This is a genomic window from Chitinophaga sp. MM2321, from assembly GCF_964033635.1.
Taxonomy (GTDB): Bacteria; Bacteroidota; Bacteroidia; order Chitinophagales; family Chitinophagaceae; genus Chitinophaga.
In genome coordinates this window covers 807399-922741 of the sequence record NZ_OZ035533.1, presented here as the reverse complement: position 1 = coordinate 922741, position 115343 = coordinate 807399, and the positions used below count along the sequence as shown (strand labels likewise).

The 115343-nt window shown below is 46.1% G+C and carries 97 protein-coding genes, 4 tRNA genes and 2 riboswitches (1 of these 103 only partly in view); of the genes, 43 read left to right on the top strand and 58 right to left on the bottom strand.

What is annotated here, in order from left to right; translation table 11 throughout:
• The 4 genes from ABQ275_RS03450 to ABQ275_RS03435 form a co-directional block, all read left to right on the top strand.
• Positions 1-1386, top strand: the 3' portion of a protein-coding gene (locus tag ABQ275_RS03450; protein ID WP_349316873.1) for a prolyl oligopeptidase family serine peptidase. It extends 981 nt beyond the left edge of the window; only the last 1386 of its 2367 coding nucleotides appear in the window; its start codon lies off the left edge, out of view; the stop codon is at positions 1384-1386.
• Between the two features lie 233 nt (positions 1387-1619).
• Positions 1620-3455: a glutamine--fructose-6-phosphate transaminase (isomerizing) gene (gene glmS / locus ABQ275_RS03445; RefSeq protein ID WP_349316872.1), complete on the top strand. Its 1836-nt coding sequence runs from the start codon at positions 1620-1622 to the stop codon at positions 3453-3455.
• Positions 3456-3619: 164 nt separating this feature from the next.
• Complete coding sequence (locus tag ABQ275_RS03440) at positions 3620-5821, top strand: DUF4954 family protein (protein ID WP_349316871.1); 2202 nt, start codon at positions 3620-3622, stop codon at positions 5819-5821.
• Positions 5809-6375 (top strand): DNA-3-methyladenine glycosylase I, encoded by a 567-nt coding sequence (locus ABQ275_RS03435; RefSeq protein WP_349316870.1) that lies wholly within the window; start codon positions 5809-5811, stop codon positions 6373-6375. The genes ABQ275_RS03440 and ABQ275_RS03435 overlap by 13 nt, the downstream gene beginning before the upstream one ends.
• Before the next feature lie 98 nt (positions 6376-6473).
• Here ABQ275_RS03435 and ABQ275_RS03430 read toward each other — a convergent pair whose 3' ends face one another.
• The 9 genes from ABQ275_RS03430 to ABQ275_RS03390 all read right to left on the bottom strand — a co-directional run bounded on the left by ABQ275_RS03430 (position 6474) and on the right by ABQ275_RS03390 (position 14260).
• Positions 6474-7532: a cytochrome-c peroxidase gene (locus ABQ275_RS03430; RefSeq protein WP_349316869.1), complete on the bottom strand. Its 1059-nt coding sequence runs from the start codon at positions 7530-7532 to the stop codon at positions 6474-6476.
• 8 nt (positions 7533-7540) lie between these two features.
• On the bottom strand, positions 7541-8323 hold the full coding sequence (locus tag ABQ275_RS03425) for an MbnP family protein (RefSeq protein ID WP_349316868.1): 783 nt from the start codon (positions 8321-8323) through the stop codon (positions 7541-7543).
• A gap of 68 nt (positions 8324-8391) precedes the next feature.
• A complete protein-coding gene (locus tag ABQ275_RS03420; RefSeq protein ID WP_349316867.1) occupies positions 8392-9630 on the bottom strand; it encodes a sugar MFS transporter in 1239 nt (412 codons plus the stop codon).
• A gap of 38 nt (positions 9631-9668) precedes the next feature.
• On the bottom strand, positions 9669-10451 hold the full coding sequence (locus ABQ275_RS03415; protein WP_349316866.1) for an SDR family oxidoreductase: 783 nt from the start codon (positions 10449-10451) through the stop codon (positions 9669-9671).
• 19 nt (positions 10452-10470) lie between these two features.
• Positions 10471-11298, bottom strand: a complete 828-nt coding sequence (locus ABQ275_RS03410) for an amidohydrolase family protein (protein ID WP_349316865.1) — start codon at positions 11296-11298, stop codon at positions 10471-10473.
• Between the two features lie 127 nt (positions 11299-11425).
• Positions 11426-11755 carry an L-rhamnose mutarotase gene (locus tag ABQ275_RS03405; RefSeq protein ID WP_349316864.1) on the bottom strand — a complete coding sequence of 110 codons (330 nt, stop codon included), beginning with the start codon at positions 11753-11755 and terminating at the stop codon, positions 11426-11428.
• Positions 11756-11760: 5 nt separating this feature from the next.
• Entirely contained in the window at positions 11761-12612 is an 852-nt protein-coding gene (locus ABQ275_RS03400; RefSeq protein WP_349316863.1) for a fumarylacetoacetate hydrolase family protein, read from the bottom strand.
• Positions 12613-12640: 28 nt separating this feature from the next.
• Positions 12641-13393, bottom strand: a complete 753-nt coding sequence (locus ABQ275_RS03395; RefSeq protein ID WP_349316862.1) for a hypothetical protein — start codon at positions 13391-13393, stop codon at positions 12641-12643.
• A gap of 84 nt (positions 13394-13477) precedes the next feature.
• Positions 13478-14260 (bottom strand): glucose 1-dehydrogenase, encoded by a 783-nt coding sequence (locus tag ABQ275_RS03390; RefSeq protein WP_349316861.1) that lies wholly within the window; start codon positions 14258-14260, stop codon positions 13478-13480.
• 147 nt (positions 14261-14407) lie between these two features.
• Between ABQ275_RS03390 and ABQ275_RS03385 the strand changes: the two genes are divergently transcribed.
• Positions 14408-15085 carry a M15 family metallopeptidase gene (locus ABQ275_RS03385; RefSeq protein WP_349316860.1) on the top strand — a complete coding sequence of 226 codons (678 nt, stop codon included), beginning with the start codon at positions 14408-14410 and terminating at the stop codon, positions 15083-15085.
• A gap of 152 nt (positions 15086-15237) precedes the next feature.
• Here the strand turns inward: ABQ275_RS03385 and ABQ275_RS03380 are convergent, their stop codons facing one another.
• From ABQ275_RS03380 to leuC, 5 genes are all read right to left on the bottom strand, one after another.
• A complete protein-coding gene (locus ABQ275_RS03380) occupies positions 15238-16743 on the bottom strand; it encodes a 2-isopropylmalate synthase (RefSeq protein WP_349316859.1) in 1506 nt (501 codons plus the stop codon).
• A gap of 27 nt (positions 16744-16770) precedes the next feature.
• The gene (leuB, locus tag ABQ275_RS03375) at positions 16771-17850 is read right to left on the bottom strand and encodes a 3-isopropylmalate dehydrogenase (protein ID WP_349316858.1); all 1080 of its coding nucleotides are present in this window, start codon (positions 17848-17850) and stop codon (positions 16771-16773) included.
• A gap of 20 nt (positions 17851-17870) precedes the next feature.
• Positions 17871-18470: a 3-isopropylmalate dehydratase small subunit gene (gene leuD, locus ABQ275_RS03370; protein WP_349316857.1), complete on the bottom strand. Its 600-nt coding sequence runs from the start codon at positions 18468-18470 to the stop codon at positions 17871-17873.
• Between the two features lie 89 nt (positions 18471-18559).
• Positions 18560-19312 (bottom strand): methyltransferase domain-containing protein, encoded by a 753-nt coding sequence (locus tag ABQ275_RS03365; protein ID WP_349316856.1) that lies wholly within the window; start codon positions 19310-19312, stop codon positions 18560-18562.
• 41 nt (positions 19313-19353) lie between these two features.
• The gene (gene leuC / locus ABQ275_RS03360; protein ID WP_349316855.1) at positions 19354-20763 is read right to left on the bottom strand and encodes a 3-isopropylmalate dehydratase large subunit; all 1410 of its coding nucleotides are present in this window, start codon (positions 20761-20763) and stop codon (positions 19354-19356) included.
• A gap of 152 nt (positions 20764-20915) precedes the next feature.
• Between leuC and ABQ275_RS03355 the strand changes: the two genes are divergently transcribed.
• Complete coding sequence (locus ABQ275_RS03355; protein ID WP_349316854.1) at positions 20916-22469, top strand: hypothetical protein; 1554 nt, start codon at positions 20916-20918, stop codon at positions 22467-22469.
• A gap of 5 nt (positions 22470-22474) precedes the next feature.
• On the opposite strand, the gene ABQ275_RS03350 is transcribed toward ABQ275_RS03355, so the two are convergent.
• Positions 22475-23599: a hypothetical protein gene (locus ABQ275_RS03350; RefSeq protein WP_349316853.1), complete on the bottom strand. Its 1125-nt coding sequence runs from the start codon at positions 23597-23599 to the stop codon at positions 22475-22477.
• 1 nt (position 23600) lies between these two features.
• Positions 23601-24242 (bottom strand): ABC transporter ATP-binding protein, encoded by a 642-nt coding sequence (locus ABQ275_RS03345; protein ID WP_349316852.1) that lies wholly within the window; start codon positions 24240-24242, stop codon positions 23601-23603.
• 449 nt (positions 24243-24691) lie between these two features.
• Here ABQ275_RS03345 and ABQ275_RS03340 point away from each other — a divergent pair, with 449 nt between their 5' ends.
• Positions 24692-25666: a ribonucleoside-diphosphate reductase small subunit gene (locus ABQ275_RS03340; protein ID WP_349316851.1), complete on the top strand. Its 975-nt coding sequence runs from the start codon at positions 24692-24694 to the stop codon at positions 25664-25666.
• Positions 25667-25695: 29 nt separating this feature from the next.
• Complete coding sequence (locus tag ABQ275_RS03335; protein ID WP_349316850.1) at positions 25696-28074, top strand: ribonucleoside-diphosphate reductase subunit alpha; 2379 nt, start codon at positions 25696-25698, stop codon at positions 28072-28074.
• Between the two features lie 66 nt (positions 28075-28140).
• On the opposite strand, the gene ABQ275_RS03330 is transcribed toward ABQ275_RS03335, so the two are convergent.
• The gene (locus tag ABQ275_RS03330) at positions 28141-28734 is read right to left on the bottom strand and encodes an RNA methyltransferase (protein WP_349316849.1); all 594 of its coding nucleotides are present in this window, start codon (positions 28732-28734) and stop codon (positions 28141-28143) included.
• A gap of 168 nt (positions 28735-28902) precedes the next feature.
• On the opposite strand from ABQ275_RS03330, the gene ABQ275_RS03325 reads away from it, so the two are divergent.
• Together ABQ275_RS03325 and ABQ275_RS03320 are read left to right on the top strand one after the other, a co-directional pair.
• Positions 28903-31602: an AsmA-like C-terminal region-containing protein gene (locus ABQ275_RS03325; protein WP_349316848.1), complete on the top strand. Its 2700-nt coding sequence runs from the start codon at positions 28903-28905 to the stop codon at positions 31600-31602.
• Positions 31603-31750: 148 nt separating this feature from the next.
• Entirely contained in the window at positions 31751-32140 is a 390-nt protein-coding gene (locus ABQ275_RS03320) for an SdpI family protein (RefSeq protein WP_349316847.1), read from the top strand.
• 160 nt (positions 32141-32300) lie between these two features.
• On the opposite strand, the gene ABQ275_RS03315 is transcribed toward ABQ275_RS03320, so the two are convergent.
• The 5 genes from ABQ275_RS03315 to ABQ275_RS03295 form a co-directional block, all read right to left on the bottom strand.
• Positions 32301-35483, bottom strand: coding sequence for a multidrug efflux RND transporter permease subunit (locus tag ABQ275_RS03315; protein WP_349316846.1), 3183 nt, complete (start codon positions 35481-35483; stop codon positions 32301-32303).
• A 28-nt stretch (positions 35484-35511) separates the two neighbouring features.
• On the bottom strand, positions 35512-36651 hold the full coding sequence (locus ABQ275_RS03310; RefSeq protein WP_349316845.1) for an efflux RND transporter periplasmic adaptor subunit: 1140 nt from the start codon (positions 36649-36651) through the stop codon (positions 35512-35514).
• An 18-nt stretch (positions 36652-36669) separates the two neighbouring features.
• Positions 36670-38004 (bottom strand): TolC family protein, encoded by a 1335-nt coding sequence (locus ABQ275_RS03305; protein WP_349316844.1) that lies wholly within the window; start codon positions 38002-38004, stop codon positions 36670-36672.
• Positions 38005-38409: 405 nt separating this feature from the next.
• The gene (gene lipA, locus ABQ275_RS03300) at positions 38410-39309 is read right to left on the bottom strand and encodes a lipoyl synthase (RefSeq protein WP_349316843.1); all 900 of its coding nucleotides are present in this window, start codon (positions 39307-39309) and stop codon (positions 38410-38412) included.
• 36 nt (positions 39310-39345) lie between these two features.
• Complete coding sequence (locus tag ABQ275_RS03295; protein WP_349316842.1) at positions 39346-40176, bottom strand: hypothetical protein; 831 nt, start codon at positions 40174-40176, stop codon at positions 39346-39348.
• A 184-nt stretch (positions 40177-40360) separates the two neighbouring features.
• On the opposite strand from ABQ275_RS03295, the gene ABQ275_RS03290 reads away from it, so the two are divergent.
• Complete coding sequence (locus ABQ275_RS03290; RefSeq protein WP_349316841.1) at positions 40361-40768, top strand: OsmC family protein; 408 nt, start codon at positions 40361-40363, stop codon at positions 40766-40768.
• A 128-nt stretch (positions 40769-40896) separates the two neighbouring features.
• Here ABQ275_RS03290 and ABQ275_RS03285 read toward each other — a convergent pair whose 3' ends face one another.
• The gene (locus ABQ275_RS03285) at positions 40897-42186 is read right to left on the bottom strand and encodes a DUF2851 family protein (RefSeq protein ID WP_349316840.1); all 1290 of its coding nucleotides are present in this window, start codon (positions 42184-42186) and stop codon (positions 40897-40899) included.
• A gap of 131 nt (positions 42187-42317) precedes the next feature.
• A riboswitch (SAM riboswitch) is annotated at positions 42318-42436 on the top strand.
• 180 nt (positions 42437-42616) lie between these two features.
• Here ABQ275_RS03285 and ABQ275_RS03280 point away from each other — a divergent pair.
• Together ABQ275_RS03280 and ABQ275_RS03275 are read left to right on the top strand one after the other, a co-directional pair.
• Positions 42617-43795, top strand: coding sequence for a PLP-dependent aspartate aminotransferase family protein (locus ABQ275_RS03280; RefSeq protein WP_349316839.1), 1179 nt, complete (start codon positions 42617-42619; stop codon positions 43793-43795).
• A 70-nt stretch (positions 43796-43865) separates the two neighbouring features.
• The gene (locus tag ABQ275_RS03275; protein WP_349316838.1) at positions 43866-45053 is read left to right on the top strand and encodes a homoserine dehydrogenase; all 1188 of its coding nucleotides are present in this window, start codon (positions 43866-43868) and stop codon (positions 45051-45053) included.
• Between the two features lie 90 nt (positions 45054-45143).
• Here ABQ275_RS03275 and ABQ275_RS03270 read toward each other — a convergent pair whose 3' ends face one another.
• The 4 genes from ABQ275_RS03270 to ABQ275_RS03255 are packed head-to-tail and all read right to left on the bottom strand — an operon-like array spanning position 45144 to position 47988.
• Entirely contained in the window at positions 45144-45722 is a 579-nt protein-coding gene (locus ABQ275_RS03270; RefSeq protein WP_349316837.1) for a Maf family protein, read from the bottom strand.
• The gene (locus ABQ275_RS03265) at positions 45723-46664 is read right to left on the bottom strand and encodes a geranylgeranylglycerol-phosphate geranylgeranyltransferase (protein WP_349316836.1); all 942 of its coding nucleotides are present in this window, start codon (positions 46662-46664) and stop codon (positions 45723-45725) included.
• Positions 46665-46680: 16 nt separating this feature from the next.
• A complete protein-coding gene (locus tag ABQ275_RS03260; RefSeq protein ID WP_349316835.1) occupies positions 46681-47202 on the bottom strand; it encodes a 3-deoxy-D-manno-octulosonate 8-phosphate phosphatase in 522 nt (173 codons plus the stop codon).
• Between the two features lie 21 nt (positions 47203-47223).
• On the bottom strand, positions 47224-47988 hold the full coding sequence (locus ABQ275_RS03255; RefSeq protein WP_349316834.1) for a DUF2520 domain-containing protein: 765 nt from the start codon (positions 47986-47988) through the stop codon (positions 47224-47226).
• Positions 47989-48291: 303 nt separating this feature from the next.
• Between ABQ275_RS03255 and topA the strand changes: the two genes are divergently transcribed.
• Positions 48292-50649, top strand: coding sequence for a type I DNA topoisomerase (gene topA / locus ABQ275_RS03250; RefSeq protein WP_349316833.1), 2358 nt, complete (start codon positions 48292-48294; stop codon positions 50647-50649).
• Positions 50650-50701: 52 nt separating this feature from the next.
• Positions 50702-51574, top strand: coding sequence for a transglutaminase-like domain-containing protein (locus tag ABQ275_RS03245; protein ID WP_349316832.1), 873 nt, complete (start codon positions 50702-50704; stop codon positions 51572-51574).
• 193 nt (positions 51575-51767) lie between these two features.
• Here ABQ275_RS03245 and ABQ275_RS03240 read toward each other — a convergent pair whose 3' ends face one another.
• The 5 genes from ABQ275_RS03240 to ssb form a co-directional block, all read right to left on the bottom strand.
• Positions 51768-52043, bottom strand: coding sequence for a hypothetical protein (locus ABQ275_RS03240; RefSeq protein ID WP_349316831.1), 276 nt, complete (start codon positions 52041-52043; stop codon positions 51768-51770).
• A gap of 18 nt (positions 52044-52061) precedes the next feature.
• Entirely contained in the window at positions 52062-53375 is a 1314-nt protein-coding gene (gene der / locus ABQ275_RS03235; RefSeq protein ID WP_349316830.1) for a ribosome biogenesis GTPase Der, read from the bottom strand.
• Positions 53376-53512: 137 nt separating this feature from the next.
• Positions 53513-54382, bottom strand: coding sequence for a GTPase Era (era, locus tag ABQ275_RS03230; RefSeq protein ID WP_349316829.1), 870 nt, complete (start codon positions 54380-54382; stop codon positions 53513-53515).
• 114 nt (positions 54383-54496) lie between these two features.
• A tRNA-Met gene (locus tag ABQ275_RS03225) sits at positions 54497-54568 on the bottom strand.
• 111 nt (positions 54569-54679) lie between these two features.
• Positions 54680-55090: a single-stranded DNA-binding protein gene (ssb, locus tag ABQ275_RS03220; protein ID WP_349316828.1), complete on the bottom strand. Its 411-nt coding sequence runs from the start codon at positions 55088-55090 to the stop codon at positions 54680-54682.
• 144 nt (positions 55091-55234) lie between these two features.
• Positions 55235-55329: riboswitch (TPP riboswitch) on the top strand.
• Positions 55330-55340: 11 nt separating this feature from the next.
• On the opposite strand from ssb, the gene ABQ275_RS03215 reads away from it, so the two are divergent.
• Positions 55341-57716, top strand: coding sequence for a TonB-dependent receptor (locus tag ABQ275_RS03215; protein WP_349316827.1), 2376 nt, complete (start codon positions 55341-55343; stop codon positions 57714-57716).
• Between the two features lie 74 nt (positions 57717-57790).
• Here the strand turns inward: ABQ275_RS03215 and argH are convergent, their stop codons facing one another.
• From argH to ABQ275_RS03165, 10 genes are all read right to left on the bottom strand, one after another.
• The gene (gene argH, locus ABQ275_RS03210) at positions 57791-59125 is read right to left on the bottom strand and encodes an argininosuccinate lyase (RefSeq protein WP_349316826.1); all 1335 of its coding nucleotides are present in this window, start codon (positions 59123-59125) and stop codon (positions 57791-57793) included.
• A 48-nt stretch (positions 59126-59173) separates the two neighbouring features.
• Positions 59174-59755 carry a GNAT family protein gene (locus ABQ275_RS03205; protein ID WP_349316825.1) on the bottom strand — a complete coding sequence of 194 codons (582 nt, stop codon included), beginning with the start codon at positions 59753-59755 and terminating at the stop codon, positions 59174-59176.
• A 1-nt stretch (position 59756) separates the two neighbouring features.
• Positions 59757-60821, bottom strand: coding sequence for a M20 family metallo-hydrolase (locus ABQ275_RS03200; protein WP_349316824.1), 1065 nt, complete (start codon positions 60819-60821; stop codon positions 59757-59759).
• Between the two features lie 3 nt (positions 60822-60824).
• On the bottom strand, positions 60825-61613 hold the full coding sequence (gene argB, locus ABQ275_RS03195) for an acetylglutamate kinase (protein ID WP_349316823.1): 789 nt from the start codon (positions 61611-61613) through the stop codon (positions 60825-60827).
• Between the two features lie 2 nt (positions 61614-61615).
• Positions 61616-62566 (bottom strand): acetylornithine carbamoyltransferase, encoded by a 951-nt coding sequence (locus ABQ275_RS03190; protein ID WP_349316822.1) that lies wholly within the window; start codon positions 62564-62566, stop codon positions 61616-61618.
• Positions 62567-62657: 91 nt separating this feature from the next.
• Positions 62658-63782: an aminotransferase class III-fold pyridoxal phosphate-dependent enzyme gene (locus ABQ275_RS03185; protein ID WP_349316821.1), complete on the bottom strand. Its 1125-nt coding sequence runs from the start codon at positions 63780-63782 to the stop codon at positions 62658-62660.
• A 31-nt stretch (positions 63783-63813) separates the two neighbouring features.
• Positions 63814-64797 (bottom strand): N-acetyl-gamma-glutamyl-phosphate reductase, encoded by a 984-nt coding sequence (gene argC / locus ABQ275_RS03180; RefSeq protein WP_349316820.1) that lies wholly within the window; start codon positions 64795-64797, stop codon positions 63814-63816.
• A gap of 11 nt (positions 64798-64808) precedes the next feature.
• A complete protein-coding gene (locus ABQ275_RS03175; protein WP_349316819.1) occupies positions 64809-65999 on the bottom strand; it encodes an argininosuccinate synthase domain-containing protein in 1191 nt (396 codons plus the stop codon).
• A gap of 54 nt (positions 66000-66053) precedes the next feature.
• Entirely contained in the window at positions 66054-66827 is a 774-nt protein-coding gene (locus ABQ275_RS03170; RefSeq protein ID WP_349316818.1) for a GNAT family N-acetyltransferase, read from the bottom strand.
• Between the two features lie 456 nt (positions 66828-67283).
• Positions 67284-69314, bottom strand: a complete 2031-nt coding sequence (locus tag ABQ275_RS03165) for an alpha-L-fucosidase (RefSeq protein WP_349316817.1) — start codon at positions 69312-69314, stop codon at positions 67284-67286.
• A 336-nt stretch (positions 69315-69650) separates the two neighbouring features.
• On the opposite strand from ABQ275_RS03165, the gene ABQ275_RS03160 reads away from it, so the two are divergent.
• The gene (locus tag ABQ275_RS03160) at positions 69651-71045 is read left to right on the top strand and encodes a Gfo/Idh/MocA family oxidoreductase (RefSeq protein WP_349316816.1); all 1395 of its coding nucleotides are present in this window, start codon (positions 69651-69653) and stop codon (positions 71043-71045) included.
• Positions 71046-71155: 110 nt separating this feature from the next.
• Here the strand turns inward: ABQ275_RS03160 and galK are convergent, their stop codons facing one another.
• The gene (gene galK / locus ABQ275_RS03155; protein WP_349316815.1) at positions 71156-72298 is read right to left on the bottom strand and encodes a galactokinase; all 1143 of its coding nucleotides are present in this window, start codon (positions 72296-72298) and stop codon (positions 71156-71158) included.
• Between the two features lie 110 nt (positions 72299-72408).
• Positions 72409-73701, bottom strand: coding sequence for a sugar MFS transporter (locus tag ABQ275_RS03150; protein WP_349316814.1), 1293 nt, complete (start codon positions 73699-73701; stop codon positions 72409-72411).
• A 185-nt stretch (positions 73702-73886) separates the two neighbouring features.
• On the opposite strand from ABQ275_RS03150, the gene ABQ275_RS03145 reads away from it, so the two are divergent.
• The 13 genes from ABQ275_RS03145 (at position 73887) to ABQ275_RS03085 (ending at position 89324) form a co-directional block, all read left to right on the top strand.
• Positions 73887-75803, top strand: a complete 1917-nt coding sequence (locus ABQ275_RS03145; RefSeq protein ID WP_349316813.1) for an MFS transporter — start codon at positions 73887-73889, stop codon at positions 75801-75803.
• Positions 75775-76740: an ROK family protein gene (locus tag ABQ275_RS03140; RefSeq protein ID WP_349316812.1), complete on the top strand. Its 966-nt coding sequence runs from the start codon at positions 75775-75777 to the stop codon at positions 76738-76740. Before ABQ275_RS03145 ends, ABQ275_RS03140 begins: the two co-directional genes overlap by 29 nt.
• A gap of 12 nt (positions 76741-76752) precedes the next feature.
• Positions 76753-77808 carry a N(4)-(beta-N-acetylglucosaminyl)-L-asparaginase gene (locus ABQ275_RS03135; protein WP_349316811.1) on the top strand — a complete coding sequence of 352 codons (1056 nt, stop codon included), beginning with the start codon at positions 76753-76755 and terminating at the stop codon, positions 77806-77808.
• Between the two features lie 21 nt (positions 77809-77829).
• Positions 77830-78594 carry a copper homeostasis protein CutC gene (locus ABQ275_RS03130; RefSeq protein WP_349316810.1) on the top strand — a complete coding sequence of 255 codons (765 nt, stop codon included), beginning with the start codon at positions 77830-77832 and terminating at the stop codon, positions 78592-78594.
• 110 nt (positions 78595-78704) lie between these two features.
• A complete protein-coding gene (locus ABQ275_RS03125; RefSeq protein ID WP_349316809.1) occupies positions 78705-79589 on the top strand; it encodes an alkaline phosphatase in 885 nt (294 codons plus the stop codon).
• Between the two features lie 65 nt (positions 79590-79654).
• Positions 79655-80422 (top strand): endonuclease/exonuclease/phosphatase family protein, encoded by a 768-nt coding sequence (locus ABQ275_RS03120; protein WP_349316808.1) that lies wholly within the window; start codon positions 79655-79657, stop codon positions 80420-80422.
• Between the two features lie 47 nt (positions 80423-80469).
• Positions 80470-82761 (top strand): family 20 glycosylhydrolase, encoded by a 2292-nt coding sequence (locus ABQ275_RS03115; protein WP_349316807.1) that lies wholly within the window; start codon positions 80470-80472, stop codon positions 82759-82761.
• A 174-nt stretch (positions 82762-82935) separates the two neighbouring features.
• Positions 82936-84861: a glucosamine-6-phosphate deaminase gene (nagB, locus tag ABQ275_RS03110; protein WP_349316806.1), complete on the top strand. Its 1926-nt coding sequence runs from the start codon at positions 82936-82938 to the stop codon at positions 84859-84861.
• Between the two features lie 171 nt (positions 84862-85032).
• Entirely contained in the window at positions 85033-85611 is a 579-nt protein-coding gene (locus ABQ275_RS03105; RefSeq protein ID WP_349316805.1) for a hypothetical protein, read from the top strand.
• Positions 85612-85735: 124 nt separating this feature from the next.
• On the top strand, positions 85736-86557 hold the full coding sequence (locus ABQ275_RS03100; protein ID WP_349316804.1) for a hypothetical protein: 822 nt from the start codon (positions 85736-85738) through the stop codon (positions 86555-86557).
• Positions 86558-86688: 131 nt separating this feature from the next.
• Positions 86689-87570 carry an SAM-dependent methyltransferase gene (locus tag ABQ275_RS03095; RefSeq protein WP_349316803.1) on the top strand — a complete coding sequence of 294 codons (882 nt, stop codon included), beginning with the start codon at positions 86689-86691 and terminating at the stop codon, positions 87568-87570.
• 74 nt (positions 87571-87644) lie between these two features.
• Complete coding sequence (locus tag ABQ275_RS03090; RefSeq protein WP_349316802.1) at positions 87645-88343, top strand: type 1 glutamine amidotransferase; 699 nt, start codon at positions 87645-87647, stop codon at positions 88341-88343.
• 12 nt (positions 88344-88355) lie between these two features.
• A complete protein-coding gene (locus ABQ275_RS03085; protein ID WP_349316801.1) occupies positions 88356-89324 on the top strand; it encodes a YpdA family putative bacillithiol disulfide reductase in 969 nt (322 codons plus the stop codon).
• On the opposite strand, the gene murB is transcribed toward ABQ275_RS03085, so the two are convergent.
• Positions 89321-90334 carry a UDP-N-acetylmuramate dehydrogenase gene (gene murB / locus ABQ275_RS03080; protein ID WP_349316800.1) on the bottom strand — a complete coding sequence of 338 codons (1014 nt, stop codon included), beginning with the start codon at positions 90332-90334 and terminating at the stop codon, positions 89321-89323. The two genes, ABQ275_RS03085 and murB, sit on opposite strands and share 4 nt — an antisense overlap.
• A gap of 48 nt (positions 90335-90382) precedes the next feature.
• Here murB and ABQ275_RS03075 point away from each other — a divergent pair, with 48 nt between their 5' ends.
• Positions 90383-91045 carry an oxidoreductase gene (locus tag ABQ275_RS03075; RefSeq protein ID WP_349316799.1) on the top strand — a complete coding sequence of 221 codons (663 nt, stop codon included), beginning with the start codon at positions 90383-90385 and terminating at the stop codon, positions 91043-91045.
• A gap of 44 nt (positions 91046-91089) precedes the next feature.
• Positions 91090-93063, top strand: coding sequence for a DUF3857 domain-containing protein (locus ABQ275_RS03070; protein WP_349316798.1), 1974 nt, complete (start codon positions 91090-91092; stop codon positions 93061-93063).
• Positions 93064-93068: 5 nt separating this feature from the next.
• Here ABQ275_RS03070 and priA read toward each other — a convergent pair whose 3' ends face one another.
• From priA to ABQ275_RS03055, 3 genes are all read right to left on the bottom strand, one after another.
• Positions 93069-95510, bottom strand: a complete 2442-nt coding sequence (gene priA / locus ABQ275_RS03065) for a primosomal protein N' (RefSeq protein ID WP_349316797.1) — start codon at positions 95508-95510, stop codon at positions 93069-93071.
• Complete coding sequence (locus ABQ275_RS03060) at positions 95507-96274, bottom strand: lysophospholipid acyltransferase family protein (protein WP_349316796.1); 768 nt, start codon at positions 96272-96274, stop codon at positions 95507-95509. Before ABQ275_RS03060 ends, priA begins: the two co-directional genes overlap by 4 nt.
• Before the next feature lie 68 nt (positions 96275-96342).
• A complete protein-coding gene (locus tag ABQ275_RS03055; protein WP_349316795.1) occupies positions 96343-96786 on the bottom strand; it encodes a DUF4258 domain-containing protein in 444 nt (147 codons plus the stop codon).
• Positions 96787-96867: 81 nt separating this feature from the next.
• Here ABQ275_RS03055 and mtaB point away from each other — a divergent pair, with 81 nt between their 5' ends.
• A complete protein-coding gene (gene mtaB, locus ABQ275_RS03050) occupies positions 96868-98145 on the top strand; it encodes a tRNA (N(6)-L-threonylcarbamoyladenosine(37)-C(2))-methylthiotransferase MtaB (RefSeq protein ID WP_349316794.1) in 1278 nt (425 codons plus the stop codon).
• Between the two features lie 3 nt (positions 98146-98148).
• On the opposite strand, the gene ABQ275_RS03045 is transcribed toward mtaB, so the two are convergent.
• From ABQ275_RS03045 to ABQ275_RS03035, 3 genes are read right to left on the bottom strand one after another with little or no spacing between them, the layout of a single operon-like run.
• Positions 98149-98754 (bottom strand): DinB family protein, encoded by a 606-nt coding sequence (locus tag ABQ275_RS03045; protein ID WP_349316793.1) that lies wholly within the window; start codon positions 98752-98754, stop codon positions 98149-98151.
• A 47-nt stretch (positions 98755-98801) separates the two neighbouring features.
• Positions 98802-99440, bottom strand: a complete 639-nt coding sequence (gene aat / locus ABQ275_RS03040) for a leucyl/phenylalanyl-tRNA--protein transferase (RefSeq protein ID WP_349316792.1) — start codon at positions 99438-99440, stop codon at positions 98802-98804.
• Positions 99441-99470: 30 nt separating this feature from the next.
• Complete coding sequence (locus ABQ275_RS03035; RefSeq protein ID WP_349316791.1) at positions 99471-99779, bottom strand: ATP-dependent Clp protease adaptor ClpS; 309 nt, start codon at positions 99777-99779, stop codon at positions 99471-99473.
• A 181-nt stretch (positions 99780-99960) separates the two neighbouring features.
• Between ABQ275_RS03035 and ABQ275_RS03030 the strand changes: the two genes are divergently transcribed.
• The 5 genes from ABQ275_RS03030 to ABQ275_RS03010 all read left to right on the top strand — a co-directional run bounded on the left by ABQ275_RS03030 (position 99961) and on the right by ABQ275_RS03010 (position 103742).
• Positions 99961-102123 (top strand): cation:proton antiporter, encoded by a 2163-nt coding sequence (locus ABQ275_RS03030; RefSeq protein WP_349316790.1) that lies wholly within the window; start codon positions 99961-99963, stop codon positions 102121-102123.
• A 193-nt stretch (positions 102124-102316) separates the two neighbouring features.
• Positions 102317-102391 (top strand) — tRNA-Val (locus tag ABQ275_RS03025).
• A 29-nt stretch (positions 102392-102420) separates the two neighbouring features.
• Positions 102421-102495: transfer RNA gene (locus ABQ275_RS03020), tRNA-Val, on the top strand.
• A 29-nt stretch (positions 102496-102524) separates the two neighbouring features.
• Positions 102525-102602, top strand: a tRNA-Val gene (locus ABQ275_RS03015).
• 174 nt (positions 102603-102776) lie between these two features.
• On the top strand, positions 102777-103742 hold the full coding sequence (locus tag ABQ275_RS03010; RefSeq protein ID WP_349316789.1) for a glycosyltransferase family 10 domain-containing protein: 966 nt from the start codon (positions 102777-102779) through the stop codon (positions 103740-103742).
• A gap of 57 nt (positions 103743-103799) precedes the next feature.
• Here ABQ275_RS03010 and ABQ275_RS03005 read toward each other — a convergent pair whose 3' ends face one another.
• Positions 103800-104747, bottom strand: coding sequence for a hypothetical protein (locus ABQ275_RS03005; protein WP_349316788.1), 948 nt, complete (start codon positions 104745-104747; stop codon positions 103800-103802).
• Between the two features lie 131 nt (positions 104748-104878).
• Between ABQ275_RS03005 and ABQ275_RS03000 the strand changes: the two genes are divergently transcribed.
• From ABQ275_RS03000 to ABQ275_RS02990, 3 genes are read left to right on the top strand one after another with little or no spacing between them, the layout of a single operon-like run.
• Positions 104879-105538 (top strand): metal-dependent transcriptional regulator, encoded by a 660-nt coding sequence (locus tag ABQ275_RS03000; protein ID WP_349316787.1) that lies wholly within the window; start codon positions 104879-104881, stop codon positions 105536-105538.
• 15 nt (positions 105539-105553) lie between these two features.
• Positions 105554-107425 (top strand): Nramp family divalent metal transporter, encoded by a 1872-nt coding sequence (locus ABQ275_RS02995; protein WP_349316786.1) that lies wholly within the window; start codon positions 105554-105556, stop codon positions 107423-107425.
• 34 nt (positions 107426-107459) lie between these two features.
• A complete protein-coding gene (locus tag ABQ275_RS02990; protein ID WP_349316785.1) occupies positions 107460-107843 on the top strand; it encodes a thioesterase, FlK family in 384 nt (127 codons plus the stop codon).
• Between the two features lie 125 nt (positions 107844-107968).
• Here ABQ275_RS02990 and ABQ275_RS02985 read toward each other — a convergent pair whose 3' ends face one another.
• The 6 genes from ABQ275_RS02985 to ABQ275_RS02960 all read right to left on the bottom strand — a co-directional run bounded on the left by ABQ275_RS02985 (position 107969) and on the right by ABQ275_RS02960 (position 112460).
• The gene (locus ABQ275_RS02985; protein ID WP_349316784.1) at positions 107969-108706 is read right to left on the bottom strand and encodes a LytTR family transcriptional regulator DNA-binding domain-containing protein; all 738 of its coding nucleotides are present in this window, start codon (positions 108704-108706) and stop codon (positions 107969-107971) included.
• Positions 108684-109748: a histidine kinase gene (locus tag ABQ275_RS02980; RefSeq protein WP_349316783.1), complete on the bottom strand. Its 1065-nt coding sequence runs from the start codon at positions 109746-109748 to the stop codon at positions 108684-108686. Before ABQ275_RS02980 ends, ABQ275_RS02985 begins: the two co-directional genes overlap by 23 nt.
• A 17-nt stretch (positions 109749-109765) precedes the next feature.
• A complete protein-coding gene (locus tag ABQ275_RS02975) occupies positions 109766-110119 on the bottom strand; it encodes a DUF4288 domain-containing protein (protein ID WP_349316782.1) in 354 nt (117 codons plus the stop codon).
• A 53-nt stretch (positions 110120-110172) separates the two neighbouring features.
• Positions 110173-110946, bottom strand: coding sequence for a LiaF transmembrane domain-containing protein (locus ABQ275_RS02970; RefSeq protein ID WP_349316781.1), 774 nt, complete (start codon positions 110944-110946; stop codon positions 110173-110175).
• Between the two features lie 196 nt (positions 110947-111142).
• The gene (locus ABQ275_RS02965; RefSeq protein ID WP_349316780.1) at positions 111143-111811 is read right to left on the bottom strand and encodes an FAD-binding oxidoreductase; all 669 of its coding nucleotides are present in this window, start codon (positions 111809-111811) and stop codon (positions 111143-111145) included.
• A 28-nt stretch (positions 111812-111839) separates the two neighbouring features.
• Positions 111840-112460: an SGNH/GDSL hydrolase family protein gene (locus ABQ275_RS02960; RefSeq protein ID WP_349316779.1), complete on the bottom strand. Its 621-nt coding sequence runs from the start codon at positions 112458-112460 to the stop codon at positions 111840-111842.
• 188 nt (positions 112461-112648) lie between these two features.
• Between ABQ275_RS02960 and icd the strand changes: the two genes are divergently transcribed.
• Together icd and ABQ275_RS02950 are read left to right on the top strand one after the other, a co-directional pair.
• The gene (gene icd / locus ABQ275_RS02955; protein ID WP_349316778.1) at positions 112649-113920 is read left to right on the top strand and encodes an NADP-dependent isocitrate dehydrogenase; all 1272 of its coding nucleotides are present in this window, start codon (positions 112649-112651) and stop codon (positions 113918-113920) included.
• A 191-nt stretch (positions 113921-114111) separates the two neighbouring features.
• The gene (locus ABQ275_RS02950) at positions 114112-115341 is read left to right on the top strand and encodes an NADP-dependent isocitrate dehydrogenase (RefSeq protein WP_349316777.1); all 1230 of its coding nucleotides are present in this window, start codon (positions 114112-114114) and stop codon (positions 115339-115341) included.
• Positions 115342-115343: the final 2 nt, after the last annotated feature.

Here is a 115343-nt window from a genome sequence, read left to right as displayed (position 1 = left end):
GAAGTGATTGTAAATGGTCCGTACTGGTCGGATCAGGGTACCCATGCGATTGCCGACATCCGCTCACAGGATAACAAGGACCGCTGGATTGTACTGCTGGATGCAGTTACGGGGAAAGTAAAAACATTGAACCGGCAGCGGGACGAAGCATGGATTGCCGGACCCGGTATTGGCTGGAGTATGGGCGGTGGCAACATCGGCTGGATAGATGAAAACACCTGCTGGTATCAATCTGAAGCCAGCGGCTATTCACACCTGTATACGGCTAACGTAAATGATGGTCACATCAAACAACTCACCAGCGGGAATTACGAAGTACAGGAAGCACAATTATCACATGACCGGAAATTTTTCTATCTTGTTACGAATGAAGTGCATCCGGGCGAAAAGCAATTTTATCGTATAGGCGTAAACGGTGGTAAGGCAGAAAGAATTACCACGATGCAGGGGGCGCATGAAGTCAGCATTTCACCAGATGAAAAATGGATCGCCTTCCGTTATTCCTATTCCAACAAACCCTGGGAACTGTACCTCCAGCCTAACAAGGCGGGAGCAAAACCAGTACAGATCACCAACCAGGCGCAGTCGGATGAGTTCCGTTCCTATCACTGGCGCGATCCGGAAGTGATCACATTCACGGCCCGGGATCAGCAGCCGGTATATGCACGTTTATACACCCCGGACCCGGCAAAGAACAACGGTGCGGCTGTTATATTTGTACATGGCGCAGGCTATTTACAGAACGCACATAAATGGTGGAGTACCTACTTCAGGGAGTATATGTTTCACAACCTGTTAGCAGACAAAGGCTATACGGTACTGGACATAGATTACCGCGGCAGCGCCGGCTATGGCCGGAACTGGCGAACAGGCATCTATCGTCACATGGGAGGAAAAGATCTGGAGGACGAAGTGGACGGCGCAAAATACCTGGCAGAGAAATTGCAGGTGGACGCCCAACGGATTGGTATATACGGCGGCAGCTACGGAGGCTTTATGACATTGATGGGGATGTTTACAACACCCGGTGTATTTGCTTCCGGTGCGGCTTTACGCTCCGTTACTGATTGGGCACATTACAACCATGGCTATACCAGCAATATCCTGAATGAACCATTTACGGATAGTATTGCTTACCGCCGCTCTTCTCCCATCTATTTTGCAGATGGACTGAAAGGCAAGCTGCTGATGTGTCATGGCATGGTGGATACCAATGTACACTTCCAGGATATTGTGCGTTTATCACAACGCCTGATTGAATTGGGTAAAGACAACTGGGAACTGGCAGTATACCCGGTAGAAGACCATGGTTTTACAACACCGGCCAGCTGGACAGACGAGTATAAAAGAATATTGCTTTTATTTGAAAGCACACTGAGGAAATAATTACGGATTCGTAATTTCCTAAAAGGGATTATAGTGAATGATGAAACTGAATGTTAAGGAATCTTAATATCCGGCTTTATCAGCACTATAATCCCTTTTTTCATTTTACATTAGAAAACCTGAAAACCGTATAACCGTATCTTAAACTAAATGTTTTTTCACATTTTGTGATGCAATTTTAACAATTAATGCGATATTGCAATGATAAACCTCTCCAAAAATTTAATTAAAAAATGTGTGGAATTGTAGCTTACATCGGGCAACGCGAAGCTTATCCGGTAGTATTGAAAGGCCTTAAAAGACTCGAATACCGTGGTTACGACAGCGCAGGCGTAGCCATCATCAACAATGGATTGCAGGTATATAGAAAAAAAGACAAAGTAGCCGCCCTGGAGGAATATGCATCCAGCTTTGATATGCGCAGCCACATCGCCATTGGCCATACCCGCTGGGCCACCCATGGCGAACCTTGCGACCGCAATGCACACCCACATATTTCCGGCGATGGTAAACTCGCGATGGTTCATAACGGCATCATCGAAAACTATGTACAGTTAAAACAGGAGCTCCTCAACCAGGGACATGTTTTTACCAGCGATACCGATACCGAAGTACTGCTTCATTTTATCGAAGAAATCAAAAAAAGTAATCAGTGCCCATTGGAAGAAGCATTGCGTATTGCCCTCAAAAGAGTGGTGGGCGCCTATGTGATCCTGCTCATTGATGAAGATAATCCTGATACCCTTATTGCTGCACGCAAGGGTAGTCCGCTTGTAATAGGCGTAGGAAAAGGCGAACATTTTCTTGCCTCCGATGCCTCTCCCATTGTGGAATACACCAAAGAAGTGGTGTACGTAAATGACTACGAAATAGCCATCATCAAAGCGGATGAACTGATCCTGAAAAATATTTCCAACGAAAGACAAACTCCTTACATACAGCAACTAGACATTGAACTGGCCGCCATTGAAAAAGGTGGTTACGATCATTTCATGCTGAAGGAAATATTTGAGCAGCCGCAAACTATTTTCGACAGCCTCCGCGGCCGCCTCGATGCAAAGAAAGGTACCCTCACCATGGGTGGCATACGCGAACATGCAGACCTGTTGAAAAACGCCAAACGCATTATCATTGTAGCCTGTGGCACCTCCTGGCATGCCGGGCTGGTGGCGGAATACATGATCGAAGAATTATGCCGCATACCGGTGGAAGTAGAATACGCTTCCGAATTCCGTTACCGCAATCCGGTGGTAGGCCCCGGTGATGTGATCATCGCAGTATCACAATCCGGTGAAACAGCCGACACACTGGTAGCCATTGAAAGTGCCAAAGAAAAAGGCGCTATCATTCTTGGTATTTGTAATGTGGTAGGTTCTTCTATTGCCCGTCTTTCTCACGGTGGCGCCTATACGCACGCCGGCCCTGAAATCGGTGTAGCCAGCACCAAGGCATTCACGGCACAACTGGCCGTGCTTTGTCTCGTTGGCCTGAAAATAGCCGCTGAAAAGGGTTCTATCACACCGCAACGTTTCCAGCACCTGCTGGATGAACTGGATCAGGCCCCTGAAAAAGTAGCGACCGCCCTTAAACTGGACAAGCAGGTAAAAGAGATAGCCGCCAAATATAAAGATGCACGCGACTTCCTCTACCTGGGCCGTGGATACAACTTCCCCGTAGCCCTGGAAGGCGCATTGAAGCTGAAAGAAATCTCCTACATCCACGCGGAAGGATATCCCGCAGCAGAAATGAAACATGGCCCTATTGCACTGGTAGATGAACATCTTCCTGTAGTCATAGTAGCTACCAGAGACAGCTACTATGAAAAGGTAGTATCCAACATCCAGGAAATAAAAGCCCGCAAAGGTAAAGTGATAGCCATTGTAACAGAAGGCGATCAAACAATTCCAGCCATGGCCGATGACGTTATTTTTGTGCCTGCGGCAGATGAATTGGTGGCGCCGATCATCTCTGTAATCCCTTTACAACTCCTCGCCTATCATATAGGCGTACTGAAAGGCTGCGACGTAGACAAACCAAGGAACCTGGCGAAGAGCGTAACAGTAGAATAAATAAAAGATTTACGATTTTGGAATTTTTTGATTTTGAGATTTTGAGATTTAAAATGCGCGAAGATTACAGATATAATAATATTAATCTCTGCTACATTTCAAATCTCAAAATCTCAAAATCAAAAAATTCCAAAATTCCAAAATCAAAAAATAATATCGTCTCCATGAATAACATCCAAAAACGCCCCCTTTCAGATTTGGGGTATAATTTCATTGAAACCACCTTGCCAAAAGGTAAAGACGAGTACTACCTGCGCAATGAGCAGTGGAGCCGGCAGGACCAGTACAGGCGGCTCCTCGCGCATGAGGTGGAGGCATTGGTGCGTAATGATAATAGTTCGGACGACTGGAATAATATTTTTGTTTCCCATGAATTTAATCCGCAGCTGGTACAGCACTGTCACTTTTTCGGGATGGTGCGCATTGGCAAACTGGAACCTTACTATCTTGAATTCCATAACCTGCGCTTACCGGTAGGTCTTTATAACAGCACTATCTGCGCCTGTGATTTCGGCGATAATGTAGTGGTGCACAACGTTAATTATCTTTCTCATTATATTCTTGGCAATGAAGTAATAGTGGCCAACGTAAATGAAATGGCGACGACAGATTATGCCAAATTCGGAAATGGTATTGTGAAAGATGGAGAGCCGGAAAATGGCCGTATCCTGATGGAACTCTGTAACGAAAATGGTGGTAGAAAGGTGATGCCGTTTGATGGTATGCTCCCCGGAGATGCTTATCTGTGGACCCGTTACCGGGATGATGATCAGCTGCAAAAACAGTTTAAAGCATTTACCGAAAAACAATTCGATAAAAGACGCGGTTACTATGGTATGGTAGGCGACCGGAGTGTGATCAAGAACTGTAAGATGATCAAGGACGTCACCATTGGCACCGACGCTTACCTGAAAGGCGCCAACAAACTAAAAAATCTGACCATCAACAGCAGTAGTACAGCCGCCTCGCAGATCGGGGAAGGCTGTGAAATGGTGAATGGTATTGTTGGCTATGGCTGCCGTGTATTTTACGGAGTGAAAGCAGTACGCTTTGTGATGGCCTCGCATTCCCAGTTGAAATATGGTGCGCGGCTGATCAATTCCTACCTGGGAAATAATGCGACCATCTCCTGCTGTGAAGTACTGAATTCACTCATTTTTCCAGCGCATGAACAGCATCATAACAACTCATTTTTATGTGCGGCGCTCATCATGGGTCAGAGCAATATGGCCGCCGGTGCTACCATCGGCTCCAATCATAACTCACGGGGAGCAGACGGCGAAATCATTGCCGGCAGAGGCTTCTGGCCGGGGCTTTGCGTAAGTCTCAAACACAATTCAAAGTTTGCCAGCTTTACGCTCATCTCCAAAGGCAATTACATGTCTGAACTGAATATCAGTATTCCTTTCAGTCTTGTTTTAAACGATGAATGCGAAAACCGGTTGAAGATCATGCCCGGTTATTGGTTCATGCATAATATGTATGCGATAGCCCGCAACTCGTGGAAGTATGTGGACCGCGATAAGCGTACTGACAAAACACAGTTCATCGAATACGATTACCTGGCGCCCGATTCTGTGGAAGAGATGTTTACTGCACTTACCATCATGGAAACGGCCACTGGTAAAGCATGGTATGCACTCCCGGAAAACACATCCAAAAAAGAACTAACGGACAAGGATATACGTAAAAAAGGGAAGGAACTGTTGCAGGATAATCCGGAAGAAGTAGCGAAGCTCTGCATCCTGGTTACCGGCATGGAAAACAGCACCCGTGAGGTACAGTTGCTGAAAGTACACCGGGCATATCCGCTCTTTAAAGAACTGATCCTTCTTTACGGGATCAAAAATATCCTGTCGGCCAACAAGCCCTCCTACCTTGCATTACAGGCCGATATAAAAACAGCCCGTCGGGGCGACTGGCTCAACATTGGTGGCCAGCTCATGAAAGCAGACACTGTTGACACCCTGAAGTCAAAGATCAAAAAGAACAGGATCTCCGGGTGGTCACAGGTACATGAGGCTTATGCTGAAATAGGGAAAGAATATACAACAGATAAATTGCAGCATGCCGTAGCCTGCATGCTCGAAATAAAAGAAACACCGCTGAAAAACTTCAGTCCCGCTTTACTGGCACAATGGATGAATGATTCCATACAAACAATGGAATGGATCACTAACGCCATCCGGCGCTCCAGGGAAAAGGACTATAAAAATCCTTTCCGGCAACTGGCCTACGAAAGCGAAGAAGAGATGAATGCCGTAGTGGGAAGCCTGGAAGATAATAGCTTTATTAACCAGACAATTACCGATCTTGCTGACTATAAAATCCTTGTAAGCCAAATCATCAACGAATGGGAACTGTAGAAAAAAACAGGTGTGGCTGGAGCCTTAAAGACCAGCTATACAAAGATTATCACGACAATGAATGGGGCATACCCAATCATGATGATCAGCATCTCTTTGAAATGCTTTGCCTGGAAGGCGCACAGGCTGGTCTTAGCTGGCATACGGTACTGATCAAACGGGAAAACTACCGCAAAGCATTTGACAACTGGAATGTGAAAAAGATAGCGAAATATGATGAAAAAAAGATAGCACAACTGTTGCAGAATGAAGGCATCATCCGTAATAAATTAAAGGTTCGTGCTACCATCACCAACGCCAATGCTTTTTTAGCCGTGCAAAAAGAATTCGGATCATTTGATAAATACATCTGGTCTTTTGTTGGTCATAAGCCAGTGGTCAATCATTTCAAATCCCTGTCAGAAGTTCCACCCAAAACAGCCATCTCCGATGCCATGAGCAAGGATCTGCTGAAACGTGGTTTCAAGTTCGTAGGCTCCACTATCTGCTACGCCTATATGCAGGCTACCGGTATGGTGAATGACCACGTAGCCGACTGCTGGACGAGAAAATAAATATTTTTAAATTTTTTGATTTACGGATTTAGGTATTTTGTTTCTGGAAAGTAACCCACACTGAAACAAAATATCTAAATCTCTAAATAATTAAATCCCTAAATGATTTGGATTTCGCTAAGGGATTCATTCTTAATAAGAGAGGGGTCTGTGAGGGTATTGAAGAAAAGATACAATTGTCTTTTTTCCTGATCAGATAAGGGTATCCCATTTTTTACCAGCGGGTCAGTACTGGGTGTAACCTGCACCCCGTGATCATAAAAGTCGAATACCTGGTAAATATCGAAGAAGCGGCCATCGTGCATATAAGGCGAGCTTTTCAGGATATTACGCAGGGAGGGCACTTTAAAATGAAGGTAATCGGCCGTATTACCAGTGATCTTCATACGGCCTACATCATTCAGGGCAGCAAGGTAGGGCAGGCCATTACTGCGATAGGTCAGATCCGTAAATAAAGGCTCCTTGTGACAAGCCGCACACTTTTGCTGGAAGATGGTATATCCCGCCGCTTCTTCTTCCGAAAAAACCACACCTGGCTCTTTACGCATTACACTATCATACTTCGAATTACCGGATACCATCGTAGCCACAAACTGCGTAATGGCCTTAAACATCCGTTCGCTCGTAATTTCTTCCGAGCCAAATGCTTCTTTAAACAACCGGCGGTATTTGGGGTCCTGTTGCATCTTCCCCATCAGTTCTTTCAGGTCTACCCCCATTTCATTATGATCTGTAAGAGGTGTCAGCGGCTGTATTTCCAGGTTATTCACACCGCCATCCCACATAAATGCCTTTTGCCAGATCATATTAAAGATAGTGGGTACGGAGCGGCTACCCTGTGCCCCGCCTACACCATGACTGAGTGCATGATCAAAGTGGCCGAATGCCGCAAACTGCTGATGACAAAAACCACAGGAAACCGTGCTGTCGCGCGAGAGCCGGAAATCATAGAACATGAACCGTCCCAGGGCAATGCCTTGTTTCGTCAACGGATTTTTGCTGAAATCATATACCGGTTCGGGGAAGCCAGGCGGCAGCTGCAACGTATAAGGATCAGGAGCGGTGTTGCCGCTACCATTGTTTTCCTTTCTGCACGCATGCACCAGGAATAACAACAGGCAGAAAGCCCCTGCGATATACATTGCTTTTCGATTCATCTGCTTGTTTAATTAGCAATTGTTTTAACACTGAACATGTGCTGATAGTTCGCCGCGATTTTCATGGCATCAGCACCGGGCGCCATGATTACAGCTACTTTTTTAAAACTGATGGTATCAGGTGTAAACCACTTTGCTGCATCTGCGGTAATGCTTACCAGCGGGTGTTTATCTACAGCTACTACAACCGCTTCGGGGAAATCAAGCGTTATAAAATTCAAAACTTTATCCGCTGCTTTGTAGCCACCGATATGAAAAAGGAACTTGTTTTCAAGCGCATTAACAACCGGTGCAATGCCTTCCATCTGTGCCATAATATAGCCACTGTTCCATGTCCAGAATAGCCCATTTTCAGGCGCCAATGCACCTGTTTGCACCCCGCTCACATTGCGGGCACTATCTACGCCCACCAGGAAACGGATACTGCTGTAGTTACCGGTAGGAACGCTGTCGAGTATAATTATTTTTGAGGCTGCATCCGCATCATCCACCATGAAATATGCTGGTGGTAATGTTATTGTTTTTCCGGAAGTGGATACCAGGGAGAAATTACTGAGATAATAACGGAAACGGGTAATCGTAAATGATTCACCGGAAGGGTTGGTATAAACGGAATCTATGCGTACCAGCGGGTGGCTGTTCATCATGTTTGTGATAGCTAACTGCAACGGTGACGTAACAGCCGGCATGTCTGCTGAGGTATTGTTCTTGGAGCAGCCTGCAAACCCTATGCACAGGCAGCTGATAACGAGGAACCGCCAGGCAGGGCCAATAAAAATCCGCAAAATCATGGTCTTCCCTTTTGTATAAGAAAGTTACGATGATTTTGCGGATTACCTGTTAAAAACAACGCAGTTCTTTAAGTTCTGCGATATCCTCTCCAGCCATAATAGAATACCACCATGAAGCAGATCATAGGGATACCATATGAGATAGCTGTTGATTGCCATTCTGTTACGAGGCCCATCAGGTAAGGCACAGAAGCGCCGCCTACAATAGACATTACCTGGTAGGAAGCCCCTTCCTTTGTATGTTTACCCAGATCTTTTACACCCAGTGCAAAAATAGTAGGGAACATGATAGACATAAAGAAGAAAACTGCGATCAGTGCATATACAGCAGGCGCGCCGTTACCGGTCATTACAAAAGCGCACAAAAACACATTCACAAAAGCATATACTGCCAGCAGTTTATTAGGCGCTATTTTACGCATCAGCGCCGTACCTACAAAGCGGCCTACCAGGAACAGCACCATACCGGCTGACAGCAGGTAAGCGCCTTTTTCATTGGAGGTGCCATGCCAGTATTCAGTGGCGTAATTAATAAACAGGGCGCCTACACCCACCTGGGCGGCTACATAAAAGAACTGGGCGATAACGCCGCCTACAAAATGTTTATGTGCAAAAAGCGGGCGTTCATCTTTCATCACTTCCTCTCCTTCTACTTCTTCTTCTTTAATTTCCGGCAGTGTGGTCCTGTAAAAGAAAGCGGCAATAAGCAATACAATCACACCGATAGCAATATAGGTGAGCTGTACGGAGGTAAGATCATTTTTGTTGTCGCCGCCAAAAAACAAGGCGCCGCCAATAACTGGTCCGAGGAAAGATCCCAGGCCGTTGAAACACTGTGATAAGTTGAGGCGTTGCTCAGAAGTTTCCTTTGCGCCCAATACGGTAACATAAGGGTTGGCAGCCGTTTCCAGGCAAGCCAGTCCACATGCCAGTACAAATAAGGACAGCAGGAAAAAATCGAAATTCAGTGCACGCGCAGCCGGGTAAAACATAAATGCGCCCGTGGCATATAACAACAGCCCCATTATAATCCCTTTCTTATATCCGAACTTTTTCATAAACATACCTGCCGGTAATGCCATGATAAAGTAAGCCCCAAAATAAGCGCCCTGTAATAAGGTAGAGCGTTTCGTGGTAATGCTCAGCACTTCCTGGAAATGTTTGTTCAACACATCCAGCAAACCATAAGCAAGACCCCACAAAAAGAAAAGACTGGTAACCAGTATAAAAGGAATAAGGTAGCCAGTCTTCGTGCCTGGTTGGGCACTACTGGTATAGGTGGAATTACTTACTGTGCCTCCGGCCATAACGAAGAGTTTATGATTTCAGGTGAAAGAATGCTTGCTTAAATAATGGATCTGTCAAGGTGTGTGTAACCTCCATCAACAAACAGTATTTGTCCGGTCGTATGTGATGAACGTGGCGACAACAGGAATACCGTAGTGCTGGCAATTTCTTCTGACGTAGTCATCCTTTTCTCGAATGGTATCTTTGCTGTAATATCTGCCAGTTTTTCCTTTGGATTGGGTAATGAGTTGATCCAGGTTTCGTACAGGGGTGTCCATACTTCAGCAGGGATCACGGTATTAACGCGTATGGAATATGGCAACAACTCTACCGCCCATTCTCTTGTAAGTGCATCGATTGCACCTTTGGAAGCTGCATAGCCGGATGTATTTCCTTGTCCGGTCGTAGCTACTTTAGAGCCTATATTCACGATATTACCTTTGGTGCTTTTCAGGTAAGGTAATGCGAAATGTGCGAGATTGTAGTAGTGAGACAGGTTATTCTGCAACGATTGCATAAACCTTTCCGGGCTGCCGCTTTCCAGGCCTACACCGTCATTGAAGCCGGCGTTGTTCACCAGTCCGTCTATTTTACCATATTTTTCTACGGTTTCCGCAATCACTTTTCTACAGTCTTCTACATTCGCCAGTTCCGCCTTTATGCCATAGGCCTGACCGCCAGCTTTTGCGATTTCATTTACTACTTTCGTGTTGTCCGCCTCATTTCTGCCTGCCACCACAACAGTGCTGCCTTCAGCACCTAACTGTTTAGCAATAGCTTCCCCGATACCTTTGGCACCGCCGGTAACGATAATCACTTTACCTTTTAATTCTAAATCCATATTTGTGGTGTTAGTTTGTTTATAGATGATAAAATGAGATGGCATTGCCTCCCATAATTTTATTTTGTTCTGCAGTTGATAGTTTGCTGATGTAGTTTGTCACGATGCTTTTTACCTCGTGATATTCTGCTGCGAGCAGGCACACCGGCCAGTCGGAGCCAAACATCAGCCTGTCGGGACCAAATGCTTCCAGCACTACATCCAGGAAGGGTGTAAAATGCGCCGGTTCCCAATGCTGCCAGTCGGCTTCAGTCACCAATCCGCTCAGTTTGCAATATACATTCGGCGACTGTGCAATGCGGCGCATATGTGCGGCCCATGTGTCCATGTCGGCGATTTTGAAATCCGGTTTTGCCACGTGGTCAATGACCAGTTTTTGCGTCGGGAATTTCAATACAAAGTCGGCCGTTGCGGCTAACTGTTTCGGATATACGAGAATATCATATGTAAAATCGTATACCGCTAAAGCCTGGATACCCCGGCAAAAATCTGCTCCCAACAGGAAGCGGTCGTCCGGTTCTCCCTGCACAATATGCCGGAACCCTTTCAATTTGGGAAAGGCGGTATACTTTGCCAGTTGTGCTGTTATGTCATCCGCACGGAGATCAATCCAGCCCACCACACCTTTAATAAAATCATGTTTATCTGCAAGCGATAGCAGGAAAGCAGTTTCCGCTTCCGACTGATCCGCCTGCACGGCAACACATCCGTGAACGCCATTTTCAGCCAGTATGGGCGCCAGGTGTTCAGGAAAAAAATCGTTCCGGATCACCTGCATGGAATCATCTATCCACGCATCGCGAACGGGATCGAATTGCCAGAAATGCTGATGAGCATCTATAATCATTTGGAGATTTTTTGATTTTGAGATTTTTTGATTTTGTTTCAATTAATCAGTTTTCATAACACCTTGTTCATTGCTATTGGAATTGATTAATTGAAACAAAATCTCAAAATCTTAAAATTCGAAAATATTATAATGAAAAGATCTGGTCCATAACCACCCACTTCTCTCCTGGTTTCGCTACCGGTATCGCCTGCTGATATTTCCACATGAGCTGCTCCCATACCTGTACGGCGGGGTTGGCAGCATCCATGGCATCTTTACGTTCAAAAGTGAAAGTATCATCTACTTCCATGATCATAAACATACGGTTACCGGCACGGTACAAGTCCATAACGGTGATGCCGCTGTCGGTGATGCTCTTTTTTATTTCAGGCGCTACTGCACGGTGATAAGCTTCGTATTCGCTGATCATTTGCGGGTCGTCTACCAGGTCTAATGCCAGACAATATCTTTTCATACTGATTATTTATAAGCTACCGCTGTTTGTTTGGAAGAGCCCAGGCCATCGATACCCAGCTCAATAACATCTCCTGGTTTCAGGAATACCTGCGGATTCATACCAAGACCTACACCAGCTGGTGTACCGGTAGAAATAACATCACCCGGGAGCAATGTCATAAACTGGCTCAGGTATGATACTACGTAAGCTACATTGAAGATGAAGTTGGAAGTATTACCGTCCTGCATTTTCTGGCCGTTAACGGTAAGCCATAAACGAAGATTGTTAACATCTCCGATTTCTTCTTTGGTAGCTAACCAGGGACCTAAAGGTGCAAAAGTATCGCAGCTCTTGCCTTTTACCCACTGACCGCCTCTTTCAATCTGGAAAGCGCGCTCGCTGTAATCGTTGTGCAGGCAGTAACCGGCTACATAATCCAGGGCGTCTTTTTCTTCTACATAGCTGGTCTTTTTACCAATCACAACTGCCAGTTCCACTTCCCAGTCCGTTTTTTGACTGTTACGTGGAATCACCAGGTTATCATTGGGACCTACCAGGGAGGAAGTACTTTTGAAGAACACGATAGGTTCTGCGGGAGTAGCTGCACCTGTTTCTTTTGCGTGGTCGGCATAGTTCAGACCGATGCAGATTATTTTGGAAGGACGTTGCAGGGGTGGTCCTAAACGCACGCCGGCAGGGATCTGCGGGCATGAGCTACCATGCTGTGCCCACCACTGTGACAGACGTTCCAGCCCGTTGCTCTTAAAAAATTTTTCTCCGTAATCTTCTCCGAAGGCACTTGTATCAAACATCCCGGCGGCAGTAGCAACACCCGGTTTTTCTTCGCCTGGTAAACCAAACCTGATCAGTTTCATTTCAGTATTTTTAATTGTTATCGCTTAGTTAGTCTTTTTTAATTTCTTTTAATGTCTGTACCTGCAGACGTCCGTTTACTACATGCATATCGATAAAAGGTTCTGCTTTACCATCCTTTACCAGCGCAAAAAGCACATGATCGTCCTGTGTGGTTTGCTGAATGGTTGGCTCAAATCCTTTAGGTACCGGCATGTACATACTTTTCCTGACACCTCCGAACTCCACATAAAGTTCCACACTATCCGGCGTGGCATCGGGCTTGATCTCTACAATAAAATCAGCAATGATCTTTCCTGACTGGATGTTTTTGCTATACTTTTTCACCAGTTCATTTGCAGAAGATACTTTACCGAGTCCCATAGTATTTTCCATATACTGCCAGATGGGTGCGGGCGGTGCTGTAGCCCAAAGTATTTTCAGGTCATTACCGTCCTGGCTTGCATGATAATACCTCGCCGCGTGGTTAGGCTTCATCACCCCGATATAGCAGCTGTTGGGCTTATCCCACAGCACACGATACAGATCGGCTTCAGACACATCTTTCAGTACTACCTGTTCAAAACTTTTTTCTTTTACCAGATCTTTTATCTGGAATTTAATGATGATCTCCTGGGTATCCTTTTCCTTACCTGTAATGGAAACGGCAATCGTTCCTGCCGGAGTGGCCGGCTTGAATGCTGCAGCAGAATCAGCAGCATCGCTGCCTGCTTTGTTGCTACCGGAATTACAGGCTGTAAAACCTAATACTGACAATGCCAGCCATACACGAAAATGTTGCATGATCGTAATTAATAATTAATAAATGATTTTTCGAAAGATAAGGGTAATACCCCGCACTAAGGTTACATTCATCATATTAATAAATTAATTATTCAACCGGGTAAAGCCACCATCAATCGGATAATCGCTACCAGTAATAAAGCCGGCTTCATCAGAACAGAGGAAAAGTGCCAGATGGCCGATCTCTATTGGTTTAGCCATGCGACCGATAGGCTGTGTTTTACTGAGCTTATCAAACATTTCCGCTTCTTTACCGGGATAATTCTTAGCGATAAAACCATCTACGAAAGGGGTATGTACCCTTGCCGGAGAGATGCAGTTACAGCGGATATTACTACCCAGGTAATCTTTTGCCACCGATAAGGTCATGGTCAGCACCGCACCTTTACTCATAGAGTAAGCCAGCCGGTCCGGAATACCTACCGTAGCAGCAATAGACGCCAGGTTCAGGATCACACCGCCGCCTTGCGCCTTCATTTGTCTGATCACTGCATACATGCAGTTATAAGTACCTTTTACATTTACATTATAAACACGGTCAAAGTCCTGTTCCGCTGTATTCTCCAGGTTACCAACATGTGCAATACCAGCACAGTTAATGAGTATATCCACCTTACCGGCCGATTTCACAATACTATCCATTACATTCACAACGGCAGCCTGGTCGGCTACATTACAGGCATGCACCTCCGCCTGTCCACCGGCAGCCCTGATTTCTTCTGCGGTCCCCCTGCCGCTTTCTTCGTTCAGTTCTATAATATGTACAAGGGCACCCTGTGCGCCAAAGCATTTAGCAATTGCCTGTCCTATGCCGCTACCACTGCCTGTGATAACCGCCACTTTATTATCTAGTCTGAACAGCTCCATAATTTAAAATTTAAGGGTTCTAAAAATACCTAATAATATAAGGCTAATACAATTGTATTTTAGCTGTATTCTATACTTTATTGCCCAGTTTTCGCAAAATTCAATAATTTCCGGCGGAATTGAATGATTTTTCCCAATTTTAAGAACATGAGAACACTGTTGCTGCTAGTTTTACTATACACCTGCATGGATACTGCTACCGCCCAGAAAATAACACCGAATAAATATGGATTGATGGTCATCACTACCCATCAACAATATGAACAACTGGTTAAAGCCGACAGTAACCAGCAACTTATCAACCTGGAAACATACATTCCCAATATAAAAAAAGATGTAAGATATGCGACCACCAATAATTTCACGCACCGGCAACTCTATACCAAAACAAACATCTATTTGCGGCTTCCTGCCGCGAAAGCATTGAAAAACGTACAGGCAGCCTTACATAAAAAAGGTTTTGGATTACTCATTTATGATGCCTACCGTCCTTATCATGTTACAGAAGCCATGTTTAAAATTGTGCCCAACGACCTCTATGCTGCTGATCCGAAAAAGGGTTCCGGTCACAACCGGGGAGTGGCAATAGACCTGAGCCTGGTAGACCTGAAAACAGGAAAGCCTGTGGCGATGCCTACAGACTTTGATGACTTTACAAAAAAAGCACACTATAATTATATCCCATCCGACCCAACGGTAACGGCTAACCGGAAATTGCTGCGCGATACCATGAAGCAACATGGTTTTAAAGGATCGAGTACCGAATGGTGGCATTTCTATCTGCCTGACTATAAAAAATACCCGCTCATGGACGTGTTTTTCTAGTGAGAAGCATAAACATTTAGGGATTTTTTGATTTACGAATTTAGGAATTTAGAAATGCAGCAGAGATCAAATTTTTTGATTTTATATCAAAGGTTGATCTCTGCTGCATTTCTAAATTCCTAAATTCGTAAATCAAAAAATCCCTAAATATTTTAATAAATTTTATTCAGTGCATCTACATATGCATGTACAGATGCATTTACGATATCAGTAGAATAACCGAAGCCATAGAATGCCTGTCCGTTGTGCTTTACGCGCATATTTACTTTGCTAACGTCTTCGCTGCCGCCGTGCATGGCCTGGATGCTGTATTCATCCAGTTCTATTTCATCTTTGATGATGGCATGGATCGCTTTGATGGTGGCGTCTACCGGGCCGTTACCGGCCGCACTGGCTTCGCGCTCTTCACCATTGATCCGCAGTCTTACAGTTGCCATAGGACGCAGTGGATCACCACAAACTACCTGGAGTAAAACTACTTTGATGGCTTTATCATCGTAGTTGGTGGTATCACCATCTCCCATCAGTTGTTGCAGATCGCTATCGGCGATTTCTTTTTTGTTATCAGCCATTTCCAGGAAGCGTTGGTACACTTCATCCAGGTTGATTTTATCCAGTTTATATCCCAGGCGGTGCAGGTGATGTTTCAGCGCATGACGGCCGCTGCGGGCAGTCAGGATGATAGAGTTGGAGTTGATGCCTACATCTTCCGGATTCAGGATCTCGTAGTTTTCGCGGTGTTTCAGCACGCCGTCCTGGTGAATACCGGAGCTGTGTGCGAAAGCGTTGCGGCCTACAATTGCTTTGTTGGCCTGTACAGGCATGCGCATCATGTTTTCCACGAGGTTACTGATCTCATAAATTCCTTTGGAATTGATGTTGGTATGATAACCCAGTGTATGATGTGTTTTCAGGATCATGGCCACTTCTTCCAGGGAAGTGTTACCGGCGCGTTCGCCGATACCGTTGATCGTACATTCCACCTGCCGTGCACCATTCACAATACCTGCGATGGTGTTGGCAGTAGCAAGGCCGAGATCATTATGACAGTGAACAGAGATGATGGCTCTGTCTATATTGGATACATGATCTACGAGGTATTTGATCTTGGCGCCGTACTGGTCGGGCAGGCAATAACCGTTGGTATCAGGGATATTCACGGTTGTAGCGCCGGCAGCAATCACGGCTTCGATCATGCGGGCCAGGAATTCATTGTCTGCGCGGCCAGCATCTTCTGCATAAAATTCTACATCATCCGTAAATTTACGGGCATATTTCACGGCAGATACAGCACGCTGGAGGATGTCTTCACGGGTGCTGTTGAATTTATATTTGATATGCATATCGGAAGAACCGATACCTGTGTGGATACGCTTACGCTTTGCAAAACGCAGTGCTTCTGCAGCGGCGTCTATATCCATATTGTTGGCGCGTGTCAGCGCGCATATGACCGGTTCTGAAACAGCTTTCGATATCTCTACCACGCTCTGGAAATCACCAGGGCTGGAGATAGGAAAACCTGCTTCGATGATATCCACACCCAGTGCTTCCAGTTTTTTGGCCACTTCAATCTTTTCTACAGTAGTCAGCTGGCAACCCGGCACTTGTTCTCCGTCGCGCAAGGTGGTATCAAAGACGTATACACGATTCTTATCCATGATAGTGTAATGTTTTTCGTTGAATGATTAATTCAGGTTCTCCAGTACTTTGGCGCCCATGGCGTCTGTCCCCATAATCAAATCGTTAACAGTATGTTTGTTAGCGATGTCCATTGTTCTGTACCCTTGTCTGAGTGTAGCTTCCACAGCTTTGATAACACGTTGCGATTCCGTTTTCAGACCAAAGGAAATATCCAGCATCAGTGCTGCAGAGAGGATAGATGCCAACGGGTTGGCCAATCCTTTACCGGCAATATCATGTGCTGAACCGTGGATAGGTTCAAAGAAACCTCCTTTATCACCTATGGAAGCAGATGCCAGCATCCCCATAGAACCAGCTATCTGGGAAGCTTCGTCTGTAAGAATATCTCCGAAGAGGTTGCCCGTTACCACTACATCAAAGCGTTTGGGGTCTTTGATCAGCTGCATGGCGGCGTTATCAATAAACATATGTTCTGTTTCCACATCAGGATATTCTTTTGCAACTTCCTGTACTACTTCTCTCCACAACCGGCTTGCCTCCAGTACGTTGGCTTTATCAACAGAGCAAAGTTTGTTACGACGGGTACGTGCAGCTTCGTATGCTTTACGCGCAATACGCTCTACTTCGTAGCGATGATAGATCATCAGATCAGAAGCAGTATTACGGTCTTCCGTTCTTTTCTTCTCTCCAAAATATACATCACCGGTCAGCTCCCGGAAGAAGAGGATATCTGCCCCCCGCAGGATTTCCGGCTTAATGCTGGATGCTTCCAGCAGCTCGTCAAATAGTTTTATCGGGCGAAGATTGGCATATAGGCCCAGTTCTTTCCTGATCCTTAGCAATCCTTGCTCAGGTCTTGCTTTCAGGGTAGGATCGTTGTCGTATTTGGCATGGCCGATAGCACCGAAGAGAATAGCATCGCTGTTCCTCGCTTTCTGCAACGTTTCTTCAGGTAGCGGATCACCGGTAGCTTCAATTGCTACGTGGCCCATAATGCCTTCTTCAAACGTGAAGTTGTGATGAAAGTTTTTTGCGATAGTTATCAGTACTTTTTGTCCCCATGCGGTCACTTCCTGTCCGATGCCATCCCCGGGTATAACGAGTATTTTCTTATCAACGCCCATATGTTGTGGTAGCTTTTAGCTTAAAAATTAAATGCGCTTTTAGTTTCGTAGTTTTCAATTTCCTTGCGGAGGCTCAGCAGATAGTCGATATCATCGTACCCGTTGAGCAGGCATGTTTTTTTGTATGCGTTGATGTCAAAGCTTTCCTGTTCACCGGTAGCTACTATTTTAATGAACTGGTTTTCCAGGCTTACTTCTATCTGCGCAGCAGGATCTGCTGCTATTGCTTTAAAAATTTTATCAAGAAAACCTTCGCTTACCTGTACCGGTAGGATAAAGTTATTGAGAGAATTATTTTTGAAGATATCTGCAAAAAAACTACTCACCACCACTTTAAATCCATAGTCGGCAATAGCCCAGGCGGCATGCTCACGGGAGGAGCCACAGCCGAAGTTCTTACCACCTACCAGGATCTGGCCACTGTACACCGGGTTGTTGAGTGCAAAGTCGGCTTTTGGTTGGTTATCGCTGTCAAAGCGCCAGTCGCGGAAAAGATTTTCGCCGAAACCGTCCCTGGTTGTTGCTTTCAGGAAGCGCGCAGGAATGATCTGATCGGTATCAATATTTTCGATGGGTACTGGTACCGCAGATGAAACGAGATGTTGAAATATTTTACTCATATCTGGCCTCCCCCCGGCCCCCTCCAAAGGAGGGGGTGACGAAGGATTTTTGTTTTTTTACTGTTAATATGGTTATTTATGACCACTATTTAAATTTTGACGGCTGATACCCGTAAACGGACATAATCCGCATACAGGCTGCCATCCTTTGTTGCGGCTGGTGCCAGCTCTTGCTGCACCTGTTGCAGGATAGCCTGGCTGTCTTTTTCCGGAACGCCGGCAAAAAAATGATGACCAAACATCTGCAACCAGTCGCTGATCCCTGTTTCCGGGTCTACCAGTTTCGTGGGCCGGTCAAAGAAATGAACGCGGTCTATTTTAAATCCGGCATGCTCCAGCAGGGTAGTGTATTCGCCGGGAGAAGGGAAATACCAGAACGGTTCATAGGTATATCCTTTTTCCTGCATCACCCGCTCCAATGTGGTGAGAATGCTGTCCACATTACCTTTGCCTCCCATTTCTATTACCAGTCTGCCGCCTTTTTTCAACTGTGCATACATCCTTGCAATCGCTTTTTCTTTTTCACGTACCCAGTGAAGGGCAGCGTTGGAAAAGATCGCATCAAACTGCAGCGGCAATGAAAAGCTGGTAGCATCCCCCACTTCAAAAGATACCTGCGGGAAGTGGGCGCGTGCACTGATGATCATCGCTTCCGAAGCATCTATGCCGGTCACCTGTGCACCTGTTGCTGCCAGTTGCGCCGTGAGTTCGCCGGTACCACAGCCCAGATCCAGGATAGTTTCGCCAGGGCCGGGTTGCAGCCAGTCATCGATCAGGCTGTTGCCATATTCGAATACGAAAGCATGTTTCTCTTTATATAAGTCAGCATTCCACTTGTCCATAACTGTTGATTTTTTGCAGGTAAGCTTTAGTTGTTGGAAGGCTATGCGCCCACCATCAGCAGCTCCCTTACGTCTGTAACCCTGCCTGTAATCGCCGCTGCCGCCGCAGTGAGCGGACTGGCAAGGAAGGTGCGGGCATTGGGGCCCTGACGACCTTCAAAGTTACGATTAGAGGTAGAGATACAATACATACCTGCGGGTATTTTGTCTTCATTCATCGCCAGGCAGGCAGAGCAACCTGGTTCACGCAGCTGGAAACCTGCAGCAGTAAAGACTTTATCGATCCCTTCTGCTATTGCCTGCGCTTCCACCTGTTTTGATCCCGGTACAATCCATACCACCACATCATCGGCTTTCTGTCTGCCTTTCACGAAGTCGGCCACAAGGCGCAGGTCTTCGATACGGGAGTTGGTACAGCTGCCGATGAATACATAATCCACTTTTTTGCCCAGCAAACCGCTGCCGGGTTGCAGCTCCATATAGTCGAGCGATTTTTTGAAAGAAGGTCTTTCCTTTTCATCCAGCTGTTCCAGTGCGGGGATATGTTCTGTAATACCCATGCCCATACCGGGATTGGTGCCATAAGTGATCTGTGGTTCAATATCAGCGGCATCGAAAGTAAGCACCTTATCAAATTGTGCATCGTCATCGGTGTGGAGCGTATGCCAGTAGGCCAGTGCCTGATCCCAGTCGGCGCCTTTCGGGGCAAACTCACGGCCTTTAATATAATCAAAGGTAGTGTCATCCGGCGCAATAAGGCCACCACGTGCGCCCATTTCTATGCTCATGTTGCAGATGGTCATACGTGCTTCCATGCTGAGGTTGCGGATAGCATCACCGGCATATTCCACGAAATAACCGGTAGCACCGGAAGCGGATATTTTAGAGATAATATATAGAATGATATCTTTAGACAGTACGCCGTTGTTCAGGGTGCCATTCACCTCGATCTTCATGCGTTTTGGCTTGTATTGCAGGATGCATTGGGTAGCCAGTACCTGTTCCACCTCGGAAGTACCGATACCAAAAGCGACGGCGCCAAAAGCACCGTGTGTGCTGGTATGGCTGTCGCCACACACAATCGTCATGCCCGGCAGGGTGATCCCCAGTTCAGGGCCGATAACGTGTACAATACCCTGAAACGGATGACCCAGGCCATACAGTTCCACGCCAAACTCCGATGTATTTTTTGTAAGCATTTCCACCTGGAGGCGGCTGAGTGATTCTTTTATTGGCAGGTGCTGATTAATAGTAGGTACATTATGGTCGGCTGTAGCCCGCGTTTTCTGCGGACGAAATACCGGAATGCCGCGTTTGCGCAAACCGTCGAATGCCTGGGGACTGGTTACCTCATGAATAAAATGCGTATTGATGTATACGGCATCCGGATGTTCCGGCCTGCTCATCACAATGTGGCTGTCCCAGATCTTATCAAATAACGTTTTTCCCATCCTAAATCCTTCCTTTTAAATGTTTATATCTTCAAAGCTAACGGTCAAAAATTAATTGACATATCGCTAAATTTGCTTTAATTACAACCTTTAAAACACCTTGATACACATCAACATCTTGTTTATCAATTATTTATAAGACTTTATTAACGATGCCCAACAGCCATAGTGATGCCTTATTCATATTAATAAAAACACTAACAAAAGCCGAAAAGCGCAATTTTCAGCTGGCGTTCAACAAAAACAACACAAAAGAGGACGTCCTTTTTATCCAGCTTTTCAATACGCTGGACAAAATGAAAGATTATGATGAAGAACTGATTCTGAAGAAAGTAACGGCTATAAAAAAGCAACAGCTTTCCAACGTAAAGGCGCATTTGTACAAACACCTGCTATCCAGCCTCCGGCAACTGTACAAACAGAAAGATCCGCTCATAGACCTGCGCGAACAGCTGGACCATGCGCGGGTACTGTATAATAAAGGTTTGTACAACCAGAGTCTGAAGATCCTGGGTAAGGCCAAAGTGATGGCATTGGAACAGGAAGAAGTGATGCTGGGCTACGAAATTGTGGAATTTGAGAAACTGATTGAATCCAGGCACATCACCCGCAGCCTGGAGAACCGTGCGGAAGCCCTCAGCGCGGAATCACGGCAGATAGAGCAACAACTGACCAACATCAGCCGCCTCTCTACCCTCTCGCTGCGCATGTACGGCCTGTATCTCAAGCTGGGACACGCCCGCAACGAACGAGACGGAGAAATGGTGAAATCATTTTTTGAAAGCCAGCTGCCACAACGCCCGCAGACAGACATGAGCTTCTACGAGAAAGTATACCTGTTCCAGGCATCCTCCTGGTACTACTACATTCTCCAGGACTTTGTGATGTACTACCGGTATACACAGAAATGGGTAGACCTTTTCAAACAATACCCTTCGCTGCAACAAACAGATATGGACCTGTATATTAAAGCCCAGCACAACCTGCTGACCGCGCATTTCTATACTTCCAACTTTGAAAAATTCAAAACGGCCTTATGTGAACTGGAAGCCTTTATACTGGCTAACCAGGAGAATTTTCATGAAAACACCCGCACTTCTGCATTCGTCTATTTATACACCGCCAAAATAAACCGGTACTTCCTCGAAGGCACCTTTAGCCAGGGGCTGGCCATGGTACCGGAACTGGAAACAGAAATCAATAACCACACCCTGAAGATAGATCAGCACCGGGTATTGGTATTCTACTATAAAATTGCGTGTCTGTATTTTGGTAGCGGAGATAATAATAAAGCGATCATCTATCTCAATAAGATTATAAACTTAAAAATCGGTAACCTGCGGGCAGATATCCAGTGCTTTGCACGCATCCTGCACCTGATTGCACATTACGAACTGGAGAATTACAGCCTGGTAGAATACCTGATAAAATCAGTGTATCACTTTATCTCCAAGCATAAAGATCTCGGTCTCGTCATGGAAGAGATCATGAAATTTTTGCGCAAGTACATCTATGCAAATCCCAAAGCCCTGCGCAATGCCTTCGTTGACCTGAAAGACCGGCTGGTACAGATTTCGCAGGACCCCTACGAACGCAGGTCATTCCTCTATCTCGATATTATTTCCTGGCTGGAAAGCAAGATAGAAATGATACCGGTACAGGAAGTCATCCATAGGAAGTTCGTCAACAAAGAAAAAAGAATTTAAAAGATTTAGTCCTGCTCAATAAAGGGTTCGTACCTGCGGTATTTTTTAAAGAAGATAATGGCCGATGCTGTCTGCAACAATAAGATAGCCGGCCATTCGTATCTGCCGAGGATCATGAACAATACCACGAAGGAAGTGATTAATACATAACGTACATGGATTTCAGGATCCATCTTCGGAAAATATAACAGGCTACGGAAGAATACCATTAATGACAAGGCCGTACAAAATACGGTGATTAATCCCGGCAGGGAGGTTTTCGTATATACGTTAACAGTAATCATAATCATCTCCGGTAAAAATAATAATACATATATACCGATAAGGCGGGTATAATGTGTAAAAGTGGAGATGGGCAGGTTTTCCATGAAGTTGAGGAACGTATCATCAAATGCGCGGTGGTGTGTCATGAGCTGCAAGTGCACCAGTACACTCACCATGACGCCCAGTTGCAGACCGCGCAGATCAAAATAATCTCCTTGTCTCATCAGAAAAAAAGTGAGCCATAATACGCCTGCGGAAGATAGTTTCGTACTGAAGATGCGTCTTGGAAACTGCGTCAGCAGTTCGTATAAAAAAAACAGGACCGGCGGCTTTGTGAAATGCCGGTTCATCCAGCGTTGCAGCTTTCCTGTAAAGAATAGCACATCCGGTTGTGCGATCTTTCTTTCGTATAACGCCAACGGCCATATGCACATGGCTATAACAAAGAGAACGATAATAATTCCTTGTATGTAGTACTGGCAAATGAAAGCTACTACACCGGCAATGCCTGCATAGATCATGACAGGCATAAATATGGCGGTATGCAGTGTTACCCAGGTTTTCAGGCGATCGGCCTTCTCCATGCTTCCCATGGTGGGATACAGAAATTCATAGCCTTGTTTTTGCAACACTTTTAAGATAAAGCCCGTGCATTTGAGCAGGTATAGTGTCCATAGTGACAGCACCAGCAACAGGAAGCCGTAATTGCCCAGGAATCCGAGCATCAGGGATTTGTGATAGGCCAAGAGATTGCCACCATTGACTACGCCAAACAGCAGGTAAAAGAGTACAAGAAAAAAACCGGTATTCTGTACATAGAATTGCCGGGTAAATATTTTATGAAGGATGTCGATGGTCGAACGCATATTAATTGAGCGTAATGTTTTTATGAGCCACCTGTAGTGTACCCGTTACCGTTAATTCGTTTGGATCCAGCGGCTGATGTGAGGTGATAAAAAAAGTGACGCCGCTGGCGCTGTAGCTGCGGATCAGGTCATACATGATGGCCAGGGTGCGGGTATCGATGGTGATCAGTGGTTCATCCAGTAGTATGACAGCGGGGTTGCCGGTAAATGCCAGCAGCAGTGATAATTTTTTGAGCATACCGCTGGAGTAGCTGCTGACAGGGTTATTCACAAATATGTTCACCCCCAGTCTTTCGCTGATCCCCAGGATTCGTTCGCGGTCCCCTCCTTTTGTGTTGAGGTATAGATCCAGCAAATCGCGGCCGGTGAGGAAAGCGGGATAAAGCGGTTCTGCTTCGGCGTAGTTGATCAGGCGGCGGAACTGTACGGGATTGGCCTGGCTGCTTACACCGCCCTGTAACAGGATTTCTCCTTTGAAAGGAATCAAACCCGCCATCACCTTCATGCAGGTGGTTTTGCCGGCGCCATTTTCACCTTGCAGCCAATAGACGCCTGCAGGTAGTTCCAGGCGGGCAATATCCAGCACGGACACGTCCTGGTAACTTTTTTTAACAGCATGAAGGGCAATAACCGGTTCGGGCATACGTAAAAGGTTAAGACTGTAAATATGAAGAATTAATGCATATATGTACAATATGGGGCATCAATTTAACAAAAATTTGGTAGTGTCTTTTTTTATACTGATGTTCATACGGTTAGCCTATTCAGTAAAAAATGTGTGTATATATTAGCAGGGCGTGCCGGATTTTTTTCACATAGAAAACATATTACATATACCCGTCACCGTAAACGCGTGAAACATGCTACACCACTGCATTTACACAATGTTTATATTGTTTTTCCACACCTGTTGAAAACTATTAAGCAGATGCCATATCCGGTTGCTTACATTTGTAATCCTGGACGTATGGATTTTAGGATATTGTAGATGCTGAGATACAAGGGATGATAGTAAATGTGATTTTTTATGCAGCATGCTGACCCCAGATCGAAAAACCAAAAAACCTTCGACAGACCGATAAAAATATTTATATGAGTAACGAGAATGAAATTCTTTTAAAAGAGAACAAGGATCGTTTTGTGTTATTGCCGATCAAATATCCAAAAGTTTGGGAGCAATACAAGAAGCACGAAGCAAGTTTCTGGACAGCAGAGGAGATAGATTTAAGCAGTGACCTGAAAGACTGGGCCAACCTGAATGATGGCGAGCGCCATTTTATATCACATGTACTTGCATTTTTTGCAGCCAGCGATGGTATCGTAAATGAGAACCTGGCGGTAAACTTTATGAGCGAGGTACAGATCCCGGAAGCCCGTTGTTTTTACGGTTTCCAGATCATGATGGAAAATATCCACTCTGAAACATACGCATTACTGATCGATACCTATGTAAAAGATGCAGTTGAAAAAGATCGTCTGTTTCACGCCATCGACACGGTACCGGCAGTAAGAAAGAAAGCTGACTGGGCATTGCGTTGGATCGAGAATGGCTCCTTTGCAGAGCGCCTTGTAGCCTTTGCAGCAGTAGAAGGCATTTTCTTCAGTGGCAGCTTCTGCTCTATCTTCTGGTTAAAGAAAAGAGGCCTGATGCCAGGACTTACTTTCTCCAATGAACTGATCAGCCGTGATGAAGGGCTGCATTGTGAATTTGCCTGCCTGCTTTACAGCATGCTGGCAACAAAACTGAGCGAAGAACAGGTACACCAGATCATCCGCGACGCCGTAGCATTTGAAAAAGAATTTATCACAGAAGCCTTACCGGTAGATCTCATCGGTATGAACAGCCGCCTGATGGCACAATACATCGAGTTTGTAGCCGACAGATGGATAGGTGAACTGGGATATACAAAAATATTCAACGTGTCTAATCCTTTCGATTTCATGGAAATGATTTCATTGCAGGGCAAGACCAATTTCTTTGAAAAACGTGTGGGCGATTACCAAAAATCAGGCGTAATGGGCGGCAGCAAAGACTCGCAGACATTCAGCCTGGAAGAAGACTTTTAAATATTTAACCCTCTTAAATTCGCAAACCCATGTTCGTAATCAAGAGAGATGGAAGAAAAGAAGCAGTGAAATTCGATAAGATCACTGCACGTATTGAAAAACTGTGTTATGGTTTCAATACTGAATACGTAGATGCAATAGATGTAGCAAAAAAAGTAATCCAGGGTTTATACGATGGTGTTACTACTTCGGAACTGGATAACCTGGCTGCTGAAACAGCTGCCTCTCTGACTACCAAACACCCCGATTATGCCCTGCTGGCCTCCCGCATAGCAGTAAGTAACCTGCATAAAAATACAGAAAAGTCGTTTTCCAAAACGATGAAGAAACTGTATGAATATATAGATCCTAAAACCGGTAAATCAGCAGCACTGCTGTCTGATGAAGTTTGGGACATTATCAGCACCAATGCTGACACACTGGATTCCAATATCATCTACGACCGTGACTTTGCTTTTGACTACTTCGGTTTCAAAACACTGGAACGCTCTTACCTGCTGAAAACAGAAGGCAAAGTGGTAGAACGTCCACAGCACATGTTTATGCGTGTATCTGTAGGCATCCACAAAACAGATATAGAATCTGCCATCAAAACATATAACCTGATGAGTGAGCGGTGGTTTACACATGCCACGCCTACCCTGTTCAATGCAGGCACTCCCAAACCGCAGATGTCCTCCTGCTTCCTGCTCACCATGCAGGGAGACAGCATCGAAGGCATCTACGATACCCTGAAACAAACCGCCAAGATTTCACAAAGCGCCGGCGGTATTGGCCTCAGCATTCATAACATCCGTGCTACGGGTTCCTACATCAGTGGCACCAATGGTACTTCCAATGGTATCATTCCTATGCTGCGCGTATTCAACGATACTGCACGCTATGTGGATCAGGGTGGTGGCAAGCGTAAAGGCGCTTTCGCTATCTACCTGGAACCATGGCATGCCGACATTTTCGAATTCCTGGACCTGCGTAAAAACCACGGTAAAGAAGAGATGCGCGCACGTGATCTGTTCTACGCCCTCTGGATGCCCGACCTGTTTATGAAACGTGTAGAAGCCAATGGCAACTGGTCATTGTTCTGCCCACACGAAGCACCCGGTTTGCACGAATGCTGGGGTAATGAATTTGAACAACTGTTTGAAAAATATGAACAGGAAGGCCGCGCACGTAAAACAATCAAAGCACAGGAACTCTGGTTCGCCATCCTGGATGCACAGATTGAAACCGGCACTCCTTACCTGTTGTATAAAGATGCGGCCAACCGCAAATCCAACCAGCAAAACCTGGGCACCATCAAGAGTTCCAACCTCTGCACAGAGATCATCGAATATACCGATGCCAATGAAGTAGCGGTATGTAACCTTGCTTCCCTGGCACTGCCCCGCTTTGTAACAGAAGGACAATTTGATCATCAGAAATTATACGAAGTAACCTATCAGGCTACTTTAAACCTGAACAAGATCATCGATCATAACTACTACCCGGTAGAAGAGGCAGAACGCAGTAACCTGCGCCACCGCCCTATCGGCCTGGGTGTACAGGGTCTCGCAGATGCGTTTATCCTTATGCGTTATCCTTTTGAAAGTGATGAAGCCAAGAAACTGAACAGCGAAATATTTGAAACCATCTACTTCGCCGGTTTAACCGCTTCCAACGACCTCGCCAAAAAAGAAGGCTACTACGAAACATTCCCAGGCTCACCGGCTTCCAAAGGAATCCTCCAGTTTGATATGTGGGATGTGAAACCTTCCGAACGCTGGGACTGGAAATCACTGAAAGCTGCCATCAAAAAAGATGGTATCCGCAACTCCCTGCTGCTGGCGCCTATGCCTACAGCGTCTACTTCACAGATTCTCGGCAACAACGAGTGTTTTGAACCTTACACTTCCAACATCTACACACGCCGTGTACTGAGTGGTGAGTTTGTAGTGGTAAACAAACACCTGCTGAAAGACCTCGTGGAACTGGGCCTCTGGGATAATGAAATGAAAACTAAAATCATTTCATCCAATGGTTCCATTCAGAGTATTCCTGAAATACCATCCAGCATCAAAGAACTCTACAAAACGGTATGGGAAATCAAACAACGTAACCTGATTGATATGGCAGCAGACCGCGGTGCGTTCATCTGTCAGTCTCAATCACTGAACCTCTTCGTTGACACACCTACCAACGCCAAGCTCACCTCCATGCACTTCTATGCCTGGAAGAAAGGTTTGAAAACAGGTATGTATTATCTGCGTACACAGGCTGCTACACAGGCGGTACAGTTTACCGTAGAAAAACAAGGTGGTCAGCAGATCCAGCCGGTTGTTAAAGCTGCTGGCGGTGATGTTTCCCTGGAAGATATTCCTGAAGGGGCTGTATGTACCATGGAAGAAGGTTGTGTTACCTGCAGCGCATAAAAAAGGGTTATCTAAGTATAAATGCGAATCCCTGGTTGAAAGGCCAGGGATTTTTTTATGTCGTTCCTATAAATCATCTTCCTTAAATCCCCAATCCGTTAAAAGCTCTTTGTATCGCTTTTCCGGTAGTCCTGTCTGCTCATAATGTCCTGCCTGCATTTTCTGCCGTAAGGCTTCATAAATGCTCACGGCACAAGCAACAGAAATATTGAGCGATTTGATAATCCCCATCTGCGGAATAATAAAATTACCATCTGCCAATGCTCTTACACCATCGCTCACGCCATTTTGTTCATTGCCGAAAACCAGGGCTACCGAGCCTGTGAAATCAATATCATAAAGGCTCTTTGCATCATCAGCCAGATGTGTGGTTAATATCTTGTCATATCTTTCACGCAATGCTGCCATGCAGGCCGCAGCATCATCAAATTGATGGGTGGTAAGCCACCGCTCCGCCGTACTGCTGCTACGGTGTCCCCATTTCTTATGCCGGGGCGCCTTGGTGGTGATCACATAAATATCCTGGATACCTACTGCATCGCAGGTACGCATAACAGCGGAAATATTGTGCGGATCCTGTACGTCTTCCAGTACTACTGTTAAATTTGCCTGCCGTTTATTCAGTACGGATATCAGCCGCTCGCTTCTTTCTGGTGTCATATAGTGTGTGTTTTCCTGAATACAGCAAAAATACAGCATATTTCATGCAAAGGCGCCAAGGAACAGCGTCGTGGAACGATTATCTCCCTGTTATCCATAGTTTTACTACGAAGTCCTTTGCCTAAAATATTATTATCTTCACGCAAATAATCAAATAAAGAAAAACCTATGCTCAAAAAGATCCTGAAAATTGTGGCGATCACAATCGTGGTCTTAGTATTGGCAGCTATAGCCATCCCATATTTTTTTAAAGACAAAATTATGGCCACGGTAAAGACAGAACTGAATAAGCAACTGACGGCCAAAGTGGATTTTAAAGATGTGGATATCAGTTTGTTCCGGCATTTCCCCCGCCTGGCTGTTGGCTTGGAAAACCTGGAGATCACCGGTACCGGCGATTTTGAGGGCGACACCCTCCTGGCCGTCAGGCAGATAGATATTGCCCTCAATCTCATGAGTGTAATAAAGGGAGATAAAATGGACATCTATAACATTACCCTCTCACAGCCACGCATACACGCCATTGTTCATAAAAACGGTAGTGCCAACTGGGACATCATGAAACCGGATACGGCGCAGGCCAATGCGGCAGATACCAGCAGCAGCCAGTTTGCATTAAGCTTACAGCAATATAAGATTGAAGATGCCTACATCAATTATGATGACCAGGAAGGTAATATGCAAATGATCGTGGAGGGTTTGACGCATCAGGGCAAAGGTGATTTTACACAGGATCAGTTCACCCTGGAAACCAACACCACCGCCGATGGCATCACTTTCCGCTATGGACTGATCCCGTATCTCTCCAGCGTAAAAACCAAACTGGATGCCGCTATTCAGATAGATAACAACACCAGTACCTATACGCTGAAAGATGGCAAAGCATCTCTCAACAACCTGGAACTGGGCCTGCAAGGTCTTTTCAAACTGGTAAACGATTCTACCTATGGTATGGATATGAGCTTTAATGCACCTTCTACCAATTTTAAAGATCTGCTGTCGCTCGTACCGGCCATCTACAAAACAGATTTCAACAAAATAAAAACCAGTGGTACCGCTGCTTTCAACGGGTATGTAAAAGGCAACTACTCGCCTGTACAGATGCCGGCCTTTGGTCTGAACCTGTCTGTAAAAGATGGTTTCTTCCAGTATCCTGACCTGCCAAAACCGGTAAAAAATATCCAGATAGCCATGAAGATCAGCAACCCCGATGGTGTACCTGATCATACCATCGTGGATATGCCCACCGGCCACCTGGAAATGGATAACACCCCGCTGGATCTCCGTCTGCTCGTGAAAACACCCGTTTCTGATATGTACCTCGATGGTGCGGCCAAAGGCAAACTGGATCTCTCAAAGATCACCGAATTTGTGAAGCTCGAAGGAGGCACTACCCTCTCCGGCCTGCTGGATGCAGACATTTCCGCCAAAGGCAACATGAGCGCCATAGAAAAGCAGCAGTACGACCGCTTCTATGCTGCCGGTACCCTGCAACTGAGCAATATGCTGTATAAAAGCAAGGACTATCCCGATGGTGTAAAAGTGAATAATCTCTTGCTACAGTTCAATCCAAAAAATGTAACCGTAAAGGAATTGAACGGTCAATACATGGGCACCAACTTTGAAGCCAACGGCGAAGTAAATAACCTGCTCGCCTATACGTTTAAAAACGCGCCCCTGGATGGTAAAATGAACTTCAAGGCAGATGAGATCAACCTCAACAAATGGATGGGCACCGAACCTGCACCAGCCGCCGCCAGCGGTAAGGCAGATACCGCCGCCACAGCGCCTTTTGCGGTACCGGCTAATCTGAACCTGGGCTTACAGGCAACTGTCGGCAAAGTACAATATGATAAAGCGGACCTCCGTAACGTTACCGGCAACCTGCTCGTAAAAGATGAAACGGTTACCATGCAACAGCTGAAAGCCAACGCCCTGCAAGGTACCATGGAAATCAACGGTAGCTACAGCACTAAAAACAGCAAAACAAACCCGGATATCGACGTAGCTTATAACGTTCAAAACCTGGATGTACAGGAAACTTTCAACACTTTCAACACCGTACAGAAACTGATGCCGATAGGTAAATTCCTGTCCGGTAAAATCACTTCCCAGCTGAAGATGCACGGTAAACTGGGAAAAGATATGAGCCCCGACCTCAGCACCCTCACCGGCGATGGCAACCTGCTGCTGATAGAAGGCTTCCTGAAACAGTTTGCGCCGGTAGACCAGCTGGCCAGCACGCTGAATATATCCCAGCTGAAAGACCTTTCGCTGCGCGATATCAAAAACTATTTCGCCTTTGAAAACGGCCGCGTAAAAGTGAATCCGTTTAAAATAACGGTGAATGGCGTACGCATGGATATTGCCGGTTCCCACGGCTTTGACCAGTCGCTGGACTACACCCTGCAACTCGCGCTGCCACGTAGTCTTATGGGTTCTGCGGGCAACAACCTCGTCAACAACCTGGTGTCCCAGGCACAGAATAAAGGGATCCCTGTCAACCTGGGCGACAGCGTTCACCTCCAGGTGCTGATGGCCGGCAATATGCTGAAACCTTCCCTGAAAACCGATCTCCGGGAAAGTGCCAACAGCCTGAAAGCACAAGCCACCGAACTGGTAAAAAACAAAATAGACACCGTAAAAAATACGGTACGTGATAGCGTCAATCAAATCAAGAACAACGCCATCAACTCCGTAAAAGATGAATTAAAAAATCAGCTCAGCGGTAAAAAAGATTCCACTTCCCAGACCACGGGAAAGCCACTTGAAAATGTAGGCAAACAAGCCGGGGAATCCGTGAAGAATACGCTCAACGGGCTATTCAAGAAAAAAGCAGCGCCGGCAGCAGACAGCAGCAAGAATTAAGTATTTACGAATTTTTTGATTTACGAATTTAGGGATTTGAAATGCAGCGGAGACCTCTTATATCTCCGCTGCATTTCAAATCCCTAAATTCGTAAATCAAAAAATTCGTAAATATTTGCGTAACTTATACTAACCAAAGAAGGCTGCCATGTTCCTCAAATTCGTGCATACAACGTATTGCAATGCGGCAATTTTTGCAGGATTACTGTTCTTTTTTATGGGTTATTTCATCCGTCGTTTTCCACCTAAAAGCACTAAGTCCTGGTACGGTTACCGTAGTTTCCTTTCTACCCGCAACCCAGAAATGTGGCATGCTGCCAATCAGGAGGCAGCCTATATGTCGCGTCGCGTAGGTTTGATCCTGATCCTCACTGGTGTGGCCTGCGCACTGATCTTCGACCGGCAAACAGACTGGTTCATGTATATTACCATAGGCGCCGTAGTAGCCGGTACCATGTACATGGTAGGCTATACGGAGTGGCAACTATCACAGCATTTTGATAATGAAGGGAGAGAAAGACCAGGGGACCAGGATTAAAGGATACTAAGGATTAACAGGATGGGTGTTTTGTTGTTTATAAAAAAATTGCCGGAGATATCAGCGTAATCTGCGCTTTTATCTCCGGCAATCTTTTTTATCTCTCTATATAACCAACAAAACACCCATCCGGGAAATCCTGTTAATCTGTTAATCCTGGTTAAAGGCGTCCTTGTATATCATGCTCCGGCACTGCCTGGTAGCTCTCTTTCATCTTTCTCAGCTTTTCTTTGCCGTAGGCCAGACGAGTGATCACTACATATAATACCGGTACAATAAATATTGCCAGGAAGGTAGCGGTAAACATACCACCTAATACGGTCCAGCCCATTGTTTTACGCGCTTCCGCACCTGCACCGGAAGAAAATACCAATGGCGTAATCCCCAACAGGAACGCCAGCGACGTCATGATGATGGGACGTAAACGCAGCTTGGCAGCTTCCACGGCGGCCGTGACAAGATCCATACCTCTGTCTACACGCTCCTTCGCAAACTCCACGATCAGGATCGCATTCTTGGCAGACAACCCGATCAGTGTAATCAAACCGATCTGCGCATATACGTTGTTACTCAGTTTAGGCAGGAACGTTAGTACCGTAATGGCACCAAAGGCGCCGATAGGTACTGCCAACAGTACGGAGAACGGTACAGACCAGCTCTCATACAATGCTGCCAGGAACAGGAACACAAAGATGATGGATAACGCGAAGATATAGATCGTTTTAGAACCTGATAATAACTCCTCACGGCTCAAACCGGAGAACTCATAACCATAACCATCCGGCAGTTCCTGTGCCGCCACTTCTTTAAGGGCGTTGATCGCATCACCACTACTATAGCCCGGTGCCGGGTTACCATTGATTTCCGCAGAACGGAAAAGATTGTAGTGAGAGATCACCGGCGCACTTTCTATCACTTTGTAAGAAGTGAGGGTACTCAACGGCACCATCGTTCCTGCGCTGTTGCGTACAAAGAACTGGCTCAGGTTTTTAATATCACCCCGGTAGGAGGAATCCGCCTGTGTTACCACACGGAAGTTCCTGCCGTAAATAGTAAAGTCATTGATGTAAGCACTCCCCATGTATGTTTGCAGGGCGGTGGCAATGTCAGAGATCTTCACACCCATCTTCTTCGCTTTCTCCCGGTCGATATCCAACTGGTATCCAGGCGTACGGGCCGTGAAGAACGAGAATGCCCGCGCGATCTCCGGACGTTTGTTGACCGCTGCTACGAAATTCTGCAACACCCCTTCAAATGCTTTGATATCGCCATTTCTGCGTTGCTGCAATATGAAAGAGAAACCGGCAGTGGAGCCAAGCCCCGGAATGGCCGGGGGTGGAATTACCACCACATTCGCTTCCTTATATTTGGCCAGCTTTTTCTGCAAAGTAGCCACCAGGCCGAAGATCTGCAGGGAGTCGGCTTTACGCTCGCTCCATGGTTTCAACTGGCAAAAGATAGTGGCACTATTCGATTTGGTGGCAAAGTTTACAACGTTCAATCCTCCCAAAGCAGCGTAGTGCGCAATTCCCTGGGTACTGTCCAGATCCTTCATAATACTTTGCATCACTGCTAACGTACGTTCAGTAGAAGAAGATTCCGGCAGATCAAACGTAATATAGATACGTCCTTCATCTTCCGTAGGAATAAACCCGGAAGGTTTTGCCTTGAATAACATGATCGTACCTACGAAAAGACACAGCAGAAATACAATGGCCAGGCGGGAAAAGCGGATACTCTTCTTCACACCCATCGAATAACGGGAAGTGGTATGACCAAACCAGCGGTTGAATTTAAAGAAGAATTTATTCAGCCCTTTTGAGTCCTTGTCGAGATGCATTGGTTTTAACAGCAGGATACATAAAGCCGGTGTTAAAGACAATGCCACAAAAGCAGAGATCAGTACGGAGATGGCGATCGTGATGGCGAACTGCTGATACAAACGGCCCACGATACCAGGTATAAATCCAACCGGTACAAACACCGCTGCCAGGATGAGCGCAATGGCTATTACCGGGCCGGAAATCTCTTTCATAGCCTGGGTGGTAGCATCTTTGGGCGACATCTTCTCATGGTCTATATTATGCTGCACCGCTTCCACCACCACAATGGCATCATCCACCACAATACCGATAGCCAGTACGAAACCGAACAACGTCAGCGTGTTGATGGTGAACCCAAGTGGTATAAAGAAGATGAAAGTAGCAATAATGGATACCGGGATAGCCAGGATGGGAATGATGGTAGCACGCCAGCTCTGTAAGAAGAGGAATACCACCAGTACCACCAGGAGCAATGCTTCCACCAGGGTGTGCAATACCTCTTCGATAGATACTTTTACCACTGACACAGATTCAAACGGCACTACGTATTGCACATCGTTGGGAAACTGTTTCTTCATCTCTTCCATCGCCTCCGTTACATTGGCGGCTGTTTCAATCGCGTTACTGCCCGGCGCCTGGTATACCAGCAGATAAGCAGCACGTCTGCCATCTACGAAGTTATTACCCGCATAGTTGAATTTACCTAACTGTACACGCGCAACATCTTTCAGGTACACGAGTGTTCCGTCTGATGGACGTGTTTTGATAATGACGTTACCAAATTCCTCTGCTGTAGACAGGCGGCCTTTGGTGAGGATGTTATACTCAAATGTTTGTCCCACTTGTTGTGGCGGCGCACCTACAGAACCCGCAGTGATCTGGGCATTCTGTTCTGCCAGCGCAGCACGGATATCTTCTGCCGTAACGTTCATTTCTGCCAGCTTATCCGGTTTCAGCCAGATACGCATACTGAAATCATCCGCACGGGTAAAGATATCACCCACTCCTTTTGCACGCAGCAACGCATCTTTAACATATACGTTGGTGTAGTTATCCAGGAAGGTAATATCGTGTGTGCCTTTGGGTGAGTACAACGCAACCAGCATCAGGATACTGGGATTACGCTTTCTAACGGTAAGGCCTAAACGCTGTACTTCCTGTGGAAGGGTAGGTTGTGCAATACCTACACGGTTCTGCACATCCAGTGCTGCAATGTTGATGTCGGTACCTACTTCAAAGTTGACCGTCATACTCATTTGCCCGCTACTGGTATTATTTGTGGAGATGTAGGTCATACCCGGTGTACCATTTACCTGTACTTCCACGGGTGTGGCTACTGTTTGCTCCACTGTTTGTGCATCCGCACCGGTATATGTACCTGTTACCTGTACTGTTGGCGGGGAGATCTCAGGATACTGCCCTATGGGCAGATTCATCATCGCCAGTATTCCCACCAGTACCAGTACAATAGATATCACTATTGCGGTGACGGGTCTTCGTATAAAAGTATCTGCAATCATGATTTTCTGCTGTTGATTCTACTAATAACTATTTCTTCACTGGTTCGCCCTGTTGAGCTGCCGGTATACCGATCTGTATCCTGCCGCCATCGCGCAAACGCTGGAAGCCTTCTGTAATGATCTTATCACCTGCCTGGATGCCATCCATGATCACAACCCTGTCTCTGAGCTTAGGGCCCAGATGTACTTTCTGTTGGGCGGCAATGCTATCTTTTGCCACAAATACAAAGTATTCACCCATCTGCTCTGTAATGGCTTTGTAAGGAATGATCAGCCTGTCGCCGGACTGACTGTTCAATACGTTCAGTACACAACTCATCCCGTCTTTCAGTTTGTCGTCAGGATTATTAAATTCAATCCTCACCCTGATCGTACCGGTCTGGTTATCCACACCACGGTCAATGGCCAGGATCTTGCCGGCGTGAACATATTCGCTGCCATCTGAAGTTTGCAAACGGAAAGTGGTATCATTTACAGCACCGCCTTTACTTTGTATATCAGCGAAGCGGGAAATATCCGATTCATTTATCACGAAATCCACGGCGATAGGATTTTCACTGGAAATGGTATTCAGCAGCGTAGTACCCGGCGTCACCTGAGAGCCCAGTCTTACCTGTGAAATACCAATGCGGCCGGTAAACGGCGCTTTGATAAGGGAGTAGTCCAGGTCGGTGCGAACAGCGGCCAGGTTGGCTTCTGCAGCGGCGAGCTGGCTACGGTTAGTTTCCAGTGCAGCTTCTGCATTGTCCAGGATCTGCCGTGCTATCGCATCCTGTTCTGCCAGGCGTTTGTAACGCTCGTCATCTTTCTTTGCCTTGTTATAATTAGCACGGGCGCTGGCGATGTTTGCTTCTGCCTGGTGGAAGGCCGCTTCATATTTGCGGCGGTCTATTTCATACAGGGGCTTGCCCTTCTGTACAACTTCTCCTTCTTTAAAGAAGATTCCCGTGATAAAACCGGAAACCTGAGAGCGCAGCTCTACATGGTTCAGGGCTACCACAGTGGCGGGATATCTGTCATAATAAACGGCCGGTGCCACGGATGCCTCCGTAATATTTACCGGTGTAGGGGGCATAACGGGCGCTCCTTTCTGGGCAGGGCCATTGCAGGCGGAAAAGCCAAGTACGCCGGCTGCGCTGATTAAGACAATGTGGTTCATTTTTTTCATATCCGATCCGGTTACCATTTAATAATTAGCTGTTAAGGTTCCTAATGCTTTCTGCAGGTCTATCTTGCTGGATAATACCTGGTACATAGCATTGTAATAGCTCAGTTGCGCGGTGCGCAATTCCGTTTCTGAGATTAATACTTCCAGGTATGTTTTGATACCTTCCTTATACTGTAGTTGCAACATGTTGTATACATCCATGGCCATCTCCACATTATCTTTCAATGTCGTATAGTCATTCAGGTTACTTCTGTAAGTAGCCATTGCCTGCGTATACTGTGTATTGATCTCGCTTCTCAAAGTGGCAAAATCCCACTGCGTACGTTGCAGCTGTAGTTCTGCCATCTTGATATTATGCACCCTTTTACCACCCTGGAAAATAGGCAGTGATAATTTCAGTCCTAACAGGGAGTTAGGATAATTAATGCTGTATAATTTGGAGAAGTTTTCATTCTGATAAGCAAAAGCATAGTTCACAAATGCTGATACCGTAGGCAGATAACTCCACTTATTGTATTTCAGATTTGCCTGTAGCAGGCTTTGCTGGGTTTCCAGTAACTGGTATTCGATCCTGTCCTTGTAATTGGCTACCAGGGCAGTGTCTTCTCCGGTTATCTGTGTGGCCATCTGTGCAGTATCATAGGCCAGCGGCACATCGCCGGCATTGGCAGGATACCCCATCAACTGTTGCAGATAGGCCTGCTTGGCGGTGAGCAGCTCACGTGCAGACTTCTGCTGTGCGCGTGCATTATTGAGCGAAATAGTGGCCCGCTTATAATCCGTTTTATCTACCACCCCACCCTGATACTGGTTGTACGCATCTTTCAGGCTGCGTTCCAGGCGGATAATATCTTCGTCCAGCACCTGGATCTGTTGGGAGGTGAGCAGGATATCGTAATACGCTTTGCTGACATCTGCTACCACATCAATCTGGGTACGTACGGTACTTTGCTGGCTCTGTTTTCGTACATCCCTGGCCGTATTGGTAGCCAGTAAAAGATCCCGCGTAAAGATGTTCTGATTCAGGCCGAACTGCGCTGTAGAAGTATTGGCTACCCCCACCTTGGTAGGATTGCCACCAAAAATAGAAGTAGGCAACTCCATGTAGTGCTGGAGATTATAGTCCAGGTTGATCTGTGGATACCAATCTGCCAGCTTGCTTTTCACGGTTCTATCCGTGATGGCTTCATCAATACGCGACTGCCGTAATACCGGCTGATGTGATAACGCGTACCTGATACAATCCTGTAGCGTAGCGTTGGTTAAAAGGGAATCTGTAGATTGCTGTGCATATATATGTGGAGATAAAAATATTCCACACGTCACAGCTAACAGGTAAAATGCTCTTTTCATAAAAGGCTTTTGACATTCAGTTCATCATTGTACCAATCAAAAGAAAAATGCTGGCATAAGCGAGGCTATAACCTCCTTTATGGTTGGCATCTATCTTCATTATATGCTTTAAATACCATCTATAGACAGTAAAAATGTTCCCGCGTACCCATGTTAAGCCCGCATTCTTTATTGCAGTAACAGGACAGGTTAAGGTCATTGTTTGATCAAAGTGAGGTTGGCTCCTGTAAGCTAATCTTACAGGTGGGTTTCCGCATTTGTATCAAACAATATAACAGTGAAGTAGGTAGTTATAACAGCATGCTGTTACTTAGGTAAAATATTTTGAGGCGCTAAGATAAGCTTCTGAAAACAAAAATCCATCCTGAGGATGGATTTTAACAATTACATGAAATTGAGTTCCGGTCATCCCTTATTACGACCGCTGACAATATGTTTTTCTGCATGATAAGAAGATCTTACTAACGGGCCAGATTCTACATAATCTAATCCCATATTGTATCCTATCTCGCGTAACTCGGCAAATTCATCCGGGTGAACGAAGCGTACCACCGGCAGGTGTTTGGGTGTAGGTTGCAGATATTGCCCTAATGTAACCACATCACAACCGTTATCATACAGATCCTGCATTGCCTGGATCACTTCTTCCTTTGTTTCGCCAAGGCCCAGCATGATACCGCTCTTGGTACGCATGCCACCTGCCTTTAAGCGGCGGATTACTTCCAGGCTGCGGTGATATTTGGCCTGGATCCTTACCTGCTTGGTTAAACGTTCTACTGTTTCCAGGTTGTGAGAAACGATTTCCGGCGCCACGTCAATAATACGTTGCAGGTTTTCCCACTGTCCGCGAAAATCGGGGATCAGGGTTTCCATTGTCGTTTGAGGGTTTAATGCCCTTACTGCATTGATGGTATTGGCCCAGATAATGGAACCGCCATCTTTCAGCTCGTCCCTGTCTACAGAAGTTATAACGGCGTGTTTCACCTTCATCAGGTAGATCGCCTCTGCCACACGTTGTGGTTCATCATGATCCACGGCTTCCGGACGGCCGGTAGCTACGGCACAAAATCCGCAACTACGGGTACAGATATTTCCCAGGATCATAAAGGTAGCCGTGCCGGCTCCCCAGCATTCGCCCATATTAGGACAGTTGCCACTCTCACAGATCGTATGTAATTTATGGGTATCTACCAGGTTTCTCACCTGTTTATAATTCTCGCCTATGGGTAATTTAACGCGCAGCCAGTCTGGCTTTTTTACTCTTGTTGTCGCCGGTTCGGCGGCTATAACGGGTAGTTCTTGCATCGCTGATTCCTTTCTTTAAAAAAGCAAAGTTAACACTTATCTCCTATTCCATCGCTTACCGAATTGTAAGGCAACATATGCATTAAAAAAGAACTGTTTATTTTCTGTGGTAGCCATGATCGGCACTTTTTTGCTGTACATTTCCGCATTCACCCCTATTTCCAGGGCACTTACCACCTCATTGAAATGTGCCCAGTCGAACCGCATCCCTAATTTGGCATGTAAGCCCGGAACCACGCTCAACTCGCTCCAGCCCTTTCCGAAGCCTGCACCACCGGTAATTTTGGAGAATTCCAGGAAATTTCCCGGATTATTGGGATCATATTTTATTTCTTCCACCTGGTCGCCGGCCTGGTTCTTTACATTCAGGTAGTAAGGCTTCAACAGGCCCAGAGACACGCCACCATAATAGATCGCGCTTACTTCCACCCCGTTCTTGTTCCCTTTACCACCAATCAGGTAACGTTGACCAGCACCCAGCTTCGCCTGGTAAAAATTATTTTGTTTACCGAAGATAAAAGGCCGGTCGGTACTATAAAAACCGCCACCAGCACCCTGGCGCTTATCTTCTTTGGGGTCTTTCTTCTCCGCAAATTCAAACTGGAAATAATTAACAGCCTTCCTGCTCTTACGGTAACCCATTTCCAGGAAACCGGACCAGCCATCGGTATTCAAACGGCCGCCTATCGAAAAGTCACGCTGGAACACATTTTCCCCCTCCTCCTGTTCACGGAAGATCGCTATCTTCTTCAGCTTACGCTGCTCTTTTTCATCTTTCTTAGACTGTTCCGTTTGCCTGCTGGTGGTTTGCGCTTGCAAACTACCCGTGATCGTTGCTAAAAACAGGATTAAGTATATTTTTTTCACAGTGATGGGCTATTATTATAATAAATAAACGCTTGAATAAAGGTATTGTTATGTTAATATTACAAACGTACCTAATTTTTTTTAGTTTGATAAGGCTCTTACCCTGCCTTTTAACTTGTTCTAAAAATACACTTATTTTACAGTTTGATTACCAACCATACAAAGGACTTTAAAACTATACATCATGCAAACAGCGGAAATTATCTACACCGGCGAATTACGGACTACAGCAACCCACCTGCGATCAGCCACCGTCATTGAAACAGATGCACCGGTAGATAACAATGGAAAAGGTGAAAGATTCTCTCCTACTGACCTGGTAGCCACGGCCCTCGGCTCGTGTATGCTTACCATCATGGGCATCAAGGCAAGAGATAACAACTGGGCCATCGAAGGCACCAAAGTGAGTATTCAGAAAATAATGGGTACAGAACCACGTCGCATTACCGGCGTAACCATCGTATTTGATTTTCCCGGTACCCATAACCTGGGAGAAAAAGAAAAAACCGTCCTCGAAAGAGCAGCACTCACCTGCCCCGTCGCCAAAAGCGTACACCCGGACCTTGTACAGGATGTAACCTTCAATTGGTAAGGCACTATTTAAGAATTTTTTGATTTACGAATTTAGGGATTTGAAATGCAGCGGAGATATGTGCGTATACGGTTATCTCCGCTGCATTTCAAATCCCTAAATTCGTAAATCAAAAAATTCCTAAATTCCTACATCTTTTCCCCGCCCAATATCTTCATGCCTATTGCGCATTTCAGACATCTCTTTTCATCGCAGTAATATTGCTTCAATTGCAGGAGTGCCTGCGATTCCATGGCGTTTTCCTGTGTAACGCCCAGCTTTTCCCAGGCATTGGTAATCTTGTTTTTTTCGGCGGGTAGCTGCTGGAGGAAATGCAGGGCTTTCTCCTGGTAATAGCGGGTGTTTTTTTGTTGTCCATAGAGGTAGAGAAGCGGTAGCACCGTATTGATTAAAACGGCATGCACGGCCTGTTTGCCGGGGCGGTGGGTGGCAGTTACCGGTTGCCCGAAACGGTAATGCTCCTGCCAGTACGCTGATGGCCGTACGAAAAACAACCGTTCCAGTTCTCCAAGTTCTCTTGCCTCCAGGATGCGGGAAAACAAATGCGATGTTTGCTGCATCAGGGTGGCAAAGGCGGCCAGCCGCAGGGTAGGAAAAGATGCAGGCCGCATCCGCAGCCAGTTCCAGTGGTGCGGCGCTATTGGCTGGAGCTGATATTTATGCCGCAGGTGCAGGTACTCCCGCTGTAACTGCAACGGGTATACGTCGATGAAGTCCGCTTCCAGCATTCCCGCCTGACCAAAAAGCAGGGCTTCCGTTAGCAGCGGCTGGTGCTTATGCCGCATGAGGATATTATAGGGCAGCGATTGCGCCATTTGCAGGAACGGCAACGCATTTACCGGCATGCCATAGCTCTGTGCTACTGCCCAGTAGCACGCTTCTTCCCAGTTATATTTATTGCATAACAGCCAGGCACGTAGTCCGTTCATCTTGTTTTCCCAGCGTTCGGCCAGCAGCCGCTCTTTCCAGCTGAGCCAGATGAGCCGGGAGATATCGCCGGCACTATCCGCACAAGGCACAAAGGAAGCCGACTGCCGCAGCCATTCATAGCGTTGTAGCAACAGCTTGGGGATATACTGCTGTAATTCAAGACAGGGCGCATCTCCCGCCTCACGCTGGGGCAGGTCATGTACAAATACCACGTGCAGGATGATCCGCCCGTATTGTTTATTGTGCTGATGCCCATGCCGGAACCAGTCGGATGTGCTAAGATGCAGTTCTACGGCGCCTGCCCATACAGTATTGCCGATCCTGATCTTTGCCCCCGTAAAATCGGGGCCGCTGTGGTGATTCTGCCATCCGGGGTAGATGATCTGTAAAGGCTCACCCGTAGTAGTTACCAGGTTATCCTGCTTAAAAATACGGCACGCCCATATATGCTGAAAAAGCTCTTCGGAGAGCGGGGGGTTAACATGCATAAAGATATGGTTGATTATTAAAATACTATTAGCTAAAGATAATAAAACATCACCTCCGGTAAAAAAATTTCTGCTCCTGATTTGGAAAATTGATCAAACTGCCTTTACCTTTGCACCCAGTTCTTATACATCACTTATCCAGAAAGGCGGAGGGACTTGGCCCTGCGATGCCTTAGCAACCTTTCCTGATTTAATTATCAGGAAAAAGGTGCTAATTCCTGCCCCGGTGCAAGTCGGGGAAAGATAAGTTGGCAGAGATAATTCTTCACCAATATAATATTGAAAAGAGCTCTTCCAACAAACGGAAGAGCTTTTTTATGCCCGCTCCCGCCCACTTCCTGGATTTGTCGTTGTTTAAGTAGATTTTTAATGATACCGTTGCAGGGTAATACCTGTACAAACAGACATCGTTAAAAAATAATTTAATAAGATGAAAACAGCTACACAACTGATTCATAGTATTCCGATAGATGAGTTGACAGGCGCTATTTCAGTGCCCATCTACCAAACATCTACCTTTGTACAGGAATCGCCGGGCATCAATAAGGGTTTTGAATTTTCGCGGGCTAACAATCCCACGCGGAAAGTGTTGGAAGAACTGATCTGCAACCTGGAAGAAGGCTACGCAGGTTTCGCCTTCGCCAGCGGGATGTCTGCTATTGACGCTGTACTGAAGCTGTTGAAAACCGGCGATGAAGTAATGGCCGTAGAAGATACTTACGGTGGCATCTTCCAGATCTTCAACCACATGTTTGAACGTTTTGGGATCAAAGTAAACTTCGTGGACACCAGCAACCTCGATAAAGTACTGGCTGCCATCACGCCCAATACCCGGATTATCTGGCTGGAATCCCCTACCAATCCAACATTGCGCATCTCTGATATCAAGTCTATCAGTAAAATTGCCAAACAACATAATATCCTGCTGGCAGTAGATAATACTTTCAGTACCCCTTTATTGCAGCAACCACTCACTTTGGGCGCCGACATGGTTATCCACAGTGCTTCCAAATACCTGGCCGGTCACTGCGACGTGATTGCCGGACTGGTAGTGGTCAATTCCAAGTCGCTCGCTGATCAGATCCGCTATAACCAGAATATTTCCGGTAGTATCCTCAGTCCGTTCGACGCCTGGCTCACGATCCGTGGTATAGAAACCCTGGCGCTCCGGCTGGAAAAGCAATGCAGCAATGCCAGCGCCGTAGCCAACTGGCTGGCCGCGCATCCTGCGGTGGATAAAGTATTTTATCCGGGTCTTGTTACCCATAAAAACCATCACATTGCGCGCAAACAGCAAAAAAGTTATGGCGCCCTCGTGAGCTTCTCCTTAAAAAGCGATAATATCAAAAATGCGATCCGCATCGTGAACGCTACCAAGCTGTTTAAACTGGCGGAAAGTTTTGGCGGTGTGAAAAGTATGCTGGCTCATCCGGCTACCATGACACATCGAACGATACCGGAAGCATTCCGGAAAAAAACAGGTTTGCAGGATTCCTGCATCCGTTTATCAGTAGGCATAGAAGATGCCGAAGACCTGATCAACGACCTGAAACAAGCACTGGATAAATTAAACCATCCGGCGGGTAAACAAATCACTGTTTTACAATAAGCTGCCTTACTAACGCTGCCGGCTACACGCTGTCAGTATCGTATCAGCAGCCTCAAGTTTGAAAAAAAGTATGGAAAACAAGATCATCAATTTAGGTATTTTTGGATTCGGTGTCGTAGGACAAGGACTGTATGAAGTTTTGAACAGAACAAAAGGTATTAATGCACGCATCAAAAAGATCTGTATTAAAGACCCTAACAAATCAAGACCTATTGACAGCAGCTACTTCACTACCGATAAAAATGAAATCCTGGAAGATCCTACCATAGACGTAGTAGTAGAGCTGATAAATGATACGGAAGCCGCCTTTGAAATTGTGAGCACTGCGCTCCGCAATGGCAAAGCAGTAGTAAGCGCCAGCAAACGCATGATTGCTGAAAACCTGCCCGCTCTCTTCCAGTTACAAACAGAAAATAAAGTGCCCTTCCTGTACGAAGCCTCCAGCTGCGCCAGTATTCCCATCATCCGCAACCTGGAAGAATATTACGACAACGACCTGCTCAATGCAGTGGAAGGCATCTGCAACGGATCTACCAACTACATTCTTACCAAAATATTTGAAGAAAACCAGAGCTTTGAAACGGCCCTGCAAAAAGCGCAGGAACTGGGCTTCGCAGAAACCGATCCTACACTGGACATAGAAGGATACGATCCTAAATACAAACTCGTCATCCTCCTCCTCCACGCTTTCGGCACCTTCGTGAAACCGGAAGAAGTGTATAACTTCGGTATCCACCACCTCAACGACTTTGATATCCAGTTTGCCAAACAAAGAAACTGTACGGTGAAACTGATTGCCCAATGCCGCCGGCAGAACGGCAACGTGTTTGCATACGTGCTACCTCATCTCATCAAAGAACATAACCTCCTCTATGATGTGTATAATGAGTACAATGGCATCCTGCTGGAAAGTGCATTCACCGACAAACAATTCTTTGTAGGTAAAGGCGCCGGTGGTACTGCAACCGGCAGCGCCGTACTGTCTGATATCTCCGCCCTGTTGTACAACTACCGCTACGAGTATAAAAAAATCAAACAGAATAATCAGCCCACTTTCACCAACGATGTAAAACTGAAAGTATACCTGCGTTATAAAACACCCGACCAGGTAGATCTCTCGGTGTTTTTCAATATTTCAGAGAAGTATGAATCAACCGCCTGGCGCTACGTGGTAGGCACCATCAACCTCCAACAACTAAGAGAAGTGAACTGGCTGAAAAATAAAGACGTGAATCTGTTGGTAATGGACCAGGATTAGAATGAAATTCCAGGATTTCCAGGATGGGTGTTTTGTTGTTTGAAAATATATATAATATCAAACAACAAAACACCCATCCTGGAAATCCTGTTAATCCGAAAAGTCCTGGTCAAGTTTTTGCACCACTACACTAACCGGTAGTCCCATTACATTATAGAAGCAGCCGTTGATGCTGTCTATTCCTACTGCACCGATCCATTCCTGGATGGCATAAGCGCCGGCTTTATCATAGGGTTTGTAATTATCTACATAATAACTGATCTGCTCCGGTGTGAGGGGTTTGAAATGGACGGCTGTTGTTTTTGAGAAAGTAATTTCTTTGCCGTTGCGTTGCATGACTACACCGGTAATAACACGATGTTCGCGGCCACTCAATGCAGACAGTATCCTGATGGCGTCTTCCCGGTCCTGCGGTTTGCCGATGATCGTATTGTCCAATACAACTACGGTATCTGCTGCAATAACGATATCGTTTGGCGCACATTGTGCTATTACTGCTGCTGCCTTTTGCAGGGCTATGTAAACGGGGATTTCATCGATCGCCATGTCCGGCGGAAATGTTTCTGCTGTTGCTACTACTTTAACCTGGAAAGGGATACCAGCCTGCTCCAACAGCTGCTTTCTGCGCGGCGATTGGGAAGCCAGTATAACAGGTGCTCCTTTATACATCTACAAAAAAAGTTTAAAAAATACCATGGATAAAATGCCGGTCAGCATCACACATTTCACAATGGTGCTTATCTTATGATAATGCGCCGGAAGGTGTGCTTTCTTCAGCAGGAAATAAGCGTATAGGCATGGCAGTTGTACCAGTAACAGCAGGTAGCCGATGGCCGGATACCAGCCCAGGATCCATACGCGGATCTCTACCAGTAGGATAATGACCTGTAGTACCAGTAAAAGAACGTTACACAAACGTTTTGCCGGCAACACACCCCATACGATAGGAATCGTGCGGCAACCGTCTTTACTATCGCCGATAATATCTTCCAGGTCTTTTACAATTTCGCGTATCATGGAAATCAGGAAGGCGAAGAGTGCATATACACCAATAATCTGGATCAGTTTTCTGCCTACGGGAGACATGATCGCTTCAAAGCTGGCATAGATCTGCTTCTCGTAAAAGCCCACTACTACCACAGACAACGCCGTTAAAAACGATATGACCACATTTCCGATCAGCACCTGTCTTTTAAAAGAAGTGGAATAAAACCACAACAACAGGGAACAAAGGACCTGCGTAAACCCGAGATAGATCTGCCCGGTTTTCCATGCCACAATAAAACCGATAGAAACACCGGTCATATTTAAGATGGTGTGCCAGGCCATCGCCCAGCGGCGGCTGATGATTTTATCCACCACCATTTTATCAGGCTTATTCACGATATCGATATTGATATCAAAATAGTCATTGATAATATAGCCGGCAGCTGCTACCAACATGGTAGACAGGCTCAATAATATAAATTGTGCGATAGACAGCGAAGGCTCTTCTCCCGAATTACGCAATACAGGTTCTACTACACAATACTGTAGCAGGAACTGGGTAAGGGCAATATAAAGGAGATTGGGATACCTGATGAGTTTAAAAAATGCGCCCCAGAGCTTCATAGTTGTTGATTGTTTATTATTTCGATGCAATACCTTCGTCCATCAACCAATGGCCATTCAGTTTTAATACTTTTTCCATCACCTCCCGTACACAGCCATGGCCGCCGGGTACCGGTGAAATATACCTGCAAATTCCTTTTATCTCTGCTGCTGCGTCAGCCGGGCAAACCGGTAATGCTACCAGCTGCATCGGCTGGTAATCGGGAATATCATCTCCCATATACAAAATTTCATCCCAGCTCAGGTCATGCTCAAACACATAATCCTGGAGCTTCTCCTTCTTATCATGTACGCCGGTAAATATGTCCCGGATACCCAGGCCCTGCAATCTGCTGACCACACTCTCAGATTTTCCGCCGGAGATAATCACCACCCGGTATCCTTTTTTAACGGCGAGCTGCAAAGCGTAGCCATCTTTGATGTTCATCCTGCGCGACATTTCGCCGCCTGGCAGCAATTGTAACGTGCCATCCGTCAATACCCCATCCACATCCAGTATAAAAGTGGTGATGGGTTTAAATAAAGCCAAAATATTCATAGACGCCAAAATTAGGCATAATTATCTCTGGTGGAACTGATTAATCGAATCCGACATCACCTGGTATACCAGTTGTAAATGTTTTTCATCTGCCAGCAGGTCCCGGTGCAGGCTCATAGTAGTTTCATCCTGGCGGATGGCAGGACCTGTCTGCACCATTTCAGGCGGATATTTTTCCAGCCGGTCAAACGTCTCCTTTATAATAGGTTGCAACAGGGTAAAGTCCAGTTGCTGCTTTTCACAATATGCCTTTGCCTGTGCAATGAGGTGATTGGTAAAATTATTACACAACACTGCGGTGAGGTGATATTGCATCCGTTGTACGGAGTTGGTTATTTCAATGCGGGAGGAAATACTCTGGGCGAGGGCCTGTAAACGCTTAAGTACTTCATCATTAGCTGCTTCCAGCATAATGGGAATAACCGGGTATGTTTTTATTTCCTTACGAATGGATTGCAAGGGATATAACACCCCTGTATTAGTAGAGATGCCGGAAATGGCACTCAGGGGCACCGCACCGGCCGTATGGGCCACAATACGCCTGCCCAGGCGCAGCTGGTTGTTCAGTTCCGGGATAGCGTCGTCACTTACCGCCAGCAGGTATACATCTGCCTCCATATATATATCCCGCACATCGTCGGTAAATGGCGCATGCAACATTTCACCCAGTTCCTGTGCATGTTCCTTATTACGGCTCACCACCTGGCTGATCTGATGACCATGCAATTTCAAGAGGTGTCCAAAACAATGCGCAACATTGCCAGTGCCAACAATTACTATCTCCATTATTCTTAATTTTAAAAAATAAATACTTATCTCCCATTATCATCTCCCCACAAATCCGCTCCACATAAATCTTTCCCGCCCCCGGATCTCCTTATAACCCCGTCTCCGCCATCATCATGCGTAATTCTTTAAATATACGCAGTTTACCCGTGTGGACGTTTTTTTCATTACATTACAAGGTATTTTAACGTTTAAAGTTGCCTTATTTTTTATTTTGAAGGTACTTTTATATCATTGCATAAATCGTATTTGTATTTATTTTACGAAAATTTGCGTATTTAGCAGCACATTAAAGAAGCATACATGGCAAAAAATTTAGTTATAGTTGAGTCCCCGGCAAAGGCCAAGACCATTGAAAAAATTCTGGGCAAGGACTTTGAAGTCAAATCCTGCTTCGGTCACATCCGTGATCTGGAGAAGGACGACATGGGGATAGACATTACAAATAACTTCAAGCCTAAATATGTTATCCCGGAAGATAAAGAAAAGGTAGTAAAGGACCTGAAGAAGCTGGCAAAGGACACGGAAGAGGTTTGGCTGGCAACGGATGAGGACCGTGAGGGGGAAGCCATTTCCTGGCATTTGTGCGAGGTACTGGGCCTTGATCCGATCACAACCAAGCGGATTGTATTCCATGAAATTACCAAGCCTGCTATCGAAAAAGCGGTGCAACAACCACGCAAGCTGGATATGGACCGTGTAAATGCGCAGCAGGCACGCCGTATACTTGACAGGATCGTAGGTTTCGAATTATCGCCGGTGCTGTGGCGCAAGATGAGTATGCGTAACTCCTTGTCTGCCGGCCGTGTACAGTCCGTTGCCGTAAGATTGATAGTAGAGCGGGAAAGAGAGATCAACGGATTCACCTCTGTCAGCACCTTTAAAGTAGAAGCATATTTCACCGGTAAGGATATTAATGGTAAGAGCATCTCTTTTAAAGCAGATGGTCCCAATAAGTTTAAGACAGCAGAAGATGCGGAAAAGTTCCTCCAGCAATGTGTGGGTGCAGCTTATACCGTTAAAGATATACAGGTAAAGCCTGGTAAAAAATCGCCCGCAGCGCCTTTTACCACCTCTACCCTGCAACAGGAAGCCAGCCGCAAACTGGGTTACAGCGTTTCCAAAACGATGTTGCTCGCACAAAAGCTGTATGAAAGTGGTAATATCACCTATATGCGTACGGACTCCGTAAGCCTGTCTGATACCGCTATAGGAGAAATCGAAAAAGCGATCAAAACCAGCTTTGGCGACCGTTATCATCAGCATCGTAAATTCAAGAATAAAAATGAGTCCGCACAGGAAGCGCATGAGGCCATCCGTCCTACCTACATGGAAAACACCACAGTAGAAGACAGCGATACCCGCAAACTGTACGAACTGATCTGGAAGCGTACCATCGCCAGCCAGATGTCTGACGCCGAACTGGAAAAAACCACGGCGAAGATCGATATCTCTACCAACCACGAAGAGCTGAGTGCCAGTGGTGAAGTACTGAAATTCGATGGCTTCCTGAAAGTATACATGGAAAGCCATGATGATGAAGATGCTACAGAAGAAGATGAAGTACAGGAAGGTTCATTGCCTCCTTTGGCGGTGAAACAATCACTGGACCTGAAAGAAATGAAGGCTACAGAAAGATTCTCCCGCCCGGCGCCACGCTACACGGAAGCCAGCCTCGTAAAGAAACTGGAAGAACTGGGAATAGGCCGCCCGTCTACTTATGCACCTACTATTACCACTATACAGAAACGCGGTTATGTAGAGAAGAGAGATAAAGAAGGTATCAAAAGAGAATATCGGATCCTCTCCCTGAAAGATGATCAGCTCACCAAACAAACAGATACTGAAAATACCGGTGCAGAAAAATCCAAACTGTTTCCTACCGATCTGGGTATGATCGTAACAGATTTTCTCAGCCAGTATTTCACAACTGTAATGGACTACGGCTTTACCGCCAAAATAGAAGGAGAATTTGATGAAATTGCCAGCGGTAAAAAGGTATGGAATGTCATGCTCCAGGAATTTTACGGACCTTTCCACAAGGATGTGGAAAACACCCTGGAAAATGCCGAACGTGTAAAAGGAGAACGCCCGCTGGGAACAGACGAAGCCACCGGAAAGCCTATCGTAGCCCGCATGGGACGCTATGGCCCGATGATACAGATCGGTAAAGTGGAAGATGAGGAAAAGCCCCGCTTCGCAAAATTAAAACCGACGCAGAGCATTGAAACCATCACACTCGATGAAGCCATGGAATTATTCAAACTCCCCCGTAATCTCGGTATGTTTGAAGACTCAGAAGTAGTGGTAAATATCGGTCGCTTCGGTCCATATGCACAACATGATAAAAAGTTCTATTCCCTTAAAAAGGAAATGGACCCATACACCATAGAACTGGATGAAGTAGCGCCGCTGATCGTGGAAAAACGCACGGCTAAAGATGAACGCACCATCCAGATATTTGAAAAAGAAAAGATCCAGGTACTGAAAGGACCTTATGGCCCTTATATCAAACAAGGCCTGAAAAATTATAAGATACCAAAGGAGAAAATTGATAATGCAGCTACCTTAACAGTAGAGGAGGCGAAAGCTATTATTGAAGAAGCGAAAGCCAATCCACCTAAAAAGAAAGCAGCATCCAGGAAGAAGAAAGCGGAATAAAGGCGTGGTAGATCGAATTATTGAATGATTACCACATGATCATAAAAATGATATGCACGAAAACAAGGAAATAAACGCTTTGTTCCACCTGTTGGATGATCCGGATCAGGAAGTATTCGATACCGTTGCCAGTAAAATATTATTATATGGTAAGGATATTATCCCTAACCTGGAGAATTTGTGGGAGAATACAATAGACGAGTCGATACAGGAGCGGATTGAACTCCTCATACACCGGGTGCATTACCAGGATCTGCAGGCAGCATTACGTGTCTGGGGCCTGTCTGATATGCCGGATCTGCTGCAGGGAGCTATCCTCGCTGCCAGGTACCAGTTTCCTGACCTGATCCCCGGTCAGATCATGTCTGAAATAGAACGGATCAAACGCAATATCTGGCTTGAATTAAATAACTACCTGACACCACTGGAACAGATCAATGTGCTCAACAGCATGATCTATAACTACTTCGGGCTGAAAGGTGAGGAAGTATCCTACCAGCGCAAGAACCAGTTTTTCATTAACCAGGTAATAGAATCCAAAAAAGGTAATCCCGTTACCAACGGGATCATCTATCAGAGTCTTTGCGCCATGCTGGATCTGCCGGTATATGCCGTCAATATCCCCCGTCAGTTCATCCTGGCCTATTTTGATACTTTCATTGATTTTTCAGAACCGGTACAACCGGAAGACCAACGGATCCTGTTTTTTATTGACCCTATACAGGGACAAATCTATACACAACAGGATGTGGATACTTACCTGAAAAGAGTGTCCGTACCATCCGTACCGGCCTACTTCAAGCCGCAATCCAATAAACGTATCATACAATTCCTGCTGGAAGAGCTCTCCAAATGTTTCCGCGATGAAAAAAACGCCTATAAACAGGATGAGCTGATGAATTTGTCGTCTATTCTCGAAGAATAATTAAAATTTACGATTTTTTGATTTACGAATTTAGGGATTTGAAATGCAGCGGAGATCTGATTGATCATCTCCGCTGCATTTCAAATCCCTAAATTCGTAAATCAAAAAATCTCTAAATAATAAAAAGGCCGGCTGCAATGCAACCGGCCTTTTTTATTTCTTGCAAGAATGATATTATCGGAATAATAATCTCTTACTTAGCAGCAGCAGCTGAATCAACAGCAGGTGCAATAGCAGCAGAATCAACAACAGCATCAGCAGCTGGAGCTTCTACAGGAGGTGCAGCGTTCATAGTGTCTACAGTTGTAGCAGTAGAATCAGCAGCAGGAGTGCTACCACCGTTACAAGCTACGAAGAACATACCAGCTGCGATTGCGAATACAAATACTTTTTTCATTTTTATGTGTGTTTTAGTTTTTAAAACCGGCGCAAAGGTATTGAATATTTTTAGAATACAAAATCTATTCATTCCCTTTTTACCCAGTTACTATTTTTTACGGAAAAAGATCTTCAACGGTACGCCTTTGAAATCAAAGTTGGTACGTATCTGATTTTCCAGGTAATTGCGATAAGGTGTTTTCACATCTTCCGGCAGGTTGCAGAAGAAAGCGAAAGCAGGTGTGTGCGTAGGCAGTTGTGTTACGTATTTGATACGTATAGGCGTACCTCTTACTACCGGCGGATGGAAGGCTTCAATAGCTTTCAGCATCACGTCGTTCAGTTTGGAGGTCTGGATCTTACGCTGACGGTTATCAAATACTTCCAGTGCTACTTCTATCGCTTTGAAAATACGTTGTTTTTCCACCACGGAAGTAAAGACAATGGGCACATCGGAAAACGGCGCCAGACGGGTCTTCAGTTGCTTCTCATAATCCCTGGCCGTGTTGGTTCCTTTTTCTACCAGGTCCCATTTATTCACCAGCACCACTACCCCTTTTCCTTTGCGGACTGCGAGGCTGAAAATGCTGAGATCCTGTGCGGTAACACCTTTTTCAGCATCCAGCAACAACATGACCACATCAGCTTCATCCACTGCTTTGATGGCACGGATAACAGAGTAAAATTCCAGGTCTTCATTCACCTTATTTTTACGTCTGATACCAGCCGTATCAATCAGGATGAAGTCTTTCTGGAACATGTTATAACGCGTGTGAATGGTATCGCGGGTAGTACCTGCAATATCAGACACGATGTTACGATCGGCACCCACCAATGCATTCAGGAGAGATGATTTTCCTACGTTCGGCTGACCAATAATCGCGATTTTAGGAATATCATTATTCAGGGTGGCGTCTCCCATATCATCTGTGATATTGGTGACGATATCATCCAGCAATTCACCTGTACCGCTACCGGTCATGGAAGAGAGGAAAAATGTTTTATCGAAACCGAGACTGTAAAACTCATTGGCTTCCAGCTGACGCTGTGAGTTATCCACTTTATTTACTACCAGGTACACCGGTTTTGAGGTACGGCGCAGCAGGTTGGCTACATCCGCATCCAGGTCGGTGATACCGGTTGTTACATCACACATAAACACCAGCACATTGGCTTCGTCCATGGCAACTTTTGCCTGCTTGCGGATTTCCCGCTCAAATACATCATCGCTGTTTGATACAAATCCACCGGTATCAATCACGTTGAAAGTTTTGCCGTTCCAGTCAGCAATACCGTATTGACGATCACGCGTTACACCGCTCTGATCATCCACGATAGCCCTGCGTTGTTCCAGCAAACGATTGAACAACGTTGATTTGCCCACATTCGGGCGACCCACTATAGCTACTGTAAATCCAGCCATCTTAATTATTAATTTTTATTCCGTATTACCTAAAAATATTATTTAGGAATTTTTATATTTTGTTATTTGATTATTTCGTTTCGATGAAAATGCCTTTCAGCAACAAAATATCTAAATACCAAATGTCTAAATGTTTCTTAGTATCCGTATTCTTTCAGAAAGAGTTCATTATCGCGCCATTTGCCGCGTACCTTCACAAACAGTTCCAGGAACACTTTACGCTCAATAAATTTTTCTATATCCACCCGGGCCCTGGTACCTATTTCCCGGATCGATTTCCCTTTTTCTCCTAATATGATCCCCTTCTGGGTTTCACGGGTGACGATGATTTCTGCGGTGATCTTTGTCAGCGTATCTTTCTCCTGGAATTGTGTTACAATAACAGTGGTATGATACGGGATCTCTTCTTCAAATAAATCGAAAATCTTTTCACGGATCATCTCTGCTACAAAAAAGCGTGTAGACTTATCCGTTAGTGTATCATCGGGGTAAAAAGCATTGGCTTGAGGCAGCAGAGCTACTATTTCTGTCAGCAGGTCTTTGATACCTTTTTTCTGCATAGCAGATACCGGTACTACCGCTGTAGCTTTGCCCCAGGCTTTTGCACGTTCTACCAAAACAGCCATTTCCTCTTTCAGGATATTGTCCATTTTGTTGATGATGAGAATAGCAGGTACTTTCAGTCTCAGGGAGTCAAATAACTCCAGGTTTTCTTCCAGCGATTCTTTTGCATCCATGATCAGCAAGGCCACATCTGCATCTTCCAGTGCAGACTTTACCGCCCCCATCATTTTCTCGTGCAATTTATATTTCGGATCAATGATACCTGGCGTATCCGAAAATACGATCTGGTAAGCCGGATCCGTTAAAACGCCGGTGATACGATGGCGGGTGGTTTGCACTTTTGGGGATATAATAGCCAGCTTTTCGCCCATAATGGCGTTTAGCAATGTGCTCTTTCCCGCATTGGGCTTACCGAAGATATTTACAAAACCTGCTTTGTGCATGATACTTTACGACCTGGATATAGTTGCATTTCGCAACTCAAACTTACGGAAATAAAAAAAGCCGAATTTCTTCGGCTCTTTTCTTGTTTTTTTCAGCGTTGATACGCCCTTTTGTAGCGAGGAGCGGATTCGAACCACTGACCTTCGGGTTATGAGCCCGACGAGCTACCTCTGCTCTACCTCGCAATGAGGGTGCAAAGATAATATTATTTTGATACTGGCCAAAACTTTTTTGAAGAAAAAAGCAAAAAGCCAACCATAAAAGGTTGGCTTTCATATTGGAATGCACCAGTTTTTTTAGAAGGGAAGATCGTCTGCCGGCTGTTCTTCAACGGGCTCTGCCTCTGGAACAGCGGGCACATCTGTAGCGGATGTCCTGCGCTTTTCATCATCCTTACGACCGAGCAACTGCAATTGGGAAACCCGTAGTCTTACTGCTCCTGACAAGGCACCGGTGGCGTTGCTTACATAAGCTTCCACTTTCGGGGAACCTTCCACATATACCTGCACACCCTGATTTAAATAAGGCGCCAGGTTTTCCCGATCCCATAACGAGCAATCGACCCAGGTAGTCCGCTCCTGCAATACGCCAAGCGCATTTTTGAAACGCTCATTCACCGCAACCGGAAAATTGAAAACGACTACACCATTGACCTCTTTTTTTACTACATCCCGGCCAAGATGTCCGATTAACTGAAGCTTAATCATCTGAAATAAAGATTTAAAGTTAAAAATTTATGAAAGATGATTGAGAGAAGCGTAAATGGAAATTAAACAAAAAATCATCTACCGGAAAATAAATTATACCTTTACACCCGGTAATGTTTCACACAAAACATTTTTGTGCGAAACACCAATCACATGGGGTGCCTTACTTTCAGGCTGAGATCACACCCAAGGAACCTTGACCAGGTAATGCTGGTTAGGAATTGAGAAAACAGAAAACAGATATACTTACATGAAACAGTTAATGTTGTTAGTGCTGCTCGGCGTTGCCGGCACTTTACATGCACAATCCCTGGTTACCGGCACCATCACCAACAATGCAAACGGGAAACCATTGGAAGGCGTAACCGTAGCGATCAATCAAACCGGTACCCAAACCGATAATAAAGGCCATTACAGCATTCATCTGCCTAAAAAAGGCACCTATACTTTACAGGCCAGCTATCTCGGGTTCAAACCACATACAATTACCATCAATGCCAATAATACGACGCAGTTTGCAGACATCAGCCTGGAAGAAACCGGCCTGTTTGTAAAACCCGTAGAAATCAGCAGTCTCCGCGCAGGTAAAAATTCTCCTTTTGTAAATACTACTTTATCGAAAGAAGATATTAAGAAAGAAAACCTCGGGCAGGACCTGCCCATGCTGCTCAACCAGCAACCAGGCGTGGTAACCAACTCCGACGCCGGCACCGGCATCGGCTACACCGGCATGCGTGTTCGCGGCTCCGATATTACCCGTATCAATGTGACCGTAAATGGTATCCCCATTAATGATGCGGAATCACAAGGCACGTTCTTTGTCAACATGCCGGATTTTGCCTCTTCTGTCAGCAGCATAGAACTGCAACGCGGTGTAGGCACTTCCACCAACGGCGCGGGTGCTTTCGGTGCTACGCTGAACCTTAGCACCAACGAGTTCAATGAAAACGCATACGGCGAAATCAGCAACAGCTACGGTTCTTTCAACAGCTGGAAACACACCGTAAAAGCTGGTTCGGGCCTTATCAACGATCACTTCACCATCGATGCAAGGCTGTCGAAAATATCATCAGACGGTTATATCGATCGTGCTACTTCCGACCTGCGCTCTTTCTATACTTCTGCTGCTTACATCTCTAAAAAAACAGCGGTACGTCTCAATATTTTTTCCGGCAAAGAAAAAACTTACCAGGCATGGAACGGTGTACCCGCCGCACTCCTGGCTACCGACAGAACTTATAATTCCGCTGGTACAGATAAGCCGGGCACACCTTATGATAATGAAACGGATAACTACCAACAGGATCACTACCAGCTATTTCTCAACCAGGAAATTAACGCGGGACTGAACTTCAACGTAGCACTCCATATGACCCGCGGCCGCGGCTATTATGAAAACTATAAAGGCAACAGGTCTGTAGCGGATTACGGGTTGCCGGTAAAAGTAATCGATGGCGACTCGATCAAGAAAACGGATCTCGTGAACCAGGAATGGCTGGACAATTACTTCTATGGCAGCGTGTTTTCCCTGAACCGTACCGGTGAAAAATTTAACTGGAATCTTGGCGGTGGCTGGAACCGCTACGAAGGCGATCATTTCGGCAAGGTTATCTGGGCCAATACCGCCATCGATAAAGACGTTGAATACTATAGATACCCCGCTGAAAAAAATGATTTTAACATTTACTGGAAAGGAGAATACAAAATAACAACGGCGCTGCGTCTCTTTGCTGACCTGCAATACAGGAACATTGCGTATAACATGGATGGCTTCAAAGATGCGCCTACATATATGCCGCATGTAAACTATAATTTCTTTAATCCAAAAGCAGGCATCTATTATTATTTAAATCCTGTTAACCGGGTGTTTGCTTCTATTGCCATTGCACACAAAGAACCGAACCGTGTTGACTTTGAATCCAACTACGGTGTGACGCAGCCCAAACCGGAAATCTTGCGCGACCTGGAAGCAGGCTATGTATGGAACAACAGCATCGCCAACGTACAGGCCAACGTATATTACATGAACTATAAAAATCAGCTGGTACAAACCGGCGAACTTACAGATGTGGGTGCGTATGTACGCACCAATATTCCCAAAAGTTATCGCATGGGGGTGGAAGTAAGTGGCAATGTAAAACTGGGCAATATCTTCTCCATCGCTGCCAATGCTGCGCTGAGCCAGAATAAAGTACTGGACTACAACGCCATCAGTTACGACAGCGACGATGTGGCGCATACCGTTATCTATAAAAAAGCAAACATTTCCTACTCCCCTGCTTTCGTAGGTGGATATACGTTATCTGCCAGACCATTCCGTGGTTTTACTGCAGACCTCCTGGGTAAATATGTAAGCCGTCAGTATATGGACAATACTTCCACTAAGGAGGCCAGTCTGAATCCCTATTTCGTAAGTAACCTGCGCTTCAGCTACGTAGTACCGCAACCGTTATTCCGCGAGCTCAGCGTACAACTGCTGCTGAATAATATTTTCGATACAAAGTATGAGCCGAACGGTAGCACCTACAGCTATTACGATCTGACAGCAAACCGCGTTGCCTACGATACTTATTACTATCCGATGGCAGGGTTTAATGGATTTGTGGGGATAAATATTGGTTTTTAGGGAGATGATTAACGGGGATAAAAATAAAAGGCGGCCATTATAGTGGCCGCCTTTTATTTTTAAGAAGATCGCTACTAGCTATTCAATAATTTCTCCAATGCTTTATCCACGGCTTCAAAAGAAAAGCCTTTCAACACCGCATCCATCTGCTTCGCTATTTGTGCGGTACATAAATTACCGATACTACCTGCATGCGTATGTGTTACTTCTTTGCCGGGAGCAAAAGTACCTTTTTCAATATCCATACCTACCTGCTTATAGGCTTCCCGGAAAGGCGTGCCTTGCAACACCAGGTTGTTCACAACTTCTACGCTGAACAGGTACTGGTATTTTTCATCTGCCAGGATATTTTCCTTGATGCGGATATTTTCCAACATCAGGCAGCTCATATTGATACAATCTTTTAATGTCTGGAAAGCAGGAAATAAATTTTCTTTCAACAGCTGCAAATCACGGTGGTAGCCGGAAGGCAGGTTCGTGATCATCATAGCAATTTCATTGGGCAACGCCTGTAGTTTATTGCCGTGAGAGCGGATCAGTTCCCATACATCCGGGTTCTTTTTATGCGGCATGATGCTGGAGCCAGTGGTCAGTTCATCAGGGAAACTGATGAAGCCGAAGTTCTGGTTCATAAAAAGACAGGCATCCATCGCCATTTTAGCGAGGGTGGCTGCAATTCCGGCCAATGCAAAGGACACGATCTTTTCCGTTTTGCCACGGCCCATCTGCGCGTATACAACATTATAATTGAGTGTATCGAATCCTAACAATTCCGTGGTTAACTCACGGTTAAGGGGGAACGAAGAGCCGTAACCGGCTGCGGAGCCAAGCGGGTTTTTATTCACCACTTTATAAGCGCCCTGCAACATCGTCAGGTCATCTACGAGGCTCTCTGCATAAGCGCCAAACCATAGCCCGAAAGAGGAAGGCATGGCTATTTGCAGGTGGGTATACCCAGGAAGAAGATGATCTTTGTAGGCTTCACTTTTTTGCTGTAAGAGATCAAACAATACTTTCACGGATGCCACCATTGTTTGCAACTCATGACGCAGGTATAATTTCAGGTCTACCAAAACCTGGTCGTTGCGGGAACGGCCGCTGTGGATCTTTTTACCTACTTCTCCCAAACGCCGCGTGAGCAATAGTTCTACCTGTGAGTGAATATCTTCTACGCCTTCTTCCAGTGTAAAATCACCTGCCTGTATCTCTTTATAAATATTTTTCAGTTCCTGCTTTAATAGGGTCAGTTCATCCGCTTCCAGTAATCCTATACTTTGCAGCATGGTGATATGCGCCATAGAGCCCAGCACATCAAATGGCGCCAGGAAAGCATCCATTTCACGGTCTTTGCCAACGGTGAATTTTTCTACAGCACCCAGTGATGCCTTATCTTTTTGCCACAACTTCATAGTAATAATATTTTTTCACGGCACTACAGATAGCGATCCTCCGTGAAATTAAAGATCATATTTACCAAATACCCGTTGCTTTACATCGGGCCATTCTTCTTTCAGTATGCTGAAATATACCGAATCGCGTAATCGTCCTTTGCTGGTGATCATGTGATGCCGTAATATACCTTCCTGTGTGCAGCCAATGCTTAGGATCGCATTGCGCGACTGTGTGTTCAATGCATCTGTTTTCAACTCCACCCTGTTCAACCCCATCGTTTCAAATGCATATTGCAGCATGGCATGTTTCATCGCCTTATTCAGACCGGAGCCCTGAAGGGAAGGGTCAATCCAGGTGGAACCAATCTCTGTACGTTTATGCGGCAGTACAAGCCCGCAAAAACGGGTGCTCCCTGCTACACGTTGTTCCTGCTTATCGATGATCACAAACGGAATAGACGTTTGCACATCCCTTTCCGCGATTGCCCCCTGTATGTATTTTTCAAGGTCGCTACGGTTGGACACATGCGTTGCTCCCACTGTCCATAAGGATGGCTCCAGCGCCACCGGCAGCAAAGCATCCAGGTGCTCCGGCTGCAACGGTTTCAGTATCACCCGCTTATTTTCTATGGTAGGAAAGAAGTTCATACTACTGAATCATTTCCAGCAATTTAATATAACTATCTATACCTGCTTTGATTTCTTCGAGATAAATATACTCATCCGCGGTGTGCGAGCGGGCAGAATCGCCGGGCCCCATTTTTACAGAGGTAGCCGGAATCAGCGCCTGGTCGGACGTTGTAGGCGAGCCATAACAAGTTTTTCCCACGGAAATACCCGCCACCACAAACGGATGATCCATCGGGATAAACGATGGCCGCATGCGCGTGGAACGGGGCTTCACTTCGCAGCTTACATTTGCGGTAATAATTTCCAGCAGTTCTTCCAGCGTATACTGGTCAGTAGCGCGTACATCCACTACAAAACTGCAATCTGCCGGCACTACGTTGTGTGCTTTATTGGAAGTATTGATAACAGTAACGCTCATCTTCACCGGTCCCAGTGTTTCCGATACTTTCGGGAAGCGGTAATCTTTAAACCAGGTCAGGTCAGGCAATGCCTTGTACAACGCATTTTCGCCCTCTTCCCTGGCTGCATGGCCTGCTTTGCCGTGGCTGGTGCAATCCAGTACCATCAGGCCCTTTTCAGCTATCGCCAGCTGTGTTTGCGTAGGCTCTCCCACTATGGCAAAATCGATGGCCGGTAATTGCGCCAGGATACTTTCTATACCATTAGGACCGCTGATCTCTTCTTCTGCGGTAGCCGTGAGAATAATGTTATAGGCAAGATCTTCCCGGTGATAAAAATGCAGGAAAGTAGCAATAAGACTTACCAGGCAACCGCCTGCATCGTTGCTTCCCAGTCCGTACAATTTACCATCCACTACATCCGGACTAAAAGGATCACGGGTATATTGCGGATTTGGCTTTACGGTATCATGATGGGAGTTGAGGAGAATAGTACGTTTCGTGGGGTCATAGTACTTGTTGAGCGCCCAGATATTATTGAGATGCCGTTCATGCGATATATCCATCGCTGCCAGGAAATCGCTGATCACCTGCGCTGTACCGTCTTCTTCGCGGCTGATGGATGGCGTGGCTATCAACTGTTTCAACAGCGCCACGGCTACATCATATAATTTTTCGTTCCACATAGGTTAGCATATTAAAGTGCCTGCCACTTTATCTGTTGTATTAGTCAGCACATCTTCCGCATGCCCTATCAGCACTTCTTTCACACCATTATCAATGGCAGCAAACGCATTCTGCAACTTAGGCAGGATACCGTCTGTTAATATTTTTTCATCCAGCAATTGCTGGTAAATTTCTTTGTTGATGAGATGAATAACCGCATCGTCATCCGCCGGATCACGCAACACGCCTTTCTTTTCAAAGCAATAGATCAATCTTACACTATAGTCTGCGGAGAGTGCAATCGCCAGTGAAGAAGCGATGGTGTCTGCATTGGTGTTCAGTATTTGTCCGTGGCCATCATGCGTAAGCGGGGCAAATACTGGTGTGATACCTGCTTCCAGCAAGGCACGCAGCGGCGCCGTGTGCAGCATCTCCGGATTTACATCTCCCACAAAACCATAATCAATTTCTTTTACCGGGCGTTTCACAGCAGGAATAATATTACCGTCTGCACCGGTTAAACCCATGGCATTACAGCCACCAGCCTGCAACTTAGCCACCAGTTGTTTATTCACTAAACCACCGTATACCATGGTTACTACATCAATCGTATCGGCATCGGTTATACGTCTGCCATCTACATAGTTCGATTTGATACCCAGCTGATCACCGATGCGGGTGGCTATTTTACCACCACCATGAATCAGTATTTTTTTACCGGGTATCGCTGCAAACTTTTCGATGAAAGCCTGCAACAATACCGGGTTATCTATAACGTTTCCGCCTACTTTAATGATAAATAGATCGATCATAATTATCCTTTCAATATTTCGCTCAATACCGCCTGGGCAGCCCATACCCGGTTGCCCGCTTCCCGTATCACGAGAGATTGCGGGCCATCCAGTACTTCATCTGCAATCACTACATTCCTTCTTACAGGCAGGCAGTGCATTACTTTGGCAGCATGCGTGTTTTTGAGTTTATCATTGTCCACCATCCAGCTGCTGTCTGTACAGGTGATCTTACCGTAATCCTTATACGAAGACCAGTTCTTTACATACACGAAATCGGCGTCTTGTAAGGCTTTGTCCTGGTTGTATTCAATACGTGCATTCCCGGAAAACTTTTCATCCAGCTCATATCCTTCGGGATGCGTGATCACAAAATCAGTTTCTCCCCAGGCGTTCATCCACTGCGCAAAAGAGTTGGGAACAGCCTGTGGCAATGCTTTTACGTGCGGCGCCCAGGTCATTACCACTTTTGGTTTGCGGGTATGCTGCCAGTTTTCCTTGATGGTAACAATGTCTGTAAGGCTCTGCAAAGGGTGCAGGGTAGCACTTTCCAGGCTTACCACCGGTACGCCGGCGTATTTGATAAACTGGTTAATATATTTCTCTGTATAATCTTCTTCTTTATTTTTCAAACCCGGAAATGTGCGGATGGAAAGTATATCGAAATACTGTCCCATTACGGCCGCCGCTTCCTTCACATGTTCGGTGGTACTGCCATTCATTATTACGCCATCATTCATTTCCAGCTGCCAGCCTTCCTTATCGATATTGAATACCACTGCATCCATACCCAGGTTACGGGCTGCTATTTGTGTACTTAACCGTGTTCGCAAACTGGGATTCAGGAAAATCAATCCCAACGTTTTATTCTTTCCTAATTCCTTATCCCTGAAAGGATCTTTCTTGTAGTTCATGGCAATGTCCACCAAACCCGGGACACTGGGAACATCTGCTGTTGAAATAAATTGCTTCATTAACTTGGATTTGAATTACAAATGACGAATAACGAAGTGATAGATTGATGTGAACGCTATCCACCACTTCGTCATTCGTCATTCACAATTATTATTTCAATTCAATTCTAAAGGCCTCCAGAAACTGGTCAGCATGTGCTTTGGTCAATGCCAGTGAAGGCAGTAAACGGATCACATTCGGTTTAGCTTCACCTGTAAAAATCCTATGCTTTGATAACAGTGCTTTTTTTACGTGTGATAATTCATCCGGAAGATCAATACCGATCATTAAACCACGGCCTCTTACTTCCTTCACTTTATCAAAACCCCGCAACTGTTCCATCAGGTAGTTTCCTATGGTGGTAGCGTTGTCCATCAGTTTTTCACTTTCAATCACTTCCAACACAGCCAGTGCAGCAGCGCAAGCCAGGTGATTACCACCAAAGGTGGTGCCCAGCATACCATAGGCAGGCTGAATTTTTGGTGCAATGATAATAGCGCCGATAGGGAAACCATTACCCATGCCTTTAGCCATGGTATAAATATCTGCATTTACACCGGCAAAGTCATGCGAGTAGAATTTACCGCTACGGCCATAACCACACTGTACAGAGTCTGCGATAAATACCGCATTGCCTGTATCACACAATGTTCTGATCTTACGCAGGAATGATTCGCTGGCTACATTGATACCGCCTACTCCCTGAATCCCTTCGATGATAACAGACGATATTTCATACTGCTGAAAAGCCTGTTCCAGTGCGGCTTCATCTTCCCAGGGTAAAAAAACAACGTTGTCTGTTTCATTAACAGGCGCCACTATTTTCGGATTGTCGGTAGCTGCTACTGCCAGTGATGTTCTGCCATGAAATGATTTCTTAAAGGCGATGATCTTCTTTTTACCATTGTAAAATGAAGCCAGCTTTAAAGCGTTTTCATTGGCTTCTGCACCGGAGTTACATAAAAACAACTGGTAATCCTCTTTGCCGGAAACCTTGCCCAGCAAGGCCGCCAGCTCCTCCTGCAAAGGCATCTTTACAGAATTGGAATAAAAACCTACTTTATGTAACTGATCAGTGAGTCGTTTTACGTAATGCGGATGGGTGTGACCAATAGAGATGACAGCATGACCGCCATACAAATCCAGGTATTGTGTGCCTTTATCGTCCCATACATGGGAACCGGCAGCTTTATCTATAATGATATCGTTTACAGGGTAAACGTCGAAAAGTTTCATGTTGTCATTTAAGTTAAAATGATAAAAACATTTAGAACACGATGGACTTCAACTTCAGTCCTGCCGTTTCATCCAGTCCGCAAATAATGTTCATATTCTGCACAGCCTGACCGGAAGCGCCTTTCAGCAGGTTATCCTCAATGGAGTGGATGATTAATTTATCACCCTCTTTCTCCAGTTGGACGAGACACTTGTTCGTGTTTACCACCTGCTTCAGGTCTATCTGCTTTTCGCTTACATGCGTAAAAGGATGACCGGCGTAGAAGTCTTTATACAGTTGTATGGCCGCTTCCAGCGACAGATCACTTTGCAGGTAGGACGTTATCCAGATACCTCTGGGGAAATCGCCGCGTACCGGTACAAAATTCACATCAGCTGTAAAGCCTGGCTGCAACTGTTGCAGGGTTCGTCGTATTTCTTTCAGGTGCTGATGGCTCAGCACTTTATAGGTAGAAACGTTATTGGATCTCCAGGTGAAATGTGAAGTGCCTTGCAACTTTTGCCCTGCGCCGGTAGAACCGGTGATGCCGGTGCTATGCACTTCTTTCAGTAATCCGGCTTTTGCCAGCGGGAGTAACCCCATCTGAATACCGGTGGCAAAACAGCCGGGGTTGGCAATGTTCTGCGCCGTCTCGATCAGCGCACGCTGCAATTCAGGCAGACCATATACAAACTCTCTTCCTTTAACGGTTTCGCCTAAACGAAAATCCTGGCTCAGGTCAATCACTTTCACATGTGCAGCCACATCTGTGGCTTCCAGGAATTTTCTGGATTCCCCATGGCCGAGGCACAGGAACATCACGTCAATATCATTACTCAGTTCAGCAGTAAATGACCGCTCCGTTTCACCTAATAAATCGGCATGTACAGCGTATAACGGGTTGCCCGCGTTACTACGGCTGTGTATAAACGAAATTGTTACATCCGGGTGGTTTAATAAAAGCCGGATCATTTCACCGCCTGTATAGCCTGCCCCTCCTACAATCCCTGCTCTTATCTTTTTATCATTTGCCATTGCCTGCTGATTTAGATAGAATTTTTTATCTGATGCCAGATCATTGTCTGGTTACCAAAAATCTTACTGAAACCTCTTACATCTTCACCGGACCAGCCGCTGTTCATCTCTCCATATTTACCAAACCTGCTGCTCATCAGGTCGTAAGGAGACTGGATACCGGTTACCTGGAAGCGGTAAGGCATCAGGGTTACAAATACCTCGCCGGATACGTTTTCCTGTGTATTCTGCAGGAAAGCTTCGATGTCGCGCATTACCGGGTCCATGATCTGTCCTTCGTGCAACCAGTTGCCGTAGAACTGTGCCAGCTGGTCTTTCCAGCTCAGCTGCCATTTTGTTAACACATGTTTTTCCAGTGCATGATGCGCTTTGATGATCACCATCGGTGCAGCTGCTTCAAAGCCCACACGTCCTTTGATACCGATAATGGTATCACCTACGTGAATATCGCGGCCAATCGCATATCCGCCGGCAATCGTCTGTAAATATTGAATCGCTTCGGATGGATGACCGAATTGCTGGTCGTTCACACCTGTCAGCTCACCTTTTTCAAATGTCAGTTTCACCTGTTCTTCTCCCTGCTTTGTCAGCTGGGTAGGCCAGGCTTCTTCCGGCAACATGCCGTTGGAAGTAAGGGTTTCCTTACCACCTACCGATGTTCCCCACATACCTTTGTTGATAGAGTACATGGCTTTATCAAAGTTCATCTGTACCCCTTTCGCCTTCAGGAAAGCAATTTCTTCTTCCCTGCTCAGTTTCAGATCACGGATGGGAGTGATGATTTCCACACCAGGGATCATGATGTGAAACACCATGTCAAAACGTACCTGGTCATTGCCGGCGCCGGTGCTACCATGTGCTACCGCTTCTGCACCTACTTCCTTCACATATTCCGCGATGGCCAGCGCCTGGCTCATACGCTCCGCACTTACGCTTAAAGGATAAGTATTGTTTTTCAGTACATTACCGAAGATGAGATATTTAATAACGCCGTCATAATAAGAATGTACTGCATTAACAGCCTTGTGACTTTTAACGCCCAGGTTATAAGCGCGCTTTTCTATTTCCTGCAATTCTTCTTCAGAAAAACCGCCCGTGTTTACAATCACTGAATGCACTTCATATCCTTTCTCTTCCGTCAGATATTTTACGCAATAGGAAGTATCAAGCCCTCCGCTAAATCCCAGTACTACTTTTTTCATTATGACATCATTTTATATTTCCAGAACAATATTTCAGATAGTTGCAGCAGCTGTTCAGAACAGGAAGAATTTCTTCTTTGATCCGGTAGCGCCGCCTTCTTTTCTGCTTTTCAGCAAAACAAATCTTTTAAATCTTAACCAACGCTCAAACAGCTTTATATTTCCTTTAAATCTGCGGCGTCTTTTTTCGTGGTGCATGTGGCCACTGGCGGTAACAGAAAGCTGGTTAGCAGCAGCTGCCTGTGCAGCCTTTTCAGCCACCGCTTTTTCTTCTGCTTCTTTCAGCTTTTCAATCGGATTGTAAAGCATGGCGGTACAAAGACAGTTCTTCCGCTCTTTGGCGGTAAGGATGTCAAAGTTAACACAGCTTCTACAGCCTTTCCAGAATTCTTCATCATCTGTCAGCTCAGAATAGGTAACTGGCTCATAACCAAGCTCAGAATTAATCTTCATCACTGCAAGGCCGGTCGTTAATCCGAATATCTTTGATGTAGGATATTTCTCCCTGGATAACTCAAAAATTCTTTTCTTTATCGATTTAGCCACACCATGGCCCCGGAAAGCGGGGTTTACGATCAGCCCCGAATTGGCCACAAACTTACCATGCCCCCATGCCTCTATATAGCAAAAGCCAACCCATTCGCCCTTATCAGTAACGGCTATGACAGCTTTTCCCTCCTGCATCTTCGCTTCCACGTAGGCAGGAGAACGCTTGGCAATGCCCGTTCCTCTTGCCATCGCAGAAGATTCCATCTCGTTTGTGATGGTATTTGAATAGTGTATATCGTCAGGAGTGGCTACCCTAACGATGATATGTTGATTTTCCAACCTTTTAAATTGAAATCGTGAATCAATAAACTACATTGAATATTCCATTGCTGGAATGATCACCGTATGATTTGGAAATCACGGTGCGACAGCGGTTGTGGGTCAAGGCGCTATCAAATCCTGGGTCGTCGGGAAAGGAATCTAAAGACATTGAACCCAACAGAATATACCCCCTTATTTAAAGCGGGATGATATGCAGAGATGTTGGTATGAGTTGCGTTTTTTTCCAACTTCAGTTCAGCGTTAAATTGTTATAAAAATTGTCTTTAGTTTAGAATATCCGCAAAGTTATAACAATATCTTTTTAATCAATCGATTTTTTTTTGGATAAACGATGATTTTTTGCGAGGGGGCGATCAGGGGGGAATACGGGCAGATAGCAGCGGATAATGGTTTGAACCCTGATTTTTTGTGATGAGGTGAGTTACCTCATCACAAAAAACGGGATACAGGCATTTACCGGGTAACAACGCCCAGTTCTGCAATACTGGCCCAGCTTTCGTTTGCACGCGCCGGCGCCAACGCTACAAAGCGGATATAACGTGCCTGGGTTGTTTTAAAAGACACCGTTTGCAGCACCGGGTTATTGGCAATATTGGCAAACTGCCCTTTCGCAACGGGCGTTCCCCAGTTTTTACCGTCCTCACTGGTATAGAAGGCATAACCGTACACCACGCCTCCGGCCTGCTCTGCCGTAACAGGCATATAAGTAAACCCTTTCAGGGCCAGGCTTTCGCCCAGATCCACCTGAAATTCATGCGGATACTTAGCAGTCGAATCCTTACGGTCTGATATATAAGCAGTTGACACTTTTCCATCAATAGCCTTTGCTGCCTCATAACCTTTGGCGGCGGCTGTTGATTGCACCACTTTCCATTTAGCTGGCGCCACATCAAAATGAGCCGTCACTGTTTCACTGGCAGTTTTGCCCTTGTCCAGGAATGCTTTGGCTTTTACAACGCCGCCCACAGGTAGCGAAATTGCCGTAGATGCGGTATATACCGGGGAAGACAGCGTAGGTTCCGTACCATCTGTGGTGTAGCGGACTTCCGGATCGCTGGATGCGCAGGAAACAAATACCTGTCCTGCTGCGTTGCGGTTGATCTCCGGGGTAGCCAATACGCCCGGCGCTTTATACAGCTGCACTTCACTGATCACAGGGCTGGCTTTGGCCGCTGTTATATTAATACGTACCTGTGTAGTGGTATAATCCGGCAGACGCAGGATGCGCTTATGCCCCACGGTGGTTTCACGGGCAATTTCTTTCATACTGCCGTTCTCCAGTATTTCCACTGTAAATGCCTGTACTCTTTGTCCGAGTGCAATATATTCCTGCAACACAACCCGGTTAAAGGTAACCGGACTTTTATAGGTAAGCGTGATTGTACCTTTCTGTATGGTATCCGGGGTAGCCCAGTAAGTAGTATTTTTACCATCGGTGAGATGGGATACTTTCACCTTTGGTTTATTTTTACGTGTGTCCGTCGCCGTTACGACCGCTTTTTTCGCCAGGTTGTTTTTAAATGATTCATCCAATACTTTCCGCAGTTCCATCAGGCGGGTAGAATCATTGGGATGGATGAGGCCATCGCGGTCAACGGGTACATTCAGGATCAGGTTACCATTGCGGCCTACAGAGCCATAATAGATATCCAGCAGGCTGGACACCGATTTCACTTTATCATTGGTATCGGGGCTGTAAAACCATCCCGGCCGGATAGATACATCACATTCCGCAGGCACCCATAGCTCACCATCTTCATTACCTTCATTGAGTGATTTGGTATCCGGTCCATTGATGCCAGGCGTAAACCCTTTTACATTCAGGGTGCTCCAGTTGGTAGTACCTGCAATACCACTTTCATTGCCTACCCAACGGCAGCCTGGTCCTACATCACTGAAGATAACGGCATCAGGCTGATGTTTATACACTACACTATGAAACAGGTTCCAGTCGTAAGGTTGTTTTATGTTACCGCCGTTGGCGCCATCAAACCATTGTTCAAATACGGGCCCGTAGTTGGACAGCACTTCGGTTAATGTATTGGTAAATACCTGGTTATAAGTCTCGGTACCATATTCAGGATGGTTACGATCCCACGGAGAAAGATATACGCCGAATTTTAGTCCGTACTCCTTACAGGCAGCAGACAATTCCGCCAACACATCCCCTTTCCCATCTTTCCAGGCGCTTTCCCGGACAGTATGCGTACTGTATTTGCTTGGCCACAGGCAAAAGCCATCGTGGTGCTTGGCAGTGATCACAATTCCTTTCATCCCGGCTTGTTTGGCTGTACGTGCCCATTGGCGGGCATCCAGACGGGTAGGGTTAAATATTTTAGGATCCTCATCACCATGTCCCCATTCTTGATTGGTGAAGGTATTGGGACCAAAGTGAATGAACATATAGTATTCCATATCATTCCAGGCGACCTGCGCTTTGGATGGCAATACGCCATAAGGTTGTATCTTTTGTGCAACAGCCATACTGCAAGAGAGTAAGCCGGCCAAAATTAAATGGGTCTTTTTCATTTCACTTTTAAAAATTACATATGACGTATCGCAAATTGCGGGATACAATAAAGGCGAAGATAATTCCGAATGGTCATCCTGTTCAATCGCTTATTCACTATTATTAATTCAATATTCACTTTAATCCCGGTTGTGATATCTGCCGATATCCATCGTTTGCATAATTCTTTTTTCGCCGTTTATCACAAAAATGTAATAAAATTGAGTGTGAAGTTGGTATTCATAGCGCAAATTTTATAAATTTAGTCCCTTCTTAACGTATTCTTAATACGGTATTTAAACAACTGAACAATGAACAAACAACCACTGCATCGCAGAAGTTTTCTCAAAAACACCGTAGCAGCCGGCGTAGGTATTTCTATGCTCGGTTCCTCTGCAAAACTATTTGCCAACGAAAAGAAGCCTAAAGTAAGAATAGGTCTGATCGGTGTTGGCGCCCGTGGCCTCAGCCACCTGAACCTCTGCCTCCGCCGTGAAGACGTGGACGTAGTTGCTTTCGCTGATCCCGATACGGCTTTCACCGTACCTAAGGCAAGAACTATGATTGCCAAAGCATATGGCGGCAAAAAGAAAGTAGCTGAGTACACCAACGGCCCGGAAGATTTTCATAACATGCTGAAACGTGATGACATCGACGCGGTGATCATTGCGACTCCCTGGGAATGGCATTCTATCATGGCAGTTGCTGCTATGAAAGCGGGTAAAACTCCTGCTGTGGAAGTTTGTGGTGCTTCTGATATCCAGGAATGCTGGGAACTGGTAAATACCAGCGAAAACACCGGCATACCTGTATTTGGTATGGAAAACGTATGTTACCGCAGAGATGTGATGGCAGTACTGAACATGGTACGCCAGGGCCTCTTCGGTGAGATCATCCACCTGCAGGGCGGCTATCAGCACGACTTGCGCAACATTAAATTCAACGACGGTAAACAATATGGTGGCGGCGGTGTAGAATTTGGCGAGAAAGCGATTTCTGAAGCCAAATGGAGAACCAATCACTCCCTGCTCCGCAATGGTGACCTGTACCCTTCACATGGACTGGGCCCTATCGGTAATGTAATCAACATGAACCGCGGAAACCGCCTGCTGTCTATCACTTCCATCGCTACCAAATCCCGTGGCCTCCATAAATATATCGTTGATAATGGTGGCGCTAACCATCCCAATGCTAAAGTTGAATTTAAACTCGGTGATATCGTTTCTTCCCTGATTAAAACCAACAATGGTGAAACGATCATGCTGTCTCACGACACCAACTCCCCACGTCCTTACTCCCTGAATTTCCGCGTACAGGGTACCAATGGCTTATGGATGGATGATCAGCAATCCGTTTATATAGAGAAACAGAGCAAACACGATGAGTGGGAAAAAACCGGTGACTTTAAAGACCCGAACAGCTACTTCGGTAAATATGATCACCCGTTGTGGAAACGCTATGCAAATGATGCTGCCGGCGCCGGCCATGGTGGTATGGACTGGTACGTGCTGAACTCTTTTGTTGAAAGTATTAAACGCGGTGCACCTTACGCACTCGACGTATACGATATGGCAACCTGGTATGCGATCACTCCGCTGAGTGAGCAGTCAGTAGCAGAAGGCGGAAGTGTACAATACATTCCCGACTTCACCCGCGGCCGCTGGATGAACAGAAAACCGATCTTCGCATTCGACGACCAATATTAAACATTTAGGGATTTATTGATTTACGAATTTAGGGATTTAAAATGCAGCGAATATTTTCGCGTAAGTCTTCACTGCATTTTAAATCCCTAAATTCGTAAATCAATAAATCCCTAAATTATTTCTACCCCGTTTTCAATCGTTGTGACATAAATTTCAGGGAGCTGGCCGTATTGTGCTTTATAGGCTGATTCAATGTAGGAGGTGTAAGCCGCTACTTTATCCTGCTTCACAAGGTTAATGGTACAGCCTCCGAAACCGCCACCCATTACACGGGCGCCGGCTACTTCTTCCCGTTCCTTTGCCAGGGATACCAGGAAATCCAGTTCAGCACAACTTACTTCATATAATTTGCTGAGCCCCTCATGCGTGGCATACATCAGCTGGCCAAACTGCCGGATATCGCCCTGCTTCAGGAAGATAGTGGCATCCTGTACCCGCCGGATCTCCGAGATAACGTAAGCACAACGGTCGTATACCTTTTCAGCTACCTGGTCCCGCACTTCATTCAGCATGTTCATATCAGCATCGCGTAATGACTTTACAGCAGGGTGATTGACCTGTATTGCTTTTACACCTTCTTCACATTGCTGCCGGCGTACATTGTATTCAGAGGAAGCCAGGGAATGGTTCACCATTGAATTACATAATACGATCTTATAGTCGGGGAAGTTGAAAGGGAAATATTCGAATTCAAGGCTGCGGCAATCCAGCAGCATTACCTGGTCCTTTTTGCCGTGCAGGTTGGCAAATTGATCCATGATCCCACATTTCACACCAGGAAAGGTGTGTTCCGCACGCTGGCCTAACAGGGCCATCTCCATGCGGGTGAGGCCATACTGAAAGATGTGATCCAGCGCAGCTACCAGTCCGCCTTCCACGGCAGCAGAAGACGACATCCCCGCCCCTATGGGAATATCTCCGGCCAGCACACAATCAAAACCGGTGACAGTATGTCCTCCTTCCTGTAACTGATTCACCACACCCAGCAGGTAGTTGATCCAGCCGGGAGAAGGCTTTACTTCGTCCAGGCTAAAAGAAAGAGTTTCATCGGCAGCTACGGCATGTGCATGACACTGCCGGGTATTGTTCAACGCAATGGCGTAAACGATTTTCTTATCAATTGCGGCGGGTAGTACAAATCCGTCATTGTAATCCGTATGTTCACCGATGAGGTTAATTCTTCCAGGGGAAACTACAATCAGTGGCTCTTTTCCAAATATTTTGATGAATTTCTCCCTTGTTTGCTGTATCATTAAACGTAAAATTTACACCTAAAAATAGAAAAAAAAATTAAATGCAAATACCTGCCGGAGAATATGGCAGGCATTTGCATTTAATAAATATGCTTGTTTGTTGTAAATTCTTATTGAGGTAATCCTTTTTTATACCCCGCCATTGCGTAATACATGATGTACAGGTAGCAAGGAATCATGATCGCATAAGGCATCTGTCTGTCATTCCATTGTACGGATAAAGCGCCATACACCAGTGGAAGAATGGCACCGCCCGCAATAGCCATGATCAGGAAAGCAGAACCCAGTTTGGTAAATTTACCCAGTTTGTTGATAGCCAGCGGCCAGATGCCAGGCCACATCAGGGAGTGGGCGAAGCTTAGCAACACGATGAATACCACGGAAGTTTTACCGCTGGTAAGCAATGCACCGGCTGTAAATACCACACCCAGGATCGCACAGGTGATCAGCGCCTGGCGTTGGGTAATATATTTAGGGATCAGTACGATACCCAGTAAGTAACCTATTGTTAAGCAGATGAGACTATAGATGCCCAGGTGCAACGCCGTACCCTGATCAAATCCGCTGGCAACGCCATACAGCGCCAGGGAGTCGATAGCCAGTACTTCCACGCCCACATACAGGAACAGGCAAAGGATACCCAGCATCAGGTAAGGAATACTAAAGATAGAAGCATGACTACCTGCAGCGGTATCAGTCTGTTCTTCCCCTTCAGGTTTTACTTCCGGTAAGTGTGCCTTGCGCACCATCAGTGCCAGACCAGCCAGTACTACCGCCATTACAATATAGGGAACAATTACACGGCCTGCCAGCAGCGTTAGCTCTGCTTCTTTTTCAGCGCCCTGTAATCCTTCAATTTTCTGGGACAGTTCAGCGGTATCGCTAAACAGTAAAACACTCAGCAACAGGATACCGATCATAGCGGCCACCTTGTTACAGATACCCATGATACTCATACGTTGTGCAGCACTTTCCATAGGCCCGATGATGGTTACATACGGATTGGAAGCTGCCTGCAACAAGGTCATACCAGCACCCTGTACAAAAAGGCCTACCAGGAATAACGGAAAGGAACGTACCTGCGCTGCCGGAACAAAGATCAGGGAACCAATAGCCATCGTCAGCAAGCCGACAGACATACCATTTGCAAATCCAACCCTACGCAGAATACCGGATGACGGAATCGCCATCACGAAGTAAGAGATATAAAATGCGAATGTTACAAAGTATACCTGGAAATCCGATAACTCACATGCCTGTTTCAGAAATGGGATCAGTACACTGTTTAACCAGGTGATAAATCCAAAGAGAAAAAAGAGCGTACCGATTACGGTCATGGCCCGTGCATTGCTTTGCTGAGCTGCTGCAGCGGGTGGTTTCATTGTTGCTGTTTGGTTGGACATAAGCTGTCGAATATGATTTTTATATAAATGCGAACATAATAAACTTCTCCTATATTTCACAAATATATTGGCTAAAACGATTTACCATCTAAAAAAAATACAATAGTTTCTCTAGTTTTTTAGAATTTCCTAAAAAAATAATTATACATTTATCCGGCAAAAATTCACTGTAACTTAACACGTATATGGCGCAGCAAACAAAGCAAAGCGCACAAAGTACACATCCGTCGTTCTTTGTGCTTATTTTGGTATTCTTTTTCTGGGGGTTTCTGGCTGCCTCAAACAGTATATTTATCCCATTTTGCAAATCTCATTTCAACCTTACCCAGCTTGAATCTCAGCTGATTGACTTCGCTTTTTACAGCGCCTACTTCATTGGCTCGCTGATCCTTTACCTGGCATCTGCCGCCAGGAAAGTGGATATCCTGAACAAAATCGGCTACAAAAAAGGCATTATATACGGCCTCCTCATCTCCGTAGTAGGATCTGCCATCATGATCCCCTGCGTTAATAAGGAAAAGATCGTTCCTATAAAAGAAACGATCACCGATATCAGTGGTTTCCAGGTAGAACAACAATTACAGACTTCAGACAGACAAGTGAAAATACGCCGGGAGAAAGACAAGGATACTTATTCACTGCTCATCAGCAACAACGACGCAGCGGAGAAGTATACCACCAACCCGCAACTGCTCTCCGAAATTCCGCTGGGCTTCACAAAAGACGACGAACATAAACAATATGCCGGCACCTTTACCAAAGCCAGCCTGGAGAAAATCATTACCGTACTGGATACTGATTATAAGCAAACCGTCACCTTCGGTTACTTTGCCCTCATCCTGATGGCACTGTTTATCGTAGCATTGGGGTTCTCCCTGCAACAAACAGCGGCCAACCCGTTTGCCATCCTGCTGGGTGACCCGGCTAAAGGCTCACACCGCCTCAATCTTGCCGGCGGAGTCAACTCCTTTGGTACTACCATCGGACCCATTATCGTGAGCATGCTGCTTTTCGGTAACATTAAAGGAGGCGATGTAAGTACAGACATCAGCAAGATCAACACCTTGTACTTCCTGCTCATCGGGCTGTTCCTCGTAGCTGCGGCGATCTTTGCATTTGTAAAGATGCCGGAAAGCCAGGACGATGAAAAATTTGAATCATCTCCGAAGGCCACCAAATCTATATTGGCCATCACGCTCATGTTTATCCTCATCCTGATGGGGCTGATCCTGAAATTTGAACTGCCGCTCTTTATTGCCGGTATCGTGGGTATTATCGGTATCCTCTTCTTTACTAAAACGGCTTCTGCCAGCAACAGTGAAGGATGGGGCGCCATGAGATATCCGCAGCTGACACTCGGCATGCTGGCCATATTTATATATGTAGGTGTGGAAGTAACCATCGCCAGTAACCTGGGGGCATTACTGAAACATCCCGGATTCCTCACGCCCAAAGGCCTGGCGGAATCTGAGCTGGATCCGTACGTATCCCTGTTCTGGGGTAGTATGATGATTGGCAGGTGGACCGGTGCTATCAGCGTATTCAATGTATCTAAATTAACCCGTCAGATCCTTTGTGTCATCGTTCCTTTTGTGGCATATGGGGTCATACTCGGTGCCAATGTGGTAAAAGGAAACGATGTGGCGCCACTGTATCCTTATGCTATCTGCATCGCCATACAGATCTTCGGTTTCTTTGCAGGCCAGGACAAACCCGCCAAAACCCTGATGATCTTTGGTTTACTTGGTGTGGGCAGTATATTGATCGGTTTGTTCACCAGCGGCGCATTGGCTACTTTTGCTTTCATCAGCGGTGGCTTATTCTGTTCCGTAATGTGGCCCAACATCTTCTCGTTGGCTATTGCCGGTTTAGGTAAATACACAGGTCAGGGTTCTGCTTTCCTGGTGATGATGATCCTGGGTGGTTCACTGATACCTCCTGTTCAGGGAGGCCTGGCAGATATTCCAAGCATCGGCATTCACGCCTCTTATATTATTCCGGCGCTTTGCTTTGCTTATCTTGCATTTTTCGCTTTCAGAGTTAAAAACATTTTAAAATCTCAAGGAATAGATTATGAGTCAGCAACTAGCGGTGGGCATTGATATTGGCGGTACGAACACTAAATTCGGTATTGTAGATAGAAGGGGCAATATCCTGTGTGATGGTCGTATGTTAACCAATAAGTACGAAGATGTTACCTGCTTCCTGGACGAGCTCCATCAGCGTTTGTCTGTATTGATTGAAGAAGTGGGTGGCATAGAAAATATAAAAGGTATTGGCGTAGGTGCACCTAATGGTAATTTTTATAATGGAAACATTGAATATGCCCCTAACCTGCGCTGGAAAGGTGTCATTCCATTGGCAGAACTGCTTGAAAAGAAGTTTGGTTTGCCAGCTGTATTAACCAACGATGCCAATGCTGCGGCTTTGGGAGAATTGATTTATGGCGCTGCCAGAGGCATGAAAGACTTTATCGTAATCACCCTGGGTACCGGTGTGGGCAGTGGTATTGTTGCCAACGGCCAGCTGATTTACGGACACGACGGTTTTGCCGGAGAACTGGGTCACTGTATTGTGATCCCCGGTGGCAGGTATCATGCCGGCACAGGCGCCCATGGCTCCCTGGAAGCATATGCTTCCGCTACCGGCGTTACTAATTCCGCACTGGAATTGCTGGCTACCCGCCCCGATGAAAAAAGCATGCTGCGCGATCATCCCAAAGAAGAGATCGATTCCAAGCTCATCTATGAAGCTGCCATGAAAGGCGATCCGCTCGCCATGGAAGTATATGAGTTTACCGGCAAGATCCTGGGAGAAGCCCTCGCCAATTTCGTGATGTTCTCCAGCCCGGAAGCAATTGTGCTCTTCGGTGGACTTACCAAAGCAGGATTCCTCATCATGAAACCTGTACGGGAGCATATGGAAAAGAATCTGCTCCCCATTTTCCAGAATAAAGTTAAATTGCTGTTCTCAGAACTGAAGGAAAGTGATGCCGCTATACTGGGCGCCAGCGCGCTGGCATGGGAAATGAAAGATTAGTAAAAAATTATTATGAAAGATAGAAGAAATTTCCTGAAAACAGCGGCCCTAAGTGCCGCTGTTTTCTCTTTAGACGGAGTAACGGGAACGCCTGCACGTTCACAAGGCAAAGGGGGTATTATCAAAGGTAAACCCATTGTTGTATCCACCTGGGACTTTGGCCGCGCGGCAAACGCCGCGGCCTGGGAGATCCTGAAAAAAGGCGGCCGTGCACTGGACGCCGTAGAAGCTGGTGTACGCGTACCCGAAGCAGATCCAAACAATCATACCGTAGGGTTCTCCGGTTACCCGGACCGCGATGGCCGTGTTACCCTGGATGCCTGCATCATGGATGAAATGGGCAACTGCGGATCGGTAGGTGCGCTGGAACATGTTACCCACGCCATTTCCGTAGCCCGTGCCGTCATGGAAAAAACACCGCATGTAATGCTGGTAGGTGATGGTGCGCTGCAATTCGCCCTGGCGAATGGATTCCAGAAAGAAAACCTCCTCACCCCGGAAGCGGAAAAGGCCTGGAAGGAATGGCTGAAAACATCAGAATACAAACCGGTCATCAACATAGAAAACAAATCATACGAACCTGCCAATGGCGCTACAGCTTTCAATCCGCTGACGTTGCCGGGCAATGTATACAATCACGATACCATCGGTATGGTAGCCATGGATGCTGCCGGCAACCTCTCCGGCGCCTGCACTACCAGCGGCATGGCATTCAAACTCCATGGCCGTGTAGGCGATTCCCCCATCATCGGGGCGGGCCTGTTTGTGGATAATGAATTCGGCGCCGCCACCAGTACTGGTGTTGGGGAAGAAGTGATCAGAATAGTGGGCAGTCACCTGGTAGTGGAATTGATGCGACAGGGTTACCCACCGGAAAAAGCCTGCAAGGAAGCGGTAGAACGGATCGTGAAAAGAAGTCCTTCCAAAGCAAAACAGCTCCAGGTAGGCTTCCTCGCCCTGAATAAAAAAGGACAACACGGCGCTTACTGCATCCAGAAAGGATTTAGCTACGCGGTTTGTACCAGCGACACCAGTAATATTTTAATTGATGGTAAACATCATTTTTAATGACTGATTAAAAAATATACAATGTCTTTTACCCTCGAAATATGTGCAGCCTCCGTCGCTTCCTGCATAGCAGCGGAAGCTGGTGGGGCTAACCGCATTGAACTGTGCGATAATCTGCTGGAAGGTGGCACCACCCCCAGTTATGCCACCATTGCAGTGGCGCGTGAAAAAGTAAAGATAGACCTCTACCCTATTATACGCCCGCGTGGTGGCGACTTCCTCTACTCCGACCTGGAATTTGACATCATGAAAAAGGATGTGGAAATCTGCAAACAACTGGGCTGTAATGGCGTAGTGATTGGCATCCTCACCGCCGACGGGCGCGTGGACAAACACCGGTGTAAAGAACTGGTTACCCTGGCATGGCCCATGGGTGTTACCTTTCACCGGGCATTTGACATGACCGATAACCCCTTTGAAGCACTGGAAGATATTATCGATATAGGTTGTGAACGCATTCTAACCTCCGGTGCGCACAATACAGCAGTGGAAGGAGCTTCCCTCCTGAAAGACCTGGTAGGGAGAGCAGACAACCGCATCATCATTATGGCAGGTGCAGGCGTGCGTGCAGCCAACATCGCTACACTGGTTAAAACAACCGGCGTACAGGAATTTCATACTTCAGCCAAAGCATATGAAGAAAGCCATATGGTGTACCGCAATCCGAATGTCAGTATGGGCGGCATTCCCGGCGTACCGGAATATGGTATCTCTGTAACACAAAAAGAAGAAGTATTATTAATTCGTGAAAAGGCAGAAAAAGCTTTGCAGGAAATGAAACAGTAACCTATATTAGTCCTGGTTATCGTCCCTGTCAGCTTATGTGGTAAATTCCCTGTAATGCCTTGTAAAGTGCGAAAACCTGAAATCTTACAGCTTATAAAAGTGAACAACGAATGAAAAAACTGATTATCGCAACAGGACTGCTGCTGGGCGGATATTTCGCGCAGGCGCAGGTCAAAGGGGTAAAGCATGTGATTTTAATTGGTATGGACGGATTTGGCGCTTATTGTTTCCCGAAAGTGGACAATCCCAACATGAAACAAATGATGGCAGACGGCGCCTGGACTTTACAGGCACGCAGTGTGCTGCCTTCTTCCAGCGCAGTGAACTGGGCTTCGATGGTGATGGGTGCGGGTCCGGAAGTACACGGCTATACGGAGTGGGACAGCAAAACGCCTGAACTGCCTTCCCGCGAACTGGACCAGTATGGCATGTTCCCGTCTATTTACACCCTGCTCCGTGAGCAGAAACCCAAGTCGGAAATAGGCGTTATTTATAGTTGGAATGGTATTGGTTATCTGTTCCCCAAAGCAGCGGTAAATAAAGACCTGGGGACGCATGATAACGACAGTTTAGCCACCGAGGCCTCTATTGCATACATAAAAGAAAAGAAACCCGATTTCCTGTTCATTCATTTTGATGAGCCGGATGGTGTAGGTCATAATATCGGGCATAATATTCAACCCTACTTCGACCAGGTGCATAAGAATGATGTTTTACTCGGTAAAATATTACAGTCAGTGAAAGACGCCGGCATGTGGGACAATACCATTATCCTGCTCACCGCAGATCATGGTGGTATCAACAAAGGTCATGGTGGTAAAACCATGCAGGAAATGCAGATCCCGTGGATCATCCGTGGGCCCGGTGTGCAGAAGAACAAGGAAATAAAGGCAAGTGTTGTTACGTACGATACAGCTGCTACTATCGCATGGATCTTTGGACTCAAAACCCCGCAGGTTTGGACCGGAAGACCAGTGAAGGAAGCATTTAAATAATAGGAGGATTAACGGATTTGAATACCGACAGCAGAAAATCCGTCAATCCATAAATATTTTATGCTATGAAAAGAATGTTGCTCATTACCGTGGTATGTTTTAGCGGGTTCTCACTGTTTGCGCAAATGCAAAAAATAAAGGTGCTGACTTACAATATCCATCACGGTGAAAACATGAAAGGAGAGCTTGACCTGCAAGGAATTGCTAATGTCATACTGGCTACCAACCCCGATCTCGTGGCATTACAGGAAGTAGACAGCGTAACGCAACGCACGAAGAAATCAGATCAGCTCAAAGAACTGGCTGCACTCACGGGCATGTATACTTACTTTGCAAAGGCCATGGATTTTGATGGCGGCGGCTATGGTACCGGCATCCTTTCCCGCTTTCCCATTTCAAGCGGTATCACCCTGCCACTGCCCACCAGCAAAGGCATTGAACCCAGAGCAGCAGGCATTATCATGGTAAAACTACCGGGCGACAGTTTAATGCAGTTTGCAACCGCACACCTGGATGCAGAGGAGCATGCAACAGACCGGATCACTGAAGCAGGCACGCTGGTGGAATATTTCAGGCAAACACAAACACCCACCATCCTTGCCGGTGACTTCAACGCGATTCCTTCTTCCAAAGAAATAACCATCCTGAAACAGGTATTCACTGATGCTACGATGTTGATGGGGCCTACCTTCCCCGCTGATACACCCCGGGTAAAACTGGACTATATCATGATCCATCCCAGGCACCGCTGGAGTATTACCGCCACCAGGATCATCGAAGAAGCTGTGGCTTCCGATCACAGACCTGTATTGTGTGAGTTCGAGTTAAAATAAAAACAGATCACAGATCAAACTGATTTATCAATCAATAAAACGTGTCAATGAAAAAAGTATTCCATATCTGTTTACTACTGGCTGCCGCCGGGCTGTGGAGCTGTACTGACTCCCACCATGCGAACGCACCGAAAGGCCAGGTAAGCATTATTCCTATGCCGGCAAGCGTAACTGAAAAAGCAGATTCCTTTTTGCTGGATAAACAAACCATTATCGTGGCCGCTAATGAAGCCGATAAACAAACCGCTTCCCTGTTCAATACCTGGCTGAAAGAACTCACCGGTTATGAACTGGCTATCAAAGAAGCTGGAGATAAAAATGCCATCGTGCTGCATACCGGTAATGACACTACTAACGCAGAAGGCTATACGCTGAATGTGGATAACAGCGGCGTTGTGATCAATGGCAACAGCGGCAGTGGCACCTTCTACGGTATACAGACGCTGATCCAGCTGCTGCCCGTACAAAAGGCGAACGCTATATATATTCCCGGTGTAAGCATTACAGATGCACCCCGCTTTGCATACCGTGGTCTCCACCTGGATGTGGGCCGTCACTTTTTCCCGGTAGAATTTATCAAGAAGTATATTGATCTGCTGGCCATGCATAAGATGAATACTTTTCACTGGCATTTAACGGAAGACCAGGGCTGGCGGATTGAAATAAAGAAATACCCCCGCCTGCAGGAAGTGGCTTCCAAACGCAGGGAAACCATGGCAGGCCGTTATGACGACAACAAATATGATGGCAAACCTTACGGTGGCTACTATACGCAGGAACAGGTGAAAGAAGTGGTAAAATATGCCACGGAACGTTTTGTTACCGTTATCCCTGAAATAGAAATGCCGGGTCACTCACTGGCAGCTCTCACAGCTTACCCATACCTGGGCTGCACCGGTGGCCCATATGAAGTAGGCACCCGCTGGGGTGTATACGATGATGTATATTGCGCAGGTAACGACAGCGTATATACGTTTTTACAGGATGTACTGGATGAAGTACTGGAATTATTCCCCGGTAAATACATTCACATCGGTGGGGATGAATGCCCTAAAGTGCGTTGGGAAAAATGTCCCAAATGCCAGGCACGTATGAAACAGGAAGGACTGAAAGATGCACATGCCCTGCAAAGTTATTTCATTCACCGCATGGAGAAATACCTGAACAGCAAAGGCCGTCAGATCATTGGCTGGGACGAGATCCTGGAAGGCGGACTGGCGCCTAACGCCACCGTCATGAGCTGGAGAGGCATTGATGGCGGTATTGCAGCAGCTAAACAAAAACACGATGTGATCATGACACCGGGCAACTTCTGCTACTTTGATCACTACCAGTCACAGGGCCACAATGAACCACTGGCCATTGGCGGCTTCACTCCGGTGAGTAAAGTATATGCCTACGAGCCAATACCTTCAGAGCTGAACAAGGACGAAGCTAAATACATCAAAGGTGCGCAGGCCAACGTATGGACAGAATACATCAACAACACTGATTATCTCGAGTACATGGTATACCCCCGTGCTTCCGCACTTGCAGAAGTATTGTGGTCCCCGGCTGATAAACGTAACTATGATAATTTCCTGGATAGGCTGAAAGTACATGTAAAACGGCTGGACCTGAAAAAGGTAAATTATGCCAAGCATGTATTTGAAGTAACCGCGAAAGTAGCAGACAACGGGAAAGGCGGCGTAGAAGTGAAACTGGACAGCAAACTGGATGGTGGTAAAATATTTTACACAACAGACAGCACCGCGCCTGCTCCGAATGGTACGCCTTATACCACACCGGTACAGATCGAAAAAACCAGTACCCTCCGTGCACAGGTATTCCTGAACGACAAGCCTTTTGGCAATGAATACAACCAGCATTTCCTGTTCCATAAAGGACTGGGTAAAAAAGTGGCGTTGACAGCAGCACCGGACAAAAGCTATGATCCGGGCAGCTCCTTCGCCCTGGTAAATGGTATTGAAGGCATCGTGAGCCACAACGATAATCAGTGGTTTGGTTACAACGGCACCAACATGGAAGCTGTGGTAGACCTGGATAGTATACAGGACATCCGGCTGGTAGGTATGAATACCCTCAGTGCCAAAAACAACTGGATCTATCCGCCAAAACAGGTTACCTTCTCGGTTTCTGACGATGGCAACACCTTTAAAGAAGTGTACAAACAAACATCATTTGCGCAAAACGGTATCATCCAGGTACGTGGTAAACTGCAAAATGTACGTGGCCGTTATGTAAAAATGAATGCGCAGAATAACGGGAAAATCCCGGCAGGCGACAAAGGCGCCGGCAATAGCGCATGGTTGTTTGCCGATGAATTTATTATAGAATAGACACTGTTTTTCTGATGTTGAAAGATGAAAATTGAAGCATGATTTACCTTCTTCTTTTCAACATTAAAAAATCACCATATTTTAAATACGGGCTAAATATTAGCAGACATTAGCAGTATTTTGTTTAATTTTCCGGCTCGTTTTTAAACCGCATCTAATTAAAAAAGTTTACAAATGACGATTAATCATCAGGAAATCGAATTGATTGACAGCTTTGAACAAATTGCTGTGGATATCCATCCCTCTGCCAAAGAAGCTTCCAGGGCTATTGCCCAGGAAATTGCCGCGCTGATACGCGAACGGCAGGCTGCCAATCAACCATGCATTTTAGGAATGGCTACAGGTTCCACTCCTAAATATCTCTACGCCGAATTGGTTCGCCTCCATAAAGAGGAAGGACTGAGTTTTAAAAACGTGATTACCTTCAACCTGGATGAGTACTACCCGATAGAGCCGGATGCTTTACAGAGCTATAACCGCTTTATGAAAGAACACCTGTTCAATCATATCGATATCCCCGAAGGACAGTACTTTATCCCGGACGGAACGATTCCAAAAGACCAGATCAAACAATACTGTGCAGCGTATGACAAGCGCATTGAAGCTGCCGGTGGTATTGACATCCAGGTGTTGGGTATCGGCAACAACGGCCACATTGGTTTTAACGAACCAGGTGCTAACATCAACTCACATACCCGTCTCGTTACATTAGATAACAGCACCAGGCTGGCTAATGCATACGAGTTCCCGAATATGAGTCAGGTGCCGCGGTTGGCGATCACAATGGGACTGAGTACCATCTTCAAGGCTAAACGCGTATTGCTGATGGCCTGGGGTTCTCACAAAGCCAAAATAGTATGCCGCTCTGTAGAAGGACACAGCACCGACCAGGTGCCTGCTTCCCTGCTGCAACAGCATCCTAACTGCAAATTCATCATCGATGAACAGGCTTCTGCCGAACTGACCCGTTTCAAGGAACCATGGCTCACCGGCGACTGCGAATGGACACCTGGTCTGATCCGCAAAGCGGTAACCAGCCTCGCACTGAAACTGGGCAAGCCTATCCTGATGCTCACCGACAAGGACTATAACGAAAACGGGTTGAACGACCTGATCGTACAATATGGTTCTGCCTACGAGCTCAATATCAAAGAATTCAACAGCATCCGCGATACCATCACCGGCTGGCCTGGCGGCAAACCCGGTCCTCAGTTGCCGAATCATCCTGAGCGTTCCGAACCCGCTAAAAAACGCGTGCTGATCTTTTCTCCACACCCTGATGATGATATCATCTCCATGGGTGGTACTTTCATCCGCCTGCACGAGCAGGGTCATGATGTACACGTAGCTTACCAGACATCCGGTAACATTGCTGTTACAGATGAATTCCTGCTGCGTTTCATCGACTTCGCCGTAGGATTTGAAGGGATGTTTGATATCGACAGAAGCAAAAGCTCCCAGATCCTGGATGATGCCAGAGCTTTTATCAATGTAAAAAAACCAAGTCAGAAAGATACTTCCGAGATCCGCGCTATCAAAGGGCTGATCCGCCGTTGCGAAGCTAAAGCTACCTGCCGTTACGTAGGCATTGCTGAAGAAAATGCACACTTCATGAACCTCCCTTTCTATGAAACCGGTCTGGTGGAAAAGAAACCAATGGGTGAAGAAGATATACAACTGACGGTAGACCTGCTGCGTAAACTGAAACCACAACAGATTTATTGCGCCGGTGACCTCGCCGATCCGCATGGTACCCACAAAGTATGCCTGGACGTGATCTTTGCTGCACTCGACAGACTGAAACACGAAGAGTGGATGAAAGACTGCTGGGTATGGCTGTACAAAGGTGCATGGCAGGAATGGGATATCCACGAAATCGAAATGGCCGTGGCGATGAGTCCCGACCAGGTAATGCAGAAACGACTGGGTATCTTCATCCACCAGAGTCAAAAAGATGTGGTGCCTTTCCAGGGTACCGATCTCCGCGAATTCTGGCAGCGTGCAGAAGACCGCAACGCCAACACAGCTAACCTGTATGACCAGCTGGGATTACAGAAATATGCCGCGATGGAAGCGTTTGTTCGTTATCATTTTATGTAAGCCAATAATTAATATTTAGGGATTTTTTGATTTACGAATGTAGGAATTTGAAATACAGCAGATATATAAGCATATATGGTTATCTCCGCTGCATTTCAAATTCCTACATTCGTAAATCAAAAAATCCCTAAATATTTTCTACATTGCAGCTGAAAATAGAAAAAGCCATCAATGGAAAACGATATCCTCATTGACTTTAGGTTTGTGGCCAAAGAGAAGCCCAGGTTCGGAGAACTATTTTTGATCACAGGAGAAGAGCATCCTAAATTTCCACCCAGGAACAAAGCATTTGAACAACTAGCCCCGTTGGGTTTTGAACAACTCGACGATTTTTTTGGCATCCTGAATGGAGAAGAAGAAGGCGACGACGTACTGATATGGCTTTTCCCCATGATCAATGGGGAAGAAGTATTTCATAACAGCGGTCCGTTCGACTCTATCCGGCTGTCTTACAGCGCCCTTCGCAATGCACCCGTAAACATTTCCCTGCTCAATGACTGCTTCAATACCTTGAAAGATATGCCCGATGTGGAAGTCTTTTTTGAAGAGAACAGGATTGCAGCATTTGATCCCGTTCAGAAAAAAGCAGATGAAATTATAGCCCACTGGCGCGCTAACAAGATAGAACCCGGTTCTGATCAGAGTCTGCTTATTGAAGAAGAAGAAGACTGGGAAGAAGAGGATGAAGATTGGGAAGAAACAGGTGAATGGGAGGAAGATGAAGAAACCGGAGAAGACAAAGAAAAATAACTGATCATTCATACAAAGCAGGCTTACCGCCTGCTTTTTTTATCGCTGTACGATCATAATCCTCTGCCTTTAATTCGTTATTTTCAATAACTTACAGCCTGTGTTACAATTATTTATGTGATTTATGAAGAAGATATTTTATTTGGCACTGGCTGTAATACTGGTATCCTGTAACCAGAAAGGAAAAAAGAGCGGGTTTGGTATCGAAGAAGATACAGGCAACACCACCACCCCAAAAACTGTTACAAAAAAACCTGCCGCTACACCACCAATCATCGGTGAAAGGGTTACTCCCGGCGCAGTGATCCGCAATAATCCTGATGGCGATCCACTGGTTTCCCTGCTGGATTATGTACCCGTTCATTGTGCATCGCTGAAAAAAGGATGGTATCCTGTCAGCCTGGATATTGATATAACCAAAGAAGAATACAGCAAACCCATTTTCAGCAAGGGTCGCAAAATAAAAGTCAATGGCGTCGCCGCCGGTCAGCTGGAACGTGATATGAAACTATCTGTAGCTACCAATGGCAAAAAGATGTGGGCTACCATAAACGGCTATACGGAGAAGAAAAATATCCGCACCGGTACCATTGTGGAAACGGCGCTGGTAAACTATCTCCGGCAACACAAAGGCCGCAGTGTTGAAGATATGCAGCCCTTCATCCATAACTTTCAACTGGAAGAAGAAACAACGCTGAAGCCTTATACCCTGTATTTCAACTACGAAAGCGGTATTGACGATCCCAGTCCGATGTACCGGCTGGCACTCGTTTGCCAGGGCAAGTCACTGATCGGTATCCTGCACACCCGGCCACTGGAGCTGACTGGCAGCACATCCAAAAAAATGCAACGCAACTTTACCATGCAATTCCTCAACGGCATAGATAAATCCCTGAAAGACGATTTCTGCTATAAATTCAACAAATTCATCACCTCCGTAGACTAAGGGGGTGATTTTCCCGTGATCAAAATGCAGTCGAATACCTATATTTGATTGCCAAATTAGCTAATTGCACCAACAGACGACCGCCATTACCCCAGGAGAATAGCAATAACCATTTCAACCATCTGTACTTTATGAGCAGGGCTCCCGCCACTAAATCAGGTACTTATATGGCCTTGTTCCGTGCCATCGAAACCAGCAAACCGGAAGAAGAACGTTTATTCAATGATCCGTTTGCCGCAGCATTCCTTTCAAAATACCACCGGACCCTCCTCGCTGGTTGCACCCTACCCTTTATCCGGAAGATCCTGTCCGCTTACATCCAGCTCCGATGGCCAGGCACACACACCGCTGCTGTTGCCAGAACAAAACTGATTGATGACATGATCATCAAAGCCGTACGGGAAGATGGTATCAACCAGGTCGTCATCCTCAGCGCCACTTTTGATACCCGCGCCCACCGCCTCAATATAGGCATGCCCGTAAACTTCGTGGAAGTAGATCACCCCAGCCTCCAATACTTCAAAAAACAAAAGCTGCACGAAATCCTTCACTCACCCGCCAAATTTGTGGATTATATAAAGCTGGACATGAACACGCAACGGCTGGCAGATGTATTCTCCTCCGTTATGCTGCACAACGGGATTAAAACATTGTTCCTATGGGAAGGACTCACCACCAATATGGAAGCACGGGAAGCTGAAAGCATCTTCAAATTTATAGGGAGCTTTCCTCCGGGCACACAGGTTATCTTTACCTATGCAGACAAAGCCGTACTGGAAAAACCCCATGCCTTCCGCGGCTTCTCCCGGGTAAACCGTACCCTGCGCCGTGCAGGCGAAAACTGGGACTATGGCCTTCATCCGACCGATATCACCGCGTTTATGCATAACCGTAATATGAAAGTTCTCTACGATGGCGGTGCAGATAAATACAGGGAAGAATATTTTAAAGAGAAAAGCAGGAACATGAAAGGATATGAATATTTCAGGGTCGTTAAAAGTGAATTAAAATAACACCGCCCCCGTAAATGGCTTATCATACTTCAGGAATGCAACGTATCTTCGGATAACCATTTACCATTCACACCATGCACATTCACTATTTCCAACATGTGCCTTTTGAAGGATTAGCTGCTATTGCCGACTGGATAAAACAGGAAGGACATACAAGCAGTGCTACCCGCTGGTATGAAGATCATCCTGATCATACACAGCTGGCAAATGCTGACTGGCTCATCATCATGGGTGGCAGCATGGGTGTATATGAGCAAGACAGGTATCCCTGGATGGAAACGGAAATAACACTCATCCGGGAAGCACTGGCACAACATAAAAAAATACTGGGCATCTGCCTCGGCGCACAACTGCTGGCCTATGCACTGGGTGCTAACGTGTACCCACATACGCAGCAGGAAATCGGCTGGTATCCTGTAGACTTTACCTTCCAGCACCTGGCAGCTCCCCTGGAACAGGCATTACCACACCGGCTCAATGCCTTTCATTTTCATGGCGATACCTTTGATGTTCCTCCCGGCGTTACCCGCTTTGCCGCTTCTGCTGCCTGTAGTAACCAGGCCTACATTTACGGCGACCGTGTCATCGGACTACAGTTTCATATGGAGCTCACCCCCGATACTCTCCGGGAAATGCTGGATCACGGCGCGGATACCATCAGCACCGGCGGACCTTTTATTCAAAGCCCGGATAAGATCCGGCAACACCTGAACCTTTTAACAGAAAACAAACAGGCCATGTTCCGTCTTCTCGACTTCATGGCTGCTGTATAAAAATAGTTGTTTATGAACGCTGCTTTCGATGTATTGATAATTGGTGGAGGCCCCATTGGCCTCGCCTGCGCGCTGGCTGCAAAAAAAGCAGGACTGCAATATATCATCATAGAAAAAGGATGCCTGGTCAACTCGCTCTTTAACTATCCGCTGTACATGACTTTCTTTTCCACGTCAGAAAGACTGGAAATAGGCGGTGTGCCTTTTGTTTCCATCAATCCCAAGCCTACCCGGCCGGAAGCACTGGAATACTACCGCCGTGTAGCCACTTCCCATCACATGCACGTAAAACTGTTTGAAGAAGTAAAAACCGTTACGCCTAACGCCGGCGAATATATTATCAACACGGATAAAGGCGTCTATCATACCCGTAACGTGGTTATCGCCACCGGCTTTTATGATATCCCCAACCTCCTGGATATCCCCGGAGAAAACCTGCCCAAGGTAACGCACTATTACAAAGACCCGCATTTCTATGCAACCCAGCAGGTACTTGTAATAGGCGCCCATAATTCCGCCGTGGATGCGGCGCTGGAAACCTATCGCAAAGGGGCACAGGTCACCATGGTGATCCGGGAAGGAGAAATAGGCTCCCGCGTAAAATATTGGGTAAAACCAGACATTGAGAACAGGATCAAGGAAGGCTCCATCAAAGCATACTTCCACTCGTCCGTAAAAGCAATCCGGGAGCGGGAAACAGATATTAACACCCCTGAAGGAACCATTACCATTCCCAACGATTTTGTCATTGCCATGACGGGTTATCAACCCAACTTCAGCCTGCTGGAAAAAGCAGGGATCAGGCTATCCGATGATGCGAAAAAGCATCCGGTATACAATCCAATCACCATGGAAACCAACATGCCGCATATTTACCTGGCAGGTGTGGTTTGTGGTGGTATGGACACACATGTGTGGTTCATTGAAAACTCAAGGGATCATGCAGACAAGATCATTGCACATATTAAAGACGGCGCTTAAACAATATTTACTTCCCGTTCCAGCTGCACACCAAATTTTTCCGCTACGCTATCCAGTACCTGCTGTGATAATGCATATATTTCGCTGCCTGTTGCATGCGCATAGTTTACCAGCACCAGCGCCTGCAAGGCATGAACGCCTGCATCGCCCTGACGGTAGCCCTTCCAGCCACATTGTTCAATCAGCCAGCCCGCTGCCAGCTTATACTCCCCGTTGTCTAACGGATACGCCGATATGTTTGGGAAAGCCGTTTTTAATGTGGCATACTTTGCAGCATCCACTGCGGGGTTTTTGAAGAAGCTGCCGGCATTACCAATCTTTGCAGGATCGGGCAGTTTGGAGGAACGGATATTGATTACCGCCTGGCTGATCGCCTGGATAGATAAATCCTTTACCCCCATACGTTCCAGCTCCTGGTTGATAGCACCATAACTGGTATTGAAATGCGGTTTTTTACTCAACCGGTAAGTTACAGACAGGATCACAAACTGGTGCCGGTATTCCTTTTTAAAAATACTTTCGCGGTAGCCGAAATGACAATCTGCATTATTAAAGGTAACCACGCGGCGGTCTTCCAGGTGCAGGGCTTCCAGCTCATGAAAGGTGTCTTTTATTTCCACGCCATAAGCGCCGATATTCTGCATAGGACTGGCGCCTACATTACCCGGTATCAGCGACAGATTCTCCAGGCCGGCGAGGTTTTGCGCAATACAATATTGTACAAAGCGATGCCAGTTCTCCCCTGCGCCGGCTTTCACATAGACATAGTCGTTATCTTCCCCCACCAGCGTCATTCCTTTCAACTCATTTTTGAGAACCAGCCCGTTATAATCCTGTGTAAACAGGATGTTGCTGCCACCCCCCAGGATCATATGCGGCAGCTGGCTGCTACGTGGATCATCCAATAAGTCCACCAGCTCATCTTTACCGGCAAAAGAGGCAAAATAACGCGCCATAGCCGCTATACCGAATGTATTGTATGGTTGGAGCAGGACATTTTCAGATACCATAATAGCTTAACTTTATAATGGCGCAAATTACTAATCATTTTGAGATTTATGAACAAAACAGCCATAGTTATAGGAGCTACGGGGCTCACCGGTACTCATCTTGTTGCTGCACTGCTGCAGGATCCATACTTCAGTAAAGTAAGGATATTGATCCGCAAGCCCTGGGCGCATCCCCGGCCCGGACTGGAAAGTATTATTGTTGATTTTGATGATGAAGAAAGCCTGGCAGAAGCATTACAGGGCGACACCCTTTTTTGCTGTATCGGCACCACGATTAAAAAAGCAGGTACACAGAAAAAATTCCGGGAAGTGGATTTTGATATTCCGGTGAGATGTGCCACCATTGCACGCACCAACCACGTAGAACAATTCCTGCTGATCTCTTCTATTGGTGCAGCAGCATCTTCCCGCAACTTTTACCTGCGCACCAAAGGAGAAACCGAAGCAGCCGTTTTAAAAAAAGGCTTCATAGGTACCTATATTTTCCGGCCTTCGTTCCTCATCGGGCAACGTAAAGAGTTCAGGCTGGGAGAATGGATAGCAAAATATCTCATGCAGCTCTTTTATTTTTTATTGCAGGGAAGATGGAAGAAATACCGTGGCATCAAAGCCGCTACTGTAGCCAATGCTATGCTGAAAGCTGCCAAACAGGGAGATGCAGGCGTACATATTTTTGAATCCGATGCCATTCAACAAATGGGCGTTTCATGAACAACACGCATGAAATAACCAAATGATTAATACCTTTAACCCGTATGAAACATCTTATCTTTTTCCTGGCCATCATAGCTGTTATAGCAGTGTTTCCTTTACATACAAAGGCGCAGATCAATAATTATTTTCCTGAAACATGGAAAGACGATCCGCACGTTTCCAACCAGGAACAGACGCTGAAACCTTATACTATCCTGGAATACAGGATAGCAAGGGATTTTAATATCACCAGCCGTGATAAAGCGGATGCCTATACGAACTACAAAACTATTTACAAAAAAGTGCGCATCAATACCACTGCCGGAGCAGATAGCCTGACCCAGCTGGTACTGTCTATGGATACTTACGAAGCACTGCGGAGTTTCCGCGTACGGGTAATATTTCCTGATGGAAAGGTGGCTAACCTCAATGAACAAACGAGAACAGTAAAGCTCAGTGATGGCCGGCAGGCCATTGTAGTAAATGACCTTTCCCTGCAATCGGGTTGTGAACTTGAATATGAGATGAACCTAAAGATCCAGTTTGATATTGCCGGCACAGAATATTTACAGTCAGGTCTTGAAGCGCAACAGGTGCAATTCACGCTGGTAGCCCCCAAATCACTGCAATTCCTTTTCAAAAGTGTAAACGGTGTACCGGCCGTTACGGATAGCACCGCTGGTAACAATGTGTTTCATAACATCGCGATGCAACAGGTGCCTGGATTGGTGGCCAATGATCTTTTCTTTTACATGCCACAGCTGCAACGTGTAGACTTTGCCCTGAGCGCCGCTATTAGCGGAAGGGATACTTCCAGGGTCACCTGGCAGGATTTCGGAGAAGAGGCATATGTGCCATACGTAGCCGTCAGTAAAGCAGAATACAAACAACTGGAGAAAGAACTAAGCAAGTGGCCCTTTCTCGCACACCGGATGCCGGTACCACAGCTGATTTACCAGGTAGAACAATATATTAAAACCAACTATACGTTGCGGCAGGCCGACGATGTGTATGAAGCGCCCAACCTGACGGCCATCATACGGAGCAAAAGCGCCGACAAAGCGGGTATGGTGCGTCTCATGACAGCAGCCTATTACATGCTGAACATCCCTGTACAGATGTTGTTTACCTCCGCACGGGATACCCTGCCGCTGGATAAAAATATTATCAACAAGCCGCTGGCAAAAAATATCCTGCTTTATTTCCCTAACCAGCAACAAGCCCTTGCACCAACGGAAACGGATACACGCTTTCCATGTTATCCGCCCTTATGGGCCAATTGCCTGGCCCTGCGATGCCGGGATACACTGGCAGGTACAGAAAGCAAAGTGCTGACAGACTTCATCAACACACCGGTACCAGCTTATACATTGAGCAACATCACAACAGAAGCAACCCTTCGTTCCCTTACGGATCCTGCCTGGGAGGTCAACCAGTCTTTCGGCGGATATGCCGCGGAAAGCCTTAAAACGGCTTTTACCAAGGCCAATAACACAGAGCTGCGTAACAGTGTGCTCAATGCCGTCCTTCCCTTTGCACCCGGCACCAGGCGACCTGCCGCTGTAGAAGCCCACAACGAAACATTTAACAATGTGCCGCTTAGCAGTCCGGTTGTTATCACCAGTACCCTGCATACACCGGGCATCGCCATTCAGCAAGGCACGCAGCTGAATATTAAAATAGGTCAGTTACTGGGAGGCAATATTGACTATAATTTAGCCATGCCCGGAGGAACACATCCCATTCAGATCTCTTTCCCTTATTACCAGGAAAAGCGCGTCCACATTGACATTCCGGCCGGATACAAAGTGGCTAATAAAGCCGACTTTGCCGCCAGTATCGAACACAATACAGGATCGCAACCCGCTCTGGGATTCAAGATGAGATGTGAACAGGAAAATAACCGTTTAAATATCTATACCATAGAATGGTACAGCCAGACAGATTATACAGGGGAAGATAAAAAGACCTTTGAAGAAATGATCCGCCGGTTAAAAACACTACAGCAACAGGAATTGATCCTGACAAAAGAATAAACGGGTTATACACAGTCTACATCCGGTACAATCACTACAGCGCGGAATCTTTTTTCCGCCTGCAACTGGATAAAATATTCCCGGAGTACCTGTTTTATATGTGCGATCACACGTGCTTCGCGGGGCAGTTTGATCAGCATCTCCTGTAAATAATTATTACGTACCCGGGCTATCAGCGGAGCTGCCGGTCCTACCAGCTGTGCACCAATATGCGGTTGCAACCAGCTCGCCAGGATCTGTGCTGCCTGTTCTACTATCAACTGATTTTTATGGCGAAGGGTTAATTTCAGGATACGATAAAACGGAGGATAGCCAAACTGTTGCCGCTCCGCTATTTCCGATTCGTACATCCCTTTATAATCATGCCCGGTAACATAATGTAATACCGGATGCCTGGTATTGCTGGCCTGGATCAATACGGTGCCTTTGTCATGCTTGCGGCCAGCACGGCCACTCACCTGCTCCATCATTTGAAAGGCCCTTTCATTTACCCTGAAGTCAGGGTAACTCAACAAACTATCCGCACTCAGGATGCCTACCAGGTTTACGTTTTCAAAATCAAGCCCCTTTACCACCATCTGCGTACCCACCAGGATATCGATAGACCGTTCTTCCAGCAGCTGGATCAATTTATTATGACTATCCTTATTCCTCACAGCATCCACGTCCATACGCGCAATGCGCGCATCCGGGAAGATCTGTTGCAGGTCATCTTCTATTTTTTCTGTACCAAAACTTTTAGGGATCAGCGATTGGGAGCCGCAGGCTTCACAGGAGAACACATACGGATAGCGTGTACCACAGTAGTGGCAATGCAGCTTATCCTGGTTCTTATGGTAGGTAAGCGATACATCACATTGCTTGCAATGTGGAATCCAGCCACAGGTAGTACACAGCAGGAATGGTGCATATCCCCGCCTGTTCTGAAAAAGGATCACCTGTTTCTGGTCGGCCAGACTTTGTGTGATCGCTGTTTTCAGCGCCTGTGTAAAATTGCCGTCCATGGTTTTTTCTGCCATTTCCTGCTTGATATCCACAATATCGATCACGGGCATTTCCATTCCGCCAAAACGTTCTTTGAGTTCTACCAGTCCGTATTTGCCCTGTTGTGCATTATAATATGATTCCAGCGCAGGCGTAGCAGAACCCAGCAGCACCTTGGCTTTGAAGAGCCCTGCATAATAAATGGCGGCGTCCCTGGCGTGGTAACGTGGTGCAGGGTCCTGTTGTTTGTAGGAGGCGTCGTGTTCTTCATCAAGTACAATCAGTCCCAGGTCCCTGAATGGCAGGAGCAGGCTGGAACGCGCACCCAGCACGATTTGTATCTCACCATTCTTTACCTTATTCCATATTTCCACCCGCTCATTATTACTGAAACGGGAATGATAGATGCCGATGCTGCTACCAAAATGTTTCTGCAACCGGCGGATGATCTGTGCGGTGAGTGCAATCTCCGGCAACAGGTACAGTACTTGTTTACCGGTGGCCAGGTATTCTTCCATCATCTTCACATATACCTGTGTTTTACCACTGGAAGTAACCCCGTGCAACAGGGTAACCTGTTTTTCTTCGAAATGCCTACGTACTTCCAGCAGTGCGGTTTCCTGCGCAGCACTCAGATCAAAATCTATCTGGGCATCTACCTTACCGGTAGGAATACGATCTACCGTACGTTTCTCTACCCACAAAATATTTTTATCTACCAATCCCTTTAACTGGGCGGTGGTAGCACCTGATTTTTTCAGCAATTCATTTTGCAGCACATTGCCCTGTGTTTTCAGCAGGTGCAGGTATGCCAGCAGTAGTTCCATTTGTTTGGGCGCGCGGCCCATATCGTTGAAAAGCGCCGCCAGTTTTGATTCTTCCTGGTATTCGGCGTGGAGTTGTACATAATTCTCTTTCTTCTCCCGATATACTTCTTTCAATTCTTCATATACCAGACATACTTTTTTCTCTATCAGTTTTTTGATAACAGAATATACTTCAGACTTATCCAGGATGAGCTGTACTTCCTCGATACGCAACTCTTTGCGGATATGCAAAGCTTCTGCGATCAGGTATTCATCATCATCCAGTGCCGTAAAATCTTCTCCGTAAGCATCATTAAAAAGTAACAGTGTTTCGCTGGAAAGCTTCAGGTGAGCGGGTAAAGCCGCATTCAACACTTCGCCTTCACTACACATATAGTAACTGGCTATCCAGCTCCAGAAGGCTAACTGTGTGGGATATACGACGGGATCTTTATCCAGCATATCCAGCAGGGGCTTGGTTTTATACAACGGCGCATGTTCATGGATCGCTTTCACAATACCGGCATACTTCTTCTGTTTACCTAACTGTACAGCTACGCGGCTACCCACCTGTAAGGCAGTTTCCATGTTGGCAGGAACAGCGTAAGTATAATTTTTAGGTAATGCCAGCGGCAATATTACATCTGCGTACTTCATCCTACTTGTTGCAAGGTTGGATAATGGTGATACTTCCTGAGTTCAGCTTCCATGATATCAAAAGTCTGTTGTTTCAGTGTATTGATATCATTCAGCGTAAGTCCGGCAACAGGAATGGAAGGCAGAAATACGACACGGCATTTACCGGGAGAGATATGCATAGGCCCTTTATGCGGTAACCGGTGACCGGCATCCAGGTATAATACGGGTTTGACAGGTATCTGTAATTCAATGGCCATCCGGAAAGCGCCATTGTGAAAAGATCTTAATGGCTGATCGCTGTCGTTGGTGGTTCCTTCCGGAAACATGAGAATGGAAATACCTGCCTTGAGCGCGGTCATCATCTCACGTACACTCCTGGCGCGTGCGGACGCATTAGAGCGGTCTACAGCAACAATAGAATTTCTGTAGATAAATCCGAAGAAAGGAATTTTGGATAATTCCACTTTTCCCAGCGGACGGAAAGGAAGACGCATTACTTTTACCGCGATAGCTGCATCCAGGTAAGAACGGTGGTTTACCACGTAAATACAGGGCGCATTGTCCCGCTCACATTCATATTTGCGGCTCACCCACATGCCCACCAGCGGAAACCAGGTATGTGCCCAGAAACGTAAAAAATAAAATATGATATTACCCCCCCTTTGTTTTCCCAGCAGCGATGCGAGGAAAATAGGCGGTAGTATTAAAAACATAATACCCAGAAAAGTGGCGGCGGCGTACACTACATAGATAACACGCAACGGTTTCAATAAAAAATTCATAAACGCCCTGAAAATGGTTTAAACGAGCCTGAAAACTACGATAATAATTGCGGATTGCGAATTCGTACTTACTCGCAATGGCAGCTCCAGTCCTTGTCGAGATCTATACAGGTGATCACCTTCATATTGTTTTCATCGCAGGGAGCAAATACGATGCGCAGGTGCTGGCCTTCTGTAGAGTAGCCTTCCAGTGCATAGGTAGGACACGGACGGTCGTTGGGATCGGATTTTTCAGGATTGATCCTACCTTCGGCCAGGATTTCCTGTACTTCTGCCTTCGTCACATGACGGCACTCCATCCGACAAATGGCATGCCTGGTATATTCCAGTTGGGCATATCGGTTCAACTCCCCGCCGGAAACGGTGGCCGCTGTTTTGGGTGCCCTGGTTGCTACAGGCTTGCTACCTATGGCAGGAGGAGGAACAGTTCCTTTCCACCATTCCTTATGCCAGCCGGCAAAAAGCAGCAGGGCCAATAATAAAACCGGCAGGTATTTTTGTAATGACTTCATATAGTATAGAAAAGCTGCGTAAAATAGTCAAAATTCCGGACCTGACTATGACATAAAAAGTTGCTACCTTTGCCCTCCTTTATGGAACAGGTAAAAACAGTAGCATTTCATACACTCGGCTGTAAGCTGAACTTTTCAGAAACCTCCACTTTGAGCAGGTTACTGGAACAGGATGGGTTTGTAAAAACAGATTTTGATAATAGTGCAGATGTATATGTTATCAATACCTGCTCCGTAACAGATAACGCTGATAAAGAATGCCGGCAGCTGGTACGCCGCATTCAACGCCGCGCCCCGCAAAGCATGGTGGTGATCACCGGTTGTTATGCACAGCTGAAACCACAGGAAATCGCTTCTATTGAAGGGGTTGACCTGGTACTGGGTGCAGCGGAAAAGTTCAATATTGCGGAACACCTGAAAACACTTACCAAAGGAGACAGTACCAAAATATGCTCCTGTGATATTGAAGATGTAAACACCTTCCACGCTTCTTATTCTCTCAACGACCGTACCCGTACCTTCCTGAAAGTACAGGATGGCTGTGATTATACCTGCACCTTCTGCACCATCCCCATGGCCAGAGGTAAAAGCCGCAGCGATAGTGTTATCAATGTGGTAGACCATGCCCAAAAGCTGGCAGCAGACGGTGTAAAAGAAATTGTACTCACCGGCGTAAACCTCGGCGATTTCGGTAAAGGCATGGAAGGCGGGAAGAAAAGAGAAGAAACTTTTTATGAGCTGGTACAGGAACTGGAAAAAGTAGCCGGTATAGAACGCTACCGCATCTCTTCCATAGAACCCAACCTCCTCAGCAATGAAATCATTGAATTTGTAGCCAACAGCCACAAGTTTATGCCGCATTTTCATATTCCATTGCAAAGCGGCAACAATGAAATATTAGGCTTAATGCGCCGCCGCTACCGCCGTGAGCTGTATGCGGAAAAAGTGGCGCTGATCAAACAGTTCATGCCGCATTGCTCCATAGGTGTGGATGTGATTGTAGGATTCCCGGCTGAAAGTGACACCCATTTCCAGGACACCTACGATTTCCTGCATGGCCTGGACGTATCTTACCTGCACGTTTTTACTTATTCAGAACGCCCCAATACACCGGCACTGGATATTAAGCCGGTAGTACCGGTCAATATCCGTCATGAGCGCAATAAATTACTGCGCAACCTGAGCCATAAAAAGCTACAGTTCTTTACTGAGCAGCACCTGAACCAGACCCGGAAAGTGCTGTTTGAATCTCATGGTAAAGACGGTATGATGGAAGGTTATACGGATAATTATATCAAAGTCACCACCCCTTACCGAAAGGAATGGGTGAACCAGCTTATTGACTGGGAACTGAGATAAAGCCTATTTCGGAAATCCCGGATCTCCTTTTACTTCTTCAATCTGTTGTGTATGCCGGTTGGTATGTCCGGCGTCCATTAGTAACACCTGATAAGCGTCTACTGGCCCGAAAAACGGATTATCCGTTACATGATTGCGCATGTCGTCGCTGGTGTTCGTAACATAGTCAATCAGTTTATCCCGTTGTGCGGTAAATGCGGTGATGGCGTCTCCCGGAGTAGTGTAATTATGTTTCGGCAACATCGCTTCCTGGGCCTTCACTTTATGGCTACGGTCTCCCATCATTTTCAACAGACTTTCATCTGTGATCTTAATATCCTTTCTTTTTTCCGGGTTGGCGGGCTGCTTCACCATGTCCTGTTCTCCATCCATCATCGCTTTTTCTACCAGCGTGATGTGTTCCACACATTCGGCAATAGACCAGCGATCCGCTGCAGTCCTGTATTCCAGCTGCGCGTCGGTGAGTCCGGCTACATCTTTCAGGAGGTTGTCTTTGGTTTGTTGCAATTGCTCTATCAGGAGTGTTTTGTCATCCTTTACAGCATGGTGTCGGGGGGCAATGAAGCCGGAGAACGCGACGGCAGTCAGCAATAACATTACTTTTTTCATGATGGTAATTTTTAATGCAAGAAATATGGGGTAAGGAGATGTAGAAGTTACGAAAAATCGAGGAGTTGTAAAAATTCTTCCCGGGTAATAAATCCCGCGCCCAGGGAGGCCAGGTGATCTGTGTGTACCTGGCAGTCTATCATGGTGAGTTCATCTCCATAGGTCTGCACAAAAGTAATAAAGGCTGCTTTGGAGGCATTGCTCACATCGCTGAACATAGACTCCCCGAAGAAGAAGGCGCCGGTTTTAACACCATAGAGCCCTCCTACCAGGCGATCATCTTCCCAACATTCTGCCGACAAAGCATAACCGGCTTTATGCAGCCTGATATAGGCTTCCTGCATCTCGGGCGTGATCCAGGTACCTGCTTGTCCTGCCCGGGGAATACGGCTGCAGCGGGCTATTACACCGGCAAAGTCCTCATTGAAGGTAATCCGGAAACGGTTCTTCCGCAGCAACTGCTTCATGGAAGCAGACACCTTCAGGTCGGCAGGAAATAAAACGAATCGGGGGTCGGGGCTCCACCAAAGAATAGGTGCTTCATCATACCAGGGAAAGATACCCGAATGATAGGCGAGCAATAATCTTTCTACTGAAAGATCTCCGCCCACAGCCAGCAGGCCGTCGGATTCCGACAGCTGCACAGGAGGAAAAATGATTTGTTCATTGAGTTGAAAAACAGGCATAGCTGAAAACTAAATGCTGGTAGCCAACAGCTATTTATCGGCCATTTCTTCAATAGTAGCACTGATACCCCGCTCCAGGAGAGCTTCGCACAGCGGGCGCAGTTTCAGGTATTCCCCTTGTTTGACGGCATATTTGCCGTTATGATGAATGATCAGGGCACATTGCTCTGCCTGCTGATGACTATGACCACATACTTCTATCAGGGAGGAAATCACCCAATCAAATGTATTTACTTCATCATTCCACACGATCAGGCTGAAGGGAAATTGTTCATCTTCCGCTACCAGCAAGTCTTCCAGTTCCTTTGTAAATACCTCTGTATTTGTCTGCTCGCCCATTTTTTAAAAAAGCTTTACGCGAAATTACATGGATTATTCGTTAATTTATCCATATTTGAAGGAAGAGATTTGTTATTTAGAGATTTGATTATTTAACGATTTAGATATTTTGCTTCCGGAGAAGACCACTTCTTCCAACAAAATCCCAAAATCGCTAAATAAAAAAATAAAAAAAAGTTATATGGTTCCTAGCTCGGTTTTATTACTGGATACTTCCTTACCCTTGAAGGATCCGGTACCTATTTTTGCGTTGGTTTTATTCATCATACTGCTGGCGCCTATCATCCTGCGTAAATTCCGCATCCCCAGCATCATCGGATTGATCCTGGCCGGTATGCTGATCGGTGATCACGGTTTCAAGATCATTGAAAAAGGAAGTATTGACCTGTTTGGCAATGCTGGCTTATTATATATCATGTTCCTGGCCGGGCTGGAACTGGACATGACCGAGTTCCTTAAAAACCGTTACCGTAGCATGGTTTTCGGGGCGCTTACCTTTTTCATACCGCTGATGCTGGGCTTTGTGGTATGTACTTATGTGCTGCAATTCAATTTCATGGCCACTTTGCTGGTGTCCAGCATGTTTGCCACACATACACTGGTGGCTTATCCCCTGGCCAGCCGCCTGGGTATCACAAAAAATGAGGCCGTTACCGTGGCAGTGGGTGGTACCATCATTACCGATACAGCAGTGTTACTGATCCTGGCCATTATTACCGGTGCGCAGGCAGGTAACCTGAATACTTATTTCTGGATACGCCTGGGTATCTCCCTGGCTATTTTTGCCGCCATCATCCTGTGGCTGATGCCGATGCTGGGAAGATGGTTTTTTAAGAAGATCAAAGACGACAAGACCTCCCATTTCATATTTGTACTGGCACTGGTATTTGCCTCCGCATTTCTGGCCGAACTGGCCGGCGTGGAAGGCATTATCGGCGCGTTCCTGGCGGGGCTGGCGCTGAACCAGCTCATCCCCCATACGTCGCCTTTAATGAACCGTATCGAGTTTGTAGGCAACGCGCTGTTCATTCCTTTCTTCCTGATCAGTGTGGGCATGCTGGTAGACCTGCGCGTATTACTGAATGGGCCGCAAGCCCTGATCATTGCCGGGGCGCTGACGCTTATGGCGATCACCAGCAAATGGCTGGCCGCATTTTTTACACAGCTGATCTTTAAATACAGCAGCACGCAACGTAATGTGATCTTTGGTTTGAGTAGTGCGCATGCTGCCGCTACCATTGCCGTGATCCTGATCGGTTTCAATATGGGCATCGTTGATGAACACGTACTGAACGGTACCGTAGTGCTGATCCTGATCACCTGTATGGTAGGGTCTTTCGTTACTGAGAGCGCCGGCCGCAGACTGGCTATCCAGGAGGCGGAACGGCAACCGGAAATGCCCGACCAGCCTGAACGTATACTGGTACCTATTTCCAATCCCGATCGTATTGAATCATTGCTCGACTTTGCCGTGATGATCAAAGACACCCACGCTACCACTCCGATCTATCCACTGGCTATTGTACAGGATAATGACGAGGCCCGGGAAAAGGTCCATCTTACCAACAAAATGATGGAGAAGGCGGTAATCCATGCTGCGGCTACGGAAAGCAACGTACAGGTGGTTACCCGGATTGACCTCAACGTATCTGATGGCATTGCACGCGCTACCAAAGAGCTCATGGTCAGTGATGTGATCCTGGGCTGGACAGATAAAACGAGTACAACAGACCGCTGGTTCGGTACCATCTTCGGTACTACCATGGACAACGTACTACAAAGCGTATGGGAAACGGTATACGTATGTAATTTCCTGTACCCGCTGAATACTACTAAAAAAATGGTACTGGTACTACCTCCCAACACAGAGTATGAATTGGGTTTCCTGCATTATCTACAGAAAATGTTCATGCTCGCTAAACAGGCAGGTGCAAAACTGGTAGTATTTACCAACAGCAAAACACAAACCTTTGTAGAAGCCTTTACCGCACAGTCAAAGATGAGCATAGAGCTTACTTTCAAACAGTTTGATACCATCGAAGACTTTCTCATCCTGTCAAGGGAAGTTACCCGCGACGACCTGGTAGTGGTGGTAACGGCACGCAAAAGTACTTTATCCTATAATGCTTATATGGACGGCATTCCAGGCAGGGTAAGCCGTCATTTTAAAGATAATAACGTGATTCTGCTCTACCCAGAACAAACAGAAGTTGATTACCCCGATGGCGGTATACAACTGGATGACCTAACGTTGGCGCCTATACAGGAACAGTTGGCCAACCTGAATAAACTGGGTAAAGTGGTGAAAAGAATCTTTAAAGGACCCAAAACGAAAGACGAATAATTACTGATTTTGTACACACTTTTAATCATATGTATCTACAAAAAAAATAATTTACAGTTGCTTCAAACTCTTTGCATAAAAGGGTTTGAAGCCATCTTCCCCTTACCGTTTGAAAAAATATTTGGTAGAATAAAAATAGTTTATACCTTTGCAATCCCATCGAACGAAAGGTTCGCATGAATCGAAGAAAAAAGGGAGCTTAGCTCAGCTGGTTCAGAGCATCTGCCTTACAAGCAGAGGGTCACTGGTTCGAATCCAGTAGCTCCCACACTTCAACTTTATTAAAGATCTTTTTTAGGGAGCTTAGCTCAGCTGGTTCAGAGCATCTGCCTTACAAGCAGAGGGTCACTGGTTCGAATCCAGTAGCTCCCACACTTCAACTTTACTAAAGATCTTTTTTAGGGAGCTTAGCTCAGCTGGTTCAGAGCATCTGCCTTACAAGCAGAGGGTCACTGGTTCGAATCCAGTAGCTCCCACCAAATAAGCCGTCTCATTCTTTTGAGACGGCTTATTTATTTTAAGCCTTTCCCACAGGTTTACCGACCATCTCCTAAACACCATTATAAAACTATGCAACGTATCTTTGATACCAGAACGATTGGAATAGTGCTCTATTTATAAAATGAAACGATTATAACACGCGTAAAACAGCTATGCTAAAAACGTTGCTCAAATATATTGGTGTAGGCATAAAAGAGAAAAAAACGGGTTATAAGTTCAGCCCTACTACGGCAAATATTGAAATGCTGAATTTCTGGCCACACGAAAACACCGCCGATTTGTGGCTGCATAAATTTGCTGCTGACCGGTTTAAAGACCAGCTTACACCCGACAATGTGCTGTCATTCTCCTCTGTTTTTGGCGAAAAATCTCATATCGGAAAAAGCCCCGCCGGTACAAAAGTTTTTTTCTCCGGTGAAAACCTGATCCGGTTTCCCCAATACGAAGATTGTTGCTTCGGCACCGTAGATCTGTCAATGGGGTTTGATTATACGGATCATCCGGACTATGTACGTTTTCCATTATGGATCCTCTATCTTTTTAAACCGGATTGCAATTATACAGCGATCAAAAAACAACTGGCGCACATCACCACTTCCATCCGGACCGGCTACAAACCGGACAAACAATTTTGTTCCCTGGTTTGCAGTCATGATGTAAATGGTATCCGCACCCTGTTAATGGAAACACTCAGCAACATTGAGCAAGTGGATAGCGGCGGCATATACCTTAATAACACCAATGCCCTGAAAGAAAAATATAACGATCATAAACTGTCTTTTCTGAACAGTTACAAGTTTAATATCTGCCCCGAAAATACCAACAAGGAAGGGTATGTCACAGAAAAGGTATTTGAAGCTATCTGGGGAGGCTGCATACCGGTTTACTGGGGAAGCAACAATAATCCGGAACCGGAAGTGCTGAACAAGGATGCTATCCTGTTTTATGAAGAAGAAGGCGACATCGCTGCATTAGTGAAACAAGTAGCAGACCTGCATGCAAATGAAAAAAGATACCGGGAATTTATGATGCAGGACAGGTTTAAACCGCATGCCGCTGAATATATTGCTGATATGGTAAGTGAGGCAGAGAACAGGATCAGAAAATGTTTGCAGTAATAAAGCAGCCGGCCCGAAGTAAACGGGCCGGCTGCTTTTATTTTACATTAACCTATCTTATTTCTTTTTCTTCTTTTCCACTTTCTTTACAAAGCCCCCTTCAAAAAAACATTTAATACCACGATAGGCACCGCAGCCACCGGTTTCACGGATGCTCACCCTGCCGGCCGAAAACTGGAACGCAATACCACAGGAAGATTCCTTGTCTTTAAATTCTCCCCTGTTGCCTGCTAAAAAATGTCCTTTACCACTGATTTCTCCTTTACAGTTACCATTATCTTTTGAGAAAGTAATAAAGAACTGGAATGATTTGGCGTCTTCATCATCACGGATAGATACGATGTTCATATCTCCGGAGGTATAGTCAGCGGAAAACTTGTGCTTACGTGGTAAGGTGTCAATCGGGTTAAAGATCTGTCCGGGTGTCGTAGGTCCGTTAGAGTTAGTCATGATCAGCTGTGTATTCCCGTCCTTGTCCACCATAAAGAAATCTTCTTTGAGTGCGGAGCGGCTTGCTGTTAATCTCTTCTCGGTACTGATCTTGATCACATTCCTGGTATCCACAACCACGGAGGTAACTACCCCGTCGCTACTACCGGTGTTGGCTATACGTACGCGGTTCAGGTATTTCCCTTTTTTATCCAGGAAGCATAGATACCCCGTTGATTGCGACTTTCCGGTGGCTTTCAGCACCATATAGTCTACCAGGCTACCGGTGATACGTTGCAGCGGGAAAAGCCGTACCCGTTCGTTGCGGGCAAAGTCTCCTTTTGTCAGCGTATCCGTTAAAAACCGGTTCACATCTGCGGTGTCCAGTGCCAGTGAATCCGCCTGTTTCAGTAATAAGCTATCCGCGGTTAGTTTATAGGGCAAAGCACCCGGCGTGAACAACGCCCGAAAATCTTCAAATGTCATGGGTTCTGCCGCACCGCTTCCAGGTTTCTTCTTGGTTTTGCAGGCTACTAAAACACCAATCGTCAATAATAATAACAGGTAACGCTTCATGACAAATTTTGATTCTGAGCTAAAAGTTAGATATAATTTTTATATGTGCGCTGCTAAAATCAAAAAACATACCGGATGAAGAAAAGTTCAGAATTATTATTTAGATTTGTCTAAATAATAATTTAGGTCGTATGAACTTATCAATCGCAGAAGAGAATTATGTGAAGTCCATTTATAAGTTACAGGAAGGAGAATCTGTGGTAACTACAAATGCACTGGCATATGAACTGGACACTAAACCAGCCTCTATTACGGATATGGCCAAGAAGCTGAAAGAAAAGAAGCTGATAGATTATGAGAAATACAAGGGCATCACTTTATCTGCAGAAGGTAGAAAAGCGGCTTTACAGATTGTGCGCCGCCACCGGCTATGGGAGTGCTTTCTTGTAGACAAGCTCCGGTTCAGCTGGGAAGAAGTGCATGAGCTGGCGGAAGAGCTGGAACATGTGCGCAGTGAAAAACTCACTAACCGCCTGAGCGAATACCTTGGCAACCCGGTGATTGACCCCCATGGCGACCCCATCCCCGATGCACATGGCAAACTGGCCAAACCAAGACCCCAGACATCCCTGGATCAGGCCAATGCAAAAAGACTGGTTGTTACAGCGGTAACTGATCAATCCGTAGCCCTCCTGGCCTTTCTCAACGCAAAAGGCATCAAACTCGGCACCCAATTGGAAATTGTAGCCCACTACGAATATGATAACTCAATCGAGATCATTATAAAACATCAGCCTGCTATTACCATCAGCGAACAGGTTGCTAAAAATATCATGGTAAGACCCGTTTAAAAAGAATTACGAATCATGGATTCCAGTCATTCAAAATCCCTTAGCGAAGTACATCAGAGTATAGATACCAACGGTAAATCAAAGTGGAAAAAGCTATTCGCCTTTTTTGGCCCTGCCTATCTCGTCAGCGTGGGTTATATGGACCCCGGCAACTGGGCTACTGATCTGGCCGGCGGTAGCCAGTACGGCTACAAGCTGTTGTGGGTGCTGCTCATGAGTAATCTCATGGCCTTATTATTACAAAGTCTGAGTGCCCGCCTGGGCATCGTTCGCGGTCGTGATCTGGCGCAGGCCAACCGGGAAACTTACCCCCGCGGCGTAAACTTCATCCTTTATATCCTGGCAGAAATCGCTATTGCAGCCACCGACCTCGCAGAGGTACTCGGTATGGCCATCGGGATTCAGCTGCTGACAGGATTACCACTCGTATGGGGCGTATCACTCACCGTACTGGACACCTTTATCCTGTTGCTATTGCAGCGTTATGGCATCCGCAAAATGGAGGCGTTTATCATTGCTCTCGTAGCTGTAGTGGGCATCTCTTTCCTGATTCAGCTCGTGATGGCAAATCCGCCCATGAATGAAGTAGTGATGGGGCTGATCCCCGGCATCCCGGACAATACAGCCCTGTACATCGCCATCGGAATCATTGGTGCTACTGTTATGCCACATAACCTTTACCTGCACTCCGCACTGGTACAAACACGCAAAATAAAAAGAGATGATGCTGGTATCAAACAAGCCATAAAGCTCAATTTCATTGACAGTACCATCGCCCTCAACCTCGCCTTCCTGGTCAATGCGGCCATCCTGATACTGGCGGCAACGGTGTTCTTTAAAACCGGCCGTACGGATATTGCAGAAATCCAGGACGCCTATCAACTGCTGGAACAGTTACTCAGCAGTAAACTGGCGCCTATCCTGTTTGCCGTAGCACTTATTGCAGCGGGGCAAAGCTCTACAGTAACGGGTACCCTCGCGGGACAAATAGTGATGGAAGGCTACCTGCACCTGCGCATCAACCCATGGCTGCGGCGGCTGCTCACCCGCCTGCTGGCCATTGTACCGGCATTGCTCACCATCCTCATCGCAGGGGATAATAAGGTAGGTGAATTGCTCGTATTCAGCCAGGTTCTACTGAGCATGCAGCTGGGCTTCGCCGTTATTCCCCTGATCCATTTTGTAAGCGATAAAAATACGATGGGCAAATATGCCATCAAACCCCTGACAAAAGTACTCAGTTGGGCTATTGCAGCGTTATTGGTGTATCTTAATATGCGTATGGTATATACAGAAGCGATCAGCTATATATCCGGCAACAGCAATATTTTTGTAGATGGAATTATTATCGCCGCAGGCATAGGCTTTATTGCACTCCTGTTCATCACGATCATCTACCCGCTGCGCAGCCGCTACCGGCAGGAAGCTTCCGGCGGTATCCACGCGCCACAGTTCACGCTGGGGGAACTGGAAAAACCGGAATACAAACGTATCGCCATGGCACTGGAATTCAGTAAAAAAGATGAACAGATCATCGCCAATGCCATTGCTCACGGTAACGCACATACGGAGTATGTTTTAATACATATCGTGGAAAGTGCTTCTGCCAAATATTTCGGCAAAGAATCTGATGACTTCGAAACGCGAAAAGACCAGGAACAACTGGATACCTATATCAACTTGTTAAGAACCCGTGGCATCACTGCCACAGGACTGCTGGGCTTCCGTCATCGCGCCAAAGAAATTGCACGCATCGTAAAAGAAGAAAAAGCCGACTTCCTCGTACTCGGAGGTCATGGACATAAAGGAATCAAGGACTGGATCTACGGAGAAACAGCCAACCAGGTAAGACATTCTGTAAAAGTACCGGTACTGGTTGTGCAGTAGCTGCTATTACTTAACGATACCAAACTTATCCTGCATGCGCCCTCTCTTTCAACCCGGTGATACCCGGCATTTCTCGCGCATTGTGCGCCAGGAAGACTGCGCCTCCTTCGACAGCGGACTTGTACACCCGGTATATGCCACCTTCGCACTGGCCCGTGATGCGGAATGGTGCTGCCGTTTGTTTGTACTGGAAATGAAAGAAGAGGATGAAGAGGGAATAGGCACCCGGCTCACCATTGAACACAGCTCCCCCGCCCCATTGGGCAGCCAGGTGGATTTTACAGCTACCATAGTAGTTGTGCAGCAACATGAAATCAGCTGCAGTTATGAAGCACGCGTAGGTGAAAAAATAATAGCCACCGGTATACAGGTGCAGAAAATATTAAAGAAGACCAGGATTAATGGATTATTGGATTAAACAGGATTGAACATTTGAACAGAAATAAATAAGATTAAAGAATTAATAAAATTTAAATCAAACAACAAAACACCCATCCTATTAATCCTATAATCCTTTAATCCTGGTCAATCCTTCAATCCTGGTCAAAGGCCCAGTGCAAGTTTCAGCCTTGGATATCCTGTTTTACTCACCAGCACTTTAGCGCCGCTGCGCAGAATAGCGAGGTGGTTCTCCTTTTCATAAGGATCAATACGGGTTACCTGGTTTACATTGAGCATATAAGACCGGTGTACCCGTGTAAACTGTTGCGGGTCGAGGGTTTTCTCAAAAAACGACATCGTTTTGTTCTTCAGAAAATTGCCTTCCTGGGTAAATATCTTTACATAATCATCTGCTGCTTCCAGGTAGTGAATATCCTGTACGGGGATGATTTTTATTTTTCCATTGATCTTAATAACTACGCGGTTGCTTTGTTGTGGTGTAGCTGCAGCCGTTTCCAGCAAAGCTTCTGTGTTTGTGCTATTGGTAGTATGCTGGTCCAGCCACTTCTGCACGGCTTTATCAAAACGCTCCCGGGAGAAAGGTTTCAGCAGGTAATCTACTGCATGCACTTCAAATGCGCGCAGGGCATGCTCTTCAAATGCTGTAGTAAAGATCACTGCCGGCATGGGTTCTACCAGTTCCAGCATTTCAAAACCGGTGATCTTGGGCATCTGTATATCCAGGAAAATAATATCCGGCTGATGTTGCTGAATAGCTTTTAATCCTTCAAATCCATCATTACATTCCTGCATGAGTGCTATCTGCGGAAAGTTAACCAGAAACTCTTTCACCACTTCACGGGCCAATGGTTCATCGTCAATTATTACTGCTTTTATCATGGGTTTGTGGTACTTTAATCAGTGTTGTAAAAATATGCTCATGGACCGCTGTTTCCAACAGGTCCTGCCGGGCAAACAACAGGTAAAGCCGGCGCTTGATAGAACTCAGGCCAAAGCCCGTTCCCTTATTGGGTTGCTGCAGTTCGTTATCAAACGGATTCTGCACTTGTATATATAACATCCCTTCCTGTACCCAGGCTTGGATGGTAATAGTAATATCGCCTATTGTATCATACAGGCCAAACTTAATGGCATTTTCCACTACAGGCTGCAACAGCATCGGTGGTATCTGCATTTTCTCTGATGCCTCATCGCGTATAACGTCGGTGGATAAACGATGACCAAAACGCACCTTCTCGATATCCAGGTAAAGTTGCAGGTACATCAGTTCTTCCGGTAGCGAAATCCAGTGATCATCTTCCCGTTTGAGGGAGCCACGCAGAAAATCGGAGAGCTTCAACACCATTTCCCGGGCCTCCTGCGGACGCAGCATAATGAGGGCATTGATAGAGTTCAGGCTGTTGAACAGGAAATGCGGTTGCAATTGCTGCCGCAGCTTATACAACTCCGCTTCCCGCACAATCCTTTCTGTATCATCCTTTCTTTTCCTGGCATCCTGCTGTTCTTCTTCATCATACCATAACTGGCTTCTCAGGCCGATACCGGCTATCATCATGCAGCCAACAATGAAGTGGGTCGGAACGGCATTATTCAGCCAGTTGATATATACGGAGTCCGTATCAAATGACCTGACCAGCAGCCAGTGGCTGAAGAAAACCCATAAAGCAGCCATCACAAGACTCACCACCGTTACATACAACACCTTGTTCATACCGCCGGCAGGGCGGTAATAGGCCAGGTTCCGGCTAATAACAATACTGGCAGCACCCAGCAATATTACATGCACGGTGCTGTCAGTAAATGCCTGCCATAATGAAAAATCAAACCAGTAGTAGAGCAATCCTCCGTATAAGAGCAACCAAAAGAGAAAAGAGATAATGAAGCCCCACCAGGTATTGCCGGTATATAATTGTTTTGCCAAAAGAGCAGATTTAGCGTTTATACGTTCAACTCAAAATATTGCTGTCCCTGTAACTGAGCTGATTTCATTTGCAGCCAGGCAATATAGGAATTCGGATCTCCGGGTTCTTCTATACGGGAATATAATTCCATTCCATCGGTCAGCTGATCGAGTGTATATACTTCCGGTACGTTGATGAATTTCCATTGTACCAGTTCCTGTTGTTGATTTTTGAATGCATACTGTTCCTGTAACCCTATTTCGCGGGCCTTGTCGCAGGCATCCTTTTTAGTAACGGCGCTGATCAGCCTTAATTGTTCGTCAAATTGCGGAGTGTGACTGCCGTTTCCGCAGATGATCTGGTAAACTACTTTAGCAACAAACCAATGCATACAATAAAGATTTAAAAAGTTGAGATAGTTAGTCAGATATAGGATTAACAGGATCAGGCGTAGCTTTTAACTTCTACCCCACCAAAAATACAGGAGCCTTTCAACAGGAGTATTTTGTCTTTGCTGTTTGATATAGTCAATTCACGGGGACGTTTATCCTCAATGCCACCCATGATGGTGTTGATATCTACATTCACGGTCCAGTTGGAAGGCACTACAATTTCGCATCCGCCAAAGATCGCCGTTACATCCAGTACTACGGTACCGTTAATATCCGCCTGCATGAAGTTCAGATCTGTACCACCGAAAATAGAGGATACACTGCCGCCTTTAAAGTCCTTGGATAAAATGATTTTGTTTATCCCGCTGAATATCGCTGAGCTATTGATATAGTCGTGTTCTGATGTTGATCTATAGTCCGATACTGATCCTTCATAATGATTCTCCTTAAAGTTTTTATGCCTGAATCCTGTTTTACAATAATCGCTATCCTCGAATAATGTTTTCTTCAAAACAATCGCCAGACCGACCGCAATCAATGCTACCGGCCATATAAAGCGGGCGGTATTATAAGGCCATCTTAATATTTCCCCGGCCAGGAAGATACCGCCTACGAGGATCATGGCAATCCAGCCCCCACCTCTGAAATTATGTTTAACCCCCACCAGGATACCCACTGCAATCAGGATCGTTTGCCAGGAAAACACCCAGGATGGAATATCCAGGTCCATCCGTTGTAATAACAGGCACGCACCCACTATGATCAGTATAACGCCGCCCATGTTCCGGCTCTTTCTTTTTGCTGCGATGATATCTTCGTTTTCCATTGTTTGAATGTTTACGATACAAAAGTAACATGGCAAGCGTAGTTGTGAAAGTGGCTTTAGGCTAAAAAAGAGGTATTACCGGTAAAAGACAGGAAAAAGGCGGTGAAAAAGAGGGCGTTATTGCCTTTCAGCAGCGGAGGGGCTACAGAAAGGGCATTCACCGGTTACTGGCAGCCCATGGCTGTACGCAGGTATATTATATTTCGATGGTCACCAGATCCGCTGCACCAGCCAGCCTGGTAAGGATCTCCTTAAGCTGCTGTACCATTGGATCAGGACCGCAGATATAAAAATGTTGTTTAAAGTTGGTGATCTTTTCTTTTAAATAATCTTCATCCACGATATGATGGTCATAACCGGCAACGGTTTCCTGGGTAAGTGTGTTGATAAAGTTTTTGCCCAGCATTTGTTCAAATTCTTCTTTCAGGATGATATCAGCGGAAGTTTTATTAGAGAAGATAAGTTGATTACTTCCCAGTTCCCCCTGTTGTTGCAGTGCCCTGAAGATAGCGATGAAGGGGGTAACACCCGCGCCGCCTGCAATAAATACGCCCTCGCCTTTGTAGTGGATGGCGCCCCATACATCATGCAGGATCAGTGTATCACCGGCCTGCAACTGCCCCAGCTCATGGGTTACACTATGGTGGTCATCATATATTTTAATAGTAAATTCCAGGTGGTCCCAATCATTCAATCCTGTAAAGGTAAAGGGGCGGCGTTCTTCCGCCCATCCGGGTTTGTTGAGAGAAACTTCAGTGGCTTGTCCGGGTACAAAAGTATAGCCCAGTGGTTTCTCCACTGTAAATCTTCTTACATTATGCGTAACCGGTGTTACAGACAATATTTTTACGATATGGCTTTCCATGAAACGGGTTTTCTTCCCTGAATGTAGGTTATTTTTTTTCTTGCTGCAACGCCTGTTGCAACATTAAAGCGAGATCCTTTGCCCACCTGGCATATGCTTTTCCGGCGGGATGCAGTCCGTCCGGCGCCAGCAGGGATGGATCGCGGGCAGCCTCGCGGGTATAAGGAGTGATGTCCAGCCAGGGTACCTGCATACTTTGTGCGACGGCTTTATTAGCGGCGTTGTAATCATCTATTTCAGCCGCAATGGCTTTGCGGTCGCGGTTTCCGGCAAAAGGGCTCACACCCCAGTCGGGAATGGACAATACCACCACCCTGGAAGGGTTATTGCCAGCAAAGGCAACCGCCTTTTGCAGCAGGACGGTAAACGCAAGCCGGTACTCATTTACAGGGCTGCCACGATACTGATCATTGACGCCTATCAGCAAGGTCACCACATCATAGGTGCCGGTAAGCTGCGCCGCTTTGATGCCCTGTTCCAGTTCACCGGTGGTCCAGCCGGTAGTAGCTACTATATCGGGGGGCATCATCCTGTAACCCTTACTACGCAAGAGATCCACTGTTTGAAAAGGAAAGCTTTCCGCACCGGCAACGCTTTCACCAATGGTATAACTATCGCCCAGTGCGAGATAACGGAGGGGTGTCATCATGGTATCTGCGGTTTTGTTATTACCAAAGCATATGCAGTAAAATAACATTAATCCTAACATAAGCAAAAAGTTATATACAGGCAGTAAAAAGCAGAATAAATACAAGAAAGTTAGCCTGCCTTTAACCTGAAATGCGTTACCTTTGCACCCGATTACAACAATTACGTAACGCATAAAGAAACTGTTTTATGCCGGCAGAAAAAATATCGATGAACAATGGCCTGTTACAGGTCCCTACACATCCAATCATACCATTTATAGAAGGCGACGGAATTGGTCCGGATATCTGGAAAGCCAGTGTTCGTGTATTCGATGCAGCCGTGGAAAAAGCCTATGGTGGTGAACGGAAAATTGAATGGAAAGAAGTACTGGCAGGTGAGAAAGCCTTCCAGGAAACCGGCGAATGGCTGCCAAAAATTACACTGGATGTTCTGAAGGAATACCTCGTGTCTATAAAAGGCCCCCTGTCTACCCCGGTAGGTGGCGGTATCCGCTCCCTCAACGTGGCCATGCGCCAGGAGCTGGATCTTTATGCTTGTGTAAGACCTGTGCGTTGGTTCAACAAAGTACCTTCGCCTGTTAAACGTCCGGATAAAGTGGACATGGTAATTTTCCGCGAAAACACGGAAGATATCTATGCCGGCATTGAATACATGACAGGTACCCCCGAAGCTGAAAAGCTGCTCAACTTCCTGCAAAATGAAATGGGTGTTACCAAGATCCGCTTCCCGAAAACATCTTCACTGGGTATCAAACCCGTATCCATAGAGGGTACTGAAAGACTGGTACGTGCGGCGATCGCCTATGCCCTGGAACACAAGCGTACGTCTGTTACGCTCGTTCACAAAGGCAACATCATGAAATTTACAGAAGGCGGTTTCAAAAACTGGGGCTATGCACTGGCAGAGAAAGAATTCAGTGGATACGTATACACCTGGGAACATTGGGAAAAAACCAAGAAGGAATCTGGCGAAGAAACGGCTAACAGAGAGCTGAAAGTAGCACTGGCAGAAGGTAAACTGCTGATCAAAGATGTGATCGCAGATAACTTCCTGCAACAGATACTACTGGCGCCACAGGACTACTCCGTAGTAGCTACGCTGAACCTGAACGGTGATTATATTTCTGATGCACTGGCAGCTGCGGTAGGTGGTATTGGTATTGCCCCCGGCGCCAACATCAACTACGTTACCGGCTATGCCGTATTCGAAGCCACCCATGGTACTGCACCGCGCTTTGCCAACACCAACACCATGAACCCCTCTTCCGTGATCCTGAGCGGTGTAATGATGCTGGAATATATGGGATGGAAAGAAGCCGCTGAAATCATTGTACATGGCCTGAGTACAGCTATCGCCCGCAAACGTGTTACCATCGACTTCTACAACCTGATGGATGATGCTACCCTGGTTAAAACCAGCGAGTTTGCAGACGAGGTGATCAAGCAAATGCAACACTAAATATTTTTCCGCAACGATACATCAGCGCAAAGAAGAATGACCTGTTCTTCTTTGCGCTTTTTTGTCTTTACCTGAAATGTTTTGTAATTATCGCAGCTATTCGTATTTTTCGGGATTATCCCTTTTAGGGAGTTGCTTGAATAGTTGTTCGTTTTAATTGCTTTTTAGTCTAATTTTTTAAAAAAACCGTAATGTCAAAAATTAAAGTAGCTAATCCGGTAGTAGAACTGGATGGAGACGAGATGACACGGATCATCTGGAAATTCATCAAGGATAAACTGATACTTCCATACCTCGACGTTGAAATTAAATATTATGATCTGGGCATGGAGCATCGTGATGCTACCAACGACCAGGTAACTATTGATGCTGCAAATGCTATCAGGGAAGCGGGTGTAGGTATTAAATGCGCCACCATCACACCGGATGAAGAACGTGTAAAAGAGTTCAAACTGAAACAAATGTGGAAATCACCAAACGGTACTATCCGTAATATCCTGGATGGTACTGTATTCCGTGAACCCATTGTAATGCAGAATGTACCCCGCCTGGTGCCAAACTGGACAGCTCCTATCTGTATAGGCCGTCACGCTTTCGGCGATCAGTACCGCGCTACTGATTTTGTAACGAAAGGTAAAGGCAAGCTCACCATTAAGTTTGAAGGTGAAAACGGTGAAGTGATAGAACATGAAGTATACAACTTCCAGGGTGATGGCGTAGCACTCGCTATGTACAATACCGACGAATCTATCAAAGGCTTTGCACGTGCATGTTTCAACCAGGCCCTGATGAAAAAATGGCCGCTGTACCTGAGCACCAAGAACACCATCCTGAAAAAATATGATGGTCGTTTTAAAGATATCTTTGAAGAAATATATCAACAGGAATTTAAAGCTGAATTTCAGAAAAGCGGCTTAACCTATGAGCATCGCCTCATCGATGACATGGTAGCCAGCGCCCTGAAATGGCATGGTAACTTTGTATGGGCCTGTAAGAACTACGATGGCGACGTACAATCTGATACCGTGGCACAAGGCTTCGGCTCTCTCGGTCTGATGACTTCTACCCTCATCACACCAGATGGTAAAACAATGGAAGCGGAAGCCGCACATGGTACCGTAACCCGTCACTACCGCGAGCATCAGGCTGGCAAGCCTACTTCCACCAATCCCATCGCTTCCATCTTTGCATGGACACGCGGCCTGGAATTCCGTGGTAAACTGGACAACAACCAGGAACTGATCAACTTCTGTCTCGCACTGGAGCAGGTTTGTATCGAAGTTGTTGAAAGTGGTAAAATGACCAAAGATCTCGCCGTTTGTATTCACGGCAATAAAGTAGAGCATGGTAAACACTACCTGTACACAGAAGAATTCCTCCAGGAACTGGATAGTGCGCTGAAAGTGAAGCTGGGTAAATAATA

Bases quoted from the DNA above. Each gene is read 5' to 3' on its own strand.
- glmS (WP_349316872.1), top strand. From the start codon at position 1,620: ATGTGTGGAATTGTAGCTTACATCGGGCAACGCGAAGCTTATCCGGTA.
- ABQ275_RS03440 (WP_349316871.1), top strand. From the start codon at position 3,620: ATGAATAACATCCAAAAACGCCCCCTTTCAGATTTGGGGTATAATTTC.
- ABQ275_RS03435 (WP_349316870.1), top strand. From the start codon at position 5,809: ATGGGAACTGTAGAAAAAAACAGGTGTGGCTGGAGCCTTAAAGACCAG.
- ABQ275_RS03430 (WP_349316869.1), bottom strand. From the start codon at position 7,532: ATGAATCGAAAAGCAATGTATATCGCAGGGGCTTTCTGCCTGTTGTTA.
- ABQ275_RS03425 (WP_349316868.1), bottom strand. From the start codon at position 8,323: ATGATTTTGCGGATTTTTATTGGCCCTGCCTGGCGGTTCCTCGTTATC.
- ABQ275_RS03420 (WP_349316867.1), bottom strand. From the start codon at position 9,630: ATGGCCGGAGGCACAGTAAGTAATTCCACCTATACCAGTAGTGCCCAA.
- ABQ275_RS03415 (WP_349316866.1), bottom strand. From the start codon at position 10,451: ATGGATTTAGAATTAAAAGGTAAAGTGATTATCGTTACCGGCGGTGCC.
- ABQ275_RS03410 (WP_349316865.1), bottom strand. From the start codon at position 11,298: ATGATTATAGATGCTCATCAGCATTTCTGGCAATTCGATCCCGTTCGC.
- ABQ275_RS03405 (WP_349316864.1), bottom strand. From the start codon at position 11,755: ATGAAAAGATATTGTCTGGCATTAGACCTGGTAGACGACCCGCAAATG.
- ABQ275_RS03400 (WP_349316863.1), bottom strand. From the start codon at position 12,612: ATGAAACTGATCAGGTTTGGTTTACCAGGCGAAGAAAAACCGGGTGTT.
- ABQ275_RS03395 (WP_349316862.1), bottom strand. From the start codon at position 13,393: ATGCAACATTTTCGTGTATGGCTGGCATTGTCAGTATTAGGTTTTACA.
- ABQ275_RS03390 (WP_349316861.1), bottom strand. From the start codon at position 14,260: ATGGAGCTGTTCAGACTAGATAATAAAGTGGCGGTTATCACAGGCAGT.
- ABQ275_RS03385 (WP_349316860.1), top strand. From the start codon at position 14,408: ATGAGAACACTGTTGCTGCTAGTTTTACTATACACCTGCATGGATACT.
- ABQ275_RS03380 (WP_349316859.1), bottom strand. From the start codon at position 16,743: ATGGATAAGAATCGTGTATACGTCTTTGATACCACCTTGCGCGACGGA.
- leuB (WP_349316858.1), bottom strand. From the start codon at position 17,850: ATGGGCGTTGATAAGAAAATACTCGTTATACCCGGGGATGGCATCGGA.
- leuD (WP_349316857.1), bottom strand. From the start codon at position 18,470: ATGAGTAAAATATTTCAACATCTCGTTTCATCTGCGGTACCAGTACCC.
- ABQ275_RS03365 (WP_349316856.1), bottom strand. From the start codon at position 19,312: ATGGACAAGTGGAATGCTGACTTATATAAAGAGAAACATGCTTTCGTA.
- leuC (WP_349316855.1), bottom strand. From the start codon at position 20,763: ATGGGAAAAACGTTATTTGATAAGATCTGGGACAGCCACATTGTGATG.
- ABQ275_RS03355 (WP_349316854.1), top strand. From the start codon at position 20,916: ATGCCCAACAGCCATAGTGATGCCTTATTCATATTAATAAAAACACTA.
- ABQ275_RS03350 (WP_349316853.1), bottom strand. From the start codon at position 23,599: ATGCGTTCGACCATCGACATCCTTCATAAAATATTTACCCGGCAATTC.
- ABQ275_RS03345 (WP_349316852.1), bottom strand. From the start codon at position 24,242: ATGCCCGAACCGGTTATTGCCCTTCATGCTGTTAAAAAAAGTTACCAG.
- ABQ275_RS03340 (WP_349316851.1), top strand. From the start codon at position 24,692: ATGAGTAACGAGAATGAAATTCTTTTAAAAGAGAACAAGGATCGTTTT.
- ABQ275_RS03335 (WP_349316850.1), top strand. From the start codon at position 25,696: ATGTTCGTAATCAAGAGAGATGGAAGAAAAGAAGCAGTGAAATTCGAT.
- ABQ275_RS03330 (WP_349316849.1), bottom strand. From the start codon at position 28,734: ATGACACCAGAAAGAAGCGAGCGGCTGATATCCGTACTGAATAAACGG.
- ABQ275_RS03325 (WP_349316848.1), top strand. From the start codon at position 28,903: ATGCTCAAAAAGATCCTGAAAATTGTGGCGATCACAATCGTGGTCTTA.
- ABQ275_RS03320 (WP_349316847.1), top strand. From the start codon at position 31,751: ATGTTCCTCAAATTCGTGCATACAACGTATTGCAATGCGGCAATTTTT.
- ABQ275_RS03315 (WP_349316846.1), bottom strand. From the start codon at position 35,483: ATGATTGCAGATACTTTTATACGAAGACCCGTCACCGCAATAGTGATA.
- ABQ275_RS03310 (WP_349316845.1), bottom strand. From the start codon at position 36,651: ATGAAAAAAATGAACCACATTGTCTTAATCAGCGCAGCCGGCGTACTT.
- ABQ275_RS03305 (WP_349316844.1), bottom strand. From the start codon at position 38,004: ATGAAAAGAGCATTTTACCTGTTAGCTGTGACGTGTGGAATATTTTTA.
- lipA (WP_349316843.1), bottom strand. From the start codon at position 39,309: ATGCAAGAACTACCCGTTATAGCCGCCGAACCGGCGACAACAAGAGTA.
- ABQ275_RS03290 (WP_349316841.1), top strand. From the start codon at position 40,361: ATGCAAACAGCGGAAATTATCTACACCGGCGAATTACGGACTACAGCA.
- ABQ275_RS03285 (WP_349316840.1), bottom strand. From the start codon at position 42,186: ATGCATGTTAACCCCCCGCTCTCCGAAGAGCTTTTTCAGCATATATGG.
- ABQ275_RS03280 (WP_349316839.1), top strand. From the start codon at position 42,617: ATGAAAACAGCTACACAACTGATTCATAGTATTCCGATAGATGAGTTG.
- ABQ275_RS03275 (WP_349316838.1), top strand. From the start codon at position 43,866: ATGGAAAACAAGATCATCAATTTAGGTATTTTTGGATTCGGTGTCGTA.
- ABQ275_RS03270 (WP_349316837.1), bottom strand. From the start codon at position 45,722: ATGTATAAAGGAGCACCTGTTATACTGGCTTCCCAATCGCCGCGCAGA.
- ABQ275_RS03265 (WP_349316836.1), bottom strand. From the start codon at position 46,664: ATGAAGCTCTGGGGCGCATTTTTTAAACTCATCAGGTATCCCAATCTC.
- ABQ275_RS03260 (WP_349316835.1), bottom strand. From the start codon at position 47,202: ATGAATATTTTGGCTTTATTTAAACCCATCACCACTTTTATACTGGAT.
- ABQ275_RS03255 (WP_349316834.1), bottom strand. From the start codon at position 47,988: ATGGAGATAGTAATTGTTGGCACTGGCAATGTTGCGCATTGTTTTGGA.
- topA (WP_349316833.1), top strand. From the start codon at position 48,292: ATGGCAAAAAATTTAGTTATAGTTGAGTCCCCGGCAAAGGCCAAGACC.
- ABQ275_RS03245 (WP_349316832.1), top strand. From the start codon at position 50,702: ATGCACGAAAACAAGGAAATAAACGCTTTGTTCCACCTGTTGGATGAT.
- ABQ275_RS03240 (WP_349316831.1), bottom strand. From the start codon at position 52,043: ATGAATAGATTTTGTATTCTAAAAATATTCAATACCTTTGCGCCGGTT.
- der (WP_349316830.1), bottom strand. From the start codon at position 53,375: ATGGCTGGATTTACAGTAGCTATAGTGGGTCGCCCGAATGTGGGCAAA.
- era (WP_349316829.1), bottom strand. From the start codon at position 54,382: ATGCACAAAGCAGGTTTTGTAAATATCTTCGGTAAGCCCAATGCGGGA.
- ssb (WP_349316828.1), bottom strand. From the start codon at position 55,090: ATGATTAAGCTTCAGTTAATCGGACATCTTGGCCGGGATGTAGTAAAA.
- ABQ275_RS03215 (WP_349316827.1), top strand. From the start codon at position 55,341: ATGAAACAGTTAATGTTGTTAGTGCTGCTCGGCGTTGCCGGCACTTTA.
- argH (WP_349316826.1), bottom strand. From the start codon at position 59,125: ATGAAGTTGTGGCAAAAAGATAAGGCATCACTGGGTGCTGTAGAAAAA.
- ABQ275_RS03205 (WP_349316825.1), bottom strand. From the start codon at position 59,755: ATGAACTTCTTTCCTACCATAGAAAATAAGCGGGTGATACTGAAACCG.
- ABQ275_RS03200 (WP_349316824.1), bottom strand. From the start codon at position 60,821: ATGTGGAACGAAAAATTATATGATGTAGCCGTGGCGCTGTTGAAACAG.
- argB (WP_349316823.1), bottom strand. From the start codon at position 61,613: ATGATCGATCTATTTATCATTAAAGTAGGCGGAAACGTTATAGATAAC.
- ABQ275_RS03190 (WP_349316822.1), bottom strand. From the start codon at position 62,566: ATGAAGCAATTTATTTCAACAGCAGATGTTCCCAGTGTCCCGGGTTTG.
- ABQ275_RS03185 (WP_349316821.1), bottom strand. From the start codon at position 63,782: ATGAAACTTTTCGACGTTTACCCTGTAAACGATATCATTATAGATAAA.
- argC (WP_349316820.1), bottom strand. From the start codon at position 64,797: ATGGCAAATGATAAAAAGATAAGAGCAGGGATTGTAGGAGGGGCAGGC.
- ABQ275_RS03175 (WP_349316819.1), bottom strand. From the start codon at position 65,999: ATGAAAAAAGTAGTACTGGGATTTAGCGGAGGGCTTGATACTTCCTAT.
- ABQ275_RS03165 (WP_349316817.1), bottom strand. From the start codon at position 69,314: ATGGCTGTTGCACAAAAGATACAACCTTATGGCGTATTGCCATCCAAA.
- ABQ275_RS03160 (WP_349316816.1), top strand. From the start codon at position 69,651: ATGAACAAACAACCACTGCATCGCAGAAGTTTTCTCAAAAACACCGTA.
- galK (WP_349316815.1), bottom strand. From the start codon at position 72,298: ATGATACAGCAAACAAGGGAGAAATTCATCAAAATATTTGGAAAAGAG.
- ABQ275_RS03150 (WP_349316814.1), bottom strand. From the start codon at position 73,701: ATGTCCAACCAAACAGCAACAATGAAACCACCCGCTGCAGCAGCTCAG.
- ABQ275_RS03145 (WP_349316813.1), top strand. From the start codon at position 73,887: ATGGCGCAGCAAACAAAGCAAAGCGCACAAAGTACACATCCGTCGTTC.
- ABQ275_RS03140 (WP_349316812.1), top strand. From the start codon at position 75,775: ATGAGTCAGCAACTAGCGGTGGGCATTGATATTGGCGGTACGAACACT.
- ABQ275_RS03135 (WP_349316811.1), top strand. From the start codon at position 76,753: ATGAAAGATAGAAGAAATTTCCTGAAAACAGCGGCCCTAAGTGCCGCT.
- ABQ275_RS03130 (WP_349316810.1), top strand. From the start codon at position 77,830: ATGTCTTTTACCCTCGAAATATGTGCAGCCTCCGTCGCTTCCTGCATA.
- ABQ275_RS03125 (WP_349316809.1), top strand. From the start codon at position 78,705: ATGAAAAAACTGATTATCGCAACAGGACTGCTGCTGGGCGGATATTTC.
- ABQ275_RS03120 (WP_349316808.1), top strand. From the start codon at position 79,655: ATGAAAAGAATGTTGCTCATTACCGTGGTATGTTTTAGCGGGTTCTCA.
- ABQ275_RS03115 (WP_349316807.1), top strand. From the start codon at position 80,470: ATGAAAAAAGTATTCCATATCTGTTTACTACTGGCTGCCGCCGGGCTG.
- nagB (WP_349316806.1), top strand. From the start codon at position 82,936: ATGACGATTAATCATCAGGAAATCGAATTGATTGACAGCTTTGAACAA.
- ABQ275_RS03105 (WP_349316805.1), top strand. From the start codon at position 85,033: ATGGAAAACGATATCCTCATTGACTTTAGGTTTGTGGCCAAAGAGAAG.
- ABQ275_RS03100 (WP_349316804.1), top strand. From the start codon at position 85,736: ATGAAGAAGATATTTTATTTGGCACTGGCTGTAATACTGGTATCCTGT.
- ABQ275_RS03095 (WP_349316803.1), top strand. From the start codon at position 86,689: ATGAGCAGGGCTCCCGCCACTAAATCAGGTACTTATATGGCCTTGTTC.
- ABQ275_RS03090 (WP_349316802.1), top strand. From the start codon at position 87,645: ATGCACATTCACTATTTCCAACATGTGCCTTTTGAAGGATTAGCTGCT.
- ABQ275_RS03085 (WP_349316801.1), top strand. From the start codon at position 88,356: ATGAACGCTGCTTTCGATGTATTGATAATTGGTGGAGGCCCCATTGGC.
- murB (WP_349316800.1), bottom strand. From the start codon at position 90,334: ATGGTATCTGAAAATGTCCTGCTCCAACCATACAATACATTCGGTATA.
- ABQ275_RS03075 (WP_349316799.1), top strand. From the start codon at position 90,383: ATGAACAAAACAGCCATAGTTATAGGAGCTACGGGGCTCACCGGTACT.
- ABQ275_RS03070 (WP_349316798.1), top strand. From the start codon at position 91,090: ATGAAACATCTTATCTTTTTCCTGGCCATCATAGCTGTTATAGCAGTG.
- priA (WP_349316797.1), bottom strand. From the start codon at position 95,510: ATGAAGTACGCAGATGTAATATTGCCGCTGGCATTACCTAAAAATTAT.
- ABQ275_RS03060 (WP_349316796.1), bottom strand. From the start codon at position 96,274: ATGAATTTTTTATTGAAACCGTTGCGTGTTATCTATGTAGTGTACGCC.
- ABQ275_RS03055 (WP_349316795.1), bottom strand. From the start codon at position 96,786: ATGAAGTCATTACAAAAATACCTGCCGGTTTTATTATTGGCCCTGCTG.
- mtaB (WP_349316794.1), top strand. From the start codon at position 96,868: ATGGAACAGGTAAAAACAGTAGCATTTCATACACTCGGCTGTAAGCTG.
- ABQ275_RS03045 (WP_349316793.1), bottom strand. From the start codon at position 98,754: ATGAAAAAAGTAATGTTATTGCTGACTGCCGTCGCGTTCTCCGGCTTC.
- aat (WP_349316792.1), bottom strand. From the start codon at position 99,440: ATGCCTGTTTTTCAACTCAATGAACAAATCATTTTTCCTCCTGTGCAG.
- ABQ275_RS03035 (WP_349316791.1), bottom strand. From the start codon at position 99,779: ATGGGCGAGCAGACAAATACAGAGGTATTTACAAAGGAACTGGAAGAC.
- ABQ275_RS03030 (WP_349316790.1), top strand. From the start codon at position 99,961: ATGGTTCCTAGCTCGGTTTTATTACTGGATACTTCCTTACCCTTGAAG.
- ABQ275_RS03010 (WP_349316789.1), top strand. From the start codon at position 102,777: ATGCTAAAAACGTTGCTCAAATATATTGGTGTAGGCATAAAAGAGAAA.
- ABQ275_RS03005 (WP_349316788.1), bottom strand. From the start codon at position 104,747: ATGAAGCGTTACCTGTTATTATTATTGACGATTGGTGTTTTAGTAGCC.
- ABQ275_RS03000 (WP_349316787.1), top strand. From the start codon at position 104,879: ATGAACTTATCAATCGCAGAAGAGAATTATGTGAAGTCCATTTATAAG.
- ABQ275_RS02995 (WP_349316786.1), top strand. From the start codon at position 105,554: ATGGATTCCAGTCATTCAAAATCCCTTAGCGAAGTACATCAGAGTATA.
- ABQ275_RS02990 (WP_349316785.1), top strand. From the start codon at position 107,460: ATGCGCCCTCTCTTTCAACCCGGTGATACCCGGCATTTCTCGCGCATT.
- ABQ275_RS02985 (WP_349316784.1), bottom strand. From the start codon at position 108,706: ATGATAAAAGCAGTAATAATTGACGATGAACCATTGGCCCGTGAAGTG.
- ABQ275_RS02975 (WP_349316782.1), bottom strand. From the start codon at position 110,119: ATGCATTGGTTTGTTGCTAAAGTAGTTTACCAGATCATCTGCGGAAAC.
- ABQ275_RS02970 (WP_349316781.1), bottom strand. From the start codon at position 110,946: ATGGAAAACGAAGATATCATCGCAGCAAAAAGAAAGAGCCGGAACATG.
- ABQ275_RS02965 (WP_349316780.1), bottom strand. From the start codon at position 111,811: ATGGAAAGCCATATCGTAAAAATATTGTCTGTAACACCGGTTACGCAT.
- ABQ275_RS02960 (WP_349316779.1), bottom strand. From the start codon at position 112,460: ATGATGACACCCCTCCGTTATCTCGCACTGGGCGATAGTTATACCATT.
- icd (WP_349316778.1), top strand. From the start codon at position 112,649: ATGCCGGCAGAAAAAATATCGATGAACAATGGCCTGTTACAGGTCCCT.
- ABQ275_RS02950 (WP_349316777.1), top strand. From the start codon at position 114,112: ATGTCAAAAATTAAAGTAGCTAATCCGGTAGTAGAACTGGATGGAGAC.